Consider the following 94,140-nt stretch of genomic DNA (forward strand, 5'->3'; position numbering starts at 1 on the left):
CACCAAGCTATCGGCGCGGCCTTCGGAGCCACTGTCGACCGCGCGCCCGAACTGCTGCACGGCAAGACGTCCCTGGTGCACCACACCGGTCGGGGCGTCCTCGCCGGTCTACCGGACCCGTTCACCGCGACGCGCTACCACTCGCTGACCGTCCTCGAGCCCACGATCCCGGACGAGCTGGAGATCACCGGCCGGACCGAGTCGGGCGTCGTGATGGCGTTCGCCCACCGCGAGCTGCCCATCCACGGCGTGCAGTTCCATCCCGAGTCGGTGCTCACGCAGGGCGGTCACCGCATGCTTGCGAACTGGCTCGCGGTGTGTGGCCTCCGCGTGGACGAGGCGCTTGTGGGACAGCTCGAGCGGGACGTCGCCGCGGCGCTGGCCTAGCGGCTACTTCCTCGCCCAGTACTTCAGCGTCACGGAGCCGTTCGCGTCCACCTGCGCCCCGGTGCCGGGGCTCTGCCCGTACACCTGATTGTCGGTCCACGGCAGGTTCGACTTGACCGAGCCGTCCACGTTGATCGTGCCGGTGAACCCGGCCGAGATCAGCGCGGCCTTCGCGGCGTTGAGATCCATGCCCGTGACCCGCGGCATCGTGATCTTCGGCGGCTGCTTGGCGACCTGCAGGGATACCGCGGAGCCCTTGGTCACGGTGGTGCCGCCCGTGGGGTTCTGACCCACGACGGTGCCGGTGGGCTGGTCGCTCTCGACGTCGCTGGTGGTCACCTTGAAGCCGAGCTCCGAGAGATTGGACTTGGCCTGGTCGACCTGCTGGTTGGTCACGTCGGGCACGCGGATCTGCTCGGGTCCGGTACTGACGGTCAACTTGATCGGCTGATTGAGCGGCACATTGGTGCGCCCGGCCGGGTTCGTGGAGACGACGCTGCCCGCGGCCACACTCGCGGACGACGTGCGTGTGACGTCCTTATCGACTGTGAAGCCGGCCTTCGTGAGCTGATCGGTGGCCTGCTGCTGCGGTTTGCCCGTCACATCGGGAACCAGTGCGATCTTCGGCCCGGACGACACGACCATCGTGACGGACTGTCCCTTGACGGCGCGCGCGTCCGGCGTGGGATTCGTGGTGATCACGTGGTCGAGGGGCACGGTGTCGCTGTTCTCGCGCCTGGTCTGCACGTCGAAGCCCAGCCGCTGCAGGGCGACCTGGGCGTCGGACGCGGGCTTGCCGATCTGATTCGGCATGGAGACCTCGGTCTCGTGCGGGGTGCCCCCCGACGAGTTCAGCCAGTACGCCAGGCCGACGACCGCCAGGATCGCGACGATCACGGCTGCCGAGATCGCGAGGATCAGGCGAGTTCTATTGCGCTTCTGTCCCTGGGCGTGCCGGGCAGGCGGCACCACGCGGGGCTTCCGGACCTCCTGCGTCGGGGCGTCCGGATCGACGTCGTCGGACGGTGACTCGCCGTCGTCGGGCTTCGCCGGGCTCGTGCCGGTCGCGCCGGCGGCGGTCGCACCCGCAGCACCGGCGGCCCCCGCTGCGGCGGCCTGGCGCCCACGTCCGCGGGACGCGCCGCCCAGCATGAAGTCGCGGTCGGCGTCCGACATGATCATCGGTGCCTCGGGCTTACGCCCGGCGAGCACGCGGATCAGGTCCTGGCGCATCTCGCCCGCGGTCTGGTAGCGGTTGGCCGGGTTCTTGCTGATCGCCTTGAGCACGATCGAGTCGAGCTCGGGCGGCACCGAGGACAGGACCGCTGACGGGGTTCGCGGATCCTCCCGTACATGCTGGTAGGCGACGGAGACCGGCGAGTCGCCCGTGAACGGGGGCTCGCCTGTGAGCAGCTCGAACAGGACGCAGCCCGCGGCATAGACGTCGGAGCGCGCGTCGACGGTCTCGCCGCGCGCCTGCTCGGGCGAAAGGTACTGCGCGGTCCCGATGACGGCTGCCGTCTGCGTCATGCCGGCGTTCGGGTCGCTCATAGCGCGCGCGATGCCGAAGTCCATGACCTTGATCTCGCCGGACTTGGACAGCATCACGTTGGCAGGCTTCATGTCGCGGTGCACGATACCGTTCTTGTGCGAGAAGTCGAGCGCGGCGCATACGTCGGCCATCCACGTCATCGCGGTGCGTGGCGCGATATGCCCGTCGCGGCGCAGCACGTCGCGCAGCGTCTCGCCGTCGACGTACTCCATCACGATGTACGGCAGCGGCCCGGTGGGGGTCTCGGCCTCGCCGGTGTCGTACACCTGCACGATGGTCGGGTGGTTCAGCGAGGCGGCGTTCTGGGCCTCGCGACGGAACCGCAGGTAGAAGCTCGGATCCCGCGCGAGGTCGGCGCGCAGGATCTTGATCGCCACGTCACGTGACAGGCGCGTGTCCCGAGCCAGGTGCACCTCCGACATACCGCCGAAGCCGAGAGTGTCACCCAGCTCGTAGCGGTCGGAGATGCGGCGGGGAGGTGTCGTCATCGAGTACCGCCTCCCGGGGCCATCCAGTTGGGCAGCGGCAGGCCGAAGATACCGCGTGGCGGCTCCGTCGTGGTCGGCTCACCACCGGTGACCGGCGGCTCCGTCGTGGTGGGCTCGGGCTCCGTCGTCGTGGTGGGCGGCGGCGGAGTGGTGGTCCGAGTGGGCGGCGGCGTGACGGTCTTCGTCGTCGTCCGCGTGGTGGGGGTCGGGGTCTCCGTCGTCGGTTCGGTCTCCGCGGTCGTACGCGTCGGCGCCTGCGCCGTCGTCCGGACGGTCGTGGCCTGTCCGGACGGAGGAACGGTCGGCTCGACCGCCGACGACGAGTTGGAGTCCGACAGCGGCGCTGTGGGCGAGGTGCCGCCCCCGAAGATGAGGTATCCGCCGATGATCGCCGCCGCGAGCAGCAGGATCAGGACCGACGCGGCGAGCACGGTCTTCTGCGCACGCGACCAGCCCGAGTCCTCGGGGTAGCCCGAGCGGGAGATGGGTGCGGACGGTCGCGACACCGCACGCGGCGTGGGGCGTGACGGCGGGATCGCCGTGGTGGCGCCCGTGTTGTACGTGGTGGGCCGGTTGTCGACGGGCGGGTTGCCCCCGCTCCAGCCGCGCGGCATGGGCGGGCGCTGGCCGGCCTTGACGGCGGCTACGGCGTCGGCGAACTCGCCGCCGTTCGCATACCGCTGCCGCGGATCCTTGACGAGCGTCAGCGTGATCAGCTCGCGGACGTTGGCGGGCAGATCCGACGACAGGGGCTCCGGGTTGTCGCGGATGTGCTTCATGGCGACGGTGATGGCTCCGTCGCCCGTGAACGGCCGCCGGCCGGCGAGACACTCGTACCCGACGACGCCCAGCGAATACACGTCCGACGCCGCGGTCGCGTCCTCACCCGACGCCTGCTCGGGCGAGATGTACTGCGCCGTACCCATGACCATGCCGGTCTTGGTCACGGGCGCCGCGTCGACGGCCTTCGCGATGCCGAAATCGGTGATCTTCACCTGGCCCGTGGGCGTGATGAGGATGTTGCCGGGCTTGACGTCGCGGTGCACGAGACCGGCGCTGTGCGCGACCTGCAGGGCGCGGCCCGTCTGCTCCAGCAGATCCAGCGCCTGCGCCTGGCTGAGGCGACCGAGTCGGGAGAGGACTGCGTTGAGCGGCTCGCCGTTGACGAGTTCCATCACCAGGTACGCCAGAGGCGCTCCACCCGACTTGTCGGGCGTCTCGCCGTAGTCGTAGACGCCCGCGATGCCGGGATGGTTCAGGGCTGCGGTCGTGCGGGCCTCGTTGCGGAACCGGGCGAGGAACTCGCGGTCGTCGGAGAACTCCGCCTTGAGCACCTTGATCGCCACGCGGCGATCCAGCCGCGTGTCCATCGCCTCCCACACCTGGCCCATGCCACCGGTGGCGATGAGCCGCAGCAGCTCGTACCGGTCGGCGATCGTGGAGCCGGTCTGCAAGCTCATCAGTTCCCCTGCCCGTTCACCGCGGCGCCTATCACCGCACGTCCGATCGGCGCTGCGATCGACCCGCCGGTCGCCGCCTCGCCTTCATTTCCACCGTTCTCAATGATGACGGCCACCGCGACCTTGGGGTCGTTCACCGGACCGTACGCGATGTACCACGCGTGCGGGGGCTCGTCGCTGCGCCCGGTCGAGTGCTCGGCCGTCCCGGTCTTCGACGCGATCGGCACCGGGCCTCCCGAACCCTTGGTGTGCTGTTCCGACGCGACCATCAACGTCCGCATAGTAGTCGCCACGTCGGGGGAGATGGCCTGGCCCAGCCGGTGCGGCTGGGTCGTGGCCAGGGTCGTGAGGTCGGGTGCCTGCAGGCTGTCCACCAGGTACGGCTGCATCCGGATGCCTCCGTTCGCGAGTGTTGCGGCGATCTCCGCGTTCTGCAGCGGCGTCAAGGAGACGTCCCGCTGGCCGATAGCGGACTGGCCGAGCTTGGCCCCGTCGTCGACGGGTCCCGTGGTGGACTCCGCGACTCTCAGGGGGATCGGGTCGGGCGTGGTGTTCAGGCCGAAGTTGGTGGCCATCTGCTTGAGCGCGTCCTCGCCGTTGCGCAGCTTCTGCGTGGCGAGCTGCACGAAGGCCGTGTTGCACGAGTACTCGAACGCCTGCAGCAGGCTGACGCTGCCTCCGGCGCTCTCCGGGCACGTCTCACGCGCGTAGTTGGTCAGCGACGTAGTCGAGTCCGGCAGCGTGATCGTCGACGAGGACGTGAGCCGCGTGTCGACGTTCGCGGAGCCCTGTGACAGCGCGGCGGCGGTGGTGATCACCTTGAACGTCGAGCCGGGCGGATACGTCTGCGAGATCGCGCGGTTGAGCATCGGATCGCTGTCGTCGTTCTGCAGCTTCTTCCAGGCCGCTGACGCAACGCTGGGGTCGTGTGACGACAGCGGGTTGGGGTCGTAGCCCGGTGTCGACACCATCGCGAGGATCTTGCCCGTCGTGGGTTCGATCGCGACGGCCGCGCCGTGACACGGCTTCGGGCCGCACGCCGACGTCAGCTTGTCGTAGGCGACCTTCTGCATCGCCGGGTTGATGGTGGTGATGACGTTGCCGCCGCGGGGATCGCGGCCCTGCACAAGGTCGATCATCCGGCGTCCGAACAGCCGGTTGTCGCTGCCGTTGAGTAGGGGCTCCTCGGCCCGCTCGACGCCTCCCGAGGCGTACACCATCGAGTAGTAGCCGGTGATGGGCGAATACGCCTTGGCCGAGGCCTCGGGGTACACGCGCAGGTACTTGTAGCGGTCGTCGGTGCTCACCGAGTTCGCCATCACGTCGGGTCCGGCCAGGATCGAACCACGCTGCCGCGAATACTCGTCGAGCAACACCCGCTCGTTGCGCGGGTCAGCGCGCAACGAATCCGCTCGGAAGACCTGGATGTACGTGGCGTTGGCCAACAGAGCCAACACCATGATCACGACGACCATCGTCACGCGTCGGAGCGGTTTGTTCATGCGCGCTTCACGATCTCGGTCTGCCGGTCGGGAACCGGGGTTCCGGGCTGCTTCGACGTCACCTTCGGCTCCCGCGCGGCGTTGGAGATGCGCAGCAGGATCGCGACGAGTGCGTAGTTGGTCAGCAGTGAGGAGCCGCCGTACGACACGAACGGCGTCGTCAAGCCGGTGAGAGGGATCAGCTTGGTGACGCCGCCGACGACCACGAATATCTGGATCGCCATGGTCGACGCGAGACCCGCGGCCAGCAGCTTGCCGAAGCTGTCACGGACCATCAGGCCCGCACGGAAGCCGCGGAACACGAGGATGAGGAACAGCAGCAGGAGCGCGGTCAGGCCGATGAGGCCGAGCTCCTCGCCGATCGCCGCGATCACGAAGTCGGTGCTCGCGAACGGCACCATCGTGGGTCGGCCCGAGCCGAGCCCGGTGCCGGCGAGGCCGCCGGTCGCGAGGGAGAACAGGGCCTGCGCGGGCTGGTTACCGACCCCGTAGAAGTCCGCGAACGGGTCCTGCCACACCGATACGCGCACCCGCAGATGCGGGAACAGCTGGTAGGCGACCACCGCGCCCACAACGAACAGGGCGAGTCCCACGACGACCCACCCCACGCGTTCCGTCGCGATGTACACCATGATCAGCACGGTGAAGAAGATCAGCATCGGAGTGCCGAGATCGTTCTCCACGCCCAGCACGCCGATCGCGACCGCCCACACCAGGAGCAGCGGCGCGAGGTCGCGGGCCCGCGGGAGGTCGACGCCGAACACGCGGCGGCCACCGCTCGTGAACAGGTCCCGTTTCGACACCAGGAACGCGGCCGTGAAGATGATCAACAGGACCTTGGAGACCTCGTTCGGCTGGATGTTGAAGATGCCGGTCTTGATCCAGTTCTTCGAGCCGTTCACCTCGGACAGGCTCGACGGCAGCACAGCCGGCAGCGCCAGGAAGACCAGGCCGCCGAGGCCGATCGTGTACGCGTAGCGGGAGAGCACGCGGTGGTCGCGCAGCATCGCCAGGACGCCCACCAGCATGAGCACGCCCAGAAAGGTCCACAGAACCTGCTGGTTCGCCTCGTCGGGATGGGTGATGCGGCCGTTCTCACCGTGCGCGCTGCCGAGGTCCAGGCGGTGGATGATCACCAGGCCCAATCCGTTCAGGAGCGCGACTACCGGCAGGATCACGGGGTCCGCATGCGGGGCGAAACGGCGCACCGCGACGTGCGCGCCGCCGTAGAGCGCGATGAACGCCGCGCCGAACTTGAGCAGGTCCCACGTGACGGCCTGCTCCTGCGCCCACTCGACGATGACCAGCGCCGCGAAGGTGATCAGCGTCGCGAGCCCGAGCAGGGACAGCTCGATCATCCGGGACCTGCGCGTGGTCGCGATGGTGAAGCCGCCTCCGGGGGTCGTGAGCGCCTGCGCGTTCACGACGAACCGCCTCTGCAGGGCCGCTCCGGGGTCGACGTCTGCGTGGTCACGGTGGTCACGGGTGCGCCGGACGGATTCGGGCCCGGCGTGAGGGACTCGCTGGGCGCCTGGGGCGAGGGCTGGGCGCCCGACGGTGCGGCGGGCGTCGGTGCGGCACCCGACGGCTCTGCCCCGGGCTGGGCCCCCGAGCGTGGAGGCAGGACCAGCGTCGACACGGCGCAGACGGGCATCAGGTTGCGTGCGAGGGCGCGGGCCTGTTCGCGCGCGTCGTCGAGCGACGCGGCATCGGGCAGACTGCGCAGGTTCGAGCGTCCGCTCGGCGTGAGGTCGGCTACCCGCATGGGGGAGCAGCCACTGTTGCCGGGAGTCGCCGAGGATGCGCTGCCGCCCGCGACGCAGACCACCTCCTGCACATCGTTGAGCGAGGTTCCGAAGAAGCTGCCGCGTACGCCGCGCGAGATCGCGACGGTGCCGTCCGACGTCTCGGCGACGAAGTAGTTCGAGCGCACGATCGACCGGGTGACGATCGCGGCCACCGCGGCAGCGATGATCAGGGCGAGCAGCACCGCGAGCGCGATCCAGCGGCCCCGCGGACGGCGGCGGTCGGGCTCGTCGTCGGACGACTGGGCGATGACGCGGCGGGGCGCCTGACGGGGCGGCCGCAGCGCCGCGGCGCGCCCGGCAGCTGTGTTGGCGGGCGGCACGTAGTCGGTGTCGTCATCGTCGACGGCGCCGCCGACGATGGGCTTGCTCTGCCCGAAGCTGGTGTCCTCCACGCGGGCGACGACGACGGTGACGTTGTCCGGGCCGCCCGCCTTCAGCGCGAGCTCGATCAGCCGGTCCGCGGCGGCCGCGACGTCCTCGTTGTCCAGGGCCTCGCCGATGGTCTCGTCGCTGACGACGTCGGAAAGCCCATCGGAGCAGAGCAGGTAGACGTCGCCCGCCTTCGCCTCGCGCAGCGTGAGGGTCGGCTCGACCTCGTGACCCGTGAGGGCTTTCATGATCAGGGATCGCTGCGGATGCACGTGCGCCTGCTCGGCGGTGATCCGGCCCTCGTCGACGAGGGTCTGGACGAATGTGTCGTCCTTGGTGATCTGCGTGATGACGCTGTCTCGGCGCAGGTATCCGCGCGAGTCCCCGACGTGGATCAGACCCAGCTTGGAGCCCGCGAACAGGATCGCGGTCAGGGTGGTGCCCATGCCGTCGAGGTCGGGGTCCTCGTCGACCTGGTCCGCGATGGACTCGTTGCCGGAGCGCATCGCGTCGTCGAGCTTGGCCAACAGGTCGCCGCCGGGCTCGTCGTCATCGAGCGGTGCGAGGGCCGTGATCATCAGTTGCGAGGCGACCTCGCCGGCCGCGTGGCCACCCATACCGTCGGCGAGGGCGAGCAGACGCGGCCCCGCATACACCGAGTCCTCGTTGTTGCTGCGGACGAGGCCCCTATCGCTGCGGGCGGCGTATCGGAGGATCAGGCTCACGGGCGCAACTCGATCACGGTCTTGCCCACGCGCACCGGGGTGCCCAGCGGGACGCGGGTCGGGGTGGTCACCTTGTTGCGGTCGAGATAGGTGCCATTGGTGGAGCCGAGGTCCTCGACGAACCAGTCGTCACCGTCGCGGGACAGCCGGGCGTGGCGCGTGGACGCGTAGTCGTCCGTGAGGACCAGCGTGGAATCGTCGGCGCGACCGATGAGGACGGGCTGGTTGCTCAGCGTGATGCGGGTGTTGGCCAGCGGGCCGTGCGTCACCACGAGGTATTTCGCCACGCGGTTGCCGCGCCGCGAGAACACGCCGCGTCGCTCGGTGCGGGCTGTGCGGCGCGGGCGCATGCCGCTCGCGACGCGCGCGTCGGAGCGCAGCGCGCCCACGACCAGCCAGACGGCGAGCCACAGCAGCAATAGGAACCCTGCTCGGGTCAGCTGCAGAACTAGTCCCTGCACGGTTCCTCCCTCCTGTCGTGCCGTGGGCAACCGGCAGCCGCGCCCGGTCCTCGGCTCCGGGGCGCGGCGTGCATGTCGGAGAATCTACTGGAAGCGCACCACGATGTCGGAGTGCCCGACGCGGATGCGGTCGCCGTCGGCAAGCTCCCAGTTGGTGACGGGGACGTCGTTTACCGAGGTGCCGTTGGTGGAACCGAGGTCGTTGAGCACGGCGGCGTAGCCGTCCCAACGGATCTCGACGTGCCGACGGGACACCCCGGTGTCGGGTAGGCGGAACTGCGCGTCCTGGCCGCGCCCGATCACGTTGGCCCCCTCACGCAGTTGGAAGGTGCGGTTGGAGCCGTCCTCCAGGTACAGAGTGACCGACTGCGGTGCGTACTGCTGCTGATAGCCGCCCTGGCCGTAGCCCTGGTCATAACCCTGCTGGTACTGCTGCTGGCCGTAGCCCTGCGGGTAACCCTGGTCGTATCCGCCCTGTTGGTAGCCCTGCTGGCCGTAGCCCTGCTGCGGGTAGCCCTGGTCGTATCCGGGCTGGGCATAGCCCTGTTGGTAGCCCTGGTCGTAACCCTGCTGGCCGTAGCCCTGTTGGTAGCCCTGGTCGTACTGCTGGCCGTAGCCCTGGTCGTAACCCTGCTGGCCGTAGCCCTGTTGGTAGTCCTGGTCGTACCCCTGCTGCGCTTGGTCGTAACCCTGCTGGGCCGGGTCGTACCCGTGCTGCGCCTGGTCATAGCCGCCCTGCTGGTATTCCTGACCGCCCGCCGCATTCTGCGGCTGGTCGTGTCCGGGGGTCTGAGTCATCGAATCGGCTCCTGGTTCTGCCATCTGCGGTGGTCTCTGCTGCTGGTCGGGTGCGGACCCCGCGAGCGGTACCGCATCGGGGTCGACGGTGCCGCTTGCACGGAACTGCCCGGTGTGCAGGTGCGGTGACTGCTCGAAATGTACAACCACGTCACCATAAGTCTGCCAGCCGTTGTCTCGAATGTATTCCTCCAAGTGCTTGGAGAACGAGCGTATGGCGAAGTCGCGGTCTGCATCGAAGGTCTGCTGGTCCGTATCGGACACAGCGATGACGTACTTGTTGGGAACCAGGTAGGCACCATCGCCCAGCTCCTGAAGCTGGTCCTCGGCCTCTCGCTGGAGAGCGGCCTCGACCTCCTGCGGAACCACCTTGCCGCCGAAGACGAAGGCGAAGCCGTCGCCGACGGCACCCTCGAGTCGGCGCTCGAAGCGCTGCAGGATTCCCAAGACGAACTGCTCCTTCCATCAGCGTGTCGCAGTGCGCGATCCGTGCATCGATGATAGCGGCGGATCGGCACCACACATGGGTTGTGGTCCCACTGGTGGACAATTTTCTCTTGTGCACCAGCGATGTGTCCAGCGGGGATGCTGGATCGACATGGTGTGCGGCGGGCCGAACGAGGCATCTGCGCAGGTAGCATTGCGATTTCACGCGCCGGGATTCTTCGTGTTAGTGTTCTCGGGTCGCTCGGGCGAGTGGCGGAATGGCAGACGCGCTGGCTTCAGGTGCCAGTGTCCTTCGGGACGTGGGGGTTCAAGTCCCCCTTCGCCCACCACCACGAGCAGTTCTACGAACTGCAGCGCCCCAGATCACGAACTCGAAAGTGTTCTTGAGCTGGGGTTTTCATTTTCTGGGGCCCGCTTCGGTTCAGCATTGTCTAGCCGGTGTCGGGTCCGTAGTAGCGCCAGATCACCGATGACGTCCCGGTGACGGATTCGCTGTGTGCAGTGCGATGCCGCGATACCGCGCGTCCCTCGCTCACCTGAGCTCGAACAGGGCGGCGAGTGAGTTTGCAGTACAGGCCTTGGGCAGCGAACACAGGCGTTTCAGCGCTGCAGCGGTGTCACTTCGAACGGGCTTCCGCACACCATATTGTGGTTCGGGATTGTGATTGCGCGGCTGTCGCCGGGTGGGGTGACGGTCAGTGCGTCCCAGCTGAAGCATCTGTCCGTGCTGGCGACCGGTGCAGCGATGAACGCTAAGTCTGAGAACGCGGACTCACGCGGCTGGAGCGTGATCGGGATCAGTGGGACCCCGGTCGCATCCCAGTTGGTGGTGACGTTTCGTGTCGGGTAGTCACGGGGCGTCCCGCCAGCACGGGCTGGATCATCGGGTAGCCGCCGATAACGCACGGCATGCCCGACACATTGGTCAGGTAGATGTGGAAGCTGCGATGGCCGCCGCTGGAGTGTCGGATAGCAAGTTCGGGCGGCTACCGTCAAATCCCGTGATCGCGCATAGCGCTTCCAGCACCGCCGCCCCATGACCCCGGGTGGGCGGCAGTGTCGTCGTTCGCCCCGGCGTGGTGGCGGACAGGTCGTTGCAAGACCCTGGATACCGTTGAGGGCATGCCACTTGCACTCATCACTGGCGCTGCGCGGGCTGACAGCATCGCCGCAGGCATTGTTCCCCGCCTGAAAAGCGCGGGTTGGGAGGTCGTTACCAGCGATCTTGACGATGTCGATTACGTCTGCGATCTCTCATCGCCCACCGCACCCGACGAACTGATCTCTACCGTGACCAAGGACCGGGGACCCATCGGCGCGCTCGTTCTCAGTCACGCTCACGACGTTGAATCCGGCATCCTCGACACCACGGCCGCGAGCTTCGATACCCACATCGCGGTCAACGCACGCGCCAGCTTATTGCTCATCGCGGCGTTCGCACGACAGATTCCAGCGGATGGAGGCGCTATCGTCGCCCTCACCAGCGACCACACGACGGGAAACCTGCCATACGGGGCATCCAAGGGCGCGCTGGACCGAATTGTCATCTCCGCCGCCCGCGAACTCGGTCCGAGGCGAGTCTCGGCAAACGTCATCAACCCCGGTCCTATCGACACCGGATGGATGGATGACGGGCTCCGAACCGCCCTGACTCCCGCGCATCCCCTCGGGCGACTGGGAACTGCTGCCGATATCGCTGCAATCGTTGCGTTCCTCATCTCGGACGAGGGTCGCTGGGTCTCTGGGCAGCTCATCAACACCGATGGCGGATTCTCGGCGCGCTTCTAAAGCACCGTCAGCTTGACTCGTCCCGCAACCTCGTATTACCCCCGAGCCCGCGTTCCCGTAACTAGTCGGTTCCGGGACGGATCGGAGCGGACTAGGTGCCTCCGGCCAGGTCGACGAATTCGATCGAAGCCGTCCGCGAATCGCTGCGGCGGCGCGAGCAGTCTCGGCGTGATGCTCCGGGCTGCGGACGGTCCGGTCGTTCCGGCACAGGTCAATTCGCGGTGATCGTCTCGTAGTAGCCGAAGCCGTGGCCCTTCGATTTGCAGCTGAAGCTGCCATGGAAGCCGAGGCGGCAGCTGGCACCGCCGTGGTCGACCTCGGGACCGGAGTCCGCGCCGGTGCCGCTGGGGTGGCCGACCTGCTCGATCGGCGGATTGCCACCCGGCAGGGTGTGCGGAGTACCCACGCCGGGCCCCGGGTGCGCCGGCAGCGACGCGCTGTCGATCAGCACTTCGCGCACCTTGAACGGCACCGGTCGATCGGTACCGTTCATGGTGATCGTCATCTGCCGCGGTGTGGGCAGGTCGCAGCCCACCTTGCCGTCTGCGGTGATGGCGCAGTTGAACGAGTCGCCCACCGAGAAATGAACTGTCCCCGCCGGCGCGGCATCGGCGGCAGCCGGCGCGACCAGCGGAGCGGCGACCGCTCCGGCGACTGCGATGATGCTGAGGATGGTGCGTTTCATGTCGACCTCTTCGTCATGGGATCGGCGTGATGTCAGGTACCGGGCACGTGGTCTCGACCGCTGTCTCCCCTGTCGCGCCCGGGATCGCTGGTGTTACACGCCCCGTTCTGCAATGAGTACCGGTCGCGGCGGCTGGACCGGCGGCTGCGGATCGAGCGATCCAGACGATCGAGCTTCGTCACGACCAGAGTGTCGCCCCCGCGCACGACCTCCAGGGCCGTCTTCAAGCCGAGTCGGTTCGTGTTGCGGCCGGTGAACCCGGAGTCGGTGTCGGTGTAGATCCGTTCCGGTGCGGCCTCGGCCTTGCGCAGCTCGTGTTCGTGCGCGCGGAGGTCCTGGCCGCAGGTCGAGCACCGCGCGTAGCCGATCAACGTGCCGTCCATGACGCCGCCGATCCGGTATCCCGGCAAAGGCACCTTTGCCGGGATCTAGTTTCCAGACAACGAAACCAGACAGCTCACCAGGAACGTTGCGCTACGGCGAGATTCGTTGCGGCGTCTGGTTCAACGGGCGTTATAGGGGGAAGGTCGCCGTTGTCTGCTCGGCGACCGTCGAAGCGGGTCATCTCTGGCTTCCCCGCGACGGGACAGAGGCCTCGGATGATGTCGTCGGTCGGGTGCGGTCGGACTTTTTCTAGGGTCATGGGGTGGTTGTTAGATCGCGTCGGCGTCGGTCACCGGAGCGGCTCGGTCGATTGGCCAGCGAGGCGTGGCGCGGCACAGCCTGCAGGGTGGCCTCTAGGCGGGTCTCGAGCATGTCGATGTCGGCGCGGTCGACGGTGAGCGGCGGCGCGATGAGAATCGCTTGCGTGTGCGGGGAGATTCCGGCGGCGCACAGGATCAGTCCGTGGGCTCGTGCGGCGCTGACGATCTGGCGGTTGGTGCCTGCAGGGGCATCGTGGAGTAGGTGCAGTCCGCGCATGAGACCCCTTCCGGTGTGCCCGGATACGAGGTCGTCGTGGCGGTGGGTGATGCGGGTGAGTGCAGCGGCGAGGTCGTCGCCTCGAGCGCGGGCGGCGGCGGGGAGGTTCTCGTCGGTGAGGACGTCGAGAACTGCTCCTGCGGCGGCGCAGGCGAGCGGGTTCGCCGACATGGTGTGGCCGAGGACTACGGGGCCGACCGGTTCGCCGATGCCGTCCTGTACGCGGTCGTTCACGAATGTCACCGCAAGGCTGGTGTAGCCGCCGGTGATGCCTTTGCCGGATGTGGTGATGTCGGGTGCTATTGCGGAGTGTTCGGTTGCCCACCAGTGGCCGGTGCGGCCGAACCCGGACATGACCTCATCGGCGACGAGCAGGATGCCCTCGTCCTCGGTTTCGCGTCGTAGCCACTGGAGAGTGTCCGCTCCGATCGGTGCAGCGCCGGACGAGGCGCCGCCCAAGGGCTCGACGAAGATTGCCGCGATTCTGGAAGCACCGACGGACTCGATCGCTTCCGCCCAGTCGCTGCGCTGCGCGCGCAGTGTTCCGTTGCGAGGCTGTACAAGAATCCGGTCGGGATGTGAGAGGAGCGGGCCGGTAGACGGGTCCCTCTTGCCGGGCATGCCGGTGATAGCTAGCGCTCCAGCGGTCATTCCGTGGTAGCTGGGTTCCTCGGAGAGGATCACGGTGCGTTCGGGTGCATTTCGGCGGTGGTGGTACGCGTAGACCAGTCGCAGGGCGGTTTCGTTCGCTTCTGAACCGGAGTTCGAGAACTCCACGGCTGTCGTGTTTGTGGGTGCGACCTGGAGTAGTCGCGTCGTCAGGTCCTGTGCGGGGCGGTTGTCGAACTGTGTGCGGTGGACGAACGCGACGCGGTCGAGCTGCGCGCGCATCGCGGCGATCACGGCCGGGTGGGCGTGACCGATGTTGACGTTGAGCACTCCGGAGGAGCCGTCGAGGTAGTCGCGACCGTGGGTGTCGTAGAGGTAGCAACCGTGTGCTCGATCGATCAGCGGCAGGGCGCCGATTGGGGAGCGTGTGCTGGTCGTCATCGGTCCTTACCTTCCTGGGAGGGTGACTGCCCTGCCGATCAGGGGAATGGCGGCGGCGACGGCGGCGCCGAGTCCGAATAGACAGGTGATCGCTGCAAACGTCGGTCCGCCTGCTGCGGTTGCGCCGAGCACGGTTGTGCCGACCGCGATCCCGGCGTTCATCATGGAGTTGTTCCAGGCCACGACGCTGGCGCGCTGGGTCGGGTCAGCGGAAGCGAGGTGGGTCTGTTGGCTGGAGTAGAAGCCGCCGCCGAAGACACACCACAGGGCGAGGGCGACCAGGGCGATCGGGAGATGGTGGCTCATGGACGCGACGGCCGCGCATGGAATGAACAGCAGCGCGGACGCTACTGAGACCCAGGTGCCGCGGACGCCGATACGCGTGAGCCGGTCGAGTGTCGTCCCGGCAACCAGGGAACCGGCCATCGAGCCGGCACCGACCAGCAGACCGACAAGCCCGAGCGCTGACAGCGGCAAGCCGAACCTCTCCGCGAACAGCGCGCCGATGTAGGTGTACGCACCCAGACGGCCGGCCTGCAGCAGGAACGTTGAGACGAGACCGAGCCGGATGTGAGGGGAGCGCCACGGACGGACAAGAGCGCCCGCGCCGCGCGGTGTGGCGGCGACCGGTGTCGACTCGAGTCTGCCCGCGAGGGTGACTGTGGCGAGGGCCATGAGGATACTCACTCCGAGGAACGGTGCTTGCCAGCCGCCCGCGTCGGCGAGCAGCGCGCCGAGCGGGACACCGAGAACCTGACCGAGTGAATACACGCTCGCGCCTAGCGAGATCGCGCGACCACGTTGGTGGGTGGCTGTGCGCTCGGCCAGGTAGGCCCAGATGGCGGGCGCGGCGAGCGCCGCGCCGAGACCGGTCACACCGCGCGCGGCGACGAGTGCGCCGAGCGATGGGGCTGCGGCGCAGCCGGCGTTACCGATGAGGAAGACGACTGCGCCGGCGATAGCCGATCGCTTGCGTGGGTAGCGGTCGGCGAGCAGCCCGAGCGGCGGACCGGCCACCGCGTACACCACGACATAAGCGGTGACGACCGTCGCAGCTTGGGCTGTGGAAGCTCCGAAAGCGTGTGAGATCTCGGGTAGGAGTGGAGAGACGAGATACATCTCCGCGCCCATGAGGAAGAACACGACGTACAACAGCGCATGCTGGCCCCACGGCGTGCGTTCACCGATCTGCTGGGCCGAGCAGTTGTGGCGTGTGGTCACCTTGGTCATACCGATACCGCCTGCGGGATGCCCGTGCGGATGGGGGACACTGCTGTAGGCGCATCCTGGTCGTGACCACGAGTACGGGCGAGGCCGAGCTGTGACCATACGCGGTCGACGTTGTCGACGAACCGGTGCACGGTGGAAGGACTGTGTACGGGTGATGGGTTGATACGCAGTCGCTCGGTGCCGCGCGGGACCGAGGGTGCGTTGATCGGCTGGGCGTATTCGCCGTGCTCGTGCAGCAGGATGTCGGCGAGTCGCTTGCATTTGTGCGGGTCTCCGACCAGGACGGGGACGATGTGGCTCTCGGTCGAGACCATAGGTATGCGGCGTTGCCGGAACAGATCCTGCATGAGACCGGCGCGATGGTGCAGCAGGATCCGCTCGTTCTCGGACTCGCGGAGGTGCCGGACGCTCGCGAGTGCCGCGGCGGCTAGCGCTGGGGGCATGGCCAGCGTGAAGATGAACGGCGGCGCGAAGCTGCGTACGGCGTCAAGGATCGGTGCGGGTCCGGTGACGTAGCCGCCCGCGGTGCCGTAGCCTTTCGCGAAGGTACCCATCATCAGGTCGATCTCCTCGGCGCAGCCGAGGGCGGCGGCCATCCCGGCGCCCTCAGGACCGTACATGCCCACGGAGTGCGCTTCGTCCGCGTACGTGAGGGCACCGTGCCGCCTGGCGACCGCGCAGATCTCCGGCATGGGTGCGATATCGCCGTCCATCGAGTACACCGATTCGAACACGACGATCCGCGGGCGGTGCGGATCGGACTCTGCGAGCAACTGTTCGAGGTGTTCAGGGTCGTTGTGCCGGAATATCTTCCGTTCGGCACCGGACGCACGCATCCCGAGGATCATCGAGGCGTGGTTCTGTTCGTCGGAGAAGAACACCGGGTCGGGCAGGTATCGCCCTAGGACTCCGAGGACGGCATCGTTCGCAGCGTATCCGGTGATGAACGTCAGTCCCGACTTCTTGTGGTGAAGGTCGGCGACCTCGCGTTCGAGTTGCACGTGTGTGTGGTTGGTGCCGGAGATGTTGCGCGAGCCTCCTGCGGCGACTCCGGAGCGTGCGATGGACTTGTGCATCGCCTCGGTGACCGTCGGGTACTGCCCCATGCCCAGGTGGTCGTTGCTGCACCACACGGTGATCTCGCGGGTGCCCTCGGACGTGTGGTGCAGTGCCTGCGGAAACCTTCCGGCGAGGCGTTCGATCTCGACGAAGGTGCGGTACCGGCCGTCGGATCGGATGTCGTCGATGTGCGTGCGGAAATAGGCGCTGAAGTCGAAGGGCATGATCTCTACTCCGGGTGGCTGGGGCTGGACGAGGCCGCTGTGCAGGCCGGTGGGGCGGTGCGTAGTTCGGGTGAGGTGTCCCACCCGGTGATCGGTGGATAGGCGTCGGGGTCGGTGATGACGTCGATCACGGTTGTGGTGGTGGACGTCAGGGAATCGGCGAGCGCCGCTGCAAGGTGGGTGGGGGTCGTGACGGTGAGCCCGCGCGCGCCGCAGGCTCGTGCGAGTGCGGCGTGATCGACAGCGCCTAGAGTGACCGCGCTGGTCGCCCTCCCGAACTGGACGAGTTCGGCGTGCTTCTGGTAGCCGAGTTCGGAGTTGTTCAGCACCACGATCACGACGGGTAGATGCTCGCGGACCGCTGTCTCGACTTCGGCCCAGCAGTGCGCGAACCCTCCGTCGCCGGTGAGGCAGACGACGGTCCGGTCCGGCTCCGCGGCTTTCGCCCCGAGCGCTAGGGGTAGACCCCATCCGAGGCCGGCCATACCGCGGGGCAGCAGAGTCCGGCGGCCGGTGCCGGGCATGGTCAGGAACGAACCCACCCAGATGGAGGAGTAACTCGCGTCGGCGACGAAGACCGCGTCGTCGGGGGCGAGTTCGTCGAGGGTGGTGATGACTGTCTCCGGCCGCAGCGGCGTGTGTTCCAAGCGTCTAAGGTGCGAGCGAGACGAGTCGAATGCGCGTCGGCTCGCGGCCACTGCCCGGATCGCTTCGGTACGGGCCGCCGGGTCAGGTGACCGGCTGTCCTGACGAGCACGGTCGAGGAGGTCCTCCACGCCTGCCCGTACGTCGCCGACTAGACGAGTGGCCACGGGGTAATTGCGGCCGATCTCACCTGGGTCGATGTCCAGATGCAGATAGGTGGCGTCATCCGGGAACAGGGTCCAGCCGTCCGTACCGTTCTCGTTGGTTCGAGTTCCCGCAAAAAGGACCACGTCGACGTCGGCGAGCCAGGTGCGGATTCGGTGGGTCATGGCACGTGGGCCCATGTAGTTGCCGACAACCCCGACCGCGAGTGGATGATCGTCGGGTATGACGCCCTTGCCCATCGGAGTTGTGGCGACCGGGATGCCGGTCTGGTCGGCCAAAGCGGTCAGATGCCCCCCGGCGTCGGAGGCGACGGCACCACCGCCTGCGACGATCAGCGGCCGGTGCGCGATGAGTAAAGCCTCCCAGGCGCTGGCGGTCTCGGACGGGGCGGGACGTGGGCGGTCGAGCGGAACCGCGATCGGACCGGCTGGCGAATGGGGCAACAGACGTGTCCGCACCGCCGGCTCGCCGAGAACGTCCTTGGGCACCATCAGTACAGCCGGCCCCGGGCGGCCGCTCGTCGCCGCGCGAATCGCCGCGTCCAGCATCTCGACTGCGCGCGAACCGTCCTCAAGTGTGTCGAACCACTTAGCGCATCCGGAGAACAGTGCGCGATGATCGATCTCCTGGAAGGCGTTGCGGCCGACATGATCCCGCGGGACCCCCTGTACGAGCGCGACGACCGCGATCGAAGCGTGCCTCGCCTCGGTCAGCGGAGGCACAAGGAGGGTTGCCGCAGGTCCGTTCTGGGCCATGATGAAGCCACACGTGCGCCGCGTCCGAGCGTAGCCGTCGGCCATCGCCCCACCGGCGTTCTCGGTCCGGTACACGATCTGTCGGATGCCAGCGTCCTCCGCCGCTAGAACGAGCTGGGATGGCAGGCTCTGGCCGAAGACGACATCGACCCCATGCTCCTGGAGACGACCCGCAAGGACCTCGGCGACGGTGTTTGGTCCGCTCATCACTCCCCGTTCCCACGTTCGGTCTGCACGGGCTCGATGGTCGGACGCGGAATGTGGTGCAGTCCAATAAGATGTGGTCCAGACGACGTCTTTGGTCCGCTTATCAGCGCAGCTCGATCGGGGTGGAAGCTCCCGGAAGTGTGATCAGCAACACAGGCGATAGCTCCGGGGTAGGGCTAGCCTGGCTTCGTGGACGACCTCCGCAGAGTCCGGTATTTCGAGACCCTCGTGCAGCATCGCCACTTCGGTGCTGCCGCCGCGGCGCTGCACATCACTCAGCCGGCGCTGTCCCAACAGATCAAGAAGCTCGAGCGGGAACTCGGGGCCCCACTCATCGACCGCGATCGGCCGGGGTTCGCACTGACGATGGCGGGTGAACATCTAGCCAACCACGCTCCTGACCTACTGCGCGTGGCGGACCAACTCGCGGAAGCAGTGCGGGACCACGCCACAGGTACACGCGGAGAGATACGCATCGCACTGACACGATCGGGAGCGGATGCCGGCATCGCGCCACGTATTCGACGTTTCCGGGAGGAGCATCCACGCGTCCGAATCACATCCATCACGGGCTGGACTGCATGGAACCTCGAAATGTTACGCGCAGGAGAAGTAGACGTGGCCTTCGTCCGCGGCACCATCAGTGCATCCGACATCGACGTGATCCCATGCGGCACAGAGGAGGTCGCGGCCATCCTGCCGCTCGGGCACCGCCTAGCCGCGCGTGCGACCGTAGCCGCGGCCGATCTCCAGCACGAGCCGGTGGTCTTCTGGCCCCGCACCACCGGACCCGACTACTACGACGAGGTCATCGGAGCGATATGGCCGGACGCGCCGCCGAACATCGTTGCGGAGGAAGCAGATGCCGAGCAAGTGCTCGAGCAGGTCGCTAGAGGAGTGGGGATCAGCGCGCTGGACCGCACGCGCTCGACCCGTATCGCCCCGGCAGGCGTTGTTGTCGTGCCACTCACCAGTCCACCATCGGTCGCAATCGGTCTTGCGTCTCGACGTGAGGAGTCCGCACCCGCAGTCGTCGAGCTGCTGGGGTGGTGGACGACCCGGAAGGCTCGACCGATGCAAGATTTGTGACCGGTTTTGCGTGGCATCGCGCGTTGGCCTGAGCGCCGCGAGGCCTAGGGCTGCTGCCCACGTGCTGCGGAACGTGCGACTGCTTCAGCGACTGCCCATACTCCTTTGCAGCATGACACCGCCGACCGCGTACTTGGCGAACGAGACCTCGTTGATGAGGACGTGCACCGATTCGGTGGGGGCGCCCGTGCTCGAGACGATGGCGTCGGTGATCCCAGCGACGATCCCGCTGTACTGCTCCTCCCGGTCCCCCTCCATGAGCTCGGGGACGATATCCACATTGACGATCGGCATGATCTCTCCTTTGTCGGTTGCGGGTTCGATGTTGCTCCTAGCAGGATGTAGTGGGAAGACGGCACTTTCATGTCAGGAACGAACGTCGAGGTAGGAAATGGAATGACCAGCGACTACTGCGGGCACACGGTGCAGGACATCGCCGGCCTCATCGGCGGGAAGTGGACGATGCAGATCCTCTGGGAACTCCGAGGTGCCGACTGCCGCTACGCCGAACTGCAACGTCGCGTCCCCGGCATCTCGCAGAAGGTTCTGTCGAGCGAATTGAAGTCCCTTGTGCGGGCGGGCCTGGTGGAACGCGAAGTCGTCGCCACCACGCCGCCTCAGGTGACGTACCGCATCACGGAGAAGGGCCGCAGCCTCGACGACGTGGTCGCCACGCTGCATCGATGGGGTTCAGATCATGCCCGCCGAGCGTGAGCTGGGCCACGGTACGGTGGCCGCCGCGTTCGAATTATCGTGGCAGATAGACGATTCGGAGCCTGTGTGCGTGTCACACCGTTCGTCAGGAACAACCTGACATCCACTATGGCGCCAGGCCATACCTGACAAGGCTTCGTCAGCAACGTCATGACCCCGTCACAGCGACCGGGTCGCTACATACCGTCTAGACCGCTGGCACGGACGTCTTCTCGGTCGGCACATCGGGTCCGACCCTCAGCTCACGCCACACGACTACGGCGCCCAGCGCGCACAGCAGTGCGACGGTGGCGAGCCCCGCTTGCCACCCCGCGGCGTAAGCGGCGGCGCCCCGTGCTCCTCCGGCCGCGTGACCGGCGAGCAACGTTGCGGCGGTCCCGGAGCCCACCCGTGCGTTCGTCACGGTGCCGATGATCGCGGTAATGACGACGACGGCGATGGACTCTGTACCCAGCCGCACGGTGTTGAAGACACCTGCCGCCATCCCCTCGCGACCTGCCGGGGCGACCGCGAGGGCCGCGCCGTCAAGGACCATCAGCGCGAGTCCCTGGCCCGTACCTATCAGGAGCATCGGCCAGCTGATAGTGGACAGACCGTGAGCCGGCCCTATTGCGGCGAACCACCCGCCCCCGATCGCGATGATCGCGAGGGAAGAGGGCAAGAGAACTCCGAGCGGCAGCCTGTGTGCGATCTTGGACATCGCGAGCGGCACCAATAACGTCGGCGCAGTCAGTGGCAACAGCATCGCCCCGGCTACGAGTGCAGACACCGAAGCGGTAGCGGCGAAGAACAGCCCCAGGGTGAAGATCAGCGAAACGAACCCGAACGCACCGAGCGTCACCGTGAGACATACTGCGCGAAACTGCTTGACCCGTAACAGGTGCAGGTCGACGAGAGGATTCATCGTGCGGCGCTCGGCGCGAGCGAATGCAACTCCGGCGGCCACGGCGAGGGCCAGCAACACCCACACGCCCGGGCTGTTCCAGCCGGCATCCGGGCCGAGTGAGACCCCGACCATGAATGCCGCGAGTGCACCGGTCAGCAACGCCCCGCCGCGGAGGTCGAACTTCGCCGCCGACCGCTGTGGTGGCGTATCCGGTAGGCGTGGCGACAGCAGCAACGACGGTATAGCCACCACCGCATAGGCCAGATACAGTGCGCGCCAACTCGATAGAGCGGTGATTGCGAGACCGGAAAGGGTCGGTCCGAATGCGAGGCCAAGCCCCAATGTGGTGCCGAAGACGGCGAACACCGCACTGCGCTGCGGGCCGCTGTAGGTGGCCGACAGCAGGGCGGAGCCCCCGGTCGTGATGGCGGCGGCACCGACGCCCGCGATCGCCCGCCCGGCGATCACGAGCGCGATCGCGGGAGCGGTGACGATCAACAGATTGCCGACGACGAACACTGCGAGACCGATGACCAGCACGCGACGACGGCCGATCCGGTCCGCCAGGCTCCCGGCGACCGCCATCACTGCCGCGAACGACAGCATGAAGGCGTTCATCACCCAGTTCGCCGTTGTCGCCGAGGCGCCCAAGTCGTTCGAGATACCTGGAATGGAGATGCTCGCGCCGGGTGCGCCGACAGGAATCAGCAGGATCGTCGTGCACAGCAGAATCGCTGGGCCCCAAGAGGTCCTCCGCGCAATGGTCGCTCCCTCGGTCACCGGCGACCGCCGAGAAAGTGGTCGACGGCGGCCGCGAATTCCGCGGGGTCCTCCGCCGGAGCACCGTGCCCGACGTCCAGGCCGGCCTGGGTGCTGTGCGCGATGCCGCTGACCAGGGCTCGTTGGGCGGCGCAGTCGATAAGCCTGTCATGCCGCGAGCTGAGCACCAGGGTCGGTGCGACGATGCCGGCCAGCCGGTCGGTGATGTCGACGCGCATGTCGAGCTCCGTCTGACGGATCGTCTCGGAGACGTCGAACCGGGGAGCCAGCGTGGCCACCAGCTCGTCGATGCTGGAATCCGCTGCAGTGGACCAGAACTTGGGACCGAAAGCCATGATCGGCAGATATCGCAGAAACAGATCGAGGTCGGTTCGCAGCAGACGGATCCACAGCGCGAACTCACTGTGCATCCGCTGATCGGTGCGGACCCATCCGGCGTGCAGCACGAGGCGGCTGACCCGTTCCGGCGTCGTGGCGGCGAGTTCGGCCGCGACGACCGCGCCGAGTGAGTGCCCCACCAGATCGAACTGTTCGAGACCGGCGTCGTCGGCCGCGTCCAGCGCGCGCTGGGCGAGTCCAGCGACGGTCAGCGGCCCGGTGTCGAGAGCGCTTGCGAGCTGCGGCGTCACCACGGTGTGCGTCGCCGACCAAGCCGGCACCATCGGCGCCCACATCCCGGCGTCCGCTCCGGTGCCGTGCAACAGCACCAGACCGGGACCGGTACCCGCGCGCAGCGTCGCTCGATCAGCCGCGGCGGTCGCGGTTCCTGTTTCTGTCGCACTCATCGGGTCGTCCTCCAGTCCGGATTTCGTCGTCCGGTCCACGGTGCTCGCGCCGCACCGCACCGACAACAGGCGATTCGTGCATGCTGGATTCACTGAGACTGAACGGTCTCGGTGGGGCAAGCCATGCTGGACATCGACAACCGAGTCGCGGCGGGAGGTGAAGTACGTTGGAACTGCGGCAATTGCGGTACTTTCTGCGCGTCGCGTCGGAACTGCACTTCGGGCGGGCCGCGGAGCGGCTGAACGTGGCTCCGTCCGCCGTGAGCCAGCAGGTCGCCCGGCTGGAACGGGAGCTGGGTGTGCAGTTGCTGGATCGCTCCCGCCGGACCGTGCGGCTCACCGAAGCCGGCGAACGGTTCGTGCCACTCGCCCAGAACGTGATCGACGCACTGCGCACCGCGGTCGAGCAGATGCGGGATCTATCCGACGAGCAACAGCGCGTCGTCCGGCTGGGTACCAGCGCGGGGCTCGGCGCCAGAATCAGCGATCTGGCTGAGCGCGCTCAGCGGGCCGATCCGCCTGTCGAACTCCGTCTCGAGTACCTCCGCACCGCCGACCGGCTGGCCGCAGTCCTCGCCGGAGAACTGGACGCCGCCATAGTTCGCGGAGACAGCCGGGCCACCGGGCGGTTCGACTTCACCGAAGTGTGGCAGGACGAACTGCTGGTGGCCCTGCCGTCGGTACACCCCCTCGCTGGCGAACACGTCGTCGACCTCGCCGGTCTGGCCGACCTACCTCTGCGGATATCACCGCGGGACGATAACCCCGACCTGTATGACGCCGTCCAGCAGGCGGCTCACGCGGCCGGTTTCACTCCGCGTATCGTCGGTGATTTCGGCGGTTCACTGCATGAAGGGTTCGCCAGGCTGGCGATCGGGGCGCCGAGCTGGACAGTGTTCTTCGCGTCGCACGCGAAGACCCTCGCCATTCCCGGCATCTCTTTCCTGCCGGCGAACGTCGGCGCGCAACACAGACCGCTGCGACTGCCCGCCTATCTCGTGACCGATGCCGGACGACGACTGACCCCCGCCCTCGTAGAGCTCCTGCAGATCTGCCGCGAGTCTGCTTGATCATTCGACCATGTGAGTTACTGCCCGGGCTGGGTGGTCTATCCCGGCGAGTTCAGAGGCTCCGTTCGGCGGCGGAAGTAGAAACCGCAGTCGCGGGTGCCCGCCGACGCGACACTCACCCGACGTGTCGGCGAATCCACTCGAGTATGTGCGACGGGTCTCGCTGAAAGTAGAGGTAGCCGTCCCATCGGCGGCTGGTGTCTTCGATCCAGTACAGCTCGTTGTCGCCGCCGGCGTCCGGGAGGGCTTCGAAGACGGCCTGGACGTCGGACTGACGTGTCATACGATCCTCGCGGACCTGATAGACGAACGTCGGAATGGAGCAGCTGCTCGCGGCCGGGATCGGGGACATCTCTGCGAGCCGGAAACCTGTTCGCGCATGGGTCCGCTCATCGATCGCGTGCATGAGGTCGAGCGGGAGGTCTTCGCGTTCGAGGGCGCGTTCGAGGACCATGTGGGGAGAGAGCGGTTGGCATGCGACCAGACCCCGCACGTCGGCGAACTCCGCGGGTGCGCGCTGTATCGCGAATAGGGATGCGTTGGCGCCCAGGCAGCGGCTGAACAGGACTATGTCCGCGCCTCGGCAGTCGGGGCGGGACCGGATGTAGCGGAGCGATCCGATCACATCGCGCGATTCGAGGATGCCGCCACTGGTCACCGCGTCGTCGGCCGTGGCACTGCTGCCGAAGTTCCGTAGGTCGTAGGCGAGAACGTGGTAGCCGGCACGGTGCAGGATCGCGATGTCGGGGACGAGATCGACCTCGAAGTCGTTGCCGGTCACCGCGAACGACGAGCGCCACGGCTCCTGGTGGGCCGGCAGACCGGAGCGGCTGAAGTACCGCGGGTGGTTGACCACGACGACTGCCCGGGCGTTGTCGGCGGGCACGAACCAGCCTTTGAGCTCGATCCCGTCCTGGGACGGGAAGATGACGCTCTCGAAGGTGAGACCGTGGTCGGCGGGGGAGCGCAGGACAGGGGATCGCCGGTGGCTGACGAACGCGCCCGCGAGCCGTTCCACGGCAACGGATATCGTTGCGGCGTGGACGGATTCGTTCACAGCACCGCCGGTTTCACTACTGCCTCGGCGAACCGCCGGAAGGTGGTGGGTGTCGTGTTCTCGGCTGTCCGTGCGACCGAGAGGTCGATGCCGCGTTCCTTGGCGACGTCCATGTCGATCATCGCCTGGGCGACGGCCTCGGAGTACCCGCATCCGAGGAAGGCCTGCTTGACCGCGTCGCGGTCACCCGGTTGGAAACGGACGGGAGTGCCGAGCACCTCGGTGAGGACGGCAGCCATGTCGTCGAGTGACAGGTCTTCCGGGCCCAGCACGCCGACGGTGTCCTGGCCGGTCCAGCTGTGATCGCGAAGCAGGCGGACTGCTACGTCGGCGATGTCCGTGGTCGCCACGGTCGGCAGCTTCAGGTCCGCGGGAAGCGTGCCGGTGAGGATGCCGTTCTCGAGGCCGGCGGCCTGGTACAGAACGTTGTCCATGAAGGACGGGCAGGCCAAGGCGCGGATGTGAACGCCGGTGGAGCGGAACAGATCCTCCATCGCGAGCGACGCGGAGACGTGTCCGGCGTACGTGCCGGTGCCGCGGCCCAGGGCGGAGACGATCACGACCCGCTCCACACCGTGCCGGTGTACGGCCTCGGCGCCCGAGATACTCGCGGTCACGTATGTGTCGTAGATGCTCCGTGCGGTGCTGTCGGCCGGCATCAGCCAGAAGAGGGAGTCGGCGCCGGTCAACGCCCTGTCGAGCACCGCGGGATCGCGGTGCGATCCCGCAACGACCTCGAATCTCTCACGTGCGGCAGCGGGGACTTTGCGCGGGTCGCGGGCGATGAGACGAACGCGCTCGTCGGACTCGAGGAGTGAAGCGAGGACCCTGCTGCCGATGCGGCCGGTGGGTGCGGTGACGACGATCATGGGGTAGGACTCCATAGGGACCGGGGAGTGAATCAAGTAAACTCAACCGTACCGTTTACTTTGGGCGGAGGCAAGATGGCGCGTCGCGGCGACGTACTGAGAGAGCACATTCTGGACACGGCGAAGGAACTGTTCCTCGAGTCCGGGTTCGAGGGCACGTCCATGGACTCCGTCGCGGCGCGGGCGCAGACCTCCAAGCGCTCCTTGTATGCGCACTTCCCCACGAAGGACGCACTCTTCGGCGCGGTGATCGACCGAATCGGAGAGCTCTTCCAGGGACGGATGCAGACGCCGGATGCGTACTCGGACGTCCCGGACGAGGCTGTCGCCCTCTACTGCGCACGCCTGATGCAGATGCTGAGTTGGGAGCCGGTGGTGCAGACCTGCCGACTGGGTGTCACTGCGGCGCCGAGATTTCCCGATGCGGCACGGCGACTGCACGGCATCTTCTTCGCAGACTCGACCGCCCGCCTCGCCGAGCACCTCGCCCGGCGCTACGGCCTCGACGATGCCGGGGCCGACGTCCTCGCAGAGCGGGTCATCGGAGCGACGGTGCATCCGCACCTGCCGCGTCTGCTGTTCGGAATCGAGCGCCCCCGAACGTCTCGTCCCGAATTGCAGACGCTTGCCGACGACGAGGATCTCCCGGCGATCAGGCGGGCTGTCGACCCGTTATTGGCCACGGTTCGGCGCTGACCCGGCCGCCGCCGTCCTCCGCCGACGACGGCCGACCCCGCGGCTCGCCGGTGCGGAGGTCACCGTCGGTCGATCCGGTCGCGGATGAGCTCGCCGCCGCAGACCACGAACTCGGACGCGTTCCATGGTCTGGGGTTCTTCTCGCTCCACCGGACGGCGCGAATCGCGGAGACCGTCGGCTGAGGGGCGTCGACGACCATGGGACAAGCTCTCCGTTCGGGACATCGCGGCTCATGCAGAGGCGTCGACCACCTCGATCTACACGTTGTTCGGTGGCAAAGACGAACTCGGCGACGCCGTGCGCCGGCACGCATTGGGGCTGCTGCATCGAGCACTGCTTGCGGCACCTGCGAGTTCGGATCCGGTCGCGGATCTACTCGCGATATCGGCGGCATACCGTCGCTGGGCCATCACGGAAACCAACCTGTACCGCGTCGTCTTCGGCGGCGCCGTGACCTACGTCCCCGCCGGGGTACCGCAAGACCATGACCCGGCTGCACCCTTGGTGGACGCGATCCGGCGCGTGCGCGGCGCGGCGTTCGGCATCGAAGACGCGAATCGCGTCGGCGTCGCGGTCTGGGCGCTACTCCACGGCCTCGTCACGTTGCAGATCGACGGCACCGTGCCCGGGGATTACGTCGACACCGTCGTGCCGGGAGCGGTCCGGGCGCTCGTCAACGGATAGGTCTGCAGTTTCCGGGCCGGCTGGCAGGGGCGATTGATCGAATCGTATTGATCAGTTTAAGTTAATCAGTATAGACTGATTATATGTCGCTCATGAGCCAACCACCCGCGGTACCGGCGGACTCGGCTTTCCGCGCCGCCCTGGATCTGCGGGCGGTCACCAGCCGCCTGCGTCGGCGGATCATGGCCATCACGGACACCGACGAGCTGACCCCGGGACAGGCTTCGGTCCTGATGCGGATCGCGCGCGGCGAGGCGATGACGGCGAGCGCGCTGGCGCGGGCCGAGAGGGTGACACCGCAGTCGATGACGGTGACGGTGGCGGCGTTGCAGCGGGCCGGCTACGTCACCCGTACTGCCGACCCGGGCGACGGTCGACGGCAGCTGCTGGAGGCGACCGAGGCCGGCCGTGCCCGCGTGGACGGCGCCCTCGACGCCGGACGGGCATGGCTGGAGACGGCTCTCGCCGAGCAGTACAGCGAGGATGAGAGGCAGACGATCATCGCGGCGATGACGCTCGTGGAACGGATTCTGGGCTGATGCCGAACCCGTTCGCCGGGCGGGCGGCCCCCGGGGACCGGTTCGACCCACGACTGCTGGCCCCGATGATGCTCGGGGCGATCCTCAATCCGGTCAACTCGTCGATCATCGCCGTCGCGCTCGTCCCGATCGGCATCGCGTTGGGGGCACCCGCATCGGAGACGGCGTGGCTGGTGTCGGCGCTTTACCTGGCCACCGCGATCGGCCAGCCACTGGCCGGCCGGTTCGTCGACATCTACGGGCCGAGAAGGCTTTTCCTGATCGGCGCCGCGCTCACCGTGCTCGCGGGCGTCGTCGGCACGGTCGCGCCCGACATATGGGTGCTCGTCGCTGCGCGGGTCGTGCTCGGCTTCGGCACCTGCGCCGGATACCCGGCCGCGATGAGTCTGATCCGCCGCGAGTCCGACCGAACCGGTGTAGCGAGTCCGGCGGGGGTGCTGACCATCCTGTCGATCACGACGCAGACGATCGCCGTCGTCGGGCCGACCCTCGGCGGTCTGCTGATCGGGGTCGGTGGCTGGCGCAGCACGCTCGCCGTGAACATCGTCCTCGGCGTCGCGTGCCTCGTCCTCGGGTGGCTGTACCTGCCGAGCCAGGAGCCGGACACCACACCATCGGCGGACACACCGGGCGTGGACTCGGCCGGCATCCTGTTGTTCGCGGTCACGCTGATCGCCCTGCTGTTGTTCCTGATGACCCCCGCCCTGTCGCTGAGCTGGCTGCCGGTCCTCGCGATCGGTGCCGGTGTCGCGTTCGCCTGGTGGGAGCTCCGTCACCCGGACCCCTTCATAGACGTGCGGGTTCTCGCCGGGAACATCCCGCTGCTGGCCACCTACGCCCGGATGTTCACGGCGTCCGTGGTCTCCTACTGCTTTATCTACGGTTTCACCCAGTGGCTGGAGCAGGGCCGTGGCCTGAATCCCGCGACCGCCGGCCTGGTTCTGCTCCCCACCTTCGCGGTCGGGATCCTTGTCACCGCCCTGACCGGTCGGCGACCGCAGGTACGCGGCAAGCTGATCGCCGGTGCCGTCGCGCAGATCGTGTGCTGCGCCCTGCTGTTCGTCCTCGGCGGGTCCTCCCCGGTCTGGCTGCTGCTCATCGTGGTGATCGTGCTCGGCATCCCACAGGGGCTGGTCAACCTGGCCAATCAGAACGCCCTCTATCACCAGGCCCGCCCTGACAAGATCGGTGCCTCTGCGGGTCTGCTGCGCACCTTCATGTACCTCGGGGCCATGGTCGCCTCATCCGCAACCGGGTTCTTCTATGGGCGGAAGGCCACAACGACCGGGCTCCACCACCTGGCATGGTTCGTGATCGCCCTCGCCGCAGTCTTTCTCGCGCTGACGCTGCTCGACCGCGGGCTGGCCGGGGTCGGTACCGATGAGGCGGGCATGCGCGGCACACCGACAGCGCAGACCACTCCCGCCGCCGCGCCGGGACGGCAGATCGCGCGCGGAACCGCTGGGCGACAAGAGCTTTAGGCTCGACGCGTGCCGGTCCCGCCACGATGGGCGCGCGATCGCGCGCGGTCCGGCCCGCTGCTGCCTCGTGAGCTCACGCGGGTCCGCGGTCGGCGGTCGGCGTCGTGCCCGTCCAGGACTTGAATGCTCGGATGAACGGTGCTGCTTCCGCATAGCCGAGACGTTGGGCGACACCGCCTACCGAAACCCCCTCGGTGAGAAGTCTGGTCGCTGCTTCCCGTCTGGCCTCACTCAACAACTCGCGGAAACTCGTTCCGGCTTCCGTGAGCCGACGGCGCAGGGTACGTGAACTCATGTGCCATTCCTGGGCGACCTGGTCGATCGTGGGTACGCCTCGGTCGAACCGTGACAGCCGCTCTCGGATCCTGTCCGCGAGTGCCGCGCCGTCGCCGCGCCGCGCCGCCGCCAGGATGCCGCATTTCGCAACGCATCTCGCATGCATGGCCGGGTCCGCCTGGGGCAGCGGGGTGGCCAGCAGCTCGATCGGGAGCTCGCTGTACGTCTCCGACCGATCGAACTCGGGCTCGACGCGCCATGCCCGTGCCAACCGGCCGGCGTGAGCGGGCCGGGGTCCTGGCAAGTGGATCACCGTGGGGCGAATGCCCCCGGGCAGCAGGTCGTTCACGACCGACATCAGAGCGGTGATGTCGCGCTCGATCAGTAGATCACGTAGATCGTCCGGCAGGTACTGGTCCTGAATGCGGACCCGGAAGCGCTCCTCGTCCGCTGCCACGTCCGGTACGCAGAAGGCGAAGGTGAGATCGATGTATGTGAGCCCCAGCGTCAGGGCGTCTCCGAGCGTCGGGCTGGTGAGGCAGCCGTACCCCAGCGGACCGAACGACGTGAGACGGTACCGGCGGCCCAGGTCGAGACCGAGGCCGGTGTACTCGGGCTGGAGAGCCCGAAGGTTCCGCAGCACCGTGAGCTCCTGAAGTGCGGTCACCCCGAAGTCCGGATCGTCGAACCGATCCGCGGACAAGCCGGTATCGGCGAGGACATCGGCGACGGCGAGCCCCTGATCAATCGCGAACTGGGAGACGATCACGACGCCGTTGCCCGATCGGACGAAGTCGTAGCCGCGTGGTGACGTGCCAAGACCTGCACTTGTGCCGGTACGAGCCATACGGCACAGTAACGCAGCCCGACCACGTGTCCGAAAAGATCAATTAATTGGCCCCGTTTGTGGCCGAAAAAGTCCATCGGCGTGGCTACCATCACATCTGCGAACCGAGCCGTGACCACGGCGAAATGCCGAGGGACCGCAGCCCCGAGGGCGGTAGCGCGCAGAGATGGGACAGGCATCTGTGATCAAGACTCCGTTGAACTCGGTGGACGAAGCGATCCTGGACCTGGACGGCCCGGTCGAGCCGTGGAGTTGTCACCTGGAGATCCGGTGTGCCGGCACTCTCGACCCGCGCCGCGTCGGTGAGTCGGTCGCAGCCGCGGTCCGCCGTCATCCCCTTGCGCACGCGCGGCTGGTCCCGGCCGCGCTCACCGACACCGGCCGGTCATGGGAGATCACAGACGCCATCCCTCCCATCCCTGTGGAAGTCAGTTACTGCCGGACGGATTCCGAGGTCGCCGAGGCGAGGGCACGACTGCAGAGTGTCAGCCCGCGCCTGCAGGAGGCGCCTCCATTCCAGGTCGCTCTGGTGGCGCACCCCGACGGGGACTACCTGATGCTGAACGTCCACCACGCCGTCGGTGACGGGATGACCAGCTACAGACTCATGGTCTCGATCCTGCGCGCGTACGCCGGTCTGGACGATCCGGTTCCCGCCGTCGATCCTCTGGCCAGCCGTGACCTCGTCGCGCTCGTCGGTTCGAAATCGATCACCGAGCGCCTCCAACGCCTCACCGAGCTCGCCGGACACATCGGCGTGCACCGCAGCGCCCCGGCACGCGTGGCACCGTCCGGCGCCACGGAGCGACCGGGATACGGCTTCCACCTCATGGCGCTCGATGCCGGTGACGTACGGACGCTCGTGGCGCGCCGCACGGGCGGGTCGACGATCAACGACCTCCTCATAGCCGGTCTCGTCGCCGCGATACATCGGTGGAACGCCGACCATTGTGCCCAGAACGGCCGCATCGGCATCATGATGCCGGTCAACCTGCGCCCAGCCGCATGGCGGAACGACGTACTCGGCAACGTGGTCTCCTACGTCACCGTCTCCGTTCCGCGCGAGAGTCAAGCCGATCTCATGGACGCCGTCGGCATGGTCGTCCCACAGACCGCGCGCTTCAAGGAAGCGAGTTCTGCGGCCGCGCTCATCGACCTACTCCAGATCAATTCGAAACTGATACCCCGTCCGCTGCGGTCCAAGATCGCCCTGCTGCAGCCGCTCACCGGCGGCACGATCGTCGCGACCGCGGTTCTGTCGAATCTCGGTCGTCAGAACATGCCTGATCTGCCGGCTCCCGCCGGGCCCATCAAGCAGGCATGGTTCTCGCCTCCGGGCCACATGCCGATGGGAACCTCCGTCGGCGTCATCACTGTGGGCGACCAGCTGTTCATCACTCTTCGTTACCGACACACCCAGTTCGACAGTGCGACGGCCGCGGCGTTCGCAGAGGCGTACCGCGAGATCCTGCTGACTTGACGGCAGGAACATCACGAGCCGTTGTTCCCGGCAACTCGCCGAAGACTCGCTGCCGACCACGCCGCCACTCGACCGACCGGTATTCCGAAGGGAACCACATGTACACCGATCCGCGCTCCACCTCGAGGTCTATCGCGACGTCCGGGCGTATGAGGGGGCGCGTTCGCGCCCTGCTCGTCCTTGCGATGGTGAGCACCCTCGCGTTCTGTATCGGAGCGGTCGACGCGATCACGGTTCCCGCCACCGCTCGGGCCGAGCCTGCGCCTCCGCGGGACTCGTTCTACGACGTGCCCGCCGATCTCGCCCATCTCGACCCGGGGGCGATCGTTCGCACGCGCTCGGTGCAGGTCAAGTCACTGGGGCTGTTCCACATCAACGCCGACGCGTGGCAGATCGCCTACCGGACGTCCGGCCAGCATCGCGAGCCGGATATGGCGGTCACGACGGTCATGGTCCCGCGCGGCACCAAGCCGACGAAGCTGCTGTCGTTCCAGTCGGCGGCGGACGCGACGCTGCGCGTGTGCAACCCGTCGTACCAACTGACGAAGATGGCCCCCGCCGGCGTCGATCTGTCGACGCCGGCCGGACCGTTGCTATTCGACATCGCCCCCGACGAAGTGCTGTTCGCGGCGCTGGGACTGCGCGAGGGATGGGCCGTCACGATGCCGGATCACGGCGGGATCGAGAACCGTTTCCTCACCCCGCACCAGCCCGGCTACGCCGTCCTGGACGGGATCCGCGCCGTCGAACACTTCCGTCCCGCGAACGTGACCCGCAGCTCGCCGGTCACGATGTGGGGTTACTCCGACGGCGGAATCGTCAGTAGCTGGGCTGCCGAAGAGCAGCCGACCTACGCCCCCGAACTGACTCAGATCAAGGGAGCGGCGATGGGTGCCGTCGAGCGTGACCTCCCCGCGTCCCTCAAAGACGTGAACGGGAGCCTCATCGGCGGCTTCATCCCCATCGGTCTCGGCGCGATCGGTAAGGACTCTGCCCAGTTCGCCCGGGCGATCGACAAGTACCTCACGCCGAACGGCAAGGCGAGGGTCGACGCTACACACGACCACTGCCTGATCCAGAACATCATGTCCAACCTCTGGCTCGACTACCGCAACGACTTCTTGACCGCCCCGCTGGACACGGTGCTGGAGGATCCCGTGGTGCGCAAGGCGATCCGCGAACGCGGCATCACCGGGCGAGCCCCACGGATGCCGCTCTACGTCTACAACGGTGTGACGGACGAGATCTCACCGATCGCCGGCGAGGACAAGCTCGTCCACAGCTACTGCGCGGGCGGAACATCGGTCGTCTATCGACGTGAGCAGTTCCCGCCGAACCCGGTGCCGCAACTCAATTCGCCACACGTCGTCGTCGCGGTCACGGGAGCCGCCGCAGCATTCAACTGGGTCAAGGATCGGATGAACGGTGTTCCCGCACAGGCAGGATGCGATACGAAGACGGTGCCCGCGACGCTGCTCGATCCGGGCGCGTTGTCCACTCTCGGCGGCGCATTCGGCACCATCCTCTCGATGATCGCCGGAGCTCCGGTGAAGCCGTGAACGCCGTGCATGATCGGCGGCTGCGGAGACAGTGTCCGCCGACGGCGCCCGCGGTCGATTCCGGCGCATTCCACGGCACGGCCGTACGACAACCGACGAAGTACACAGACCAGCTCGTGAGAGGAATCCATGCGGACCGATGAGAACTGCACGTTCGCGTACGCGATCGTGTGCGCCGTTGCGGCCGTCGTGAACGTCGTGATCGCCGCGGTGACGGTACCCGCGCTGGCCCACGCGGCGCCCGGCCCATCCGCCTATTCGTCACCGGTGCCGTCACCGAGCGGCAGCACTGTCAAATGGTTGTGTCACCCCGGCATCACGGGCGACCCGTGCGATCTCCCGAACGATCGGACCGATCTCGGGACTGGAAAGCGATACCCCGCGACCCGGGTTCCCGAGACCGCTCAGAAGGTGGACTGCTTCTACGTCTACCCGACGATCACCGACAACCTCGGCTTCCAAGCGCCGGCGGAGATGACACCGCCCGTCCGGGACGTCACACGGATGCAGGCGTCCCCGTTCCAGAACCAATGCCGGATCTACGCGCCTCTGTACCGCGAGCTCACCACCTTCGGGCTGGCCCCGGCCGCGCTGACCGCACTCGCCGGCAACCGCGCGATGATGCAGACGGCGTACAACGACGTCAAGCACGCCTGGAAGGAGTTTCAGCGCACGCGCGGAAGCGGTCGCGGCTTCATGCTGATCGGGCACTCGCAGGGCACGATGATGCTGCGCAAGCTGATCCGCGAGGAGATCGACCCGAACCCCGCCGTGCGCGCCGAGATGGTCGGTGCTCTGCTCATGGGAGGCAACGTACTCACGCGTCCCGGATCCACGACCGGCGGCGACTTCCAGCACATCCCGCTATGCACGCGAAGCGCGCAGACCGGATGCGTCGTCGCCTATTCCACCGAGCTGACCGCACTGCCATCGCTGTTCGGCAACAGCACGCTCGACGCACTCAGTCTGATCATGGGCCTGCCCTTCGGTCCGCAGTATCAGGTCGCCTGCACGGACCCACGGAGACTGAGCGGCATCTACAACCCGGTGGGAATCACGCTCGTCAGCGCGCCGTACTCGCCGGGCGTGATCAGGGCGCTGCTGACGATCATGACGCTGCCGGCGCTCGAGTTCCCGACCTCGTCGTCCACATGGACGACGGGCCCCGGCCGGTACACGGTCTCGTGCGTCGATCCAGGCACCTTCCATCGCCTACGCGCTACTCCGATCAACGACCGACAACAGTTGGGTGAGGTACCCCTGTTCAACACACATCTCGGCGACATGAACCTCGGCGTCGAGTATCTGACCACCATCGTCCACGACCAGGTCGCCGCCTACCACGGGTGAGATAGAGGATCGACGCCCAGTCTGCGCGGGCCCGACTGCACGAGGCCTGCTTTGACAACGCTCCGGGCGTCCCCTAATCTCATGTAAGCAGCGCATACTTTGGGCTGCCGGAGGACCGACGTCCACCGAGAACCGCGGCAGGGGAAGGGACCACAACGATGCAGACGATCCTCGGAGCGAACGGCCAGATCGCGGTCGAACTGGCCCGAGAGCTCGGCCGGGCCCACACCGACGACCTGAGGCTCGTCAGCCGCAATCCGCGCAAGGTGAACGAGGCCGACGAGGTCGTGAGTGCCGATCTGCTCGATGCCGGACAGACCGCACGGGCGGTGGCCGGCAGCGAGATCGTGTATTTCACGGCGGGACTACCCGCCGACACGGCCCTCTGGGAAGCACGATTCCCCACCATGCTCCGCAACGCGTTGGCAGCCGCGAGGGCCGCGGGTGCGAAGTTCGCGTACTTCGACAACACCTATATGTATCCGCAGGACGACCATGTGCAGACCGAGGAGACTCCGTTCGCTCCGGTGGGACGCAAAGGCCGTGTGCGAGCGGATATGGCGACCATGGTGCTCGAGGAGACGGTACGCGGCGACGTGCCCGCCCTCATCGCGCGAGCCCCGGAGTTCTACGGTCCCGGGCGCACTCAGGGTTTCACCAACTCGCTGATCATCGACCGGATCAAGACCGGCAAGCGGCCACTCGTGCCGGTGCGCGCCGATCGTCGCCGCACCCTCATCTGGACCCCTGACGCCAGCCGCGCACTCGCCACTCTCGGGAACACACCTGACGCCTACGGCCAGACCTGGCACCTTCCTGTCGATGACGACCGTCCCACCTACCGGGAGTTCGCCTCGATGGCGACCGCCGCGTTCGGTGCCGCCGACCGATACACAGTCGTGCCCGAGTGGGCGCTGATAGCGAGCGGGATCTTCGACGCGCAGGCACGCGAGATCCGGGAGTTGCTCGCACGCTACCGATACGACAACCTGTTCGACGCCTCGAAGTTCGCCGAGCGCTTCCCGGACTTCGAGGTCACCACCTACCGAGCGGGGCTCGACAGCATCCGTGTCGAGGCCGACGCCGATGCCGCGGCGGCGGAGTCCTAGCAACGAAGACCGGACGATGCGCCGCCGTAGCCCGGCCCAGTCGCATCTCCGCCCCCTCGCTCGCCCGTGCGCGTCTCACACGGAGGCCGGATCGCGCATCATGGGAGGCATGCGAGCATTCGGCATCCCGCTGCCTCAACCGTGGCGTTCGACGGTCGCGTTCGGCGAACCGCACGTCACGCCCGACGGCACGACGATCATCACTGTGTCGCGTGTGCGTGGTCGGCCGGATGCAGACGCCGCCGGGACCGTCACCACGGCCATCGGTGTGTACACCATTCGTGACGGGGCTGTCGCTTGGACGCCTGCGGTGGATGTGGATCGGATCGCTTCGATCGGCATCGCAACGGGATTCGTCGCCGCGTTGCTCGGCACTGCCGCGGTGGTGCGGCGACCACCCTGGCCGGCACTCACCGGAACCATCACGGTCGTGCGGAACCGGTAGGACCCCGGCCCACAAGGCCGAGCGTGATGCCTGATCTCGCCTGGCACAGGCTCAGCTGGTGAGCAGGCCGCCTTCGACGGGAAGGACGGTACCTGTGATGTAGCTGCCGGCGTCACTCGCGAGGAGTATCAGGGCCGCGGCGAGCTCGTCCGGGTCGCCGATCCGCCCCACCAGGGTCCGGGGCAGGATGACGTTCTCGATGTAGTCCGGGGCGAACTGGTCGCTCATCTCGGAGGCGAAGAACCCGGGGGCGATGGCGTTGACCCGGATGCCCTTGCGGCCCGTCCACTGTTGGGCGAGGTCGCGGGTCAACCCGACCACGCCGGCTTTGCTGGAGGCGTATGCGGCCTGCGGTAGCCCTGCTGTCGTCAAGCCGAGGACGCTCGAGATGTTGATGATCGAGCTTCCGGGGCGCATCACGTGCGCGCATGCCTGCGCCATCCAGTAGGTTCCGGCGAGGTTGATGTCGACGACCGATCGGAACTGCTCGGGCGTCTCCTTCAACGCCGGCACGGCGGTTCCGACGCCGGCGTTGTTCACCAGGACGTCGAGCCGTCCGAACTCTGCAATCGCTGCTTGCGCTACAGATGCGCAGGCATCGGGATCGGTCACGTCGCACGGCACGGCGTGTGCGCGTCTGCCGGTGGACTCGACGAGTGAGCAGGTGTCGGTCAAGCGGTCGGCTCGGCGGGCCGCGAGTACGACGTCGGCGCCCGCCTCCGCCAGCGCGGTGGCGAAGCGTACTCCCAGGCCGCTGGAGGCCCCGGTGACGACGGCGACGCGGCCGTCCATGCGGAATCGATCGAGGATGCTCATTTCTTCCCTTCGTGTCGATGTCGATGCTCGCGTCGGGTGCGAGCCACCGTGGTCACGATGCGACCCGCCGGACGTAGGTTCCGGGTGCGTCGCCGAGTACCGGGTATGCGTCGTCGCCGAGGTGCGCCGGTGCTGTCGTGGTATCCGGTGATACCGAGGTGAGCCAGGCGTTCCAGTGATCCCACCAGGGTCCCGCGTGCAGTTCGGATCGGCCGAGCCACTCGTCGGCGTCGACGCCGAGGGCGGGCACCGATGTGCGGTACGACGCGCGTTCGGCGCCCGGCCCCCGAGCGATGGCGGCGGCATGTCCGCCGGTCGCGAGGACGAAATCAGCGGTCTCGCCGATCATCGCCACCGTTCGGTAGCAGTCCCGCCACGGTGAGATGTGGTCCGTCGATGCGCCGAGGACGTAGGTGGGCACGGAGATGGCCGAGACATCGATGGGCGTGTCCCGGATGCGCGCGCGTCCTGGAACGACGAATGGGTTGTCGAGCGCGATCTCCAGCAGATCGGCGCCGAACGCCGCGGCCAGGTCGGTCTGGTCGGCGGCCCAGTAGAGCAGGTCGTGTTTCGGGGCTGCACGGCCGAGCAGGTAGCGGTGCACGAACGCGTTCCAGATCCCGTCGACGGGGCGCATCACGGCGAATGAGCGCGCCGTGTCTGCCGCATCGAATCGACCACTCCGCCTTGATTTCTCGATCGCCCGCCGCGCGCGCCCTCGATCGAGGCTCGCTGACCCCGCCGGTCCGGCCGAGAAGTCGGTCACGGCGATCGCGATGGACAGCGTGGCCATGAGTTGTTGCCGGCCGACCGCCGCCAGATAGGCCGCCGCGATCAGTGTGATCTGCCCGCCTCCGCATAACCCGATCGGGTGGCACGAATCGGTGCCTGCGATCCGGCACGCCGTCTCCATCGCCTCGATGAGCGCGGCGATGTAATCGTCGAATCCAACGTCTGCGTGCGAGGCGTCCGGGTTGACCCAGGAGATGACGAACACCCGCCTGCCGGCCCGCAGCTCCGCCCGGATGAGGGAGCGGTCGGGGGCGAGATCCAGCAGATAGAACTTGTTGACGGGGGAGGCGATGAACACCGTCGGGACCGCGTCCACCTTCTCCGTCGTCGGCGTGTACTGGAGCAGTTCGTACAAGCGCTCTCGGCGTACCACTGCGCCGGGGGTGGCCGCGATGGTCTCGCCGATGCGGAATGCCGAGCGATCCACCGCCGCAGGTAGCTTGCTGGGAGTCCGCCAGTCGTCGAGGACGTATCGGCTCCCGCGTAGGAAGTTGCTGCCCCCGGTGTCCAGGACCTCTTTCCACACCTCAGGGTTGACCAGCGGGTTGTTCGTCGGAGCTGCCGCAGCAAGTAGATTGTCTACGGACTGTCTCAGCTGTTCCCTTGTGCGCCAGTCGGTGTCGAGGTCGTCGAGGATCGTCATCACCGCGTCGCAGGTGGTCAGGTATCCGGCGGCGAGACGCCGGAAGAAAGGGTTGCCCTGCCAGGCTCGATCGGTGAACCTGCTGTCGCGGCCCACCCGGTCCGGGGCGCCGCCGACGGTCGCCGTGACCAGACCTCCGGGGAGCCGGGCGAGGGTGCGCACGACGGGCGCGGGGTGCCGCACGGCCGCGGACGTGGCGCGTCGCATCGCCCCAAGAGGCAGCAGTGCGCCGAGTCCGCCGAACAACGCCGAAGCTGCGAACACTTCGATACCGCCCCCGGCGGGTGTGTTCTCGGCCGCGGTCTCCCGGCTCGCCGGGGACACGGGTGTGCCTGTGTTCATCGCAGCGGTTCCCCCCACTCCACGGAGGCGCGCAGGCGCGCCTTGAGCAATTTCCCGCCGGCGTTGCGCGGCAGCGGGCCGTCCGTGATCACGAGGTACTGCGGCACTTTGAAATCCGCGAGCATCGCTCGACAGTGCTCGACCACTGCGCCGGTGTCCGGGATCTCCTCGCCTCCGAAGACCACGGCGCCCACCTTCTCGCCCATCACGTCGTCCGGCACGGCGAGCACCGCGGCCTCGAGTACGCCGGGCGCAGCGACCAGTGCCGATTCCACTTCGATGCTGGAGATGTTCTCGCCGCCACGGATGATGATGTCCTTCGTGCGGTCGACGATGCGAACCCGCCCCGCGTCGTCGACCCGGACGATATCGCCTGTGCGAAGCCAACCTTCGGTGTCGATGGCCTCTCGGGTGGCCTCCGGACGGTTCCAGTACGCAGAGGTGATGTTCGGGCCGCGCGCGACGAGCTCACCAAGCGTGGGATCTGCGGGGTCGTGCGGGACGACGCCGAGGTCGACGGTCGGCACCGCGTAGCCCACCGAATCCGCGTGTTCGACCGCGTCGGTGTGTGGAAGCACGGTCATCAACGAGGCGGTCTCGGTCATGCCGTACCCGTTGAAGACCTCCGCCGTGGGGAAGCCCTCCTGTATGGCCTTCACCAGGCTCGGCGCGATGGGCGCGCCACCGTAGCCGACCCACTGCACGCTGGAGCGGTCCACGTCCTCGAATCCGGGTGTGCGCAACAGTAGGGCGTACACGGCGGGCACGGTGACGAGGAAGCTGATGCGTTCCTCGACGAGCGCTGTGAGCAGACCCTCGCGGTCGAGAGCAGGCATGATGACCGCTGCGCCACCGAAGAGATGGACGAACAGCAGCTGCGAATTGCACCCGGTCACGTGGAACAACGGGACCGAGATGAGGGTGCGTAGACCTCGCCCGATGTCGAATGGTGTGCCGATGGTGCGGGCCATCGTCATCGCGTTGCTCAGGAAGGCCAGATGCTCGGTGGGTACCCCCTTGGGGCTCCCGGTGGTACCCGATGTGTAGAACATGCCCGCCGTGTCGGATGCCGTGAGCCCGTCTACGACGAACGGATCGCCGTCGGGTAGCGGATCGTCGGCGGCGAGGTCGATGCGCGTCCCCGAATCCGCGAGGACGAACTCGACCTCTGGTTGCGCCGAGCGCGTATTCACTGCGACGACGACGCCCCCCGCCATGATCGTCCCGTAGAAGGCGAGAACCCAGTTCACGCCGGCGGCATAGCGAATCGCCACGCGGTCCCCCCGTGCGAGTCCGCGCGCCCGAAGGCCGCCGGCCACTCGCGCGGACCGGTCCCACAACTGGCGGTAGGTGAGTCGCTCACCGCCCAGCTCGACGACGGCTTCCGCCTCGGGATCGACGTCGACGCGCGCATGGAGCGCGGCGATCAACGTGTCGGGGAGCCCCTCGTAGCAGGTGCGGCCACGACTGTCGACTCGGGTGTCGTTGCGTGAGAAGGGATTGTGCTCGCGTCCGACGGGGATGATATCGGTCATCGGTGTGCTCCTGAGAAGTAGATGCGCGGGTTTTCGACGAGCATCGTGGTGATCTGGTCGTCGGAGACGCCGCGTTCGCGCAAGGCGGGAAGGACGTCGTCGCTGACATGGGTGAAACGCCACCGGGGTAATGCGGCCTTGCGTAGCGCCTCCGGATAGAAGTCGCTGTAACAGGACGCGTCGTGCGCGAGGACCATCTTCTCGGCGTAGCCGAGCGCAGCGAGCGTGGCGACCGTGGCGACGCGGTCCTCGAACGGGCAGAAGGCGTCGATCCCGAACCTGTCCATCCCGAGAATCGCCCCCGCGTCCGCGAGCTTGCGGAGGTAGTCGATGTCCGTGCTGTCCCCACTGTGGGCGATGACGACCTTGGACAGGTCGACCCCTTCCTCCCCGAGCACCCGCTCGACGATCAACCCGGTCTCGTCGTGCGCGTGTGTATGCACTGTGATCGGCGTTCCGGTCTCGACGTGCGCTTGTGCCACGGCGCGCATCACCCGCTCGACGTCGGGGGTGAGACCGTGTTCGTCGATCGCACACTTGAGCAGCCCCGCCTTCACGTCGGTGTCGGCTATGCCTTCCCGGATGTCCTTCACGAAGAGCTCGGTCATCGGGTCGACCGGGGTATCGAATATCCGCCCGGGGCCGGTGAAGTGGAACTGGATCGGCGCATCGCTGTACGTGTACACGCCGGTGGCGACCACGATGTTCAGGTCGACCTGCTCGTTGATGCGCTGGATCCGCGGGATGTACCGCCCCAGGCCGATGACCGTCGGGTCGACGATGGAGGTGATCCCCCGCGCCACCATGTCGGTGAGCTGCTGGACAGCGTCGGCGACGCGTACCTCTTCGTCCCAGGGATCCGGGTACTGAGGATAGTTCTGCCGGATCTCCGTCCCCAGGGTGAAGACGTGCTCGTGCATGAGCACACGCCCCAATGCGTCGACGTCGATGGGGCCTCGGACCGTCTCAACTGTGGGCATGTGGTGTGGCAACCCTTCGGTAGGGGATCAACGGATCGGACGAACAGTGATGCGCGTCACGTCTGTAGGAGCATAGACTGCGATATGAACATGACGTCAGGATTGGAAAAGTTCGATCCCCGACACAGTCACACGTGCGTGAGGCGACGTGGACGAGATGAGGAGCACCCATGACCCGCGAAACCCACGCGCCCGTTCGTCCTCCGCACCTGCTGTGCAGCATCACCGACGGTTCGCGCGCACTCGGCGAGCTCAGTTGGTTCGGAGGCTCTGCCGCGTGGCTCGCGACCCGGCCACACAGGGGCGACGGCCGTCCGGTGCTCGTGCTTCCCGGATTCATGGCCGGCGACTGGTCGACGGTTCCGCTCCGACGCATGCTCGATCACCACGGATATCGCACTCACGGTTGGGGGCTCGGGCGTAACCAGGGACCCACGGCTGACGCGATCGAGGGTCTCGACGCCCTCTTCCGTCGAATCCAGGATCAGTACGCTCGGCCGATCAGCCTCATAGGGCAGAGCCTCGGCGGGCTCTTCGCCCGCGAACTCGCGCGCCGCTTTCCCGATAGCGTCGACCGGATCGTCACGCTCGGGTCGCCGGTCTCGATCACCGATCCCGCCCAGTCCCGCGCCGGTCATTCGTACCGGCGGAGAGAGCACCTGCACGTGCCCGAGTTCGCCTTCGACAGGTGGACGACCGCGCCGCAGCCTGCGGTGCCGGCGACTTCCATCTTCAGCCGCTTCGACGGGATCGTTCGCTGGCAGGCCTGCTTGTATCCCCGCACCCCGCTGACCGAGAACATCGAGGTGGCTTCCAGCCACCTCGGGATGGCGGTGCAACCGCCGGCCGTGTACGCGACACTCGACCGACTTGCGGCGCCGCTCGACCCGTGGCGCGCGTTCGAACCGCCGCGGCTGATACGTGGATACTTCCCCGGAACGGCCGACCCCACCTACTTGGCGGCGTAACAGCATGCCGCGCCACTATCGTGGCTACGACACGATAGGAGACAGCAGTGGGAGAGTCGACGGCCGCAACGGTCGGCACCACCCCCGACGGCTCCGGCCAGCACGGCGACGCGGTGCCGTCGCTCGCCGACGTCACCATGTTGCGCGAACTCCCCGCCACGAAACGCGGCATCCGCACGCGCGACGGGATCATCGCAGCGGCCCGGAAGGTCTTCGAGGACAGAGGCTTCATCGATGCCCGTCTGGCCGACATATTCGCTGAGGCCGGTTGCTCGACGGGCACGTTCTACCTCTATTTCGGCTCGAAGGAAGAGGTGCTGCACGCGGTCCTCGACACGGTTCGCGACGACATGCTGCATCCTCGGCTGGACGAACACATACCGTCGGCCGATCCGTACGCGGTGATCGAGGCCTCGATCCACGCCTACCTGGTGGCCTATCGGCGCAACGCATCGATGATGCGATTACTCGAGCAGGTCAGCACGATCGATGCCGGACTCCGTGCACGCCGGATCGCCCGCAGCAAGGCCTTCGCGCAACGGAACGCGCGAGGTATCGAGCGACTACAGCAACGTGGTCTCGCCGATCCCGGGCTGGACCCGTATCTGACCGCCTGCGCGCTGTCGTCGATGGTCAGCCGCCTGGCGTACCACACCTACTGCATGACGGTCGGCACGGAATCCGTCGTATCCGACGACGAGGTCCCGGCCGAGGTGCTCACGCAGATCTGCAGTCGGCTCTGGATCAAGTCACTCGACATCCATCGCGGGTGATCGAGGGGCTCAGCACCTCGGACGCGCCTCGGAGGCGCCACTCAGCGCCGGGCGGCGGCTTCGATCACGTCGGCGCCCGTCGATGCGCCACCCGTCGCCAGGTACCCATCGGCGACGGCGCGAGCACCGGCCGTCATCGAGCCGGCGGCGCGCACGGCTGCCCGCAGCGCCCGCGGACCACGTCGCGGGTGCCGGGCGATCCGTGACGGCAGCCGGATTCCAGCGCGGGCCAGTTCTAGTCGGCGGGCGACCTCGAGCTGATCCCGGCCGAAGGGCACCGCCACCGTCGGTACACCACGCGCGAGGGCCTTCTGGGTGGCGCCCATACCGCCGTGTGTGACGGCAACCGACGCACGATCCAGGATCGAGCCGTGTGGGGCGAAGCGCACGACCGTCGCGTCGGGTGGAACGACGAGGTCTGATGGGACCCCCGCCGGCATGGTCGCGACGACGTGCAGGCCGGTTCCCGCCATGGCCGCGAGCAGGTGCCGGACGAGTACCTCGTCCCGTTGCGGGTCGGACGACGTGGTGACCAGGACGATCGGGCGGTCGATCGCGCCCAGCCAAGGCGGCTGTGCTGTTGGCGGATCCCATTCGCACGCACCGAGATACACCAGGTTCGGGACATCGGGATGTGGGTATTCGAAAGGTTCTGCTGTGGCGACCAGCAGGACGGGCGGCCGACGATAGAAGTCGTCCGGGTCGGTCAGTGCGGGCAGCCCGACGGAGGTACGGGTCGCGTTGATCCGCGGGCCGGCGATCCGTCGGGCGAGCGCGTCCAGGGCCGCGCCGACGAGTACATCCCGTGCGCGACCGGAGATCCCGCGGGCGGGCGCGAGGCCCGGCCCGAACGGAGGCAGCCCCGGGGAGCGGATGGGGATCGGTGAGGCGGAGAAGCAGGCCCACGGCAGCCGGCACGCTTCGGCGCCTGCCATCGCTCCCCAGGCGTTCGCATCGACGACGAGGAGATCGGGCGAGTACGCAGCAACCGCCGCGTCGAGGTCGGGCGCCTCGAACACCGCGCGGCGGGCGAACATCTCCATGCCGTGAGCGAAGGCCTGCACAGGGTTTGTCGCAGATGCGTCATCGGAGGGCACGGATTCGATTCGCGGATCCAGCGCGGAGGCGTCCAGCCCGAAGGATGCGAGCGTGTGCACCTCCGAGGCGATGGTGCGGACGTGTACGACGTGCCCGCGGGCGCGTAGCTCGAGAAGTAGCGGCATCATCGGGTACAGATGCCCGCGGCCGACCGCCGTGTATGCGAGAACCTTCATGCGAACTCACAGAGCGGGTGAGGCGGTGTCGTGAGCACCTGGATCCCTCCAGACGTGCGGTATTCGTAGCGAACCTACCCTGGATCTCGTCGACCAGGGGCGTTCCGCCGCGGGCAGCGATCTTCAGGTGCCCTTCAGACTCGCCCGAGATGGTCTCAGTATGAAGAAGATCATCGCGGTGGCGGTAGCCACCACAGCAATAATGTTGGCACTCTTCGTGTTCGGTGACTCCGTCGCCAACGCGGCACCGCATTACACGCCAGGGTGGTGTTCACCCGCGCAGTGGCATCCCGGCTGGGCGAGCCCGCCCGTGTGGCATGCCGGCTGGTGGGGACGGGGGGTCTGGCACCCGGCATGGTGGGACGGCCACAGCTGGCGTCCGGGTTGGTGGAGCCCGCCCGTGTGGCATGCGGGCTGGTGGAGCCCCGGTCGGTGGCACGCCGGTTGGTGGAGCCCCGGACGGTGCTACCCGGGCCACTGGTGACCCTTCTCCCGTGCCCGGCCGGACTCACCTCCGGCCGGGCGCTCTTTGGCACAATCGCGGGCATGCCCTCGGCCGCCGAGATCGGAGCGCACGCCTGATGGCGCGCGCACGCGTTCTCGTGATCGAGGACTCGACCGCGATCCGCAGCGCACTCGAGGCCGCGCTGCACGACGCCGGCTACACCGCCGTCGGCCGCCCGGACGGTGGTGACCTGTCGGCCGATCTGAATGCCTTCCGTCCCGACGTGGTGCTGCTCGACGTCATGCTGCCGGGCCGCGACGGGTTCACCCTCCTGCGTGAGATCCGTCAGCACTGCGACGCGGGCGTCCTGATGGTGACGGCGCGCGACGGCTCGACGGATCGGGTGCGCGGCCTCACCGCCGGCGCCGACGACTACATCCCCAAGCCCTTCGACCTCCCCGAGGTGATCGCACGCGTGGGCGCGGTCCTGCGCCGCACCGGCCGGATGGGCGCCACGGTCGAGGTGGGGGATCTCGTCGTCGATCCGGACGCGGGGGTCGCGATCCGCGCCGGCCACACGCTGTCACTGACCGCGACCGAGTTCCGGATGCTGTCCTACTTCGCGCAGTGCAGGGGCCGGGTCCTGTCGAAGACGCAGGTCCTGACCGCGGTGTGGGGCTACGAGGGGTTCGATCCGAACCTCGTCGAGGTGCACGTGAGCGCCTTGCGGAAGAAGCTGGAGCAGCACGGCCCCCGTCTCCTGCACACCGAGCGCGGGCTCGGCTACATCCTTCGGGCACCTCCCTCGGGGCGGACGATCACATCGTGACGGCACTCCCGCGGCTCCTGACGGTCTCGCTCCGGGGCCGCGTCCTGGTGACCACACTCTCGGCGCTCGCACTCGCGCTGGTGATCGTCGTCGTGGTGGTGGCGGCGCTCTTCGAGTCCGTGGTGCACCGGGAGGTGAGCGAGGAGCTGCGGGCACGGGTCGGCTACGCCGAAACCCTCGCGCGCACGGTGGCGACGCCGCAGGAATTCGTCCGGCGGGTCGACGTCCGGCTCATCACCGCGCAGGTCACCATGCCCGACGGCGAGGTGATCGGCGAGCACAGGAGGTTGCGCGGCGAGCGTGAGGTGCAGACGCGCGACTTCGTACTGCACGGCGGCCGGCTCGACGGTGCCCGCGTCACCCTGACGGTCGACAGTCAGCCGCTGCAGGTCGTGAAGTCGCGGCTGCTCTGGGGCATGGTCGCGACCGCGCTCGCCACGCTGGCGGTGACGGGTCTTCTTCTCGCCGTTGCGGTGCGCCGTGCGCTCGCGCCGCTCGATGCGATCACGCGCCTGGCCCGGGACACGGAGGCGGGCAACCGGGGCGGCCGGCTCCTGCCGGATCGCCCGGACACCGAGCTGGGACGGGCCGCGAACGCTTTCGATGACATGCTGGACTCGATCGAGAGCGCGGAATCCCATGCGCGCGAGGCGAACGACCGGGTCCGCCGGTTCGTCGCAGACGCCGCACACGAGCTGCGTACCCCGATCACGGGGATGCGCGCGATGGCACAGGCCCTGCTGCAGCGTTCGCAGGATACGGACGCCGCCGAACGCGAGCGGCTCAGCGTGATCCTGGTGCAGGAGTCGAACCGCGCCGGCCGCATCGTGGGCGACCTCGTCGACCTCGCCCGCATCGACGCGAGCATTCCGCTGGACCTCGACCTCGCCGAGGCCGACCTGTACGAGCTTGCTTCTGCGCAGGTGGAGCGAAGTCGGTTGGTGCATGCCGGGCTGGTACTCGAGCTGCGGGGCGGGGGCGCCGTGGCAATGGTGGATGCCGCGCGCGTCAGCCAGATCTTGGCGAACCTCGTCGACAACGCCTGCCAGGCCACGCCGGAGGGCGGACGAGTCGTCGTGACGGTGGGTGCGGCAGGGGAGATGGCCGAGGTGCACGTCGTCGATACCGGGACCGGTATCCCCGCCGCGGATCGCGAGCGCGTCTTCGATCGACTGGTGCGCCTGGACGCGAGCCGCCGGATCGGCGGAGCGGGATTGGGGCTCGCGATCGCTCGTGGGCTGGCGCGCGCCCACGGCGGGGATCTGACCTGCAACGAGCCTCCTGCCGGTTTCGCGACCGACTTCCGGCTGGTCCTACCGATCAGGCGGTGAAGGCACCGTCGGAAACGGCTCCGTCGGGTTCCGCGGCGGGGGTGGTCCCGTCGGCGCAGGGGAGCGGAGCGCCCTGCTCAGTCCCCACCCCGCTGCGCAGACGGCGATGGTCTCGGCACAGACCGACACCACGCCGAGCGGCTCGAACCAGTCGCCTACGTCGTCGCCGAGCTCGGGAAAGGACATCGACCGCGTCGCGATGTAGCCCACGACGGCGAGGGAGCATGTCGTGAGTGCGGCGGCGTACACGGCCCCGGAGTCCACCCACAGCGCGGTCGCCGCGACGAGCCCGCATGCGGCGGTGAGCACGACGAATGCGATGCCCATGTAGGGCGCCTCGTCCAGGTGCGGCGCTATCACCGGGATGTGCGCTACGGCGGCCACGGCCGCCGCAGCCGCGAGCACCCAGCGGGCGCGGCTGCGGGTCTCGCTCCAGGCGAACGTCTCGAAGCCGGCAGCCATGTCACGGTGTCCATTCCCGCGCGAACGCATGCGCCAGATCGTTTCCGGGCACGAAGAACACGTGCATCATCAGTGACGCTCCGCCGCTGCGGGAGTGATAGTGCCACCGCGTGATCGGGCCGCCTGGGGTGGGTGGTGCCGCCGGGTACGACTCCGCGGCGGTGTACATGACGCCGATCAGCTTCCAGTGCCCGCCGGCCTGATACTCGTACATCAGGGTCTCGGGTGCGTTCGGGTCGAGTACCTTGCCGTCCTTGCGGAACTCGACATTCGCCACGTGCAGCATCGGCATCATCTTCGGTGTGGCACCGGCGTCCACGCGCTTCAGGTGCTTCGCCAGTGCGGGGCGCTTCTTCTCGGCGCGCTTCAGTGCCGAGTCGAGGTCGTAGCCGGCCGCCTTGGCGGCGGTGACATCCGAATACTTCGCGGTGTCGGCCTCGGACTGCTGCAGCAGGTCCGCCGCCGCTGCGCGCTGCGCATCCGATGCGGCCGCCACGTCGGGCAGGTTGGGCATCGAGGCGGCGTCATGACCGTACTTGTGCGCCCAGCCCTTATGCGCTGCATCCAATTTCGTCTTGGTGTGTCGCTTCTTGTCCGCGGGCGCGGGCGAGGACATCTGCGAGGACATCGCCGCATCGGTCTCGTGCGACGACGATGCCAGCGCGATGCCGGCACCGGTAGCCCCGGCGGCACACAGTGTCAGGCCCGCTGCGGCGCACACGGCGACGATCCGCGTGCGGCGCCCCATGATCCTGCGCGGACGGTTCGGCGGCACAGGCGGTAACGGTTCGGTCGGGTGTGTCATCGCGCCTCCTGGAGCATCGGTGCCACCCGATGCGGTGGCTCTCCCCATGGTCGGAAGCGGGTCTGAAGACGACCTGAAGTCGCTCGGTGCTGCGAAAGACGCTGGTATCGCCCTGGCCGACCCGCCCGCAGCCCGACTGAGGGCGGCGCGATCGGACCGAGCCGAGGCGCTAACCGCCTGCGGAACAGGCGGCGAGCTCGCGAATGAAGCCGGAGATCTCGCCGGGCTGCTCCTCGGCCATGAAGTGGCCGGCATCGATGGTCCGATAGGTCAGGTCCGGCGCCCACGCGCGCCAGAGCGAGGCGGCGTCGAATCCCAGCCGCGAGCCCCAGTCCTGCGAGACGACACCGACCGGCATATCCAGGGTGTGGCCGGCCTCGCGGTCGGCGCGGTCCATGTCCAGGTCGATCCCCGCCGTGGCGCGATAATCGGCGACGATCGAGTCGACGGCATCGACTGAGCTCTCGATGTAATGGCGACGCGCCTCGGGCGTGAACGTGCTGCCGTCCGTGTCCCACACGTCGAGGAACGACGCGAAGAAGTCCTCTGCGACGGCGGCGATCATCCGCTCGGGCAGCCCCCTGGGCTGCGCCATCAGATACAGATGCCAGGCGACTCCGGCGTCGACCCCTTTAAGGACGTTCCAGGTGTCGAGGGTCGGCAGGACGTCGAGGATGCCCAGGAACTGCACGCGTCCGGGATGGTCGAGGCCCGCACGGACGCCGACGAGGGCTCCGCGGTCGTGTCCCACGACACCGAAACGTCTGTGGCCGAGCGCATCCGCGATGGCTGTGAGGTCTGCAGCCATCGTGCGCTTGGAATACGTGGTCTCGTCGCGCTCGACGGGCTTGGCGCTCGCACCGTAGCCCCGCAGGTCGGGGACGATCACGGTGTGATCGACCGCGAGGTCCTGCGCCACCGCCCGCCACATGTAGTGGGTCTGTGGAAAGCCGTGGAGCAGCGCGACGGCCGGTCCGCTGCCCGCGGACGCGACGTTGAGGCCGACCCCGTCGTGGCCGGGGATGCGCTCGTAGCGGAATCCATCGATGGCGGGCGTGGTCATGGGTGCCTCTCGTCTAAGGTGGCCGCTGCGGGCGCGGGGTGGCCGGAGAAGACCCCGGCGGGAAGGGGTGGCGCATCCTGCGCGCTCGCCCGCAATGCTGGGATGAGGATCGAGTCGACCAGGGCCGCAAGGTAATCAGTGCCCGTGTCCAGGCCGTTGAGACGGCGGATCAGCAATACCGACCCCGCGACCTCCTCGAAGGGGAACGGATCCACATCGCTGGGCAGTTCCCCGCGACGCACGGCGGCGTCGACCACCGTCGGCGGCAGGCGCGCTCCCGTCGGACCGACCGTTCGCTCGATCTCGTCGCACAGCTCGGGATCCTCTAAGCCGGCTTGGAGCAGGACCAGTGCCGTCTGTCCGTCGGTCGAACGCATCGTCGCGATCAGGCGCTCGCACAGGGCGAGCAGGTCGCCGCGCAGAGTGCCGGTGTCGATGTCCGCCAGGCTGTCGCGTCCGGCGGGACCCGCCTTCACGGCCGCCACGACCATCTCCCGCCGGGAACTCCAACGCCGATAGAGGGTGGGCTTGGATGCGCCGGCACGACGCGCCACCGCCTCGAAAGTGACGCCTTCATAGCCACTCTCGGACAGAAGCTCTGCCACCACCGCGAGGATCTCGGCCTCCCGCGTCGCGTCACGGGGGCGCCCCCCGCCCTGCCGTCTCTCAACGGGTCTATCTGAATACGACACGTTTCGTATCGTATCGGATGGCGGCTCGGCGCGTCGCAACGATTAGCGCGCGAGGGTGAGCCTGTGATGTAATAGGTTCAATGCATTACATACGAATGAGGTGATTATGCCGACAGAACTGACCCGGCCGGCCGAGGCGGCGCAGCCCACCGCTGCGCTGCCGGTCCTTCACTGCCGTGGACCGCGGTACAAGTGGGGCGTACTCGGGATCGGCGTCGGCGCCCAGGCGGCCTTCTCGATCGCCTTCCAGGGCATCCCCACATCGGGTCCGGTGCTGCAGGCGGCATACCACCTGACCACCCACCGACTCGGGATCGTCCTCGCCGCCGTCACCTGTGGTATCGCCATCACCGAGGTCGCATGGGGCATCATCACCGACCGGATCGGTGAGCGCCCCGTGTTGATCACCGGCCTCACCGGGACGACGATCATGTTCGTCCTCGCCGCATTATTCGTTGCGCCGCATGGGAATTCGGTTCCTAGCTACTGGCTGCTGTCGGCCGTCCTGCTCATCGCCGGCGCCTCCGGCGGATGCATCAACTCGACGAGCGGCCGAGCGGTGATGGGATGGTTCGGACCGAGCGAACGGGGTTTCGCGATCAGCATCCGCGCGACCGCGGTACCCGTCGGCGGCGCAATCGGAGCAGCCGTACTACCTCCGCTGGGCATGGCCTTCGGGTTCCGGTGGGTCTTCGTGTTCTTGGCTGCACTGTCGGCGCTCGCGACCGCGGCCGTCGTCGCATTCCTCGAGGACGCGCCTATCGCGAAATCCGAAGGCGCCGTGACGAACACTGCCGTGGAAAACCCGCTGCGAAGATGGGTGATCTGGCGGATCGCCTTGGTCGCCTTCCTGCTCGACCTGCCCCAGTTCACGGTCCTGACCTTCGGTGCGATCTTCCTACACCAGGTCGAACACATGTCCATCGGCTCCATCGCGGCCCTACTGGTCATCGTGCAGGTCCTCGGTGGTGCGTCCCGCGTCATCGGCGGGAAGTGGACCGACCTCCAGGGCGGCCGATACCGTCGCCGCATCGTGCGGATCTACAGCTGGCTCATCGCAGCGGGATTCGTCCTCCTGTCGGTGTACAGCGTGCTCCCGACGTGGGCGGTCGCCACCCTGCTGGTGGTCTCGGGGGCATTGGCCTGCGGCTGGCACGGCGTGCACTACGCCGACATCGCGGTCACCGCGGGCGCCGAGCGTTCCGGCACCGCGCTCGGGCTGGAGAACACCATGGTCTTCGGCGGTGCGTTCATCACTCCGATAGCCGTCTCGGCTCTCCTGCCGATCACGTCCTGGTCGCCGGTGATGTTGCTCGTGGGCGCCATACCGGCATTGGCCGCGGTGTTCCTGATGCCTCGTGAACCGCGTGTGGCCGCCGTCCCTCGGAGGCGCGTAATGTTGCGGACCGATCATCGGAGTTCCCGCGGGAAGGAGCGCGGATGCGTGAGATGAGGCCGCCGGTCAGCCTCGAACTCGTCGGCACGGTCCACGGCAGGTTCTCCGAGCATCCTTCCGATGATCTGACGAACCCGGAGACTGCCGCTGGGTGGCTACGCAGCAACGGATTCCCCACCGCGAAACCGTTCGGTGAGGAGGACTTAGCCGACCTCCGGGCTCTGCGGCAGGCGATCTTCAGCGTGCTGGCCGCACAGACGGAGGGCCGCGCGCAGGACCCCGCGGCGGTGTCTGAGCTCAACCGTGCACTGCAGCGCGGTCACATCACCTCGCTGGCCGCGGTGGATCCTCGGTCCCAGCACCGGCTGACCGTTGTCGAGGTCGGCGCCGACGGTCCCGAGGCGATCGCGCACCGCATAGCCGCCGACGCGCTCGCGCTGATCACGGGGCCGTTAGCCGAGCGCGTGCGCCAGTGCAGCGCCCACACGTGCGGCAGCTTCTTCCTCGACACTTCGCGAGCCGGCAACCGCAAGTGGTGCTCCTCCACCGCGTGCGGTAACCGTGCTCGCGTAGCAGCGCACCGGAGTCGCCATCAGGGCGGGGGCCGGAGGGGTGAGCGGCCGACGGATCACCCGTAGAACGTCGCCACATCCAGATCGTCCAGGGGAATCCACTCCCGATCCGCGTCGTCGACCGCGTCGGAGCCGGCCATTCGCAGCTCGAGCGCGAGCCGTGGCCGCTCGTCGATGCGCATCGACAGCGCGTAGAGCGTGGCCAGGATGTGCACGCACGGCCGTTTGCGGCTGCGACAGTCGCAGGTCGCGGTGTGCTCGTCGAGTGGCACCGCGAATGTGATTCCGGCGGAGGCGAAGTCGTCGGCGAGCCCATCCGGTAGGTCGCCTGCGGCCAGGCCCGGATGCGCGGCGAGAGACGCGGCGAGCAACTCCCGGGCCGTCCGCTGCACCGGCTCGGGCCACGAGGGGAACTCGATTCGCACGTTGGCCGCCGCACCGGATACGGCGACTGTCGCTGTCACCGTGCCGACCTCGGTGGTCACCGTCGCCCCCTGGTTGCGGGCGACGGTGCGCGCCTTGGGGAGCGACGGGTTCGGAACCGATGCGGAGGTCTTCTCCACCGTCCGGGTCCAGGCGCGCCCCCACACGGTGGCACCGAATTCCGACATCATCAGATGGCTCCCAGGTCGAGGTCGAGTACGGCGTGCAGGTCGTCGTCGGACAGTTTCGCGAGGGCGGCCTCCGCATTGCCGTCGACGACGTCGGCCAGCCCGCGCTTGGTGTCGTGCATCTGCGCGATGCGGTCCTCGATCGTGCCGCCGGTGATCATTGTGTACACGTTGAGTGTTCGCGTCTGGCCGATGCGGTGGGCGCGATCCGTGGCCTGCGCTTCGACGGCCGGATTCCACCACCGGTCGTAGTGCATCACGTGCGCGGCGCGGGTCAAGTTCAGGCCGAATCCCGCTGCGCGCAGGCTCAACAGCAGCACCGGTGGCGCGTCATCGTCCTCCTGGAACGCCCGGACCATCTGGTCGCGCCTGTCGCCGGAGAGCCCACCGTGCAGGAACGGCACCGGTGCGATTCCGAGGGTCTCGCCGAGCGTCGTCGACAGCAGCTCGCCCATCGTGCGGTACTGCGTGAACACGAGGGCGCGATCACCGTCGTCGGCGATCTCGGCCAGCATCTCGGTGGCCCGGTCGAACTTGCCGGACCGGCCCGATCCGGCCGGCCCGTCGCCCAGGTACTGGGCCGGATGGTTGCAGATCTGCTTGAGCGCGGTGAGGAGCGCGAGCACCTTTCCGCTCCGCCCGATGCCGCCGCCCAGGCCCTCCGTGAAAGCGCGATCCACGGCCTCCCGGTAGAGTCGGACCTGCTCCTCGGTGAGGGTGCAGACCATCGACGTGTGCTGCTTGGCCGGCAGTTCGGTAGCCACCAGATCCTTGGTGCGGCGCAACATGTTCGGCCGTACCAGAGATGAGAGTGCCTCGGCGGCGGGAGCCGAACGCCGCTTCTCGATCGGCGCCGCGAACCGCTGTCGGAAGCGGCTGCGAGAGCCGAGTAGTCCGGGGTTGGTCACGTGGAACAGCGCCCACAGTTCATCGAGCCGGTTCTCGACAGGCGTGCCCGTCATCGCGATCCGCACGGTCGCGGTGAGTTTCGCGGCCGCGCGGCTCACCTGTGCCTCGGGGTTCTTGATCTGTTGAGCCTCGTCCATCACGACCACGTCCCATGCGGTGGCGGCGAGCTTCTCATCGCTGCGCAGCACCGGATAGCTGGTCACGACGACGGTGCCGGGCTCGAAATCGTCGGGTAGCCGGCGACTCGAGCCGTGGTAGCGGACGACTGTCGTGCCGGGGGAGAAGCGCGCCAGCTCGCGGCGCCAGTTCCCGATGAGCGACGTCGGGCAGACCACGAGGTGCGGCCGCTCGGTGCGCCGCATCGCGAGTAGGCAGATCGCCTGCAGCGTCTTGCCGAGCCCCATCTCGTCTGCGAGCACGCCGCCGGCGCCCAGCTCGATGCGAGAGCGAAGCCAGGCCACGCCGTGCACCTGGTACGGGCGGAGCTGTGCGTCGACGGCGCCGGTGAGCTCGGCGGTCGTGCTCGCAGCCCGGCGGAACTGCGCGAGAAGCGCGGCCGGCGCAGCCACGGCCGAACCGTCCTCGTCGGTGACGGCGTGCGCTGCGGTGGGCATCCGCGCGGCGAGCGCCGCGAACTCGTCGTCGCGGTCGGCCGGGCGGTTCGCGGTCGGCTCCGCGGCGGGGTCGACGAGGCACGCCGCCTCCTGCCAGGTCTTGATCGAGCGTCCCACACGCGAGCGTCGGTCGAGCGCTGTGAGCGCTGCGACCGCCTCGTCGACATCGACGAGGCGCACCTCCCTTTCGGCGGCGACGATGCGGGCGCCGTCGGGGACGGCCAGCATGCAGGTTCCGGGTCTGCCCGGCGGGAGGTCGTGCGCCGCGACGGCGCGGTCCAGTCGGTCGGGTCCCCACCAGGCGAATGCGTTCTCCGCGGGGACGAAAGTGGCCTGCAGGGTGACTCGTGTCCGTCCGGACAGGGCGACCATCTCCTAGCACGTGCTCGGGTGATGCGCAATAGGCGATTCGCGCGGCGCAAGGCTACGCCGATCGGTCGGAACGTGCATATGCGGTGACGCGCTGTCACACCCGTCCCGACCGGGCCGGTGGAGGCTCGCGCGTTTCGTACTCTGTACGCGGTGTTGGTCACACCTGCCGCAATCGGTGATAGATAGGCCCTACACTCCTATCAGCCCGGGTGCCTGCCTGCGGCGACGGACCTATGTACCTGTGACAGGAGGTGCGCGATGCACATCGTGGTGAGTCGCGAGGACTACTTCGCGGCGGCGCGCACCGTGCTCGCCGAAGACGGTGTCTCCGGCTTGAAGATCGGCACACTGTGCAAGGCGCTGAACGTCACGAGCGGCTCCTTCTACGGGTACTTCGGCAGTCTTCAGGGGTTCATCGACGAGTTCCTCGCCGATTGGGAGGCCGAGCAGGTCGCCCGTATCCGGCGCCAGGGCACCGTCGACGGGGATATCCGCGCCCAGATGCAGAGCCTGAAGGCGCTGGCCGAGGGGCTGCCCCACGAGGCGGAGGCGGCCCTTCGCGGCTGGGCCCACATAAACAAGGCGGTCGAGGCCGTCCAGGAGCGGCTCGATGCGCGCCGGAAGACGATGCTCGTCGAGCATTTCACGCCCCTCGTCGGGCCCGAGCGAGCACATGCACTCGCCGTCGCGGGTATGGCGATGCTGATCGGGGTGCAGCAGTGGCGACGCCCGGCGGTTCAGGGCGATTTCGACATGCTCTTCGCGGAGTTCGAGCGCCTATTGGAGGCCGAAGAGGCCAGACGGGGTCGCGTACGCGATCTCGAATGTAATAAAGACTATGTTACAGATGTGCGTGGCGGCGCCGGGACGGACGACGTGACGGAGGACCGGCGATGAACGCGCACCTGATCGAGCAACTCATCACGATCCCGCTGTTCACCGGGATCATCGGGTACATCACCAACTGGACAGGCATCCTCATGCTGTTCGAGCCCAAGCGGTTCTACGGCGTCAAGGTGCCGGGTGTCCGGGTCCTGTATCCGCTGCTGCCGCGCAGGGTTCAGGTGATCCCCGCGATCCGCGCCGACGGCCGCGTGGGCTGGCAGGGCATCGTCCCGTCCCGTGCCGAGAAGATGGCGAGTATCGCGGTCGACAAGTCGCTCTCGAAGGTCGGCAGCATCGCCGACTTCTACCGCATCCTCGACCCCGAGTACGTATCGGAGCATCTCACGCGCTCGGCGCTGCCCGAGGTCCCCAGCATCGTCGAAGGCATCATGCAGCGGGAGAATCCCCGCCTGTGGTATTCGCTTCCCGACGAGTTGAAGGCGGTCGTCTACAAGCGGGTCGCGGCGAGTCTGCCAGACGACATCCGGCGCATCACCGCGACGATCGGCGAGAACATCGACGATTACGTCGACGCGAAGCTGATGGTGATCCGGCACCTGTCCGCGAACCCGAAGATCCTCAAGCAGATCTTCTACAACATCGGCCGCAAGGAGCTGAGGTTCATGCAGAACTTCGGTTTCTACTTCGGCTTCCCGATGGGCTTCGTGCTGGTAGCGCTGCTGCACTACTTCCCGCACTGGTGGCTGCTGCCGCTGGGCGGCATCGTGATCGGCTACGTCGTGAACTATGTCGGCATCACGATGATCTTCGAGCCGCTGCACGCCAAGCGTTGGGTGCCGTGGCGGCAGGGTCTGTTCCTCAAACGCCGCGAGGAGATCGCGCAGCAGTACGCCGAGGTGATGGCCGATCAGGTGGTGACCATCGAGAACATCTGCGACGAGTTGCTGCACGGCCCCAGGTCGGACCGGACGCGCGCCACGGTGGAGCATGTCCTGCGGGAGTCCGTCGATACCGCGGCCGGGTGGGCGCGGCGCGTGGTGAAGCTGTCGGTGGGCTCCGAGGCGTACGCCCGAGTCCCGCAGCTCGCCGGTATCGAGGCCCTCAAGGTCGCCGAGCAGACGGTGGCCGAACCCGCCTTCGTGGAGCAGCAGCGGAGCAAGGTGCGGGCGTTCGTCTCAGCGCGGATGACCATTCTGCGGCCGGAGGATCTCAGCGAGCTCCTGCGGTCCGCCATCAAACAGGACGAGTGGCTTCTGTTCCTGCACGGCGCGGTGCTCGGCTCCGCGGCGGGGTTCCTCCATCTGGCGATCTTCGGGGTGTAGACAATGACAGACGGTGTAGTGGTTTTCAACGGAGTGGTGATGACGGAGGACGGGGTCCCGATAGAGGACGACGGCCGTGCGCTCGAGCGTCGCGGGCCGCAGATGCCGGCGTTGCCCGAGTCGACCCCGCTCGTCGGGGGCGTGTTCGGGCGTCTGAACAAGGCGTCATCGGCGGCATTCGAACTCGGCAAGGAGGTCACCGGTTCCGCCGGCCGCCTCACGAGGCAGTTCGTCACCGAGGCCGAGCATCTGGTGGATGTCGCCCTCCCTGCGGGGACGCCCCGCATCGTCGTACACGCCGAGGTCGTCGAGGACGAGCCGGCCACGCAGCAGACCCCCATCGAGCCGCCGCCGCCCACCGCAGAGGAGTTGCGGCGGGCGGGCGACAGACTGCTGGCACGGTCGGCCGAATCGCGCCAGGGCGTGGCGACGCATCCGGCGTTCCAATACATCCTCGAACAGCTCGCGCCCGACGAGGCCCGCATCCTGCGGCTGCTGGCGAGCGGACCGCAGCCCGCGGTCGACGTACGCACCAACCGCCCGTTCGGCGTGGGCTCTGAGGCGGTGGCGTTCGGGCTCTCGATGATTCCCGAGGTCGCGGGGTGCCGGAACCCTGAGCGGATCACCGCGTATCTCGGCAACCTGCACCGGCTGGGGTTGATCTGGTTCTCGAAGGAGCCGGTCGAATTGCACCGCTACGAGCTCGTCCAGGTCCAGCCTGCCGTCGCCGAGGCGATCAGCAAGGCCGGCCGCTACGCCAAGGTGATCCGGCGGCGCATCGAGGTCACGGCGTTCGGTGCCGAGTTCTTCGACTGCTGCTTCACCACATAGCTTCCGCGCCGGGGAGTGCCTTTGTTCGCGGGACCGTCAGACCCGCGCGGCGCCCCGCGGGACGGGGAAGCCGCTCGGGTACGGGGCGGCCACATCGTGTGCTTCGAACGCGCCCAGGATCCGTCGGCGCAGCTCCCGTTCGACTGCCCACTGGGAGTTGGCGCGTACGGCCACCGTCAGGCGCAGGGTCACGGTATCGGCGGTGACCGAGGAGACCCCGAGCATCTGCGGGGGTGAGAGCATCTCCGATTGCAGTTCGGCATCGTCCGATGCGGCCTGCGCCGTCTCGTGCGCGACCCGGCACGCGAGGTCGACGTCGGTGGCATGGGCGACCGGCAACTCCACCACCGCGACGGCGTGTTCCTGGCTGAAGTTCGCGACGCGCTGGATCTCACCGTTCCGTACGTACCAGAGCGTGCCGTGCATGTCGCGCAACGTCGTGATCCGCAGGCCGACGGTCTCGATGGTGCCCGTAGCCTCCCCGAGATCGACTATGTCGCCTACTCCGTACTGGTCCTCGAACAACATGAACAGTCCGGTGATGAAATCCCGCACCAGGTTCTGAGCGCCGAATCCGATCGCGATACCGACGACGCCGGCCGATGCGACGAGCGGTGCGACGTTGACGCCGAGAATCGCGAGCGACTGCAGTACGACCCAGATCAACACCAGGAAGGACACCGCTGACTTCAGCACCGAGGCGATGGTCTCGGCGCGCTGGGCCCGACGGGCGCGCGCTCGCGGGTCCCGCGGCGGCTTCTTCTCGACCGGTCTGCGCCGCCACCGCAGGCGCGGTGGCCGCCCCGTCCCCGAGGCACTGCGCGCGAGGCGATCGATGAACCGGTGCAACACGAAACGCAGTACCAACGCGAGCGCCACGTAGACCGCGATGCCGACCGGCTTGTCGATCAGCCAGTTCCGGCTGTTCTCGGACAACTCCTCTGCCAACACGGCCCCGAGGCTACAGATTCGCGCCGATCTCGCCAGTGTGCTCAAGCGAGGGTGATATTCCCCTCCCGCGAGGGCACGGTGCCGAGCTCGGTCATCGCTTCGGCGTCCAGTACGACGTCGCCCACTGCGAGGTTCGCCTCCAGGTGCTCCACGGCCGCCGTGCCCGGGATGAGCAGAGCGTGTGGCGCGTGCGCGAGCAGCCACGCCTGACCGATCTGCGCGGGTGTCCGGTCCAGCCGCTGTGCCACCCGTACGACTGCGGGCTCGTCGACGACCTTGGGCAGGCCGGGCCACGCGCCCCCAAGCGGATAGAAGGGCACCCACGCGATGCCCTCCTGACCGCAGAGTTGCAGCAGGGCTTCGTCGCCGCGGGAGACCAGGCTGTACGCGTTCTGCACGCACACGATGCCCGCGGGGAGCGCGCGCTGCACGGCCTCGAGGGACACCGCGCTGAGCCCGATCGCCCCGATCAGCCCTTCGTCTCGGAGCGAGACCATCTCTGCGAGCTGGTCATCCAGATCGACGACCTGATCCCCCGCCGCTCGCAGCCCGGGGCCGACGTCGGCGCGGCGCAGGTTCACTACGGGAAGCTGCTCGCGGCCGAGCGAACGGAGGTTCGCCTCGACGGAGGCCCGCAGCTGCTCGGGACGCTGAGCCAGCCGCAGAGGTATCGGCCCACCGTCGGGATCCCGCTCGGCGCCGACCTTGGTGACGACCACTACGTCGTCGTCTGCCGTGAGTGTGGTGCCCAGGATCCCGTTGACGAAGCCGCTGCCGTAGAAGTGCGCTGTGTCGATGTGATCGACACCGAGCTCGACAGCGCGCCGGACGACGGCGCGCGCAGCGTCGGGATCCTCTGCGAGGCGCGCGAGTTGCATGGCGCCGTAGCCGATCCGGGAGACGGTCTGGGCACCGAGCCTCCCGACGCCGCCGGGCCGTGTGACCTGTGGATTCATGGTCGCCTCCTGATTGACAGCGGTAACCGGAGGACCCTCCGGTAGCGCCAGCATAGCACTAATCGGAGTGTCCTCCGTTTCTCTGTGGAAGGGTTCGGGCCCCGCCGATAACAAGGTTGCCCAGGTGCGTGAACTCGGCGGCGACCTGTTCCCCGGGGGACACCGGAACGGCGTCGGTCATGCCGCCGGTGAATACCATCGTGCCCGGCGCGAGTCCGCCGAGGGCGTCGGCGGCGAACGCGAGCGCCTGTCCGGGGTGGCCGTGGACGGCGGCGCCGGTCGCCGAGTCCACCACCACCCCGTTCACCGAGAGCACACACGCCTCGAGCGAGAGGTCCACTTCGTACGGTCGGCGCTCGACCCCGCCTATGACGACCCGCGTCGCCGCGGCGTCGCCGGATGCATCCAGTAGCTCGAGTCCGGCGTGCACGGATCGCACCGCGGCCATCGCCTCCGTAGCGGTGACACCCGGGCCCGCCGGCCGCTCGCCGACGACGAGCACGATGTGTGGCGCGATGCGGATTCCGTCCGTCGCTACGGGTGTGCCTGCCGCGAGCAGCATCTGCCTCGTGACCCGCGTGACGAGGGGCTCCGTGCCCGGCGGCCCCAGTCTGACCCCGATGTTCCGCCCGGCTGTGTCGATCACACGGACACCGGCTTCCGCTCCGCGGCGAGTTCGATGGCCACGTCGATGATCATGTCCTCCTGGCCGCCGACGTACCCGGCCTGTCCGACGCGCGTGAGTATCTCGTGGGCGGGCACCCCGTACCGCTGCGCTGCGCGCTCGGCGTGGAACAGAAACGAGTTGTACACGCCGTACCGGCCCTGGATTATCGAATTCCTGTCTGCGATAGGAAGTCTTGGTATGAACGGCCGGGCGGTCTCCTCGGCCACCGCGAGCACCGCATCCGAGTCGATGCCGGTCCGCACGCCGAGGCGGTCGAGGACGACGGTGAGGATCTCCGTCGGGGTGTTGCCCGCGCCGGCACCGAGCGCGCACAGCGTCCCGTCGATCTGTCTGGCCCCCGCCCGCATGCCCGCGATCGAATTCGCAGGGCCCATCGACAGATTCTGGTGCGCGTGCACGCCGACCTGGGCGTCGTCACCCAATTCCGCGACCAGTGCGGCGACGCGATCGGCCACGCCATCGGGCAGCAGGGCACCGGCGGAGTCGACGACGTATACACAGTTGCAGCCCGCGTCGGCCATGATGCGCGCCTGTTTCGCCAGGTGCTCGGGCGTGGTGCGGTGCGAGAGCATGAGGAAGCCGACGGTGTCCATACCGAGATCCCGTGCGGCGCCGAAGTGCTGGATCGATACGTCGGCCTCGGTGCAGTGCGTCGCGACGCGGGCGACGGACGCACCGGCGCCGTGGGCGCGCTCGAGATCGGCGACGGTGCCGAGGCCCGGTAGCAGCAGCACGGCTATCCGTGCCTGCTTCGCCACATCTGCTGCGGCGCTGATCAACTCGATCTCGTCGGTACGGCTGAAACCGTAGTTGAACGTCGAGCCGGACAGGCCGTCTCCGTGCGTGACCTCGATGACGGGCACGCCCGCTGTGTCGAGCCCCCGGACGACGTCGCGCACCTGATCGACGGTGAACTGGTGCGCGACGGCGTGACTGCCGTCGCGCAGGGTGGTGTCCGTGATGCGGACTGCGATGTCACTCATGATTGTTCGGCCCTTCACGATGCGATGGTGGCGGTTCGGGCGCGGGCCAGGAGCTCGGCCGAGCGTGTGGCGGCGGCGGTCATGATGTCGAGGTTGCCGGCCCACTCCGGGAGGTGGTCGCCGTTGCCGCGCACCTCCAGGAACACGGCCACGCGCGCGTTCCCGCGCCAGGTGGACAGGGGATCGTCGAACTGCGGGTCCGCGCGCAGGGTGTAGCCCGGAACGTACCGCTGCACCTCGGTGACGATATCGTGGATCGACTCGCTGATCTCGTCGCGGTCCGCGTCGGGTGATATCGCGCAGAATACCGTGTCGCGCATGATCATCGGTGGATCCACAGGGTTGAGGACGATGATGGCCTTGCCCCGCCGTGCGCCCCCGACGGACTCGATGCCCTCGCTCGTGGTCACGGTGAACTCGTCGATGTTCGCGCGCGTACCGGGCCCCGCCGAGCGCGACGATATCGACGCGACGATCTCGGCGTAGGGAACCTCGGTCACGCGGGAGACGGCGTGCACGATCGGGATCGTCGCCTGCCCGCCGCACGTGATCATGTTGACGTTCGGTGCCTGCACGGTGGCGCCGAGATCGACTGCGGGGCAGAGAAAGGGGCCGACAGCGGCGGGGGTGAGGTCGATGGCGGTGATCCCGGCCTCAGCGTAGCGCGGTGCGTTCGCTGTGTGAGCCTTCGCCGACGTGGCCTCGAATACGAAGTCCGGCAGGTCGTCTCGGGCGAGCAACCAGTCGACCCCGCCTGCGCTGGCTTCGACGCCCAGCTCGCGGGCGCGGGCCAGACCGGCGGACTCCGGGTCGACGCCGACCATGCACGTCACGTCGAACTCGGCGCTGCGTTGTAGCTTGATGAGCAGGTCGGTCCCGATGTTCCCGGGGCCGACGATGGCGGTGGTCACCATAGCGGTCCTTCTCTCGTAGTGCTATCCCGCGAATGTCGCGGTGACAGATCCGATTCCGGCGAATGTGGCGGTGGCTGTCGAGCCCCGTCGCACGGGCACCGCGGCGGTGACCGAACCCGGCAGGATCACGGATCCGGCTTCCAGCGTGATGCCGAGCGGCCCGACGGTGTTCGCCAGCCACGCGAGAGCGTTCACCGGTGAGCCCAGTGCCGCGCCACCCGCGCCTGTGCCTACGATCGCGCCGTCCACATGCAGGTTGCATCCCAGTGTGCGCAGTGACAGGCCCCGCGCGGTGAGCTGTTCGAGCGAGACCGGTGTCGATCCGAGAACGACGCCACCCGACGAGGCGTTGTCGGCGATAGTGTCGGCCAGGGTGATCCTCCAGTTCTCGATCCGCGAATCGATGATCTCGAGGGAGGGGAGCACGTAGTCGATGGCCGAGATCGCGTCCGGCACCGTGACGCATGGGCCCTCGAGCGAACGCCCGAGCACGAAAGCGATCTCGGGCTCGACGCGCGGGCTGATGTACCGGTCGGCGGGCACAGGTGTGTTCTCCATATGGAACATGTCGTCCATGAGGTGCCCGTAATCCGGTTGGGTGACACCCATCTGCCGCTGCATCACCGCGGAGGTCAGGCCGACCTTGTGGCCACGTACCGTCCGGCCTGCGTCGGTCCACGCGCGAACCTGCGCGAGCTGCACGGCGTACGCCTCCTGGGGCGTCATCTCCGGGTGGCGTAGAACCAGCGGCGCTATCGGCCTACGGTCGCGGTAGGCGGCGAGGAGGTCCGCCGCCAGGCCCGCGGTGTCTATGCCGCTCGGCGTCGTGGGTGTTCGTGTCACGCTTGAAGCGTGCGCGCGCCGCCTGTGATACTCAACGCATGCGTCCCGGTGAGCGGAACACCTTCGCGCCAGACTCGGCAACCGTGCGGGCGGAGCCGACGTCCGTCGTGCGTCGCGTCTCGGAGATCCTCGGGGCGTTCGGCCACGAGGATCGCGCGCTCGGCGTCAACGAGATCGCCCGCCGCACAGGTATTCCGAAGGCGACGGTGTCGCGCCTCGTAGCCGAACTCGTCGACGAAGGCATGCTGGAGCGCCACGGTGCGCAGATCGTCTTGGGGCTGCGGCTGTTCGAGCTCGGCGAGCGAGCGTCCCGGCGGCGCTCGATGCGCGAGGTCGCGCTGCCCTTCCTCGCGGATCTGCGGGCGGCCACGGGACAGACCGTGCACCTGGCCGTCCTCGACGGGTCCGAGGTCGTGTACGTCGAGATCCTGCGTGGCCGAGGAGGGCCCACGCTTCCATCGGGGGTGGGGTTGCGGCTGCCCGCACACGCGACCGGGGTCGGCAAGGCTCTGTTAGCCGCGGCGCCGCCCGACGTTCTGCAGCGCATCCTCGAGCGCGGCCTCGCCCCCGTCGGGCCCCGCACCATCACCGCACCGGGCGCCCTGCTGGCGCATCTGCGCCGCATCGCAGCGAGTGGCATGTCCTACGAGCACGAGGAATCGGCGGCCGGAGTCGCATGCGTCGCCAGTGCCATCGTTCCCGACGGCGGTCCGGCGGTCGGCGCCGTCTCCGCGACGGGGTGGATCGGCAAGGTCGATATCCGCCGCGTCGGGCCGGCCGTCCGCACCACCGCCCTGACCATCGCCCGTGAGCTCGCGGCGGCCGAGCCCTGAGCCCGGTCCGCTAGGCGGTTTGCCCGTATTGTGCGACACGGTTGCACAGGTCTACCTCATTGTGGTTAGGCTCCCCTCATGAAGACCCTTCCCAAGTTGGCGTCCGCCGTCGCCTGTGTAGCTGCCGCAGGCTCGCTCGCCATCGCTCCCGTCCAGGCAGCACCCGCCACCGGTCCGGTCAAGGACGTCGTGATCGTGCCCGGCCAGACCTTCGGCTCGCTGCCCTACACACCGCTCAAGGATTCGCTCGAGCAGAGCGGTTACCGGGTGACGGTGCTGAGCACCGAGGGCACCAACCTGCCGGCGGACGCGCGGGTCATCGCGGGGACCGTCGACGGGATCCGCAAGGCTCACCCGAAGGACGGGATCGCGCTCGTCGGGCACAGCGTCGGCGGTCTGTCGGCCCGCTACTACCTCAAGGAGCTCGGCGGCGCGAGCAAGGTGAAGACCTACGTTGCCATCGGTACGCCGCAGTACGGCAACCCGGCCGGCTGCACGCAGTCCGGGACCGCGCACGACGTCTGCCCCACGACGCCCTTCATGAAGGCCCTGAACGGGGGCGTCAACGCGGTCGGGTCGACGCAGTACTACTCGATCCGCTCTTCGAAGGAGTGGGTCGACGGCCGCCTGACCGGTCGCCAGTGCCGCATGGCGCCGATCTCGTCGATCACCAGCAAGGGCGACATAGACCACATCATCGAGCCGCTCGACCCGCGCGTCGCCGCGCAGGTCAAGGCTGCACTCGCCGGCAACTGCCAGGGCCAGACCGTCACCGCTCCGGTCGGCTCCATCAACGTGAATCAGACCCTGTACCCGGGCGGGCGATAGCCGCCGACCCGGGCGCGGCGGCCGTCATTCCAGCAGTCCCGCCTTCACCGCCTTCCGGTCGACCTTGCCGACGGCGGTGTACGGGAGCGAGGAGACCGATTCGAGCCGGTCGGGAAGCTTGAACCGTGCGAGCCCGCGGCCTAGGAGAAAGGTCCGCAGCTCGGGCAACGACGGTGCCGTGCCCGAGGTCACGACGACTGCGCACGTCCGCTCGCCGAGCGCATCGTCGGGCAGCCCGATCACGGCGGCCTCGCGGACGGCGGGATGGAACAGCAGTTCCTCCTCGATGTCGTCGGGCGCGATGTTCTCGCCTCCCCGCACGATCGTCTCTTTGAGCCGCGACACGTACTCGATGTAGCCGTCGGCGCGCACGCGGACCCGGTCACCGGACCGGTAGAAGCCATCGGGCGAGAAGCCGCGCCTGTTGATGGCCTCGGCGCGGTAGTAGCCGCGAATCGTGTACGGCCCGCGGGTCAGTAGCTCGCCGGGCTCGCCGGCGGCGACGGCAGCACCGTCCTCGTCGACGACCCGTAGTTCGTCGAATGCACTGATGGGGCGGCCCTGCGTGCGAGCCAGGATCTCGTCGTCGTCGCCGATGCGCGTGGCATTGATCAGGCCTTCCGCCATGCCGAAGACCTGTTGCAGCGCACCTGGAAACGCGACCGAAGCCGCCCGTGCATCGGATTCCGTGAGGAGCGCGCCGCCGACCTGGAGCAGCCGCAGCGACGACACGTCGGCGGGCTCCCAGGTCCGCGCGGCGGTCCACAGCTGCGCGAGCGCCGGCACCAGGGCCGTGACGGTGACGCCGTGCTTCTCGATGAGTCCGAAAGTGTTGTCCGGACTAGGGTTCTCGGTGAACACGACGTGCCCGCCCACGCCCAGGACGCCGAGGACGCCTGGACAGCACAGGGGGAAGTTGTGCGCCGCGGGCAGTGCCGTCAGGTACACATCGCCCGGTGCCAGCAGTGTCGCCTCGATGGAGCACTGCGCGTTGTACCAGTAGTCGTTGTGCGTGCGCGGGATCAGCTTGGGAGCGCCGGTGGTACCGCCCGAGATCAACAGCAGCGCCGGCTCGTCCGGGTCGACAGTGGCGGGCGTATGGTCGGAGGCCGAAGGGAGCGGGCTGTGCGGGCCGGGGTCCCCGTGGACGAAGACGTGGCGCACGCCCCGTACGCGCGACTGCAGCTCGGCGGCCAGCTCGCGGTAGTCGACGCCGGGCCTAGTGTCCTCGCATACGTATCCGGCAGCGCCGGACGCCTCGGCCAAGTGCGCGATCTCCGCGATGCGGTGCGCGGGCAGCGACATGACCGGCACTACGGCGGCGCGCAGTAGACCCAGCAGGGTCACAGCGAACTCGACGGTGTTCTGCAGTTGCAGCACCACGCGCTCGCCGGGCGCGAGCCACTCGGCGAAGCCGGCGCCGCGCTCCGCGGCCGCAGCGTAGAGCTCCGCGTATGTCAGCGTCCCGGCGGGATCGGTGACGGCGGGTGAATCGGGCCGGGCGAGGCCGGCAGCCTGGACGGACTCCCACAGCGGTCGGTCCGCGAACAAGCCCGCATCCGCGTAGCGTTCGCGCATATCGTGTCGATACCCAACGAAACCTTCTGCTAGGTAATTGTTTTCAGGGTCCGTCATGTGACGCTCCTAACGATGGTCCGGCGCCACCCGGAACTTGCCCGGGAGCCGCCGCTTACCATAGCCTCACCTCAGTTGATCCCCGGAGGTAACTCGTGTCCGTGACCCTTGACCAAACGTCCGCGCTGCGGCCGGTCGCTGTCGGCCCGCTGGATGCCGCACGCATCTGTGCTGCGTGGGCGCAGTCCGGTCTGGCGGACGACTACGTGGCCTACGAGCGGCCGTCGGGCTTCGTGTTCGCGGGTGGGGTCCGTGCACGAATCATCCTGTCCGCCACAGAGATCACGATGGATATCGCAGGTGACCGAACGCGTACGCAGTACGGCGGGACGCCCGCACAGGCGCTCCAGACGGCGTTGGGCACCATCGAGGGCACGTGGACCGCGTACGGCTGGGTGGGCTTCGAGTTCACGTCGCACCTCCGGCGGGAGGACCGGTCCGACGGCGTGCTGGGTGAGCTCGTCGTGCCGGAGTTCGAGGCGGTGATCGCACCCGATGGCACGATCACGGCCACCGGGATCGAACCCGAGATCCTTCTCACACATGCCCGCGGCGCCCTGGCGGCGCCGGTGCGCGACACGATCGCCCTCGACGTCGGTGACGACCCCGACGACTACCGCGGGCGCGTCGCGAAGGCCGTCGCCGAGATCACTCGCGGCGACTACCTCAAGGTGATCCTGTCTCGGCGCGTACCGGTGCCCTTTCCTGTGGACCTGCCGGCGTCCTATGCGGCAGGCCGGAGGGCGAACACGCCGGCGCGTTCGTTCCTGTTCCGTCTGAGCGGGTTCGAAGCAGCGGGTTTCAGCCCCGAGATCGTCGGCCAGGTGGATGCGCAGCGCAGCGTGACCACTGAGCCGCTCGCCGGTACGCGCGCGCTGCACATGGACGGTGCCGACGCCCGGGCGCTCCGAGAGGAGCTGCAGTCCGATCCCAAGGAGATCGTGGAACACGCTGTGTCCGTGCGTCTCTCGTGCGAGGAGGTGCGTGCTGTCGCCAAGCCGGGTACCACCGTCGTCACGGAGTTCATGGCGGTGCGCGAGCGCGGCAGCGTCCAGCACCTCGCGTCGACCGTGCGGGGCGAACTCCTGGACGGGGTCGGAGCCTGGCGCGCGCTGGACGTGCTGTTCCCCGCGGTCACAGCGTCGGGCATTCCCAAGGAGCCCGCGGTGCGCGCCATCACGCGGCTCGAGCCCGTGGCGCGGGGCCTGTACTCGGGCGCCGTCGTCGTCGCCGGTTCGGACGGCACGCTCGACGCGGCGCTCGTGCTGCGCGCGGCGTACGCACACGACGGGAAGGCGTGGTTGCAGGCGGGCGCCGGCATCGTCGGCCAGTCCGACCCGGATCGCGAATTCGAGGAGACCCGGGAGAAGCTCAGCTCGGTGGCGCCGCATCTCGTGCGCAAGGAGGCCGACTCGTGATCGAGGTCGATGGTCTGGTCAAGACGTTCGGCGGTGTCAGGGCGCTCGACGGGGTCTCGCTGTCGGTGCCCGGCGGCACGGTGCTCGGGCTGCTCGGGCCCAACGGTAGCGGCAAGACGACCACGGTGTCCGTCCTCTCGACCCTCGTGCGCCCGGATGCCGGTCACGCCACGATCGGCGGGCACGATGTGGTCGACGAGGCCGAGCGTGTGCGCGAGCTGGTGTCTCTCACCGGGCAGTACGCGTCGCTCGACCAAGCCCTGACGGTGCGCGAGAACCTGACGATGTTCGGCCGCCTGACGGGCCTGAGGCGGCGTGACACCGCCGCGCAGGTCGATCATCTCGCGGACACGTACGATCTCGGCGAGTTCCTGGATCGCCGGGTCGGTGCCCTGTCCGGCGGCATGCGCCGCCGCGTCGACATCGCGTGCGCGCTGGTCACACGTCCGCAGGTGCTGTTCCTCGACGAGCCCACCACGGGGCTGGACCCGCGGAGCCGCCAGGCGGTGTGGGCCGCGGTCCGCGGCCTGCGAGCCGAGGGCATCACCGTCCTGCTCACTACGCAGTACCTCGAGGAGGCGGACCAGCTGGCCGACCGCATCGTCATGCTGGGCTCGGGTCGCGTCCTCGCCGAGGGCACGCCGGGCGAGCTCAAGGCGCGCACGGGCGCGGCCGTGTGCGAGGTGACGCTCGCGGCACCGTCGGACTCCGAACGGGTGGTGGCCGCGCTCGCCGCGTGCGATCTCCAAGCCAGTGTGGACGGGGCCGCCGGGGCCCATCCGGTCGTGCGGGTGCCTGCAGCCGACGGTGCCGACACCCTGCGACGGGTGCTCGACGTGCTCGCGGGAGTGGAGTTCATAGACGCGGGTCTGCGGCAGCCGAGCCTCGACGAGGTGTTCCTCTCACTGACCGACACGACGCGGGCCGACGCGTGACGGCTCCCGCTGCGCAGAAGCCGGCCACCCGCCGCACCGTCCCGCTTCCCGCGGCCGTCGGCGCACTGAGCCTGCGAGGCATCCGTGCCAGCGCCCGCGATGGCGATCTGGTCCTGGCGATCGGCTCTCCGATCCTGTTCTTCCTGTGCTTCTACACGCCGCTGCACCGCGCCTTCGATGCTGCCGGCGGCCGGTATGCGCAGTACCTTGCGCCCGTCATCGTGCTGCAGTGCGGACTGTTCACGGCAATCGTCGCCGCGCAGGTCGCGGGGACGGACGCGCGGAGCGCCGCGCGCGACCGCTTCCTCACGCTGCCCATCCCGCGCGTCGCGCCCGCCGCCGCGCGCATGGTGACGGCCGCGTTCCGCGTGAGCGTCGCCGCGGCGGTCGCGGTCGGTATCGCATCGGTCTTCGGCTTCCGGTTTCACGGGAAACCGCTGCACATCGCGGCCTTCTTCGCGGCGGTGATCGCCGTGACGGTGGCGCTCTCGATGTTGTGCGATGCGCTCGGCTCGTCGGCGACGAACCCCGAGAACGTCGCCCAGGGCCTCATGATTCCACAGCTCCTCCTGGTGATGCTCTCAACGGGACTGGTTCCAGCCCAGGGCTTTCCGGGATGGGTGCAGCCGTTCGTGCGGAATCAGCCGATCTCGGTGCTTGCCGACGCCATGCGCGGTTGGGCTGACGGCGAGCCGACCCGCGTGGGGCCTGCCGCAGCGTGGATCGCGGGGCTCTTGGCGGTGGGCGTCGCCGTGATCGTCGTCGCCGGCCGCAAGGAGGCCACGCGGTGACCGCCGCGGGTGCGCCGCAGCGGACGGCGGCAGCGGGACCGAGACGCGCCGCCGTCGGGCTCGGTACGCAGACCCTGGTGCTGGCCGGATCTCTGGCGCGGTCGTGGGCGCGACAGCCGGGTATCGCGATCCAGGCGGTCGTGTTCCCCGCGTTCCTGCTGCTGATGTTCCAGACCGTGCTCGGCCGTACCGTCGACGCCATGGGCGGCGGCGAGAGTGTGTATCGCAACGCGGGTCTCATCGCCCTCATCGGCGTCATGTACGGCAGTCTGGCGACGGGCATCGGCTTGATCACCGAGCGCGAGTCGGGCCTCCTTGCCCGGCAGTGGACTCTTCCCGTGCCGCGCGCGGGCTTCCTCGCCGGGCGCCTGCTGGCCGAGTTGGCGCGTGCGTTGGTGAGTACCGCGGTGCTGTTCGGGCTTGCGGTGTGTCTCGGCTTCCGCTTCTCTCAGGGGTTCGCCGCGGGTATCGGTGCGTTCGTAGTGCCGGTCGCGTTCGCCGCCGCGTGCGCGCTCGGCATCATCGCGATGGCGACGGTGACATCCGAGAAGCAGATAGTGCAGGTGTTCGGCGCCCTGTTCCTGCTCGCCATGTTCTTCAACACCGGCTTCGTGCCGCTCGACCAGTACCCCGGTTGGCTGCAGCCGGTGGTGCGGTGGCAGCCGATGAGCCCGGCCATCGATCTCATGCGGGGCCTTACCGAGGGTGGGGCCGTCGCCGTGCCGCTCGCGGCCTCCGCGGCGTGGATCGTGGTGATCGCTTTGCTGGGCGGGATCGTCGCCGCTCGCGGCTTCCGCCACGCGGCCACCGCCCGCTGAACCCAAGGAGTATCAACGTGTCCGATCACCTCGACGAGGTCCGTGCCGAGGTCGCCGCGCTGCTGGCGACGGAGGCCGGCGCCATCGATCCCGAGGCCGACCTGATCGAGCTGGGCCTCGACTCGATCCGCATGATGGCCGTCGCGGGTGGGTGGCGCAGCCGTGGTGCGACAGTGAACTTCGCGCAGCTCGCGGAGACCCCGACCGTGGCCGCGTGGGCGCGCCTGCTGGCGGAATCAGACCAGGGCGCCGCCGCTCCTGCACCTGAGCCCGAGCCCATGGCCGGGGACGCGCTCGAGGCTGCCGACACGGACGATTCGTTCCCGCTCGCGCCCATGGCGCACGCGTACTGGACAGGTCGGCAGACGGACGATCTCGGCAACGTCGCAGCGCATCTCTACGTCGAGTTCGACGGCCCCGACATCGACCCCGAACGTCTGCGGGCCGCGCTGCTCGGCCTGCTCGAGATCCACCCCATGCTGCGCGCGCAGGTGCTCGCCGAGGGGCGACAGCGCATCGGCGAGGCACGCGACCTGCTCGCGGTCACGGATCTACGCGCCGCGCCGGCCGGCGATCGCGCCCGCGAGCTGGCCACGTTGCGCGACAGTAAGACCCACCAGCTGCTCGACGTGCATGCCGGACGCGTCCTCGACGTCGCGCTCACCCGGTTGCCCGACGGCAGCCGGCTGCACGTCGACATCGACATGATCGCCGCGGACGCCCTGAGCTACCGGGTGTTCATGCGTGACCTCGCCCGGTTGTACCTGGGGGAGGAGGTCTCGGCGCCAGCGGTCACGTACCGCCGGTACCTCGACCTGCTACCGGATCGGACCGCCGAGCGTGCGGTCGACGCCGCCTGGTGGCGCGAACGCCTGGACGACCTGCCCGGGGCGCCGGACCTGCCGCTGTCCGCCGCCGGTCGCACCGGCACCGCGACACGTGTGGTGCGGCTGCACCACCACGTCGATGCGCAGGCCGCGGCGGCTATCGCGGAACACGCGCGTGCGCAGGGTGTCACAGCCGCGATGGCGTTGGCCGCGGTATTCGCGTCGACGGTCGGCGCGTGGAGCGCCACCGAATCGTTCCTCCTGAATCTTCCGATGTTTCATCGGGAGCCCGTGCATCCCGAGATCGACCGGGTGGTGGGGGACTTCACGTCGTCTGTGCTGCTGGATGTGCAGGCGTCCGCCGAGTCGCTCGCCGAACGAGCGCGAGACCTACAGAACCGGCTGCACCGCAATGCCTCCCACTCGGCCCTCGGTGGGCTCGACGTGCTGCGCATGCTGGGTCGTGCGCGCGGCGAACAGGTACTGGCGCCGGTCGTCTATACCAGCGCACTGGGCTTGGGGGAGCTCTTCGAGCCTGTGGTCACCGAAGCCTTCGGCGGCGCGGTGTCCATTGTGTCGCAGGGGCCGCAGGTCCTCCTCGACGCGCAGGTCACCGAGTTCGACGGCGGCCTCCTGCTGAACTGGGACATCCGCGCCGACGCGTTCGAAGCCGGTGTCGCGCAGGCGATGTTCGACCACTACCGTGCGGGCGTCGATGCGTTGGTCGCGGGCACCTGGACCGAACCGGGCGTCGCCGACGTGCCGGCGGCTCAGCTCGTCCGGCGGGCGGAGGCGAACGACACCGGGGCCGACAACCCACCCCGCACGTTGCACGGCGCGTTCTTCGTTCGCGCGCAGGCGGATCCGGATGCGGTTGCGGTCACGGGCAGCGGCGGCACCCTGACGTACGGCGAGCTCGCCCGCCAGGCGCTGGCCGTTGCGGCCTGTCTGCGGGCCGAGGGCGTCAAGCCTGCGGATGCGGTCGCCATTCGGCTGCCGAAGGGGCCGGACCAGGTCGTCGCGGCGCTGGGCGTGCTCGCGGCCGGCGGCGTCTACGTGCCGGTCGGGTACGACCAGCCGGAGGCCAGGCGCGGGGCGGTCATCGCGGGTTCCGGTGCACGGGTTGAGATCTCGGACGACGGTGTCGGCATCGCACTCGCCGACGCCCGGGGATCCGAGGCGCTCGTAGGGCCCGTCGATGTGCAACCAGGCGCCCTCGCCTACATCCTGTACACGTCCGGCTCGACGGGTACACCCAAGGGCGTCGAGGTGAGCCACGACGCGGCCGCGAATACGATCGACGATCTGGTCGACCGTTTCGCGATGGGACCCGGTGCCAGGACGTTCGGCATCTCGGCGCTCGAGTTCGACCTGTCCGTGTTCGACGTGTTCGCACCGCTCGCAGTGGGCGGTGCGGTCGTCACGGTGACGGAGGCCGAGAAGGGCGACCCGGCGGCATGGCTGCGGCTCGTGCGTGAGCACGGCGTCACTGTCGTGAACTGCGTGCCGTCCATCCTCGACCTACTCCTCGTGGAGGCGGAGCGATCCGGCGTACGGCTGGACTCGCTGAGGACGGTGCTGCTCGGCGGCGACCGCGTGGGAGCCGATCTGCCCCTGCGGCTGGCCGCCCGCGCCGACGGTGCCCGCTTCGCGGGGCTGGGCGGCGCGACGGAGGCGGCCATCCACTCCACAGTGCGTGAGGTGCCGGCGGCCGATGCAGCGACGTTCGCCACCACGTGGGACTCGGTCCCGTACGGAACCCCGCTGCACAATGTGTTGTGTCGAGTGACGGATTCCGCAGGTAGGGACCGCCCGGATTGGGTGCCCGGCGAGCTCTGGATCGGCGGTCGCTCGGTCGCCGACGGCTACCGGGGCGAGCCTGAGCGCACGGCTCGGCAGTTCGTGACCGCGCCCGCGGCGCCGGGCGGCCGCGATGTGCGGTGGTACCGCACGGGTGACCGCGCCCGCTACCTTCCAGACGGTTCGCTCGACTTCCTCGGGCGAGCCGACGACCAGGTGAAGGTGCGCGGCTACCGGGTCGAGCTGGGTGAGGTCGAGGCGGCGCTCCGGGGCTGCCCGGGCGTGACCGGAGCGCTTGCCACCGTCGTCACCGACGGCCGCCTGCCTGCGATCGCGGCTGCCGTCTGCGGCACCGCTTCGCCCGATACCGTGCTCGAAGCCGCAGCCGCGCGGCTCCCGGCGTACATGGTGCCGGCCCGGGTCGCGGTGCTGGCCGAGTTCCCGCTCACGGGCAACGGCAAGATCGACCGCAAGGCGCTCAGGGTGATGCTCGCCGAAGGCGCAGCCGTCGACTCGTACGCCGAACCGCAGTCCGACCTCGAGCGGGCGCTGGCCTCGCTGGTCGCGGCGGTTCTCGCCGATCCGGACTCGGGCCCCATCCGTGTCGGCCGAGCCGACGACTTCTTCGGCGCCGGTGGCGATTCCATCCAGGCGACCGCGCTCGTGGCCCGGCTTCGCGCGTGGCTGGACGCACCCTCGGCGACGGTGGCCGACGTCTTCGCGGGGCGCACGGTCGCAGGGATCGCGGAGCGGCTGCGTGCATCGGACGACGCGGCACGGCTCGAAGCCGTGGCGCAGATCTATCTGGAGGTGACGGCGATGGACGAGGCGGATGTGGAGGCGGCGCGATGACATCGCTCGTGGTCGTGGGCGCCGGTCCCAAGGCGGTCGCGGTGGCGGCCAAGGCGGCGGCTCTCCGCGCCGAGGGTCTGCCCGCGCCGGACGTCACCGTCGTAGAACCACGCGGCGTCGCGGCGAACTGGCGCAGCGTCGGTGGCTGGACCGACGGTCTGCACCGGTTGGGGACGAGCCCGCACAAGGACATCGGCTACCCGTACCGCACGCGCATCGCGCGCGGCGCCGATGCCGCGGTCGACAGGCGGCTGCTCGCGTTGAGCTGGACCGGATTCCTCACGGCCCAGGGGACTTACGCTGACTGGGTGGACCGCGGCTGCCCCAGCCCGCCGCATGATCAGTGGGCCTCGTACCTGGCGTGGGCCGCCGCCGAGTCCGGTATGACGGTGACGCCTGGCGTCGTCGAAGGTCTGACGGCTGCCGACTCGGGCTGGCAGGTCTCGGTGGGCGGGGCCGCGCCGCAGGTCCTTTCGGCCGAGGCGGTCCTGGTGACCGGGCCCGGCCGCAGCGATCAGGCGATGTCCGACGATCCGTCGGTGCTCTCGGTGTCCCGCTTCTGGGAGCTCGCCGCCGCGCGCGGAGTGCCTTCGAACGCGCGGGTGGCGGTGATCGGAGGCGGCGAGACCGCGGCGTCGGCACTCGACGAGCTGGTGCGGCACGATGTCTTCGCGGTTTCCGTGATCTCGCCGGCGCCCACGATCTTCACCCGCGGGGAGAGCTACTTCGAGAACGCCCTCTACAGCGACCCGACGAGGTGGGCGATGCTGTCGCAGGAGGAGCGGCGGGACGTCATCCGGCGCACCGACCGAGGAGTCTTCTCGACGCGCGTGCAGGAATCACTGTTGGCGGAGAGCAGGATCCACCACATCCGCGGCCGCGTGACTCGCATAGTGCGCGGCGATGCGGGACTCGAGCTGACCCTGACCGGCGGGCGCTATCCGCAGACGCCGACAGCCTACGACCTGGTGGTGGACGCACGCGGCGGGGACGCATTGTGGTTCCTCGACCTGCTGGACTCCGGGGCCGCGGACCGGCTCGAGCTCGCGATCGGCGGACCGGCGTCCGTGGGGCGGATCGAGGACTCGATCCGCTACGACCTGTCCGTCGGCGGCCTCGAGCCGAAACTGTTCCTGCCCAACCTCGCCGGTATGGCGCAGGGCCCCGGGTTCGCGAACCTCTCGTGTCTCGGCGAGCTGTCGGACCGCATACTCTCGGGTCCGGTTCGCGGCGCCGTCGGGTCCGCCCGTCTGGGCCGCGCCTGGGCCTGACGCTCCGCGACGGCCAGGCTGGAGGCGCGGGCTCAGGGGCGCTCCACTATGTACAGCGCGATGCGGCGTCCGGGGCGGACGTCGACGTCGCCCCGATGCGTGTATCCGTGCTTCCGGAGCGCCGCGTGCATCCGGGCGTTGCGGACGTCGGGGTCGGCGATCACGCGGTGCACAGCGGGATCGGCCTCGAGCAGCGCCGCGGTCAGGGCGCCGAGGAAACCGGACGCCCGCCCGCGGCCCACGAATGCGAGATCACCGGTCGCGATGTGGATCCCGAGATCCGCCGGTTCGGCCTCGTAGACACACGCTACTTCGTCCTGCGCGGCCCTGTAGACCTCGGCATAGCCGACCTCCACTCCGTCGATGGAGAAGATCAGCGGCCGTGAGTACCCGCTGTCGAGACGGGCCTGCGAGTCTGCGCGCCACTTCTCCACCGGCCAGGGCTGCTCCCACGTCTCCGAGAGGTGCGGCTGCGCCATCCAGGTGGAGATCCTCTCGGGGTCGCCGGACGCGGGATCCACCAGTCGTACACCGTATGGTGAGGCCAACGACGGAATGATCGGCGCAGGAACGGATTTGACGTCTAGCGAAAGATCCGTGAGCAGCCGCGGAAGGGGATGTGACGGGTGCGACGATGAGGGCAACGACAGACTCCAGCATGCTAGGGTAGGAAGGCCTTGCTGAGGCGAGGTTAGCCTAACTGTTTCAAGGAGTCACACTCGTGCCTGCCACTCGCGGCTGGGTCCGCAGATTCCACACCGGCCCCGACGGCGCAGACGTCCCGGCGTTCGTGGTGTTCCCCCACGCGGGAAGCGGAGCCTCGGCCTATCGCGCCCTGTCCGAACGCCTGTCGAAGGTGGCCGACGTGCTCGTGCTGCAGTACCCCGGGCGCCAGGACCGGATGGCGGAGCCCGCACTCGGGACGATACCCGAGATCGCGTCCGGTGCGGCCCCGGATGTCGCGACCGAGTTGCGCGGCCGCAAGCCGATCCTGTTCGGGCACAGCATGGGTGCCATCGCCGCCTTCGAGACGGCGCGGCTCTTCGAGGCGGCTGGGATCCCTGTGCGGCGCCTCGCCGTATCGGCCGCGGTACCACCCAGCATGGTGGCCGACCTGCCGCCGCACCCGAAGACTGACGAGGAGTTGCTGGCGCACATGGCGCAGTTGGGCGGTACCGAGGCGTCCGTCGGTGCCGACGACACGATCATGCGCATGGCGCTTCCGGCCATGCGGGCGGACTTCGGCGCCTTCGACGCGTACTCGTGCGAGCCCGGGGTCACGGTCGCGGCGCCCGTGACAGTGCTCGGCGGGCGCGACGATCCCGCTGTCCCGGTCGGCCGACTGCACGGGTGGGCCGGTCACACGACTGCGGAAGCGGATGTCACGGTCTTTCCCGGCGGTCACTTCTACTACAACGACCAGTTGGATCGCTTCGCGTCGGTCCTCACGGCAGACCTGGCGGAGGCCACGGCGTGAGGTCGGACGCCGTCGTCGTCACCGGCATCGGCGTCGAGGCCCCGGCCGGCGTCGAGACCCCACAGCAGTTCTGGGACGCACTCGAATCCGGCGAGGAGCTGCTCGGTCCCATGCCCCGGGATCGCGGCTGGGACCTCGAGGACCTCTTCGCGCTGCACGCCATACCGGGCTACCAGCGGGTGCCGGACCGGGGCGGATTCCTCGTCGGTGCGGCGGAGTTCGATCACCGGTTCTTCGGCGTGAGCCCTCGCGAGGCGGTCGCGCTCGACCCGCAGCAGCGGGTCGTGACGCGCGTCGCCCACCGGGCTCTGGAACACGCCGGCATCGCCCCGGCCTCGCTCGCCGGCAGCCGAACCGGCTGCTACCTGGGCGCGTCCGCGATGGAGTACGGGCCGCGGGCCGCGGAGGCCAACGAGTTCTCCGGGCACCGCGTTGCGGGCGGAGCGCTGGGCGCCGTCGCGGGACGCGTTGCTCACACGCTGGGCCTGTACGGACCCGCGTTCACCGTCGATGCGGCATGCGCGTCTTCGCTCACTGCCCTGCACGTCGCGGCCCAGGGCCTCCGCGCGGGGGACTGCGACCTCGCACTCGTCGGCGGCGTGTGCGTGATGGGATCGGCCGCGGCCTTCTACGAGTTCTCCAAGAACAACGCACTGGCCGTCGACGGCCGCTTGCGCGCGTACGGCGCGGAGGCGTCGGGCACCGTCTGGGGCGAGGGCGCCGGGGTGTTCGTCGTGGAGACGGCGGAGCACGCCGCGCGGCACGGACGCAATCCGCTCGCCGAGGTCGTCGCAACCCGCGTCGCACACAACGGCGGTGGCGGCCCCATCGTGGTGCCGAGCGCCGAGGCGCAGGAACGCCTGATCGCGGAGACGGTATCCGCATCGGGCATCGACCCGGACGACATCGCGGTCGTCGAGGGCCACGGCACCGGTACCCCGCTGGGCGACCCGGCCGAGCTCGCGGCGCTCGCGACGACCTACGGCCGTGGCGCGCACACCTGCTGGCTCGGTTCGGTTAAGAGCAACACCGGGCACACGCAGGCCGCCTCCGGGGCGCTCGGGCTGGCCAAGACGATCCTCGGTGCACGAGTGGGCATCGTCGCGCCCACACTGCATGCCGAGGCGCCCACCGAGCGATTCGATTGGGGGGCAGGAAATCTGCGACTCGCAGCCGAGCCACGACCCTTCCGGGAAGTGGCCGGATCGCGGTTCGCGGCGGTGTCGTCGTTCGGGGTGGCCGGCACCAACGCGCACGCGCTCGTCGCGATGCCCAGTATGGCAGGACCATCATGAATGCACCCGTATTCGCCGACGGTACAATCGGATTCGCCCTTTCGGCCGATAGCCGGGAGCTGCTAGCACGGACGGCGGCCGAGGTCGCGGGGTACGTCGAGTCCCACCCCGACGTGCCCATCGAAGACGTCGCATATGCGCTCTCCACGCTGCGTGCATCCCGGCGGCAGCGCGCCCTGATTCGCGCGTCCGACCGCTCCGGCCTCCTCGGCGGCCTGAGGGACGTGAGTGGGAACGGTTCCGGGGCCGAGGGGTACACGGTCCACGCCGGTACCCCGACAGCGGGTCGGCCCGCATTCGTCTACCCGGGTCAGGGCAGCCAGCGGCCCGGTATGGGTCGGCTCTACTACGAGCTCTCTCCCGTGTACCGGCGCTCGGTGGACGAGACGCACGAGGCGTCGCTGGCGCTGTTCGGTACATCGCCCCGCGACTACGTGCTGGGAGAGTATCCGGTCGCCGAGGACGCCCCTGTCGACGTCGTCCAGCCGGGCATCTTCATGCAGATGTTGGGCATGGTGGCGATGTGGAACGCGGCGGGTGTGCGCGCGGATGTCCACGTGGGCCACAGTCAGGGCGAGATCGCGGCGGCCGTTGCGGCCGGGGTGATCTCGCTGCGCGACGGTCTGAGTGTCGTGACGTGCCGAGCCAGGACCGTGCTCGAACTCGCTCCCGGCGGCTATTCGATGGCCGTACTGGGGATCGACCGTGAGACGACGGCTGCGATCTTGGCCCGCCGCAACGGTTTCGTGGAGCACTCGGTCGTGAACTCGGCCCACATCCAGTGCGTGAGCGGCGAGCGGGACGAGATAGACACCATCGTCGCCGGGCTCGGCGAGCAGGGCGTGTTCGCGCGGGCCATCCGTGTGGCCTATCCGGCGCACACGTCGATCGTCGCCCAGTTCACGGCGGGCCGCGACGCGCACGTCGGCGATCTGGAATCGGGGGTCTTCGCGGATTCCGGCCAGCTGTGCATCGGCGGCACTCTCGGCGGCCCGATCACGCCCGAGTACGCGCCCGTCGACTACTGGTTCTGGAATCTGCGCAATCCGGTGCGCTTCGACCTCGCCACGGCTGCGGCGCTCGAGGCGGGTGCAGACAGCCTCATCGAGGTGTCCGAGCACCCGACGTTGCAGCTTGCCCTCATGGAGAACATCGCCGACGCGCAGAGCGACGCCCGCGTGTACGGGACGTCCCGGCGCGACGCCGAGGATCTCACCGTGTTCTCGGACTCAGTGGCACAGGTCCTGTTGCGCAGCAAAGGTTTCGACCTCGCGTCACTCGCCGGCGACAGGGGCGTGATCCCGGAGGACTTCCCGCCGGCGCCGATGGCACGGACCGCATCGTGGGCGCCCGCCGTGCGGCCCTCGCGGCGCGTCGCACCGCACCCGCGGCCACGCCGGCTCACCGCCGCCTGGGTCGATCCGGGTGTCACGTCGGCCGCGCGTCCGCGTCCGCTCGCGGTGCTGGACCCGAGCGGTGCGGTCCCGGATTTCGCGGTTGCCGTCGTCGCCGCCGCCGAGCGGTACGGCGCCACCGCGCGCCGCGCAGCGGTCGCCGAAACCGGGGAGACCGCCTTGCTGGTCCTGCCCGCAGCGGTCGACCCGGTGGCAGCGGCCGATGCGCTCCTCGCCGACCGTAGTTGGTGGGCGAGCGATGAGAGCCCGGCGGCGGAGGTGTGGCTGGTGACCCGCGGCGCCGTGGATACGGGCGACGACTCGGTGCCGGAGCCGGCCCAGGCGGCCGCCGCCGCGGGACTGCGAGCGCTCGCAGCAGACCTGCCGGGACTTCGCGTGCGGCACTGCGACGTCGGTGCGCAGCTGTCCGACGCCGACGCCGCGTGGGACGCCGTCACCGGGCTGCACGTGGCCGCGGAGCCGCGGGTCGCGGTGCGGGCCGGGACGCCTCTCGTATGCAGGCTGGTATCTGCGGGTCCCGATCCGGCCGAGGCTGCGTCACTCGATCACGTGATCATCACGGGGGGAACCGGATTCATCGGCACCCGCGTATGCCGCGACCTCGCCGCACGCGGCGCCCGGCGGATCACACTGCTGTCCCGCTCGGGCGACACCGCCGACGTGCGTCGCACACTCGCGCCCGCGCGCCGGACATCGGACACGGAGATCGTGGTCCGCGCGTGCGACGTCACGGACCCCTCCGCGGTCGCCGAAGCCCTGGCCGGGGCACCCGACGCGACGCTGGTGGTGCACGCGGCCGTCGGGTACGCGGACACCCCGACGACGGAGATCGAGCCCGGTGCGTTCGCCCGTGCCTCCGCCGCGAAGGTCGGCGGGCTCGAGACCCTGCTGAAAGCGGCGTCGCTGGCAGACGACGCGCGCATCGTGGCGTGCTCCTCCCTTGCTGCGACGGTGCCGGGACGTGGTCAGGCGCTGTACGCCGCGGCGAACGCCCTGCTCGACGCCGAGATCGCCGCGCTGCGCGCCGCGGGGCGTGCCGCTGCGGCCGTTCAATGGGGGTTGTGGGAGACCGCCGGGCCCCTGGACGAGGAGGGCTTCGCGCGCGTCGCCGGGACCGGCGTGGTGCCCATGGCCGCCCCGGACGCGCTCGCCGCGATCGATCTAACCTCGTGCGCTGACGCGGTGGTTCTCGCCGCCGACCTGCCGCGGCTGCGCGTGGCGGCCGAAGTGCTCGGCGTCGCACCCCTGCTGGAGGGTCTCGGCGATGACGGTCCTGTGCCCGACGCCGGGTCCGCGGCTGCGGCATGCGAGCCGGACCCCGACGTCGCCCTGAGCGCCGACCCCGCGCCGTCTCCCGACCCGGCGTCCCCAGCCTCGGCTTCCTCGGCGGCCGACCCGGGCGAGACGTTGCGGGCCCGGCTCGCGCATGTGCTGGGCATGGGGCCGGAGGAACTGGACGCCGACGTCCCGCTGGTCGCGCTCGGCCTCGACTCCCTGCAAGCGCTCGAGCTCCGTACCGCGGTGCGCACCGAACTGGGCCGTGACCTCCCACTGGAAGCGGTCCTCGGCGGGGCGACCCTCGCCGACATGACCGCTGCGCTCGCAGAGCAGACCTCCTGACGAAGGACACCATGACCGCGAATCTCACAGCAGCACACCGCGAGCTCCTCGAGCGCCGACTCCGCGAGCAGGGGCTCAAGGCTGCTGCGGACACGGGCCGGGTAGAGCGTCTCGCCGGAGGCTCGCCCCTGTCCCCCGCACAGCGTCGGCTCTGGTTCGTGGCGCAGCGCGACCCCGCCGGAACGGTGCTGACGATATCCGTCGCCTACCGGCTCGACGGTGCCCTGGATCCCGGGCGGCTGCGCTCCGCATTCGATGCCGTCGTGGCGCGCCACGAGGTCTTGCGGACCACCTACCACGTCGGTCCGGACGGTGAGCCGGTGCAGCGCATCGGATCCGGCGGCGTGGAATGGGAGCAGACGTCTGCTCTCGGCTTGGGGGAGGGTGAGCGTCACCGGCGCGTGAGCGTGCTCGCCCGCCGCGCCGCGGCGCGGCCCTTCGACCTCGAGCGCGACGCGATGCTGCGAGTACACCTCGTGGACGTCTCCGATGCGCGAGCAGACGGCACCGACGGTTCCCGGCACGTGCTCCTGCTGACGCTGCATCACATCTGCTTCGACGACCTGTCGTGGCCTCTACTGTTCGAGGATCTGAGCGCCGCGTACTCCGGTACGTCGCTACCGGATCTCTCACCGCAATACCTCGACGCCACCGCCCCGGTAGCCACATCCGCGCTGGCCGACGACGTCCGGCACTGGGTCGATCGACTCACCCCGGTGCCCACGCCGGTAGCGCTGCCGGGTGACCTCGGGGCTGGTGAGATCGACAGCCGGGCGATACGTTCCGGACTTCCGGACGGTCTCGACGGGCGCGTCGAGACCGTCGCGCGTGAGCTCGGTGTGACCCCCTTCTCGGTGTACCTCGCGGGCTTCGCAAGCCTGGTGCGCCGATACTTCGGGACCGACGACTTCACCGTCTCGGTTCCGGTCACGGACCGACCGGCGGGGGCGGAAGGCCTGATCGGGTACTTCGGGAACACGTTGGTGCGCCGCGTCACCGTCGACCTCGACGAGCCCTTCGCGGACCTCGTCCGGCGCATACAGGGTGACGGCGCAGAGGATCTCGCGCACGCCGGCGCCGGGATCGATGCGGTCGTGGCTGAGCTCGACGTGGCGCGCGGTGGTGAGGACGCGTTCACCCGACTCGTACAGCTCAGTTTCTCCACACGGTCGCATACCGGCGGTCCGACCCTGGGCGACGTCGTCGCAACGCCACTCGAACTCACGGCACCGCTCGCGCAGGTGCCGTTCGAGGCGACGCTGGTGAGCACGCCGTCCGGTGCCGACCTCGAGACCAGGTACCACCACGGGCGTATCGACCCCCGCGTCGCGGAGGGTTTCGGACGCTCCTTCCCAGTCCTGCTCGAATCGGCGCTCGGGGCACCGACGACAACGTTGCGCCTGCTGCCCGTGCGGGACTCGGCGATGCCGCGAGCGCAAGTGTGGGGACCCGGCACACCCGATGTTCCGACCACGCTCTCGGGCCTGCTCGACCGCGCCATCGCCGAGCACCCGCACTCGATCGCCGTCATCTCCGAGAGAGACGGCAGCACGGTCGAACTCACGTACTCGGAGCTCGGGGAGCGAGCGCGCCGCCTGGCGCGGTATCTGGCGGCGAAGGGCATCGGGCCGGGTGACATCGTCGCCCTCCAGCAGCGTGGGTCGGAGGGCTTCCTGGTGTCTGCGGTCGCGGTCCTCGCGGCGGGCGCGGCATACCTGCCCGTCGACCCGGCGTACCCCGCGCAGCGCATCGAATACCTACATGCCGACGCGAAACCGGCTCTGACACTGGACGACGAAGCGCTGGCCGCCGCCGAGCTGGACGCGGAGGGGCTCGACGCCTGTCCGCTCACGGATACGGATCGGACGGCGCCGCTACTGCCCGGGACGCTGGCCTACGTGATCTACACGTCCGGCTCGACCGGCGATCCCAAGGGTGTCGCGGTGGAGCACGGCGCGATCGCAGACCACCTGGCGGGTCACGTCCTGCAGGAGAGCCTCACGCCGGACGACCGGCTGCTGCTGACGTCGTCGGTGAGTTTCGACGCGTCGGTGTTCGAGATCTTCACGACCCTCACGCTCGGTGCGACTCTTGTGATCCCAACCGACGCCAAGGATTTCGGCGCGGTATCCGACCTCGTGCAGCGGCACCGGGTGACCGTCGTGCACATGGTCCCGTCCGCGCTCTCGACGCACCTGCTGTTGCCGGGGATCGAGAAGTGGCGCTCCGTGCGATGGGTTCCCGTCGGCGGAGAGGCGCTGCCGGGGGACGCCGCAGATCGCTTCGCCGCGGTGCGTGGCGCGGTCCTCACCAACAACTACGGTCCGACCGAGGCGGTGGTCGCGGCGTCGCGCTACGTCGTGGACCGGCCGCAGGGACACCGCACTGTTCCCATAGGCGGGCCCACGCCCGGGGTCGCGCTGTATCTCCTCGATGAGGCGCTTGCGCCCGTTCCCGACGGTGCGGCGGGCGAGATCTACATCGGCGGAGACCAGCTCGCGCGCGGATACCTGCGTGACCCGGCCCGCACCGCCGGGCGCTTCATCGCCGATCCGTTCCGCTCCGGTGCCCGGATGTACCGCACCGGTGACCGCGCACGGCGGGATTCGGAGGGCCAGCTCGAATTCCTCGGCCGCACCGACGAACAGGTGAAGATCCACGGCTTCCGGATCGAGCCGGGTGAGATCCGCAACGCGCTACTCGGCCACTCGGACGTCGCCGACGCCGCGGTGATCGCCCGCACCGACGATGCGAGCGGGCCGTACCTGGCCGCATACCTGGTCGGCGCGCCGGATGTCGCCCGCGTGCGTGCGTATCTCGCGGAGCGGCTCCCCGCGCACATGGTGCCGGCAGCGTTCGTAGTGATCGACCGGATTCCGCTGGGCCCCAACGGCAAGATAGCGCCTGCGGCCCTGCCGCGACCTGATCGGTCCGTCGCGGCAGATGAGCGGGGACGGGCCCCCGCAACGCGTGCCGAACGGGCCGTCGCCGCGCTGTTCGCGGAGTTGCTCGGAATAGACGATGTGACTGCCGAGGACTCGTTCTTCGAGCGCGGTGGGCACTCGCTGCTCGCCACGCGGCTGGTTGCGCTGCTGCGGCGGGATTCCGGAGTTGCGCTGCCCGTGCGCGCCGTGTTCGACGCGCCCACGGTGGAGTCACTGGCGGCTCTCGTGGAGCGGGCCGCGGACGGTGGCGATACGGACTCGGCGCTGCCGCCGGTGCGCCCGGCACAGACGCGGCCCGACACGATCCCGCTCACGGCGTCGCAGCGCTCGGTCTGGTTCGCGCACGTCATGTCCGGCGCCGCCGCGGCCACGACGGGTGAGACCGTCGCGGCCGGCACCATCGAGGTGGCGATCGCCCTGGAAGGCGAGGTGGATGCGGACGAACTCGAGGCAGCGCTCGGCGACGTCGTCGCCCGGCACGAGTCGCTGCGCACCGTGCTGGAGCAGGGCGAAGGCGCCGACGGCGTGCCCGTCGCGCGCGTGCTGGGCGACCGCATGGTGGAGCTGGAGCGGGTGACCGCCGCCGATGTCACCGCGATGCGCGCCGAGCTGGCTCGCCGCCCGTTCGAGCTCCTCGGTGGGAACCTGTTGCGCGCCGCGCTGATCGCTCCGGTGCAGGGCGAGCCGGTGCTGCAGCTCCTGGTGCATCACGTCGTGGTCGACCACGCGTCCTTCGCGGTGATCCTGGACGATCTGTACGCCGCGTATCGCGCCCGGGTCGGCGGGCTGGAAACGAACGACCCGGCGCCGCCACAGTTCCCCGACTATGCGCTGTGGCAGGCCGATGTCTTCGGCAGCGCCACCGGGCGGCGCGAGGTCGAGCATTGGGTGTCGGCGCTGAGCGGCCTCCCGGCCGAGATACCCGCCGGTCACGACCATGCCCGCCGGCTGACCCATGCGTTCGCGCCCGGTCACCGGGCGCACTTCACCGTATCCGCAAAGACGCGGAATCTGCTGCACGCGTGGGGAGATCGGAACGGTGCCACCGAGTTCATGATCGGGCAGGCGGCGCTGGCGGTGCTGCTCCACCGGCATGGCGGGGGCACCGATATCGCCGTGGGGACGCCGGCCGCGGGCCGCATCGACGCGGCGACCGAGTCGATGGTCGGCCTGCTCGCCAACATGGTCGCTCTGCGTACGAGAGTGTCGCCGGACTCGACTCTCGACGACGTGCTCGCGGCCGCGCGGTCCGCGGCGCTCGACGCGTTCAGCCACCAGGCTGCGCCGTTCGAGCTCGTGGTGGACGCCCTCGGCCCGCCGCGTCTGCCCGGCCGTAACCCGGTCTTCCAGACCATGCTGCACGTGCGCGATGACGCCGCAGCGCTTGCGCCGGTACCGGTCTCCGATCGGCTGACGGCCCGAGGCCTGCCGAGCGACTTCGACGTGGCGCTCGTCGACCTTTCGGTGAGCCTGTTCGCCGCGTCCGACGGTGGGTGGGACGGCATGGTCATCGCGAGTCCCACGGTGTACCAGGCGGATACGGCCGACCGGCTTGCCGCGGGGATGCTCGCCGTGCTCGAGGCGATGGCCTCGGGTGAGACGGCGACCGTCGGGGGACTGGACCTGCCGGATCTCGGATCCCCCCATGCGGCGGAGGCCGCCGAGGCCGCGCGCGTGGTCGCCGAGGGCAGCGCCGAGACGGCCGCGCGGCTGATCGCGCTGCTCGAGGAGTTGCTGGGACTCGACGGGATCGAGTCCGGGGACGGCTTCTTCGCGGTCGGCGGTGACAGTGTCACGTCGCTGCAGTGGGCCGCTCGCGCGGCCGCGGAGGGACTGCCGCTCACCCCGCAGATGGTCTTCGAGTGCGCGACCATCGGCGAACTCGCGGCCGCCGTCGACGCTGCCGCGGCGGGTGACGAAGTCGACCACCCGCCTGTAGCGGAGCCGGCCCAGCCATCGGCGCCGATGAGTGCCTCCGGCCTCGGCGCCGACCAGCTCGCGGCGCTCCGCGCTGCCTGGAAGGGTGACGCGTGAGCGATATTCCGGACATCGAGGACGTCATCGCCCTCACTCCGTTGCAGGCCGGGATGCACGCGCTGGCAACGCTGTCCGACGGCGTCGACGTGTACACTATGCAGTTCGTGGTGCAGGTGACCGGGGCGCTCGACACCGAGCGGCTACGGTCTGCGGCGGAGGCGCTACTCGCGCGCCACGCGAACCTGCGGGCATCGGTGTGGGACACCGATGTTCCGCAACCCGTCCAGATCGTGCCGACTCACGCCGAGCTGCCTTGGGCCGAATTCGACTGCACCGAAGCCGATTTCGACGCGTATGCGAAGCGCGACTCACGCGAGCCCTTCGATCTCCGCCGCGGTCCGCTGCTGCGCATCGCAGTGGCGCGCTTGGGCTCGCACGAGTGGCGCTTCCTGTTCACCGCGCACCACATCGTCATGGACGGCTGGGCGATGGCGGTGTTCTTCCGCGAGCTCATCGCCCTGTACGAGGCCGATGACGTGTCCGTGCTGCCCCCCGTTCGGCCGTTCCGCGACTACGTAGCGTGGCTCGCAGGTCAGGACACCTCGGCTGCGCTCGACCGGTGGCACGAGTACCTGGACGGTGCCGAGACCACTACTCTCGCCGACGCGCCCGTTCGCCCTGGTGAGGTCCCGGGCAGCGAGACGGTGAGGCTGACGGAGCACGAGACCGCCGAGTTGCTCGCCTGGGGGCGCGCCCGCGGGCTCACACCCAGCACGCTCGCCCAGTTCGCCTGGGCAGCAGTCCTGTCCAGGCTGACCGGGTCGGACGATGTCGCCTTCGGAACGACAGTCGCCGGCCGGCCGCAGGCCCTCGACGGAGTCGAGACCATGGTGGGCCTGTTCCTCAACGCGGTCCCCGCGCGCGTCTGCGTAGACGACGGCGAACCCGTTGCTGCGGCGCTGAAACGGACGCAGGCCGAGGCCGCGCGAATGCGAGAGATCGGCTACGTACCGCTGCAGGACGTCACGCGTGGATTCCGGGGCGGTCTGTTCGACACTCTGTTCGTCTTCGAGAACGCCCCCATCGGCGACGCCACGGCGACGGTCACCACAGCCGAAGGCACGAGCTTCCGCCCTCTCGCCATGGAGTCCCTCGCCCACTATCCGCTGTCTGTCGTCGCGCTCATCGACCAGGGCCGGCTCACCATCGTGGCGGAGGCGACCGAGACTCTCGCCCAAAGGCATCCCCCCCGAGCGCTCGGCGAGCGGATCCTCGCGGTCCTGCGCGCCATGCCGACCGCCGAGACCGTCGGAGATCTGCCGGTCGCGACGCCCGATGACGCCCTACCGCAGGCGGATCGGCTGCCCGTGCCCCGCAGCCTCCCCGAGTTGTTCGCGGTCAATGCCGCCCGCACCCCGCACCTTCCCGCGCTGTCGACGAATACGGACTCGTGGACCTACGGCGAACTCGCTGCGGAAGCCGGTGCGCTGCAAGAGCTCCTGATCGAGCATGGGGTCGCACCCGGCCAGGTGATCGGCATATCGCTCCCGCGCGATCACCGCATCGTCGCTGCGGTCCTCGCGGTGCTCGGTCTGGGCGCCGCATACGTGCCGCTGGCACCCGATCTGCCGAGCACCCGCGTCGCGTCGATGGTCGACAGCTCGGGGGCCGTGGTGATCCTGACCGAGCCGCACCGCACGGCGGAGCTGGAACCGCACGCACGGACGATCGCGTACGAGCCAGCAGACGGCGGATACCGGGCCCGCGAAGTACATCCGGACGACGCCGCATACGTCGTCTTCACGTCCGGGTCGACGGGCGAACCCAAGGGTGTGGTCGGCACCCACGGCGCGCTCGCGGCGTACTTCGCAGATCACGTCGAGCGCATGTACCGCCCAGCGCAGGCGCGGCTCGGCCGTCCGCTATGCGTTGCGCACGGCTGGTCCTTCGGGTTCGATGCATCGTGGCAGCCGCTGCTCGCGCTCTTCGCGGGTCACAGTATGCGCCTGCTGGACGATGATGAGACCCGCGATGCCGCAGCGCTGATCACGGCCCTGCGGACATCGCGTGTGGACATGATCGACACGTCTCCGTCGATGTTCGCGCAGCTCGTCGCCGCCGGTCTCGTCGATACGGGCGAAGAGGATGAGAAGGGAGGGCATCACCTCGCCGTGCTCGCGCTCGGCGGCGAGGCGATCCCGGCACATCTGTGGGATCGGCTCGCGGCATTGCCGGACACCATCGTGCACAACTGCTACGGACCGACCGAAGCGACCGTCGAGGCCGTGGTCGCGCGCGTCGCCGACACCGCAGAGCCCCGCATAGGACGCCCGACGGCCGGGACCGCCGCGTACGTGCTCGACGCCCGGCTCCGTCCGGTACCGCGCGGCGGCGCCGGTGAGTTGTATCTTGCCGGGCCCCAGGTGGCCCGCGGTTACGTCGGCCGCCCGGACCTGACGGCGGGCCGCTTCGTCGCGGACCCGCACCGTCCCGGCGGACGCATGTACCGCACGGGCGACGTGGTTCGAGTCGACCCCGGTGGCAACATCGCCTATCTGGGCCGCAGTGACGACCAGGTGAAGATCCGCGGGTACCGGATCGAGTTGGGCGACATCGAGTCCGCGATCGCCCGCGTCCCGGGTGTCACCGCGGCTGCGGTCACCGTCGTGCGCGGGGCGCACCCGCAGCTGGTGGGCTTCGCCACGGGGCCGGGGCTGGACCCGGCGCGGGTGCGCGGCCACGTCGCCACCGGTATCCCCGCGTACATGGTGCCCACCCGTATCGAGGTGCTCGCTGCACTCCCGTTGACGTCCAACGGAAAGGTCGATGGCGGCCGTCTCGCTCTGCTCGCGCAGCAGGCGCTCGCGGCGGCCGCCTCGAAGGGCGCCACGCCGACCACGGACACCGAGCGCGCGGTAGCCGCCGTGTGCGCCGAATTGTGGCCGGGCGCAGGGGAGGACGTGCGCGCGGACTTCTTCGACCTGGGCATGGACAGCATCGTCGCCATCGCGGCCGTGGGCGCTCTGCGGCGCGCCGGTCTCGACGTCACGCCGCGAATGGTCCTGGCACATCCGACCATCGAGACCCTTGCGGCTGCGATCGATGCGGGCGTGACGGCCAGGGGTGAGGGCAGCGACGCCGTCGACATGTCCGGGTTGCCCTCGGTCGCAAGGACTCTCGCGGCCGGCGGGTACGAACGGTACGGGCAGGCCGGCGTGGTACGACTGCCGCACGGGATCACGCGACGGGAGATCACCGACGCGCTGGACGCAGTGCTCGAAGCGCATCCGGCGTTGCGGGCCACCGTCGAGGATGGGCGCCTGCTGGCGCGGCCTGACGCGACCGTACGCGCGGACGATCTGCTCACGGAGGCAGACGACTTCGATCCGGCGGCCCTCGTCGTCGGCGCGCGACGCATGGTGGCCGCGATATGGCTGAGGAGACCGGAGCCGTATCTCGTGCTGGCGGTGCACCACCTCGCCGCGGACGCCGTGTCGTGGCAGGTTCTGCTCACCGACCTGGCGGATGCGGCCGAGGGGCGCACGCCGCTGCCCGAGGTGACGTCGGCCGCGGCCTACGCCGATTTCGCAGGTACTCCACCGTTGCCGGCGCACCCGAGCCTGAGCCATGCCGACACCGCAGCCACGCTGCGGACCATCCGTGTGGCACTGACGCCGGACGAGACGTCGCGCCTGGTGCAGGGTGACGTCGAGGCCCGGCTTCGCGATGCCCTCGGGACGGCCACCGGTATTGCGCGCGAGGAGATCGCAAGTGCCTGGCACGGCCGCGATGACAAGCGACACGGCACCGATACGTCCCGCACCGTCGGGTGGTTCACGGACTACCGGACGCCGTCCGGTGCACCGGCCGCGGCCGTGGTGAACTACCTCGGCCGCCGGGACCTGGCTCCCTCGGATGGGCCCTGGCGGCCGGTACTGCGCGGTCCGCTCGTCGATGCGCTGCCGGCGCATCCCGAGCCGGATCTACCTGTCGCGTTCCCGCTCGAGGTGATCGCGACGGTCCTCACCTCGCCGGACGGCCCTGCGTTCACCGCGGAATGGCGTTACGTCGAGCGGCTCATCGACACCGGCACGGCCGAGCGGCAGGCAGCCGAATTCGCCGCCGCCCTCGTCGCTACCGACTCGGCCCCGGCCGACCGGACTCCCCGCTGACCAGGCCCCGCCGATCGGGGCGGGTAGAAACGAAAGGAGGCGCACCCCGCACGGGGTGCGCCTCCTTCACATCGTGTCCGGCCGGCGGCCGATCAGTACCAGACCCACACCCAGACCCACCGGCGCCAGCGCCAGTCCCACCTGCGGACCAGGCGGCGACGGGGGCGGGGACGAGGGTGCGGGCGAGGTCCCGGACGGGGTCCGGGGCGGGGTCCATGGTGCGGCATCTTCGTTCTCCTCCACTTGGTTCGGCACCGTGACTCGATGTCCGATGGCTGATTGTCGCCGCGGTCCCGCGGACTGTTACACGGATCGCGAAGATTTCTCCGGGGAGCGCGATATACGCCGCAAACATCCGGATCGGTCGCGGTTCGAGTGTGGTCTCGACCTCGTTTGGGACACGATCACAGAATTTGTCCCATGGACGGTGTATGGTCGCTCCGACGCCGACCGAGGAGGCCTCAAATGACAGCCCTGAACTTCGGGGCCGCAACCGCGGCCACCGGGCAGCTCGCCGAGCAGTGGCCGGCGCCCGCCGTACCGGAGCCCGTCGGTAGCGATCCGTTCTTCGATGCGCCCGCCGGTTTCGAGGAGAGCGCGGAGGGGACGCTGCTGCGGTATCGAGACATCACCATCGGCTTCCTGGGCCGGATCAAGCAGCGCGTGCGTGCGACCCAGCTGCTGTACCGCAGCACCAATCTGCGCGGCGAGCCGGAGGTGACCGCGACGACGGTCGTCACCCGCGCGAAGGGGGCCGCGCCCGGTGCGCCGCTCGTCTCCTATCAGTGCGCGATCGACTCGCTTGCACCCGATACGTTCCCCTCCTACGTCCTCCAGCACGGTGCGCAGGCGCGCGGAACGTCCTTCCCGCAGATCGAGTGGGTCTTCATCGCGGCGGCCGTCGCGCGGGGATGGGCGGTGTCGATCCCCGATCACGGCGGCCAGCCGGGCCGGTGGGGCATCCCGCGCGAGCCGGGCTACATGGTTCTCGACGGCCTGCGGGCGTGCCTACAGTACGAGCCCCTCGGGCTGGCATCCGACACGCGCGTCGGCGTGTGGGGCTATTCGGGAGGCGGGCTCGCGACCGCGTGGGCCGCCGAGATGCAGCCGACCTACGCCCCCGAGATCAACCTCGTCGCCGGAGCGATGGGCGCGCCGGTGTCCGACCCGGGCAGCACGTTCGTCTACCTGAACGAGACACTCTTCACCGGCCTACCGACGCTCGTCATCGCCGCCCTTGCGCGGGAGTACCCGTCGCTGCAGAAGGTGCTCGCAGACCACGTGGACGAGAAGGGCCGCAAGGTCTTCTACGAGGACGCGCCCCGCTGGACCCCCGAGCAGGCGATCCGCAGGATGGCACACAAGGACCTCGCCTACTACGCGGACCGGCCGTTCCCCGAGATGGCGCAGCTGCCCGCTCTCCTCGAGCTGTTCGACGACATCCGGCCGGGTCAGCAGGTCCCGTCGGTGCCGATGCTCGTCGTGCAGTCGACTCGGGATCAGATCGTGCCCGTCGCCGATGCGACCGCCCACGTCGGGCGCTACGCGACGGGCGGTACGCACGTCACGTATGTGACCGACGACTGGAGCGACCACTTCAGCCTGCACTTCCTGTCGGCGCCGATGCTTTTCGGGTGGCTTGCAGACCGGCTCGACGGCCGCCCTGTCACGCCCGCCGGACACCGCCCACGCAAGACGATCATGGCGTCCGGCGCGCAGCTCGCGCGGACGGCCCGGTTGTTCGGCGTCGCGGCGCGTGTCTGCCTCGGCCGGGGGCTATAAGAGACGTCACACGGCGCGCCCGCGGGGGTCGGAATCGGTAACGTCTGCCTCCAGCGGCACGATTCTGTCGGCCGTGGACACATGTCGAGAAGGGGCGCGCGGTCTTGGTGCGGTTGCTGCGGACTGAGGCCCTGCAGTCACGTCCGCGGGTCACCGTCGTGATCCCCAACTACAACTACGAGCGATACGTCGGGCGCGCGATCGCGAGCGCGCTGGACCAGCCGGGTGTGGACGTCGACGTGCTTGTGGCGGACAACGGCTCGACGGACGGCAGCGTCGAGTACATCCGCGCGCTGGCCGCGGACGATCCGCGTATCCGCCTGACGACGCGGCCGGCGAACATTCCTTATATCGAGAACTTCAACGGCGGGATCGCTGCCGCTACAGGCGATTACACCGTTGTGCTGTGCTCGGACGACCTGCTCGCACCAGGTTCACTGGCGCGTGCGACGGCGTTCCTCGAGGCACGGCCCGACGTTGCCTTTGTATACGGCCACTGCCCCACGTTCGACGATGCGCCGCCGGCGCCGCGCATCGACCCGTCGGGCTGGACCCTGTGGGGCGGCACCGAGTGGATCACATTGCTCTACATGTCCGGTCGCAACTTCATCCGCCACCCCGAGGTGGTGATGCGCACATCCGTCCTGCGAGACGCCGGTGCCTATGACGAATCCCGGCCCGAGGCGTCGGACATGATCCTATGGATCCGGGCTGCGGAGCTGGGGGGAGTGGGCCGTGTGAACGGTGCCGACCAGGGCTACTTCCGGATCCACGGTGGGAACCAGCACCTGCACCTCGACGACGGGCTGCTGTCCGATCTCACCAATCGCCGGGACGTGTTCGACCTGTGTGCGGGGCGAAGCATGTGGCATCGGCACCTGGCGAAGCGCGCGCGGAGCGCGCTCGCGGGGCACGCCGTGCGGTTCGCCACTGTGATCCTCGATCGTGCCGGGCCCAGCGCGCACGCAGAAGCCCAGCGGCTGGCGGACTGGGCGCTTGCGACGAGCCCGGGAATCAGACATAGGCCCGGATATCGGGCGCTGTCGGCAGCGTTGGCAGGCAGCGATGCGTGCGCTCTCGTAGCCTTCCGGTGGGCCCGTAACACGCGGAGCGCGTTGGCCGTTCGTCTTAAGAAGCATGTGGGCGTATAGGAGGGCAGGAATGCGCAGTTGGGGCTGGGGTATGCGGGTCTCGGCGTCGGTCGCCGCCGTGGCCGCCTCGGTACTGGCGACCGGCTGTGCCGCGGCCGATCCTGCGCCTGGGAACCCGGTGTGCGGCTTCTGGTACGCGATCGGGCAGACCCCGACGACGGAGCAGATCGATTCGGTCGCCAAGTCCGTGTCCATCGTGGTGCTCAACGCATGGGACACCGACGCCCGCGCGCGGCTCAAGGCCGACAACCCCGCCGCGACCGCGCTCGTCTACAAGGACATGTCGAGTACTCGTAACTACGCCGGAGCCGTCACAGCGGGCAAGGACGATGCCAAGCTGCCGAGCGGCGTCGGGTATGTCGCTGCGCCTCAGTCGTGGTTCGCGACCGGCGCCGACGGCGCCCGGATCCAGTGGAAGCAGTACCCGGGGCACTGGCAGATGGCGGTGTGGAGCCCCGGATATCGCACGGCGTGGGTGAACGCCGTGAGCGGCGAGGTCGCGGCCGACGGGTGGGACGGCGTCCTCGCCGACAACGATCTGTCGACGCTCTCCGTGTACTCCCCGGAGCTGCTGCGCGGCACACGGACCCATGCCGCGACCGATGCCAGGCTCACGTCCGGCCTGACTTCTCTCGTGAACGCTGCCGGTACCGAGCTGCAGTCCAAGGGCAAGCTGTTCGTCCCGAACATCGCGTCCGCACGGCTGGGGGATCCGCGGTGGAACAGTCACTCCCGGTTCGGCGGGGCGATGGCTGAGTTCTTCACCAGCGCAGAGGGCAAGACCGCGCAACTGGGGGACTTCACCTCAGCCGCGGTGGCACCGGGCAACGGCGAGTACCGCTTGTTGATCACCCAGGCGGACAACGACGCCGAGCGCGAGACGGGCTACGCCACGGCCGCACTCGTCTCGACACCGAAAACCTGCTGGACCAGCGCTCAGAACGGCGACTACAAAGCCGTCCCCGACACGAAGTACACGAGTCTGCCGCTGGGCGCGGCCACGGGGCAGGCGTCCGCCGCCGCCGACGGTGTCTGGCAGCGCACCTTCAGCGGTGGCCGCGTCGTGGTCAACCCGACCGGCAAGCCGGCCGCAGTCGCGGTGGGACCGGGTGAGCACAGGCCGGACGGCTCGGCGCCGCCGATGACGTTGCCGGCCCGCACGGGCTGGGTACTGCTCGGCTGAACCGGATCGACCGGCCTCGGCACGGTGGGAACGGCGAGCTGACCTGCCGATTTGCGTTCTGTGGTGGTGGTGCGTAACTTATTGCGGGTCAGTGAGACGAGGTGCTGTCCCTGT

Annotated in this window: 78 protein-coding genes and 1 tRNA gene (1 of these 79 cut by a window edge); 41 read left to right on the top strand and 38 right to left on the bottom strand. The window is 68.9% G+C overall.

From position 1 onward, the window contains the following. Nucleotides 1–387: the 3' portion of an aminodeoxychorismate/anthranilate synthase component II gene (locus tag P0W64_RS10050; RefSeq protein WP_275479955.1), read on the top strand. The gene continues 255 nt to the left of window position 1, outside the view; only the last 387 of its 642 coding nucleotides appear in the window; the start codon falls outside the window, past its left edge; the stop codon is at nt 385–387. Between the two features lie 3 nt (nt 388–390). Here P0W64_RS10050 and pknB read toward each other — a convergent pair whose 3' ends face one another. From pknB to P0W64_RS10085, 7 genes are all read right to left on the bottom strand, one after another. Next, the gene (gene pknB, locus P0W64_RS10055; RefSeq protein ID WP_275479956.1) at nt 391–2,427 is read right to left on the bottom strand and encodes a Stk1 family PASTA domain-containing Ser/Thr kinase; all 2,037 of its coding nucleotides are present in this window, start codon (nt 2,425–2,427) and stop codon (nt 391–393) included. Further along, nucleotides 2,424–3,887 (bottom strand): serine/threonine-protein kinase, encoded by a 1,464-nt coding sequence (locus tag P0W64_RS10060; RefSeq protein ID WP_275479957.1) that lies wholly within the window; start codon nt 3,885–3,887, stop codon nt 2,424–2,426. The genes pknB and P0W64_RS10060 overlap by 4 nt, the downstream gene beginning before the upstream one ends. Continuing rightward, nucleotides 3,887–5,389, bottom strand: coding sequence for a penicillin-binding protein 2 (locus P0W64_RS10065; protein ID WP_275479958.1), 1,503 nt, complete (start codon nt 5,387–5,389; stop codon nt 3,887–3,889). Before P0W64_RS10065 ends, P0W64_RS10060 begins: the two co-directional genes overlap by 1 nt. Next, nucleotides 5,386–6,747, bottom strand: a complete 1,362-nt coding sequence (locus tag P0W64_RS10070) for an FtsW/RodA/SpoVE family cell cycle protein (RefSeq protein ID WP_275480034.1) — start codon at nt 6,745–6,747, stop codon at nt 5,386–5,388. Before P0W64_RS10070 ends, P0W64_RS10065 begins: the two co-directional genes overlap by 4 nt. A gap of 62 nt (nt 6,748–6,809) precedes the next feature. Continuing rightward, complete coding sequence (locus P0W64_RS10075) at nt 6,810–8,291, bottom strand: protein phosphatase 2C domain-containing protein (protein WP_275479959.1); 1,482 nt, start codon at nt 8,289–8,291, stop codon at nt 6,810–6,812. Next, complete coding sequence (locus P0W64_RS10080; protein WP_275479960.1) at nt 8,288–8,752, bottom strand: FHA domain-containing protein; 465 nt, start codon at nt 8,750–8,752, stop codon at nt 8,288–8,290. The genes P0W64_RS10075 and P0W64_RS10080 overlap by 4 nt, the downstream gene beginning before the upstream one ends. A gap of 84 nt (nt 8,753–8,836) precedes the next feature. Then, on the bottom strand, nt 8,837–9,997 hold the full coding sequence (locus P0W64_RS10085; protein ID WP_275479961.1) for a DUF3662 and FHA domain-containing protein: 1,161 nt from the start codon (nt 9,995–9,997) through the stop codon (nt 8,837–8,839). A 243-nt stretch (nt 9,998–10,240) separates the two neighbouring features. On the opposite strand from P0W64_RS10085, the gene P0W64_RS10090 reads away from it, so the two are divergent. Continuing rightward, nucleotides 10,241–10,326: transfer RNA gene (locus P0W64_RS10090), tRNA-Leu, on the top strand. A 793-nt stretch (nt 10,327–11,119) separates the two neighbouring features. Continuing rightward, entirely contained in the window at nt 11,120–11,785 is a 666-nt protein-coding gene (locus P0W64_RS10095) for an SDR family oxidoreductase (protein ID WP_275479962.1), read from the top strand. 211 nt (nt 11,786–11,996) lie between these two features. On the opposite strand, the gene P0W64_RS10100 is transcribed toward P0W64_RS10095, so the two are convergent. The 6 genes from P0W64_RS10100 to P0W64_RS10125 all read right to left on the bottom strand — a co-directional run bounded on the left by P0W64_RS10100 (nt 11,997) and on the right by P0W64_RS10125 (nt 18,726). After that, nucleotides 11,997–12,470, bottom strand: a complete 474-nt coding sequence (locus P0W64_RS10100) for a hypothetical protein (RefSeq protein WP_275479963.1) — start codon at nt 12,468–12,470, stop codon at nt 11,997–11,999. Between the two features lie 32 nt (nt 12,471–12,502). Next, nucleotides 12,503–12,886, bottom strand: coding sequence for a recombinase family protein (locus tag P0W64_RS10105; RefSeq protein ID WP_275479964.1), 384 nt, complete (start codon nt 12,884–12,886; stop codon nt 12,503–12,505). A gap of 223 nt (nt 12,887–13,109) precedes the next feature. Continuing rightward, complete coding sequence (locus tag P0W64_RS10110) at nt 13,110–14,441, bottom strand: aminotransferase class III-fold pyridoxal phosphate-dependent enzyme (protein ID WP_275479965.1); 1,332 nt, start codon at nt 14,439–14,441, stop codon at nt 13,110–13,112. Nucleotides 14,442–14,447: 6 nt separating this feature from the next. Continuing rightward, nucleotides 14,448–15,671 carry an MFS transporter gene (locus tag P0W64_RS10115; RefSeq protein ID WP_275479966.1) on the bottom strand — a complete coding sequence of 408 codons (1,224 nt, stop codon included), beginning with the start codon at nt 15,669–15,671 and terminating at the stop codon, nt 14,448–14,450. Continuing rightward, a complete protein-coding gene (gene hemA / locus P0W64_RS10120; RefSeq protein WP_275479967.1) occupies nt 15,668–16,954 on the bottom strand; it encodes a 5-aminolevulinate synthase in 1,287 nt (428 codons plus the stop codon). Before hemA ends, P0W64_RS10115 begins: the two co-directional genes overlap by 4 nt. A gap of 5 nt (nt 16,955–16,959) precedes the next feature. After that, complete coding sequence (locus tag P0W64_RS10125) at nt 16,960–18,726, bottom strand: acetolactate synthase catalytic subunit (RefSeq protein WP_275479968.1); 1,767 nt, start codon at nt 18,724–18,726, stop codon at nt 16,960–16,962. A gap of 189 nt (nt 18,727–18,915) precedes the next feature. On the opposite strand from P0W64_RS10125, the gene P0W64_RS10130 reads away from it, so the two are divergent. Then, nucleotides 18,916–19,815 (top strand): LysR family transcriptional regulator, encoded by a 900-nt coding sequence (locus P0W64_RS10130; protein ID WP_275479969.1) that lies wholly within the window; start codon nt 18,916–18,918, stop codon nt 19,813–19,815. A gap of 84 nt (nt 19,816–19,899) precedes the next feature. Here P0W64_RS10130 and P0W64_RS10135 read toward each other — a convergent pair whose 3' ends face one another. Continuing rightward, nucleotides 19,900–20,109 (bottom strand): 2-hydroxymuconate tautomerase, encoded by a 210-nt coding sequence (locus tag P0W64_RS10135; RefSeq protein WP_275479970.1) that lies wholly within the window; start codon nt 20,107–20,109, stop codon nt 19,900–19,902. A gap of 102 nt (nt 20,110–20,211) precedes the next feature. Between P0W64_RS10135 and P0W64_RS10140 the strand changes: the two genes are divergently transcribed. Further along, nucleotides 20,212–20,529: a helix-turn-helix domain-containing protein gene (locus tag P0W64_RS10140; protein ID WP_275479971.1), complete on the top strand. Its 318-nt coding sequence runs from the start codon at nt 20,212–20,214 to the stop codon at nt 20,527–20,529. A 187-nt stretch (nt 20,530–20,716) separates the two neighbouring features. Here P0W64_RS10140 and P0W64_RS10145 read toward each other — a convergent pair whose 3' ends face one another. Together P0W64_RS10145 and P0W64_RS10150 are read right to left on the bottom strand one after the other, a co-directional pair. Further along, a complete protein-coding gene (locus tag P0W64_RS10145; RefSeq protein WP_275479972.1) occupies nt 20,717–22,195 on the bottom strand; it encodes an MFS transporter in 1,479 nt (492 codons plus the stop codon). Next, complete coding sequence (locus P0W64_RS10150) at nt 22,192–22,980, bottom strand: alpha/beta fold hydrolase (RefSeq protein ID WP_275479973.1); 789 nt, start codon at nt 22,978–22,980, stop codon at nt 22,192–22,194. The genes P0W64_RS10145 and P0W64_RS10150 overlap by 4 nt, the downstream gene beginning before the upstream one ends. A 167-nt stretch (nt 22,981–23,147) precedes the next feature. Between P0W64_RS10150 and P0W64_RS10155 the strand changes: the two genes are divergently transcribed. Beyond that, the gene (locus P0W64_RS10155) at nt 23,148–24,050 is read left to right on the top strand and encodes a LysR family transcriptional regulator (protein WP_275479974.1); all 903 of its coding nucleotides are present in this window, start codon (nt 23,148–23,150) and stop codon (nt 24,048–24,050) included. A gap of 115 nt (nt 24,051–24,165) precedes the next feature. Here the strand turns inward: P0W64_RS10155 and P0W64_RS10160 are convergent, their stop codons facing one another. Both P0W64_RS10160 and P0W64_RS10165 read right to left on the bottom strand, forming a co-directional pair. Next, complete coding sequence (locus P0W64_RS10160; protein ID WP_275479975.1) at nt 24,166–25,107, bottom strand: alpha/beta fold hydrolase; 942 nt, start codon at nt 25,105–25,107, stop codon at nt 24,166–24,168. Next, entirely contained in the window at nt 25,104–25,991 is an 888-nt protein-coding gene (locus tag P0W64_RS10165) for an NAD(P)H-binding protein (protein WP_275479976.1), read from the bottom strand. The genes P0W64_RS10160 and P0W64_RS10165 overlap by 4 nt, the downstream gene beginning before the upstream one ends. A 60-nt stretch (nt 25,992–26,051) precedes the next feature. Here P0W64_RS10165 and P0W64_RS10170 point away from each other — a divergent pair, with 60 nt between their 5' ends. From P0W64_RS10170 to P0W64_RS10185, 4 genes are all read left to right on the top strand, one after another. After that, entirely contained in the window at nt 26,052–26,672 is a 621-nt protein-coding gene (locus P0W64_RS10170) for a TetR/AcrR family transcriptional regulator (RefSeq protein WP_275479977.1), read from the top strand. A gap of 124 nt (nt 26,673–26,796) precedes the next feature. Continuing rightward, nucleotides 26,797–27,357, top strand: coding sequence for a TetR/AcrR family transcriptional regulator (locus P0W64_RS10175; RefSeq protein ID WP_275479978.1), 561 nt, complete (start codon nt 26,797–26,799; stop codon nt 27,355–27,357). 92 nt (nt 27,358–27,449) lie between these two features. Beyond that, on the top strand, nt 27,450–27,896 hold the full coding sequence (locus tag P0W64_RS10180) for a MarR family transcriptional regulator (RefSeq protein WP_275479979.1): 447 nt from the start codon (nt 27,450–27,452) through the stop codon (nt 27,894–27,896). After that, entirely contained in the window at nt 27,896–29,377 is a 1,482-nt protein-coding gene (locus tag P0W64_RS10185; RefSeq protein WP_275479980.1) for an MFS transporter, read from the top strand. The genes P0W64_RS10180 and P0W64_RS10185 overlap by 1 nt, the downstream gene beginning before the upstream one ends. Nucleotides 29,378–29,450: 73 nt before the next feature. On the opposite strand, the gene P0W64_RS10190 is transcribed toward P0W64_RS10185, so the two are convergent. Continuing rightward, complete coding sequence (locus P0W64_RS10190; protein ID WP_275479981.1) at nt 29,451–30,422, bottom strand: AraC family transcriptional regulator; 972 nt, start codon at nt 30,420–30,422, stop codon at nt 29,451–29,453. 244 nt (nt 30,423–30,666) lie between these two features. Between P0W64_RS10190 and P0W64_RS10195 the strand changes: the two genes are divergently transcribed. The 5 genes from P0W64_RS10195 (at nt 30,667) to P0W64_RS10215 (ending at nt 36,443) form a co-directional block, all read left to right on the top strand. Further along, on the top strand, nt 30,667–31,980 hold the full coding sequence (locus P0W64_RS10195; protein WP_275479982.1) for a condensation domain-containing protein: 1,314 nt from the start codon (nt 30,667–30,669) through the stop codon (nt 31,978–31,980). Nucleotides 31,981–32,129: 149 nt separating this feature from the next. Next, nucleotides 32,130–33,539 carry a lipase family protein gene (locus tag P0W64_RS10200; RefSeq protein ID WP_275479983.1) on the top strand — a complete coding sequence of 470 codons (1,410 nt, stop codon included), beginning with the start codon at nt 32,130–32,132 and terminating at the stop codon, nt 33,537–33,539. 129 nt (nt 33,540–33,668) lie between these two features. Continuing rightward, nucleotides 33,669–34,889: a DUF3089 domain-containing protein gene (locus tag P0W64_RS10205; RefSeq protein WP_275479984.1), complete on the top strand. Its 1,221-nt coding sequence runs from the start codon at nt 33,669–33,671 to the stop codon at nt 34,887–34,889. Between the two features lie 158 nt (nt 34,890–35,047). Next, nucleotides 35,048–35,998, top strand: coding sequence for an NAD-dependent epimerase/dehydratase family protein (locus P0W64_RS10210; RefSeq protein WP_275479985.1), 951 nt, complete (start codon nt 35,048–35,050; stop codon nt 35,996–35,998). Between the two features lie 109 nt (nt 35,999–36,107). Then, a complete protein-coding gene (locus tag P0W64_RS10215) occupies nt 36,108–36,443 on the top strand; it encodes a hypothetical protein (RefSeq protein WP_275479986.1) in 336 nt (111 codons plus the stop codon). A gap of 51 nt (nt 36,444–36,494) precedes the next feature. On the opposite strand, the gene P0W64_RS10220 is transcribed toward P0W64_RS10215, so the two are convergent. Genes P0W64_RS10220 through P0W64_RS10235 form a run of 4 tightly spaced genes read right to left on the bottom strand, consistent with a single transcriptional unit; the run spans nt 36,495 to nt 41,551 of the window. Continuing rightward, complete coding sequence (locus tag P0W64_RS10220; RefSeq protein ID WP_275479987.1) at nt 36,495–37,259, bottom strand: SDR family oxidoreductase; 765 nt, start codon at nt 37,257–37,259, stop codon at nt 36,495–36,497. A 52-nt stretch (nt 37,260–37,311) separates the two neighbouring features. Continuing rightward, complete coding sequence (locus P0W64_RS10225) at nt 37,312–39,036, bottom strand: alpha/beta fold hydrolase (RefSeq protein WP_275479988.1); 1,725 nt, start codon at nt 39,034–39,036, stop codon at nt 37,312–37,314. Continuing rightward, on the bottom strand, nt 39,033–40,571 hold the full coding sequence (locus tag P0W64_RS10230; RefSeq protein ID WP_275479989.1) for an AMP-binding protein: 1,539 nt from the start codon (nt 40,569–40,571) through the stop codon (nt 39,033–39,035). The genes P0W64_RS10225 and P0W64_RS10230 overlap by 4 nt, the downstream gene beginning before the upstream one ends. Then, nucleotides 40,568–41,551, bottom strand: a complete 984-nt coding sequence (locus tag P0W64_RS10235; RefSeq protein ID WP_275479990.1) for a phosphotriesterase-related protein — start codon at nt 41,549–41,551, stop codon at nt 40,568–40,570. The genes P0W64_RS10230 and P0W64_RS10235 overlap by 4 nt, the downstream gene beginning before the upstream one ends. Nucleotides 41,552–41,721: 170 nt before the next feature. Between P0W64_RS10235 and P0W64_RS10240 the strand changes: the two genes are divergently transcribed. Together P0W64_RS10240 and P0W64_RS10245 are read left to right on the top strand one after the other, a co-directional pair. Next, on the top strand, nt 41,722–42,519 hold the full coding sequence (locus P0W64_RS10240; RefSeq protein WP_275479991.1) for an alpha/beta hydrolase: 798 nt from the start codon (nt 41,722–41,724) through the stop codon (nt 42,517–42,519). 47 nt (nt 42,520–42,566) lie between these two features. Continuing rightward, on the top strand, nt 42,567–43,292 hold the full coding sequence (locus P0W64_RS10245; protein ID WP_275479992.1) for a TetR/AcrR family transcriptional regulator: 726 nt from the start codon (nt 42,567–42,569) through the stop codon (nt 43,290–43,292). 41 nt (nt 43,293–43,333) lie between these two features. On the opposite strand, the gene P0W64_RS10250 is transcribed toward P0W64_RS10245, so the two are convergent. Then, nucleotides 43,334–44,566, bottom strand: coding sequence for a glycosyltransferase (locus tag P0W64_RS10250; protein ID WP_275479993.1), 1,233 nt, complete (start codon nt 44,564–44,566; stop codon nt 43,334–43,336). A gap of 160 nt (nt 44,567–44,726) precedes the next feature. On the opposite strand from P0W64_RS10250, the gene P0W64_RS10255 reads away from it, so the two are divergent. The 3 genes from P0W64_RS10255 to P0W64_RS10265 all read left to right on the top strand — a co-directional run bounded on the left by P0W64_RS10255 (nt 44,727) and on the right by P0W64_RS10265 (nt 47,171). Then, nucleotides 44,727–45,050 (top strand): hypothetical protein, encoded by a 324-nt coding sequence (locus tag P0W64_RS10255; protein WP_275479994.1) that lies wholly within the window; start codon nt 44,727–44,729, stop codon nt 45,048–45,050. 97 nt (nt 45,051–45,147) lie between these two features. Next, entirely contained in the window at nt 45,148–45,840 is a 693-nt protein-coding gene (locus P0W64_RS10260) for a response regulator transcription factor (protein WP_275479995.1), read from the top strand. After that, nucleotides 45,837–47,171 (top strand): HAMP domain-containing sensor histidine kinase, encoded by a 1,335-nt coding sequence (locus tag P0W64_RS10265; RefSeq protein ID WP_275479996.1) that lies wholly within the window; start codon nt 45,837–45,839, stop codon nt 47,169–47,171. Before P0W64_RS10260 ends, P0W64_RS10265 begins: the two co-directional genes overlap by 4 nt. On the opposite strand, the gene P0W64_RS10270 is transcribed toward P0W64_RS10265, so the two are convergent. The 4 genes from P0W64_RS10270 to P0W64_RS10285 form a co-directional block, all read right to left on the bottom strand. Continuing rightward, nucleotides 47,154–47,663 carry a hypothetical protein gene (locus tag P0W64_RS10270; protein WP_275479997.1) on the bottom strand — a complete coding sequence of 170 codons (510 nt, stop codon included), beginning with the start codon at nt 47,661–47,663 and terminating at the stop codon, nt 47,154–47,156. The two genes, P0W64_RS10265 and P0W64_RS10270, sit on opposite strands and share 18 nt — an antisense overlap. Beyond that, the gene (locus P0W64_RS10275; RefSeq protein WP_275479998.1) at nt 47,635–48,438 is read right to left on the bottom strand and encodes a hypothetical protein; all 804 of its coding nucleotides are present in this window, start codon (nt 48,436–48,438) and stop codon (nt 47,635–47,637) included. The genes P0W64_RS10270 and P0W64_RS10275 overlap by 29 nt, the downstream gene beginning before the upstream one ends. Nucleotides 48,439–48,607: 169 nt before the next feature. Beyond that, complete coding sequence (locus P0W64_RS10280) at nt 48,608–49,501, bottom strand: alpha/beta hydrolase (protein ID WP_275479999.1); 894 nt, start codon at nt 49,499–49,501, stop codon at nt 48,608–48,610. Next, nucleotides 49,498–50,193 carry a TetR/AcrR family transcriptional regulator gene (locus P0W64_RS10285; protein ID WP_275480000.1) on the bottom strand — a complete coding sequence of 232 codons (696 nt, stop codon included), beginning with the start codon at nt 50,191–50,193 and terminating at the stop codon, nt 49,498–49,500. Before P0W64_RS10285 ends, P0W64_RS10280 begins: the two co-directional genes overlap by 4 nt. A 106-nt stretch (nt 50,194–50,299) precedes the next feature. Here P0W64_RS10285 and P0W64_RS10290 point away from each other — a divergent pair, with 106 nt between their 5' ends. Both P0W64_RS10290 and P0W64_RS10295 read left to right on the top strand, forming a co-directional pair. Then, nucleotides 50,300–51,646, top strand: a complete 1,347-nt coding sequence (locus P0W64_RS10290; protein WP_275480001.1) for an MFS transporter — start codon at nt 50,300–50,302, stop codon at nt 51,644–51,646. After that, entirely contained in the window at nt 51,634–52,227 is a 594-nt protein-coding gene (locus P0W64_RS10295) for an ABATE domain-containing protein (protein ID WP_275480002.1), read from the top strand. The genes P0W64_RS10290 and P0W64_RS10295 overlap by 13 nt, the downstream gene beginning before the upstream one ends. Here the strand turns inward: P0W64_RS10295 and P0W64_RS10300 are convergent. Then, a complete protein-coding gene (locus P0W64_RS10300) occupies nt 52,218–52,775 on the bottom strand; it encodes an SWIM zinc finger family protein (RefSeq protein WP_275480003.1) in 558 nt (185 codons plus the stop codon). The genes P0W64_RS10295 and P0W64_RS10300 overlap by 10 nt on opposite strands. After that, entirely contained in the window at nt 52,775–54,667 is a 1,893-nt protein-coding gene (locus P0W64_RS10305; RefSeq protein WP_275480004.1) for a DEAD/DEAH box helicase, read from the bottom strand. Before P0W64_RS10305 ends, P0W64_RS10300 begins: the two co-directional genes overlap by 1 nt. 258 nt (nt 54,668–54,925) lie before the next feature. On the opposite strand from P0W64_RS10305, the gene P0W64_RS10310 reads away from it, so the two are divergent. From P0W64_RS10310 to P0W64_RS10320, 3 genes are read left to right on the top strand one after another with little or no spacing between them, the layout of a single operon-like run. After that, a complete protein-coding gene (locus tag P0W64_RS10310) occupies nt 54,926–55,564 on the top strand; it encodes a TetR/AcrR family transcriptional regulator (RefSeq protein WP_275480005.1) in 639 nt (212 codons plus the stop codon). Beyond that, nucleotides 55,561–56,835 (top strand): hypothetical protein, encoded by a 1,275-nt coding sequence (locus tag P0W64_RS10315; RefSeq protein ID WP_275480006.1) that lies wholly within the window; start codon nt 55,561–55,563, stop codon nt 56,833–56,835. Before P0W64_RS10310 ends, P0W64_RS10315 begins: the two co-directional genes overlap by 4 nt. Before the next feature lie 3 nt (nt 56,836–56,838). Next, entirely contained in the window at nt 56,839–57,666 is an 828-nt protein-coding gene (locus tag P0W64_RS10320; protein WP_275480007.1) for an Abi-alpha family protein, read from the top strand. Between the two features lie 36 nt (nt 57,667–57,702). On the opposite strand, the gene P0W64_RS10325 is transcribed toward P0W64_RS10320, so the two are convergent. From P0W64_RS10325 to P0W64_RS10350, 6 genes are read right to left on the bottom strand one after another with little or no spacing between them, the layout of a single operon-like run. Then, nucleotides 57,703–58,635, bottom strand: coding sequence for a mechanosensitive ion channel family protein (locus tag P0W64_RS10325; RefSeq protein WP_275480035.1), 933 nt, complete (start codon nt 58,633–58,635; stop codon nt 57,703–57,705). Nucleotides 58,636–58,658: 23 nt separating this feature from the next. Then, nucleotides 58,659–59,573 carry an aldo/keto reductase gene (locus tag P0W64_RS10330; RefSeq protein ID WP_275480008.1) on the bottom strand — a complete coding sequence of 305 codons (915 nt, stop codon included), beginning with the start codon at nt 59,571–59,573 and terminating at the stop codon, nt 58,659–58,661. 58 nt (nt 59,574–59,631) lie between these two features. Continuing rightward, nucleotides 59,632–60,219 carry a 4-oxalocrotonate decarboxylase gene (locus P0W64_RS10335; RefSeq protein WP_275480009.1) on the bottom strand — a complete coding sequence of 196 codons (588 nt, stop codon included), beginning with the start codon at nt 60,217–60,219 and terminating at the stop codon, nt 59,632–59,634. Further along, the gene (gene dmpG / locus P0W64_RS10340) at nt 60,216–61,244 is read right to left on the bottom strand and encodes a 4-hydroxy-2-oxovalerate aldolase (RefSeq protein ID WP_275480010.1); all 1,029 of its coding nucleotides are present in this window, start codon (nt 61,242–61,244) and stop codon (nt 60,216–60,218) included. Before dmpG ends, P0W64_RS10335 begins: the two co-directional genes overlap by 4 nt. A 14-nt stretch (nt 61,245–61,258) precedes the next feature. Further along, nucleotides 61,259–62,158: an acetaldehyde dehydrogenase (acetylating) gene (locus P0W64_RS10345; RefSeq protein WP_275480011.1), complete on the bottom strand. Its 900-nt coding sequence runs from the start codon at nt 62,156–62,158 to the stop codon at nt 61,259–61,261. Nucleotides 62,159–62,179: 21 nt separating this feature from the next. Next, on the bottom strand, nt 62,180–62,971 hold the full coding sequence (locus tag P0W64_RS10350; RefSeq protein ID WP_275480036.1) for a fumarylacetoacetate hydrolase family protein: 792 nt from the start codon (nt 62,969–62,971) through the stop codon (nt 62,180–62,182). A 68-nt stretch (nt 62,972–63,039) separates the two neighbouring features. Here P0W64_RS10350 and P0W64_RS10355 point away from each other — a divergent pair, with 68 nt between their 5' ends. Together P0W64_RS10355 and P0W64_RS10360 are read left to right on the top strand one after the other, a co-directional pair. Next, complete coding sequence (locus P0W64_RS10355; RefSeq protein ID WP_275480012.1) at nt 63,040–63,834, top strand: IclR family transcriptional regulator; 795 nt, start codon at nt 63,040–63,042, stop codon at nt 63,832–63,834. Nucleotides 63,835–63,912: 78 nt separating this feature from the next. Next, a complete protein-coding gene (locus P0W64_RS10360) occupies nt 63,913–64,662 on the top strand; it encodes a lipase (RefSeq protein ID WP_275480013.1) in 750 nt (249 codons plus the stop codon). Nucleotides 64,663–64,686: 24 nt separating this feature from the next. Here the strand turns inward: P0W64_RS10360 and P0W64_RS10365 are convergent, their stop codons facing one another. Then, on the bottom strand, nt 64,687–66,240 hold the full coding sequence (locus P0W64_RS10365; RefSeq protein WP_275480014.1) for an AMP-binding protein: 1,554 nt from the start codon (nt 66,238–66,240) through the stop codon (nt 64,687–64,689). A gap of 158 nt (nt 66,241–66,398) precedes the next feature. Between P0W64_RS10365 and P0W64_RS10370 the strand changes: the two genes are divergently transcribed. The 6 genes from P0W64_RS10370 to P0W64_RS10395 are packed head-to-tail and all read left to right on the top strand — an operon-like array spanning nt 66,399 to nt 75,009. Then, nucleotides 66,399–67,715, top strand: a complete 1,317-nt coding sequence (locus P0W64_RS10370) for a salicylate synthase (RefSeq protein ID WP_275480015.1) — start codon at nt 66,399–66,401, stop codon at nt 67,713–67,715. Next, nucleotides 67,712–68,650, top strand: coding sequence for an ATP-binding cassette domain-containing protein (locus P0W64_RS10375; protein ID WP_275480016.1), 939 nt, complete (start codon nt 67,712–67,714; stop codon nt 68,648–68,650). The genes P0W64_RS10370 and P0W64_RS10375 overlap by 4 nt, the downstream gene beginning before the upstream one ends. Then, nucleotides 68,647–69,441, top strand: coding sequence for an ABC transporter permease (locus P0W64_RS10380; protein ID WP_275480017.1), 795 nt, complete (start codon nt 68,647–68,649; stop codon nt 69,439–69,441). The genes P0W64_RS10375 and P0W64_RS10380 overlap by 4 nt, the downstream gene beginning before the upstream one ends. After that, complete coding sequence (locus P0W64_RS10385) at nt 69,438–70,259, top strand: ABC transporter permease (RefSeq protein WP_275480018.1); 822 nt, start codon at nt 69,438–69,440, stop codon at nt 70,257–70,259. The genes P0W64_RS10380 and P0W64_RS10385 overlap by 4 nt, the downstream gene beginning before the upstream one ends. 17 nt (nt 70,260–70,276) lie before the next feature. Then, nucleotides 70,277–73,738, top strand: a complete 3,462-nt coding sequence (locus P0W64_RS10390; protein ID WP_275480019.1) for an amino acid adenylation domain-containing protein — start codon at nt 70,277–70,279, stop codon at nt 73,736–73,738. After that, nucleotides 73,735–75,009: a SidA/IucD/PvdA family monooxygenase gene (locus P0W64_RS10395; protein WP_275480020.1), complete on the top strand. Its 1,275-nt coding sequence runs from the start codon at nt 73,735–73,737 to the stop codon at nt 75,007–75,009. The genes P0W64_RS10390 and P0W64_RS10395 overlap by 4 nt, the downstream gene beginning before the upstream one ends. 32 nt (nt 75,010–75,041) lie before the next feature. Here the strand turns inward: P0W64_RS10395 and P0W64_RS10400 are convergent, their stop codons facing one another. Further along, on the bottom strand, nt 75,042–75,530 hold the full coding sequence (locus P0W64_RS10400) for a GNAT family N-acetyltransferase (protein ID WP_275480021.1): 489 nt from the start codon (nt 75,528–75,530) through the stop codon (nt 75,042–75,044). A 200-nt stretch (nt 75,531–75,730) separates the two neighbouring features. Here P0W64_RS10400 and P0W64_RS10405 point away from each other — a divergent pair, with 200 nt between their 5' ends. From P0W64_RS10405 to P0W64_RS10440, 8 genes are all read left to right on the top strand, one after another. Then, the gene (locus tag P0W64_RS10405) at nt 75,731–76,486 is read left to right on the top strand and encodes an alpha/beta fold hydrolase (RefSeq protein ID WP_275480022.1); all 756 of its coding nucleotides are present in this window, start codon (nt 75,731–75,733) and stop codon (nt 76,484–76,486) included. Then, nucleotides 76,483–77,781, top strand: a complete 1,299-nt coding sequence (locus P0W64_RS10410; RefSeq protein ID WP_275480023.1) for a polyketide synthase — start codon at nt 76,483–76,485, stop codon at nt 77,779–77,781. The genes P0W64_RS10405 and P0W64_RS10410 overlap by 4 nt, the downstream gene beginning before the upstream one ends. Then, entirely contained in the window at nt 77,778–80,816 is a 3,039-nt protein-coding gene (locus P0W64_RS10415) for an SDR family NAD(P)-dependent oxidoreductase (protein ID WP_275480024.1), read from the top strand. Before P0W64_RS10410 ends, P0W64_RS10415 begins: the two co-directional genes overlap by 4 nt. Before the next feature lie 11 nt (nt 80,817–80,827). Further along, entirely contained in the window at nt 80,828–85,795 is a 4,968-nt protein-coding gene (locus P0W64_RS10420) for a non-ribosomal peptide synthetase (protein WP_275480025.1), read from the top strand. Next, nucleotides 85,792–89,910, top strand: a complete 4,119-nt coding sequence (locus tag P0W64_RS10425; RefSeq protein WP_275480026.1) for an amino acid adenylation domain-containing protein — start codon at nt 85,792–85,794, stop codon at nt 89,908–89,910. Before P0W64_RS10420 ends, P0W64_RS10425 begins: the two co-directional genes overlap by 4 nt. A 465-nt stretch (nt 89,911–90,375) precedes the next feature. Next, nucleotides 90,376–91,692: a lipase family protein gene (locus P0W64_RS10430; RefSeq protein ID WP_275480027.1), complete on the top strand. Its 1,317-nt coding sequence runs from the start codon at nt 90,376–90,378 to the stop codon at nt 91,690–91,692. A 107-nt stretch (nt 91,693–91,799) separates the two neighbouring features. Then, a complete protein-coding gene (locus P0W64_RS10435) occupies nt 91,800–92,843 on the top strand; it encodes a glycosyltransferase (RefSeq protein ID WP_275480028.1) in 1,044 nt (347 codons plus the stop codon). Nucleotides 92,844–92,853: 10 nt separating this feature from the next. After that, nucleotides 92,854–94,026, top strand: coding sequence for a putative glycoside hydrolase (locus P0W64_RS10440; RefSeq protein WP_275480029.1), 1,173 nt, complete (start codon nt 92,854–92,856; stop codon nt 94,024–94,026). Nucleotides 94,027–94,140 lie beyond the last annotated feature (114 nt).

Origin of the sequence: Tsukamurella sp. 8F, from assembly GCF_029167375.1 — a bacterium.
Lineage (GTDB): Bacteria > Actinomycetota > Actinomycetes > Mycobacteriales > Mycobacteriaceae > Tsukamurella.

Excerpts from the sequence above, each read along its gene's own strand:
- P0W64_RS10070 (WP_275480034.1), bottom strand. The coding sequence starts at position 6,747 with ATGATCGAGCTGTCCCTGCTCGGGCTCGCGACGCTGATCACCTTCGCG.
- P0W64_RS10135 (WP_275479970.1), bottom strand. The coding sequence starts at position 20,109 with ATGCCGATCGTCAATGTGGATATCGTCCCCGAGCTCATGGAGGGGGAC.
- pknB (WP_275479956.1), bottom strand. The coding sequence starts at position 2,427 with ATGACGACACCTCCCCGCCGCATCTCCGACCGCTACGAGCTGGGTGAC.
- P0W64_RS10255 (WP_275479994.1), top strand. The coding sequence starts at position 44,727 with ATGAAGAAGATCATCGCGGTGGCGGTAGCCACCACAGCAATAATGTTG.
- P0W64_RS10125 (WP_275479968.1), bottom strand. The coding sequence starts at position 18,726 with ATGAGCGGACCAAACACCGTCGCCGAGGTCCTTGCGGGTCGTCTCCAG.
- P0W64_RS10420 (WP_275480025.1), top strand. The coding sequence starts at position 80,828 with ATGACCGCGAATCTCACAGCAGCACACCGCGAGCTCCTCGAGCGCCGA.
- P0W64_RS10210 (WP_275479985.1), top strand. The coding sequence starts at position 35,048 with ATGCAGACGATCCTCGGAGCGAACGGCCAGATCGCGGTCGAACTGGCC.
- P0W64_RS10295 (WP_275480002.1), top strand. The coding sequence starts at position 51,634 with ATGCGTGAGATGAGGCCGCCGGTCAGCCTCGAACTCGTCGGCACGGTC.
- P0W64_RS10110 (WP_275479965.1), bottom strand. The coding sequence starts at position 14,441 with ATGACGACCAGCACACGCTCCCCAATCGGCGCCCTGCCGCTGATCGAT.
- P0W64_RS10100 (WP_275479963.1), bottom strand. The coding sequence starts at position 12,470 with ATGAAACGCACCATCCTCAGCATCATCGCAGTCGCCGGAGCGGTCGCC.
- dmpG (WP_275480010.1), bottom strand. The coding sequence starts at position 61,244 with ATGAGTGACATCGCAGTCCGCATCACGGACACCACCCTGCGCGACGGC.
- P0W64_RS10430 (WP_275480027.1), top strand. The coding sequence starts at position 90,376 with ATGACAGCCCTGAACTTCGGGGCCGCAACCGCGGCCACCGGGCAGCTC.
- P0W64_RS10165 (WP_275479976.1), bottom strand. The coding sequence starts at position 25,991 with ATGGAGTCCTACCCCATGATCGTCGTCACCGCACCCACCGGCCGCATC.
- P0W64_RS10290 (WP_275480001.1), top strand. The coding sequence starts at position 50,300 with ATGCCGACAGAACTGACCCGGCCGGCCGAGGCGGCGCAGCCCACCGCT.
- P0W64_RS10065 (WP_275479958.1), bottom strand. The coding sequence starts at position 5,389 with ATGAACAAACCGCTCCGACGCGTGACGATGGTCGTCGTGATCATGGTG.
- P0W64_RS10140 (WP_275479971.1), top strand. The coding sequence starts at position 20,212 with ATGACCAGCGACTACTGCGGGCACACGGTGCAGGACATCGCCGGCCTC.
- P0W64_RS10235 (WP_275479990.1), bottom strand. The coding sequence starts at position 41,551 with ATGCCCACAGTTGAGACGGTCCGAGGCCCCATCGACGTCGACGCATTG.
- P0W64_RS10305 (WP_275480004.1), bottom strand. The coding sequence starts at position 54,667 with ATGGTCGCCCTGTCCGGACGGACACGAGTCACCCTGCAGGCCACTTTC.
- P0W64_RS10220 (WP_275479987.1), bottom strand. The coding sequence starts at position 37,259 with ATGAGCATCCTCGATCGATTCCGCATGGACGGCCGCGTCGCCGTCGTC.
- P0W64_RS10310 (WP_275480005.1), top strand. The coding sequence starts at position 54,926 with ATGCACATCGTGGTGAGTCGCGAGGACTACTTCGCGGCGGCGCGCACC.
- P0W64_RS10225 (WP_275479988.1), bottom strand. The coding sequence starts at position 39,036 with ATGAACACAGGCACACCCGTGTCCCCGGCGAGCCGGGAGACCGCGGCC.
- P0W64_RS10355 (WP_275480012.1), top strand. The coding sequence starts at position 63,040 with ATGCGTCCCGGTGAGCGGAACACCTTCGCGCCAGACTCGGCAACCGTG.
- P0W64_RS10170 (WP_275479977.1), top strand. The coding sequence starts at position 26,052 with ATGGCGCGTCGCGGCGACGTACTGAGAGAGCACATTCTGGACACGGCG.
- P0W64_RS10315 (WP_275480006.1), top strand. The coding sequence starts at position 55,561 with ATGAACGCGCACCTGATCGAGCAACTCATCACGATCCCGCTGTTCACC.
- P0W64_RS10260 (WP_275479995.1), top strand. The coding sequence starts at position 45,148 with ATGGCGCGCGCACGCGTTCTCGTGATCGAGGACTCGACCGCGATCCGC.
- P0W64_RS10150 (WP_275479973.1), bottom strand. The coding sequence starts at position 22,980 with ATGAGTGCGACAGAAACAGGAACCGCGACCGCCGCGGCTGATCGAGCG.
- P0W64_RS10270 (WP_275479997.1), bottom strand. The coding sequence starts at position 47,663 with ATGCGTTCGCGCGGGAATGGACACCGTGACATGGCTGCCGGCTTCGAG.
- P0W64_RS10060 (WP_275479957.1), bottom strand. The coding sequence starts at position 3,887 with ATGAGCTTGCAGACCGGCTCCACGATCGCCGACCGGTACGAGCTGCTG.
- P0W64_RS10095 (WP_275479962.1), top strand. The coding sequence starts at position 11,120 with ATGCCACTTGCACTCATCACTGGCGCTGCGCGGGCTGACAGCATCGCC.
- P0W64_RS10360 (WP_275480013.1), top strand. The coding sequence starts at position 63,913 with ATGAAGACCCTTCCCAAGTTGGCGTCCGCCGTCGCCTGTGTAGCTGCC.
- P0W64_RS10320 (WP_275480007.1), top strand. The coding sequence starts at position 56,839 with ATGACAGACGGTGTAGTGGTTTTCAACGGAGTGGTGATGACGGAGGAC.
- P0W64_RS10280 (WP_275479999.1), bottom strand. The coding sequence starts at position 49,501 with ATGACCACGCCCGCCATCGATGGATTCCGCTACGAGCGCATCCCCGGC.
- P0W64_RS10115 (WP_275479966.1), bottom strand. The coding sequence starts at position 15,671 with ATGACCAAGGTGACCACACGCCACAACTGCTCGGCCCAGCAGATCGGT.
- P0W64_RS10195 (WP_275479982.1), top strand. The coding sequence starts at position 30,667 with ATGGGACAGGCATCTGTGATCAAGACTCCGTTGAACTCGGTGGACGAA.
- P0W64_RS10395 (WP_275480020.1), top strand. The coding sequence starts at position 73,735 with ATGACATCGCTCGTGGTCGTGGGCGCCGGTCCCAAGGCGGTCGCGGTG.
- P0W64_RS10365 (WP_275480014.1), bottom strand. The coding sequence starts at position 66,240 with ATGCGCGAACGCTACGCGGATGCGGGCTTGTTCGCGGACCGACCGCTG.
- P0W64_RS10300 (WP_275480003.1), bottom strand. The coding sequence starts at position 52,775 with ATGATGTCGGAATTCGGTGCCACCGTGTGGGGGCGCGCCTGGACCCGG.
- P0W64_RS10205 (WP_275479984.1), top strand. The coding sequence starts at position 33,669 with ATGCGGACCGATGAGAACTGCACGTTCGCGTACGCGATCGTGTGCGCC.
- P0W64_RS10185 (WP_275479980.1), top strand. The coding sequence starts at position 27,896 with ATGCCGAACCCGTTCGCCGGGCGGGCGGCCCCCGGGGACCGGTTCGAC.
- P0W64_RS10230 (WP_275479989.1), bottom strand. The coding sequence starts at position 40,571 with ATGACCGATATCATCCCCGTCGGACGCGAGCACAATCCCTTCTCACGC.
- P0W64_RS10275 (WP_275479998.1), bottom strand. The coding sequence starts at position 48,438 with ATGACACACCCGACCGAACCGTTACCGCCTGTGCCGCCGAACCGTCCG.
- P0W64_RS10250 (WP_275479993.1), bottom strand. The coding sequence starts at position 44,566 with ATGAAGGTTCTCGCATACACGGCGGTCGGCCGCGGGCATCTGTACCCG.
- P0W64_RS10215 (WP_275479986.1), top strand. The coding sequence starts at position 36,108 with ATGCGAGCATTCGGCATCCCGCTGCCTCAACCGTGGCGTTCGACGGTC.
- P0W64_RS10415 (WP_275480024.1), top strand. The coding sequence starts at position 77,778 with ATGAATGCACCCGTATTCGCCGACGGTACAATCGGATTCGCCCTTTCG.
- P0W64_RS10345 (WP_275480011.1), bottom strand. The coding sequence starts at position 62,158 with ATGGTGACCACCGCCATCGTCGGCCCCGGGAACATCGGGACCGACCTG.
- P0W64_RS10440 (WP_275480029.1), top strand. The coding sequence starts at position 92,854 with ATGCGCAGTTGGGGCTGGGGTATGCGGGTCTCGGCGTCGGTCGCCGCC.
- P0W64_RS10240 (WP_275479991.1), top strand. The coding sequence starts at position 41,722 with ATGACCCGCGAAACCCACGCGCCCGTTCGTCCTCCGCACCTGCTGTGC.
- P0W64_RS10175 (WP_275479978.1), top strand. The coding sequence starts at position 26,797 with ATGGTCTGGGGTTCTTCTCGCTCCACCGGACGGCGCGAATCGCGGAGA.
- P0W64_RS10180 (WP_275479979.1), top strand. The coding sequence starts at position 27,450 with ATGAGCCAACCACCCGCGGTACCGGCGGACTCGGCTTTCCGCGCCGCC.
- P0W64_RS10200 (WP_275479983.1), top strand. The coding sequence starts at position 32,130 with ATGAGGGGGCGCGTTCGCGCCCTGCTCGTCCTTGCGATGGTGAGCACC.
- P0W64_RS10330 (WP_275480008.1), bottom strand. The coding sequence starts at position 59,573 with ATGAATCCACAGGTCACACGGCCCGGCGGCGTCGGGAGGCTCGGTGCC.
- hemA (WP_275479967.1), bottom strand. The coding sequence starts at position 16,954 with ATGCCCTTCGACTTCAGCGCCTATTTCCGCACGCACATCGACGACATC.